A 115,343-nucleotide genomic window follows, 5' to 3' on the forward strand; every position below is an offset into this window, starting at 1 on the left:
TCCTGTTCAACGAAGAGTTGGGTGCGGTGATCCAGGTGCGCCAGGACGCAACCCCGGACGTACTCGCACAGTTCAGCGCCGCTGGCCTGGACGACTGCGTGGCGGTGATCGGCCAGCCGATCAACAACGGCGAGATCAACATCTCGTTCAATGGCGACACCGTGTTTGCCGGCCAGCGCCGCTTGCTGCAACGCCAGTGGGCCGAGACCAGCTACCAGATCCAACGCCTGCGCGATAACGCCGACTGCGCCGAGCAGGAATTCGACGTGATCCTGGAAGAAGACAACCCGGGCCTGAGCACCAAGCTCAGCTTCGACGTCAACCAGGACATCGCCGCGCCGTACATCAAGAAAGGCATCCGCCCACAAGTTGCCGTGCTGCGTGAGCAGGGCGTCAACGGCCAGGTGGAAATGGCGGCCGCGTTCGACCGTGCCGGCTTCAATGCGATCGACGTGCACATGAGCGATATCCTCGCCGGTCGCGTTGACCTCAACGAGTTCAAAGGCCTGGTGGCCTGCGGCGGTTTCTCCTACGGCGACGTGCTGGGTGCCGGTGAAGGCTGGGCCAAGTCGGCCCTGTTCAACAGCCGTGCCCGCGACGCCTTCCAGGGCTTCTTCGAACGCAACGACAGCTTCACCCTGGGTGTGTGCAACGGTTGCCAGATGATGTCCAACCTCCACGAGCTGATCCCGGGCAGCGAGTTCTGGCCGCACTTCGTGCGTAACCGTTCCGAGCAGTTCGAAGCCCGTGTTGCGATGGTGCAGGTGCAGGAATCCAACTCGATCTTCCTGCAGGGCATGGCCGGTTCGCGCATGCCAATCGCCATCGCCCACGGTGAAGGCCACGCCGAGTTCGAAAGCGAAGAAGCCTTGCTCGAAGCCGACCTGTCCGGTTGCGTGGCCATGCGTTTCGTCGACAACCACGGCAAGGTCACCGAGACCTACCCGGCCAACCCGAACGGCTCGCCGCGCGGGATCACCGGTCTCACCAGCCGTGACGGTCGCGTGACCATCATGATGCCGCACCCTGAGCGTGTGTTCCGTGCCGTGCAGAACTCGTGGCGCCCGGAAGAGTGGAACGAAGACGGCGCCTGGATGCGCATGTTCCGCAACGCGCGCGTGTGGGTGAACTAAGGCGGTGTACAAGCTTGCCTTCTTTGTGCCCGACAGCCATGTAGAGACGGTGAAAACCGCCGTCTGCGCAGCCGGTGGCGGGCGCATCGGCGACTACGACAGCTGCGCCTGGCAAGTGCTGGGCCAGGGCCAATTTCGCGCGTTGGACGGCAGCCAGCCGTTTATCGGGCAAGTCGGCCAGGTGGAAGTGGTTGAGGAATGGAAGGTTGAGCTGGTGGTGGCGGATGAGCTGATTGTGGCCGTTGTGGCCGCGCTGAAGCTCAGCCACCCCTATGAAACACCGGCTTATGAAGTGTGGCAGTTGGCGGATTTCTGATCGGCCGCCTGTCCTGACAAGAAACCCGCTGGGCCAGGTTGGCCAGCGGGTTTTTTGTGAGCGGTCAATCAGACGGGGTCAGCACTTTACGGTGCGGGAATTAACCCCACTTCAACCCGCAACGCATCGATCAATATGTTTTCGTAGCTGAAGCGCTTGCCTTGCATCGGCTCCCAGCGGTCGACATAAAACAGCCCATTGTGGTCGACCTTGATCGGCGTCGACACGATCTCTCCACTGCGGGAGCGATGCAGCAGGTTGTTCTGTGAAGGCGACGGGCGTTCAATCAGGAACAGGCCCGCTCGATTCAAGCGCGACCTGTCCACGGGCACGAACGGTGCGGGCGCTTGGATACCGGTGATGCCCGCGTCTAGGATGAAGTCGCTGCGCAGGGCTTTCCTGTTGGGGTTCATCCCCTCGACAAAAGACTCCCAGGTGCCCGGGCGAATGTTCTTGGCCAGTGCCGGGGCGGTGTCCCTGACATGCAGGCTGACCGCGCCTTGCAGTTCCGCCAGGCCGGGTACCCCCAGGTGCGTGTTGGTGTGGGCACTGCCAACGAAGGCGACCCATTTATGAGGTCCGTGCGCCGCCTGGTCGGCCGCGATGACCTTGGACGCAAAGTAGCTGAACATCTGATTGCGGGAGACGTCCGTGTCCCCCAGCCCCTTGAGGTTGTAACTGGCGACGCAGTCCAGGGCCCGAATGCGCATGCCGTGCCTGGCTGCCCTCTGGACAACTTCTGTATAGGTATTGCTGCCTCTGTAGCCGTGCATATGACCCTGATCGAGCACGGTGAGGTAGCGCTTGAGGTCGTCCGGAAGCCGTTGCGTACTCAAGAACAGATCCAGTTGTGCCTGGTGCATATCGGTCAGCAGGTGCTCCACGTACAACGTCTTGAATTCCAGCGCCTTGAGGTTGCCCATAAAGTCGCGCAGCCACCGCTTGCTGGATTGAGCGTTATGGCCTTCTCCGAGTACCAGCCCGGAGAACTCGCTCTGGTGGATGGTCTCCAGGAACGCCTCCGGGGTCTTCGGCGAAGCCAGGGTGGAGGGATCTGGCCGAGTTGGCGGCACGTGGGTGCCCAGGTAATTTTGTGCATCTGCACTCAGCCGGTCTCTGGCGTTCTGGAAAGCCTGGAACGCTTCGCGATGGCTCGGATTCTGCGGGAAGTAGCGGGTGTCGAGGCCATGCCGTCCCGCGGCCTGTTGGGCGATGCTCTCCGTCAAAGCGGGGGCAATGTCGTATTCGCTGTAATGCGTTGCGGCGGCCGGTACGGCGCTGGATGACGCGGCGACCTCAGTCGCGGTGTACGGGGTCTGCAGGGTCAGGCGGTAATCGCCCTTGGCCAGCGGGTCACCGGCGACGGCGCCCGGTGTGTCGATCCACAGCCCTGCTGGCTGATCCGGACCCACATCGACGACGCGCAGGGCGACGGCGTCCTGCAGGTCTGCCAGGCCAGGTGTGCCCTCGAATGTGCGCATGCGCGAGTGATCCACCAGGGCCACCCAACGTGCATCCTGCTCGTTCAGGGCATCGGCCTTGATGACCTTGTCGGAATAGAAATTTCTTACACGGTTGCTGCGTGGCAGGGTCGGCGGGGTGTCGCCCATCTGCAGGGCATCGTCCAGCAGGTAAGACGTGGAGGCGTCGAGGGCGTTGACCTTCATTCCCTTTTCCTGGGCCTTGCGCACCAGGGCGACGTAGGAATACTCGGCATCCTTGGCGAAACCCAAGGATTTATCCACAGCCTTGAGGTGCTTTTCGATGTGTTGCCAGGATTTGCCGCTGTTGAGCTTCTGCAGTTTCGAGCGGAAGACATCGGTGGGCAGGTACTCGATGTACAGGTGTTTGAAGCCTTTGCTGATCAGGGTATCCATCTGGTCGATCAGCAGTTGCTTGCTGGCAATGGAGCCGGGTATCGCGCCAATCACCAGGTTCTTGCTGGTGCTGAAAGCGTCGCTGGCGACCAGTTGCGAGAACGGCGTACTGGCCTCGATCGCCGAGGGTTCGACGCGCACGGGCAGCGCGTCGAGGTTCTTGAAAAAAGCCTCGGCATCGGTAGCCAGGCGTTTGGCTTGCTGCAGGTAGGTTGTGCGCAGGGGTTGGAGGTCTTTGGCGGCACTCTCCATAATCAGGTTCCGTGAGCCGAAATCCCATTCAGATCGCAGCAGCATCCCTTCGCGCACATCCGGGTTGAGGACCAACTCCAGTTTGCTGGTGTACTGCGCCGGAACCTCGTAGGGCAGGAGCTGTTCCGGTGCCTCGGGCAATTTTTCGTATTTGGGCGCGCCACCGATGACCCCGGTACGACGCCACACGCCTTGCGCGTCAGGGGCGGCCAAGCGAGTGGTGGAGACCAGCTTGCCGGTGGCCGTGTCGAGCCGATAGAGCAGATAGCGGCCGATCGGGTCCGGGGTGTTTTTCGCCCACAAGGCCTCACCGTCAAACAGCACGGCTTGCATGTTCTCCAGCACCAGCGGCCTGGGTTGCAGGGGTTCGACCAGGTTCAACAGCTCGCTCGGCAACGCCGGGCTTTTGGCCGCCTGGCGCAGGCTCGGACGTGCAAGCTGTTTGAGGGACGCGAGGGCGGGGCGCAGGTCGGTGAATGCTGCGCCGGCGCTGTTGAGCATGTAACCGATCAAGTGCTCTACGGCAGCTTGGTTGTCACCCTGCTGATAGGCGTTCAAGGCCAACATGCCGTCCTTGAATGCCAACAACATGCCCAGGCTCAGGCTGAGGGTCGGGAACGGTGCAGTGGCGACGGCGGTGACCCACTCCACGCAGCTCCACAGAATGCCGCTGATCATCCGAGTGCGGTTGGTCGTGGTGCCTTCAACATCGTCGATCTTGCGCTGCAGTGGCATGTCATACAGGGCTCGGCGCAGATCCTGCAGTGGCTTTTCCTCGCGGGTCGAGTCATAGCGTGGCGGGCTGATGTCGGTCCGGTTCAGATCCTCGGGCAGCTGTGCCTTGGCGGCATCCAGGAAGGCACGCACCCTGTCCTGGGATTGGGCACCCACCCGCAGGGTGAAATAACCGACCGTGCCGGGGACTTTTTTCAGCAGGTAGTTGAACTGTCCGGCCTCGCGAAAGCTGATCCCATCCGGTGCATTGGGGGTGTAGAGCACTGTCGGGAAACTGGCGTGGCTGAAGAGGAAATTGCCCTGCACCCACTCTCCGTCCAGCAGCAGGCGGTGGATGGCATAAGTGGTGCGCGTGGCGGGGACGGTTTCGCCCATGCTGGCGATACTGCGTTCCAGCCATGCCCAATCACTTCCGGCGATATCCCCCTGCAGGCGGCATTCAAGGCCGGCGTTCTGCATCTGGCGTTGAGTGATAGCCAAGGTCGCGTTGCGGCGCAGGTCATAGTCCGCACTGCCGACGTTAAGCAGTTGGGCCTTGACCTTGTCGATGTAGCGTTCGCCGACCCAGGTGCCCGTCACCGAGCGCGCCACCGCTTGCGCCGTGAGCAGGCTCAGGTCGATGCCTTTTGGGCCTTTGAATTGGGCCGAGCGCGAAAATTTCTCGTCGAGAAAACCCACGCCGTCGGCGTAACCGTCGCGGTACAGCTGGGTGTAGGTCATGGGCGCAGGGGTCGATGAGCCTATCAATGCAGGGGGCGAGAAGGCCCACACAGTGTCAGGGTCCACATCGTTGCCGCTACGTCTCAACAGTCGGTTCAGGCGCTGTTTGGCCTGCTCATGCAGATAGTCGTTGAAGCTTTGGAACTGCGTGTCAGACAGCGCAAACTCATTGTAGGTGAGCAGCGCGCCTTCGCTGTCTTCCACCAGCTTCAATAGCTTCTGGCGAGTGTCGATGCTGGTGGAGCGGAACCAGTTCGGTGTGCTGAATTCATAGTCATCGACCCGCGTGGCCAGCACATGCGCGGCCATGGCCTTGAGGCACGCGGCGTGGCTGCCGATATGGCCGAAGCTGATTTCTTTGTATTCCTGCGCGTGCGGCTTGAAGCTCAGGCCGGTCAATACGCGTTTCATTGCCGCGCGAAAACGCAGCGCGACCCGCTTGATCAGGTAGTCGGTGAGGGTGCCTGGCGGTTGACGCGTGCCGTTATCCAGGCTCCAGCCAAGGATATGATTCTGGCACTCGACCTCACTGTTGAACGCCAGGAATTGCTGCTCTCGAGGCGCCTGCGGCGTGCACAGCAGCAGGCGGGTCACGGCACCGCTGGCGTCGGTTTTGCGCAGCACCCACAGATCCTGCAACTGCGCTTCATGCAGCGACAGCGTGGCGGCGCTGAGGCGGGGGGCGTTGCCCTGGCGCAGGTCGCAGACCAGCGCGTAGTCCTCGTCACTGAGATGCCCCTGCAGCACGGCGGTGTAGGCCAGTGCGTTGATGCGCTGGTCGAGCATCCGTTCGATTGCCTGGCTGACGGCCGGTTTGGCATGCATCTGTCGTTGCAGGTCGGCGAACTCGATGCGCGGCTGCAACGTGCCCAGCGTCTGCACCAGCCAGGCAGGTGTCAGGTCCCGGTAGGCCTCGGGCAGTGGTGCGCCGTGATAGGTCAGGGTGGTTTTGCTGAGGAAGTCCGAGTCTGCCAGTGCGTCGCCGGTTTGCAGCCCGCGCAGGGCGAGGTCGATCAGGCTGCGCTCGTGTTCGTATTCGCCGATGGGATCGACATAGCGCCGGGTGCTGATCACCAGGTCCTGTGGCGCCAGGTCGTGGATGTCCAGTTCATCGCTCAAGCGTTCGAGCCATTGGTAGCGCGCCAGGTCTTCAGGTGTGGTGACCGGGCCCAGCAGATCGAGCAGTTGCTCGCGGGCCTCGTTGTAACTTGCCAGATGAGTGGCGAGCGTGGCGCGGCGGGTGTCGCTGGCGCTGCGATACCAGTCCGGCGCGCTCTGGCGCAGATGGCGCTCCAGGAGCTGTCGGGCGCGCCATGCCAGGCGTGCGCTGAAGTCCGGTAACGCTGCGGTGATGGCACGGTCCAGTGCAGCGATCAGTTGGACGGCGTCGTGGGTCGGATTGTCCTCCAGGCTCAAGGCGCGCTCGATGTCCTGGGTGCGCTTGTCGATCAGCGCGTCATAGGTATGTTCAAACAGCGGTTTGTCACTGATCGGCGTCAGCGCCAGCGGCCAGATCGCCCCCGGCGTGATATCGCCATAGCGCGCGGGCAGCAGGTGCATGAAGGCGCGCCGTTGTTCGGCATCGTCCATCGCCTGCAGCCATTGGCTGTTCAACTGCGCCAGTGAGCCGAAGCACTCGATGCCGCGCGCAGGGGTGTACAGCATCACTTCGCCCACCGGCGGCGCAGATGTCAGGTCGGCGACCTGCGGGCTGGATTTTTCCGTCAGCACAAAGGCGCCCGCCAGTTCGACGGTGCGTTGCTGGTAGCTGAAGCTCAACGCATACAAGCCTGGACGCAACGTGATACCCAGCGGCACACGCTCAAGCATGGCCTGTTGCTGCGGATGCAACAGGCGGTCCTCGGCACTCAGCGCCGTTTCGTTGACCAGCGCCGTGTACCCGGCTTCAAACGTCATGAAGGATTTGCGCGCCTTGCCATCGATTTGCTCATAGCGGTCGAGGTGCAGCAGGTGAGCGTTCAGCGTGGTCTTGAGCGCCGACACTTGAGTGGGCAGATCGCTCGACGCCAGTCCTTGATAGAGGGGCCGGCTCTTGGCCAGGAACTGCTGGCGGTAATCCGTCAGGATCCGATTGATGCGCTCCAGATAAGCCAGGGCTGCGGACGGCGTGTGTTCGGGGACTAACGGCGACTCGACCTGGAGCAGGTGATGCCCGATCTGGTTGAGGTGGCCCTTGATGCCTTCAAAGGTCTGGGGTGTGGTGCTCACAGGCACGCTCTCCATGCTGGGGGTAAGAATCCCCAGCATGCGCAGGCGGGCAGTTGATCAGGCGGTAGATAACTAGCGCAGGCAGGTGCCGACACATCCTGATGACTTGCCCGGTGTTCATGGATAGCGCGGCGGGTTGAACACAGCGAGGCTCGGAAATTTCCCACAAACCTTTCGGGTTGTCCCTCGGAACTCGGCTGAATAGCCTTTGTTGGTCACTGACCATTCAGTGATCGGGGTTTGAATTCAAGGCCCGTTCAGCAGTGTTGCACTGGCTTGAGATTCAAGAAATGCAAACTCCTTATGTTGTCGCTCCGCGCCTCAATACGAGTAGCTCACTCGGACAAGCACTGATTTCAATGTTCAAATCCATTGAAGTGGAATTGATCCTTGAGGGAGCAAAGCCAGGAGCAGTCAAGGTCATCGTGTTCGGTGGCTGTGCTGTCCATCTATATACCCACCACCGTGTATCCACGGACGTTGATGCGGAGATTTATTGCACGAATATTCACCACAAATTGCGCCTGCAGACGTTACTGGCAGAGTTTCCAGAGCAATTTTTCGACGAGCAGTCTGGCCGTGTCATGGAACTCAATTATGACCTTCAATACAACACTGGCTTTGGTCCGCTTCACGAGGATTATTGGGAGAGGAGTATTCCCCTGGAAGAGTTTACTGCTGAGTCTGCACTGCATCTGCATATTGCTGCGCCTATCGACATTGCGATCTCCAAGCTGGGTCGAGCCACTGATCAGGACGTAGGCGACATCATGGCCCTGCTCAGGGCTGGGTTCATTGTGACCACTGAGTTCCGTCGGCTGGCATTGCAGGCAATTGATATGTATGTTGGCAACAAGGAACCACCTGCCTCTGTACTGACCAATATCTTGCACGATTACCTGGAAACTGAAGTTGATGAAGCCTATTAACGGTCCTGTCCTCTCCGATGCCTTGGATATGTTGGTCAAAAGTCCACTGAATCAGGCTGATGACAGTGCCCTTGTCAGCGCGGCGAAAGCGGTTTGGTATTCAGACACTAGTCTTGTGGGAGAGGTAAAGGCGTTTCTGGAAGTACACTCCAGTGAGGTGGAGCTTCGTCGTGCAGGTTATTTGCTGGAGCGTTTCACGCGCTTTTCGTGTGCGACAGACAGTCGGGTAGTCGAAGTGCTGAAGGTGCTGGAGCTTTTTCAGGCTGCTGCGTCCAAGCAAGAGGTAAAACGGCAGGGTACTGTTGCGCTTGGCAGTCGCCGCGATGAGTTGGCGGTGTCGTGGGGTTTGAGTGAAGGGCTGGGATTGAAGGCTCAAGCGTTAATGCCTTTTCAGACCCGCCATTACGAAGCCGAGCAACGTTCGGTATCTGCTTAGGCTTGAATCGGTATCAAAGAACCCGACTTAAGTCGGGTTTTTGCCGTCTGTGATCTCCAGTTTTCGGAGATTTTCCACAAATTCGGGTAGTCCGTCGGAGCCCGCCTCACGCATCTTCTGCAGTCGCTGCACATTCAGCGACCGGGACTGCAAGCCCGCTCTGACCGCATTGCCCGGTCGGGCACCGATCAACTGTGGGAGCGGGCTTGCCCGCGAATGGCCCGCACTGCCATCGCTGCTTTATACCTTGGCGCCGACCTCGCGGGCATTGACCAACCGTTCAAGCGCTTCGCTCAACCCCGACGCCTTGTCGCCAATCAGCAGGTGCCACACACCGCTGTCCAGCTGGCTCACCCCCTGGCACCCGAGCGCCGCCAGCTGAGCTTCGGACAAACCCGAATCATCGCCCAGTTCCACCCGCAGCCGGGTCATCGCCACCGCTTCCAGCTGGCGCACATTCGCGCGACCGCCGAGTGCGCTCAGCCATTGCTCGGCTTCCTGCACATTCACGACGACAGACTTATCCACAGGCGCCACTGCCACCGGTGCGCTGGCCACAAACGATGGCATGGCCAGCCGAATTTCATCGGCAATGCTGTCAGCCAGTGGCCCGACCACCACTTGTAGGCTGCCCCCATTGCCAGGCCGCACGACGGCCATCGCCCCCAGGGCTTTCAACTCGGCATCCACGGCTTTGTTGCGGTCGACCATGTCCAATCGCAGGCGCGTGGTGCAGGCCCCCACGCTGAGCAAGTTCGCCGCGCCGCCCAAGGCCTGGATATAAGCCGTGGCGCGCTGGTTATCAGTCATCGCTTCAGCCTGTGCCACCTGGATATCCTCGCGGCCCGGCGTTTTCAGGTTGAAGCGGCGGATGCAGTAACTGAAGACGCTGTAGTAGATCGCGGCATATGCCAGGCCTACCGGGACCACCAGCCAGCCATTGGTGGATTTGCCCCAGCCCAGCACCATGTCGATAAACCCACCGGAGAACGTGAAGCCCAGGTGGATATTCAACATATTGGTCAGCGCCATCGACAGGCCGGTGAGCAGCGCGTGGATCAGGTACAGGAACGGCGCCAGGAACATGAAGGCGAATTCAATCGGCTCGGTCACGCCGGTGAGGAACGAGGTGAGCGCCATCGACAGGAAAATCCCGCCCATCACTTTGCGCCGCTCCGGCAGGGCGTTGCGATACATCGCCAGGCACGCAGCGGGCAGGCCGAACAGCATCACCGGGAACATGCCGGTCATGAACTGGCCGCCTTTGGGGTCGCCGGCAAAGTAGCGGGTCAGGTCGCCGGTGACCACCGCGCCGGTCACCGGGTCGGTAAAGCTGCCGAACACAAACCACGCCATGTTGTTGAGGATATGGTGCAGGCCGGTGACGATCAGCAGGCGGTTGAACACGCCAAACACAAACGCGCCGAAACTGCCGCTTTCCATCAGCAGCACGCCGAAGCTGTTGATGCCGTGCTGGATCGGCGGCCAGATCAGGCCAAAGATCACTCCCAGGGCCACCGCCGAAAACCCGGTGACAATCGGCACGAACCGTCGCCCACCGAAGAACGCCAGGTATTCCGGCAGCTTGATGTCCTTGAAGCGGTTATACAGCGCACCGGCCATCAGCCCGCTGGCGATACCGGCGAGCATGCCCATGTTGATGGTCGAGTCCATCACCTTGAGCGTGGAGACCATCACCAGGTAGCCAATGGCTCCGGCCAGCCCGGCGGTGCCGTTGTTGTCGCGGGCAAAACCGACGGCGATGCCGATGGCGAAGATCAGCGCGAGGTTGGCGAAGATTGCCTGCCCGGCATCGTGCATGACGGCGATGTTCAACAGGTCGGTGTCACCCAGGCGCAGCAGCAGGCCGGCAATCGGCAAGATCGCGATGGGCAGCATCAGCGCGCGGCCCAGGCGTTGCAGCCCTTCGATGAATAATTGGTACATGGCGGGTCTCCTTTTTCTTGTTGTTTTCAGCTCAGCGGCCAGTGGTGTTGACAGGCTTGGCGAACCGCCCTGGCGCTGCTCAGGTCGAGCAGCCCTTGGCTCAGTTGCCGGCATTGCGCCGCGTCCAGGTGACGGACACGGTCCTTGATTTCTCCGATTTGCGGCGCGCTCACCGACAGCTCGCTGACCCCCAGGCCGACCAGGACCGGCGTCGCCAGCGGGTCGGATGCCAGGGCGCCACACACCCCAACCCAACGCCCATGCTTGGCGGCGCCAACGCACGTCTGGTGGATCAACCGCAGCAAGGCCGGGTGCAAGGCATCGACCCGCGCGGCGAGGCCGGCGTGGTCGCGGTCCATGGCCAGGGTGTACTGGGACAGGTCATTGGTGCCGATGGACAGAAAGTCCGCATGCTTGGCCAACTGCTCGGCCATCAGCGCGGCGGCAGGTACTTCGATCATCACGCCCAGTTCCGGGCGCTGAGTCAGCCCCAGTTCGGCACACAACTCATCCAGGCGCTGGCGGATCTGCAGCAGTTCGTCGACCTCGCTGACCATCGGCAGCAGGATGCGGCAGCGCTCCAGCGGGCTGACTTGCAGCAACGCGCGCAGCTGCTGATCGAGGAGTTCCGGGCGCAGTTGGGCCATGCGAATCCCGCGCAAGCCCAACACCGGGTTGGCTTCCACGGGCAGCGGCAAGTAGTCGAGCTGCTTGTCACCGCCGACGTCGATGGTGCGGATGATTACCGACTTGTCGCCCATCGCATCCAGCACGGCTTGATAGGCCTGGCGCTGCTCCTGTTCATCCGGCGCAGTGCGGCGGTCGACGAAGAGGAATTCGGTGCGCAGCAGGCCGACGCCGTCGGCGCCGTTCGCAAAGGCCAGTTGGGCCTCGGCGCTGGAGGCGACATTGGCCGCTACCTCGATGCTCACGCCATCGAGGGTGTGCGCCGGTTGCCCGGCCTGGGCCTGTTGCTGCTGGCGACGGCGTTGCTGCACGTCGCGAATCTGGTGCACTTCGGCGTGACGCGCTTCACTGGGCGCCAGTTCCAGGCGACCGTTGCCGGCGTCGAGCACCACGCGCTGGCCTTGCGGCACGTCGAGTACTTCTGCGCCCAACGCGACCACACACGGCAGGCCTTTGCCCCGCGCAAGGATCGCCACGTGGGAGGTGGCGCCACCTTCGGCCATGCAGATACCGGCCGCGTTTTGCGCGCTCAGTTGCAGCAAGTCCGACGGCGTCAGTTCGTGCGCGCTGACAATCGCCCCGGCGGGCAATTCGACGTGCCAGGCTTCGCCGAGCAGCGCGCGCAGGACCCGGTGCTGCAGGTCGCGCAGGTCATTGGCGCGCTCGGCGAACAGCGGTTTGCCCAAGGCCAGCAACACTGCGCATTGCGCCTGGATTGCATCACGCCAGGCATGGGTGGCGGCGCTGCCCTGTTCGATGGCTGCGGTGGCGGCTTCCAGCAGGGTCGGGTCTTCCAGCAGGGCGAGGTGGGCGGCGAAGATCTCTTCTTCCTCGACGGCCTGGCGTTGCCGGGCGTGGTCCAGGGTCTTGCGGATTTCGCCGCGCACCTGCTCCAGGGCCGCGTCCAGGCGTTGCAGTTGTTCGTCGGCGCGATGCTGGCCGAGGTCTGCCGGCAACTCGATACCCGCCAGGCGGAACAGTGGGCCACAAACCAGCCCGGGTGCCGCGCACACGCCTTGCAATACACCGGCTTCGGTATTCGCCCGCCGTGGTGCCGCGACGAGCGGCGCTGGGGGTGCCTCCTTGACCGCGACTGACAGCGCTGCGACCAGCGCCTGCAACGCGGCCTCGGCGTCTTTGCCGCGGCACGTCACGCGCACCTCGTCGCCTTCGCCGATCCCCAGGCCCAGCACACCGATCAGGCTGTTGCAGGCGGCCGACTTGGCGCCGAAATGCAATTGCGCCTGGCTGCTGAAACCCTCGGCGGTCTTGCGGATCAGCGCCGCCGGCCGTGCGTGCAGGCCGCCGCGATGGGTGATGCGTACGTTCGCGCTGGCTTCAATCAATGAGTTATCCACAACGGTTTGGCCCGGCGCGGTTGAGCGCGGTATCACGTGCAGCAACGGTTCGCCTACTCTGACGCTTTGCACGGCCACCGGACGCAATTCGAAGCGCTCGCCATTGGTCAGAATAATCAAGCTGACCAGGCTCTTGCACTGGCGAGCAATGCGGTCCAGGTCGAACTGCACTAAAGCCTGGCCACTGCTGACCCGTGCCCCTTGCTTGACCAGCAAGGCAAAACCTTCGCCGTTGAGTTCCACGGTGTCGATGCCCACGTGCATCAGCAACTCGGCACCGTTTTGCGCGCGGATCGTCAGCGCGTGCCCGGTGCGGGCGACATGAATGATCTCGCCATCGCAGGGCGCGTGCAGGCAATCGTTGAGCGGATCGATGGCGATACCGTCGCCCATGGCGCCGCTGGCGAACACTTCGTCGGGAACGTTGCCCAGGGTCAGCAGCGGACCACTGAGTGGGGCGCTAAGGGTCAATTCATTATTGTTGTAGGACATGGGCACGGTACTCATCAGGAAAACGCGACTCAGTGAGTGCGGGTAACTTTGCTCAGGTGACGCGGCTGGTCCGGGTCCATGCCCCGCGCTTCAGCCAGGCCGGCGGCCATCACGTAAAAGCTCTGGATCGCCAGGATCGGGTCCAGGCTCGGGTGTTCGGCGCGGCTCAAGGTCAGGTCACGCTCGGCGATATCGTCCGGTGCGGCCAACAGCACGCGGGCGCCGCGCTGGCGCATGTCGGCGGCCAGGCTCAACAGGCCGGCCTGCTCGGCGCCGCGTGGGGCGAATACCAGCAAGGGGTAGTCTTCATCGATCAAGGCCATCGGCCCGTGGCGCACTTCGGCACTGCTGAAGGCTTCGGCCTGGATCGCCGAGGTTTCCTTGAGCTTGAGCGCGGCCTCCTGGGCGATGGCAAACCCGGCGCCACGGCCGATCACCATCAATTGCTGGCAGTCGCGCAGGGCGTCGATGGCGGGGCGCCAATCCTGCCCGGCGGCTTCGCTCAGGCCTTCGGGCAGGGCGCGGCAGGCCTGGAGCAAATCGGCTTCCTGGTTCCAGTGGCCAATCAACTGCGCGCTGGCGCTGAGGGTGGCGATAAAGCTTTTGGTCGCGGCGACACTCAGTTCCGGCCCGGCGCACAGCGGCACGTGGAATTCACAAGCAGCCTCCAGCGGCGAGTCTTCGGCGTTCACCAGCGAAATGCTCAAGGCTCCCCGCTTGCGCAGCAGGCGCAGGCTGTTGACCAGGTCCGGACTTTGCCCCGATTGCGAGAAGCCGAACGCCACCTGGCCGCTGACTTTCAAGGGCGCCTGCAACAGGGTCACCACCGACATCGGCAACGATGCCACCGGGATGCCCACGTGCTGCATGGCCAGGTAGGCGAAGTAACTGGCGGCGTGGTCTGAACTGCCGCGCGCGATGGTCATCGCCACTTGCGGCGGCTGGCGACGCAGGCGGCCGGCGATTTCTTCCAGCAGCGGGTCCAGGCGTTGCAGTTGCGCCGCAACGGCATCGCGGGAGGCCAGGGCCTCTTCAAGCATTTTTGAAGACAATGGTTTCTCCTTCGACCATGACGTCGGTGAGGTGCAGGGAGCGGTCCAGGCGTACGCAGTCGGCGAAGCTGCCGGGTTGCAGGCGGCCGCGTTCTTCCAGGCCCAGGTAGTCCGCAGGAAATTGCGACAGGCGTTGTGAGGCTTCGCTGATGGGCAGGCCGATCTTCACCAGGTTGCGCAGCGCCTGGTCCATGGTCAGGGTGCTCCCGGCCAGGGTGCCGTCGGCCAGGCGTACGCCGCCCAGGCACTTGGTCACGGTGTGGCTGCCCAGCTTGTATTCGCCATCGGGCATGCCGGCGGCGGCGGTGGAATCGGTGACGCAGTACAGGCATGGGATCGAACGCAGGGCGACGCGCATGGCACCGGGGTGCACGTGCAGCAAGTCCGGGATCAGTTCGGCGTATTGCGCGTGTGCCAGCGCGGCGCCGACGATGCCCGGCTCGCGGTGATGCAGCGGGCTCATGGCGTTATACAGATGCGTGAAACTGGTGGCGCCGGCGGCGAGGGCGGCGACGCCTTCTTCATAGCTGCCCAGCGTGTGGCCGATCTGCATGCGCACCCCGCGTTGGCTGAGGGCACGGATCAGGCCGTCATGCCCGGCGATTTCCGGGGCGATGGTGATCACCCGGATCGGCGCCAGGCGCAGGTAGGCTTCCACTTCGTCCATCAATGCGGTGTGGGCGAAGTTGGGTTGTGCGCCGAGTTTTCCGGGATTGATGTAGGGCCCTTCCAGGTGCACACCGAGGACACGGGCGCTGCCTGTAGGGCGCTGCTCGCAGAAGGTGCCGAGCTGGCCGAGCACGCTGGAGATTTCATCCACCGGTGCGGTCATGGTGGTGGCCAGCAGCGAGGTGGTGCCAAAGCGCACGTGGGTGCGGGTGATGGTCTCGAAGGCGTCGGCACCTTCCATGATGTCCTTGCCGCCACCGCCGTGCACATGCAGGTCGATAAAGCCCGGCAGCAGGTAGGGCAGCTCGTTGTCGGCAGGGTCGCAAGGCACGCCTTCAATGGCGGTGACCTTGCCGTGCTCGTGCACCAGGCGGCCGCGCATCCAGCCGTGTGGCGTGAGGATATTGTCTTCGGACATGGGCAGTTCTCTAAGGCCGCAGCTCGGCGGCAAAGTCATAGCGGCGCAGCTCTGCGACGAAGTCGTAGTAGTCATTGCGGCAGTAGGTGTCGGTGATTTCGATCGGCGTGTTGTCGGCGGTGTAGCCGACCCGGGTCATCAGCAGCATGGCGGTGCCGGGGGCGATGCCCACCAGCTTGGCGAACTCGTCCGAGGCGTTGATCGCCTGGATGTGTTGCAAGGCGCGGACGACGGGTTTGCCGATGCCTTCAAGGTATTCGTACAGCGAGTTGCCGATCGCCTGCGGCTGCGGCAGCACGGAGGCGGGCATTGCCGTCATTTCGATTGCCATGACCGTATCATCGGCCTTGCGCAGGCGTTTGAGCCGCGCGACCTTGTCGGTCGGCGACAGGCCCAGGCGGATCAGTTCTTCGTGGGTCGGCGGGGTGATGTCGCGCTCCAGCCACTGTGAGGTGGGCACAAACCCCTTGAGGCGCAACATCTCGCTGAAGCCCGACAGGCGCGACAGCGGCTGTTCCAGGCGTGGCGTGATAAACGTGCCGGAGCCCTGGCTGCGGCGAATCAGGCCTTGGGTAAACAGCACTTCCAGCGCCTTGCGGGCGGTCACCCGCGAAATGCTCAACTGCTCGCTGAGGGCGCGCTCCGAGGGCAACGCCTGCTCGGATTTCCACTGGCCGGCGTGAATCGCCGCTTCCAGGTTGCGCGCCAGTTGCAGGTACAGCGGCGTGGATTGTTTGTCGTCGGGACGCAGCGTCAGGATGGGGTTCATCGTTAAGGTTTCCGATGCGGTTATTGGAGTGTTGTCGCCCGGTATTCGCCGGAAGCTAATACCACTTAAATACCATGTCAATGCTGCCAAAACGGTGCAAGTGCCGGTTTCAGGGCGCCTTATGGGTGCGTGGTATCAAGTGGTATTAGAGAGGTCTTTAGAGCGCGCAGAAGTGCACAGCCCGCGCGGTGAACTGGTATTCACCGGCAGGGGCTGCGCAGGGCAGGAATTATTTTCGAATTATTTTACCGGAGGTCGAAGATTACGGCCGAATCTCGATCATGGTGCCGTCCTTGACCAGGTTCCAGACTTCGCGCATGTCGACGTTGCGCATGCCGATGCAGCCGTCGGTCCAGTCCAGGGTGTGGAACCACTGCTCGGGGTAGTCTTCGCTGTCGGGCGTGCCGTGGATCATGATCATGCTGCCGGGCTTCACGCCCTCGCGGCGGGCGCGGGCCGAGTCGCTGATATTGGGATAGGAAATGTGCATGGCCAGGTTGAAGCGGTCGCTGGTCTTGCGCCAGTCGATCCAGTAGAAGCCTTCGGGCGTGCGGCGGTCGCCTTCGAACAACTTGGTGCCCTTGGGGTTTTTGCCGAGCGAGATGCGGTAGGTCTTGAGGGGCTTGCCGTCGTTGATCAGTTGCAACTGATGGGCGGATTTGAGCACCAGGACTTTTTCGACAGGTTTGCCGCCCAGGGTTTCCAGGGTGGAGGCGCAGCACAGCGTAGCGAACGACAGGCAGATCAGAGCAAGCAACCAACGCATTGAAACGGTATCCCTTGGGCGACGATCTGCCGGATGGTTATTGGGCGGGCTTTGACAGCGGTGGCACAGACTCGCTGCGCACCGGGAACGCCTGTTGGCGGCGGTCAGCGAAAAAGCATTCTAAGGTACGCCCGACCGTGCGGAAAGCCAGCTCGGACCAAGGGATGTCGGCTTCGTCGAACAACTGCACTTCAAGGCTTTCGGGGCCGGCGGCGAAGTCCAGGTCAACCAGTTCGGCGCGGTAGAAGATATGCACCTGGCTGATGTGCGGCACGTCGATCAGCGTATAGATGCTCAGGTTGCGCACACGCGCGCAGGCTTCTTCGAGGGTTTCGCGCATGGCCGCCTGTTCCACGGTCTCGCCGTTTTCCATGAAGCCTGCCGGCAGGGTCCAGTACCCCAGGCGCGGTTCGATGGCGCGGCGGCACAGCAACACCTTATCGCCCCACACCGGTACGGTGCCGGCGACGATATTGGGGTTCTGGTAGTGAATGGTCGAGCAGTGATCACACACAAAACGCAGGCGTGCGTCGCCTTCGGGAATGCGTTGGGTAACCGGTTTACCGCACTGGCTGCAGAAGTTCATGCTGGGGTTCCTGGAAAGTGCGTCTATCTTGGCGTGGCCGGCAGGGCCCTGCAAGTTGTCGTTTAGCGACACCGCGCGGGTTTTGGGGTTGGGCACCCGCACGCTTTGGTGCATGATGCAAGGTAGCCAACAGACCGAGATGACTCATGCTGGACGAGCTACTTCGCCGGGTAAGCAATCACACACCCCATACGCTGGAGACTGACGGGCGTTTCCCCGAGGCCGCCGTGCTGGTGCCGATTACCCGCAGTGACGAACCTGAGCTGATCCTGACCCTGCGCGCCAGCGGCCTGTCGACCCACGGTGGCGAAGTGGCCTTTCCCGGCGGGCGTCGCGACCCCGAAGACCCGGACCTGATCTTCACCGCCCTGCGTGAAGCCGAAGAAGAAATCGGCCTGCCGCCCGGTCTGGTCGAGGTGATCGGCCCGCTGAGCCCGCTGATTTCCCTGCATGGCATTCGGGTCACGCCCTATGTAGGGGTTATCCCCGATTACGTTGAATACTTGGCCAACGATGCCGAGATTGCTGCCGTTTTCAGCGTGCCGTTGGACTTTTTCCGGCAGGACCCGCGCGAACATACCCACAGGATCGATTACCAGGGCCGCAGCTGGTATGTGCCCAGCTATCGGTTTGGCGAATACAAGATCTGGGGGCTGACGGCGATCATGATCGTGGAGCTGATCAATCTGCTCTATGACGACGCCAAGATCAGCCTGCACCAGCCACCCAAGAGCTTCATCAATATCTAAGCCATCGCTTGAATGGCCAGCCGTGAGGACACACCATGAAATACCGCCTGGGCGATGCCCGCGTCGAGACGCATCCACACAGCTGGGTGGCCCCGAATGCCACGCTGGTGGGCAAGGTCAAGCTGGAGGAGGGCGCCAACGTCTGGTTCAACGCGGTATTGCGTGGCGACAACGAACTGATCCTGATCGGCAAGAACAGCAACGTGCAGGACGGCAGCGTGATGCACACCGACATGGGCTACCCGTTGACCCTGGGCACCGGCGTGACCATCGGCCATAACGCCATGCTGCACGGCTGCACCGTCGACGACTACAGCCTGATCGGCATCAATGCGGTGATCCTCAACGGCGCCAAGATCGGCAAGCACTGCATCATCGGCGCCAATTCGCTGATCGGCGAAGGCAAGGAAATTCCCGATGGCTCGCTGGTGATGGGTTCGCCGGGCAAGGTGGTGCGTGAACTCACCGACGCCCAGAAGCGCATGCTCGAAGCCAGCGCCGCGCACTATGTGCATAACGCGCAGCGTTACGCGCGAGACCTGGCCGAGCAGGACGCATGAACCCGACAGAACGCCCCGTCGCCTCGCCGTGCGTGAGCATTTGCGCGCTGGATGACGACGACATCTGCACCGGCTGCCAGCGCACCGTGGATGAAATCACGCGCTGGAGCCGCATGGACAACGCCGAACGCCGGGTGGTGCTGGGGTTGTGCCATGAGCGGGCGAAGGCGAGTGGGTTGGTGTGGATGCTGCCGGGGAAGTCCGGCGGCTGACGTGTTTGCGGTGACCTCTGCGCTGTGGACTGTTGCGACGAACGAGCTTCTTGTGGTGAGCGGGCTTCTTGTGGCGAGCGGGCTTGCCCCGCGTTGGGCTGCGCAGCAGCCCCAATAGGCGCGCCGCGTTACATCAGACGAACCGCGGTGCAGGTTTCAGGGCTGCTGCGCACCCCAACGCGGGGCAAGCCCGCTCGCCACAAGAGGCCCTTTACCACCACGGCCCCGCTCGCCACAAAGGGTGTGGTGCATTACCCTGTGCGCATTATTTACAGGTCCCGCGCCCCATGTTCTTCCTGATCGCCTACATCAGCAGCGTCGTGCTGATCAACTTCGCCTTCTCCACCGCCCCACACCTGGACGTCATCTGGTCGGCCTGGGGTGGCCTGGTGTTTGTCCTGCGCGACATGGTGCAGACCCGCTTCGGCCATGGTGCGATCATCGCCATGCTGGCGGCGCTGGTACTGTCGTATATCACTTCCGATCCCTCCATCGCCCTGGCCAGCGCCACGGCGTTCGCGGTGTCGGAGTGCATCGACTGGCTGGTATTCAGCATCACCAAGCGCCCGCTGCATGACCGCCTGTGGATAAGTTCGGCGCTGAGCATTCCCCTCGATACGTTTATCTTCTTCGGCCTGATCGGCGCGCTCACCCCCGCCGTGGCAGGCACCGCGCTGGTGTCGAAGTTCGCCGGAGTCACGGCGGTGTGGTTGATCATGGCCTGGCGTGTGCGCAAGCGGGCCGTCGCCAACTGAGGCCAATTTTTACAGTTCATGTAAAATGCCGGCCTTTCTCCAAATGATCCGCTCCCCTGAGGACCTGAGATGACCCGAATCGGAACTCCATTGTCGCCAACCGCGACCCGCGTTTTGCTGTGTGGCTGCGGTGAGCTGGGCAAGGAAGTGGTAATCGAACTGCAACGCCTGGGCGTTGAAGTGATTGCCGTGGATCGCTACGCCAACGCGCCGGCCATGCAGGTGGCGCATCGCAGCCACGTGATCAACATGCTCGACGGCGCGGCCCTGCGTGCGGTGATCGAAGCGGAAAAACCGCACTTCATCGTGCCGGAAATCGAAGCCATCGCCACCGCCACCCTGGTGGAATTGGAGGCCGAAGGCTTCACCGTGATCCCGACCGCACGGGCTACCTCGCTGACCATGAACCGCGAAGGCATCCGTCGCCTGGCCGCCGAAGAGCTGGACCTGCCGACCTCGCCGTATCACTTCGCCGACACCTTCGAAGACTACAGCAAGGCCGTCCAGGACCTGGGCTTCCCGTGCGTGGTCAAGCCGGTGATGAGTTCGTCGGGCAAGGGCCAGAGCCTGCTGCGCAGCGTCGACGACGTGCAGAAAGCCTGGGACTACGCCCAGGAAGGCGGGCGTGCCGGTAAAGGCCGGGTGATCATCGAGGGCTTTATCGACTTCGACTACGAAATCACTCTGCTGACCGTGCGTCACGTCGGTGGCACCACCTTCTGCGCGCCGGTCGGTCACCGTCAGGAGAAGGGCGACTACCAGGAATCCTGGCAGCCGCAGGCCATGAGCCCGATTGCCCTGGCGGAATCCGAGCGGGTTGCCAAAGCCGTGACCGAGGCGCTGGGTGGCCGTGGTCTGTTTGGCGTGGAATTGTTCATCAAGGGCGACCAGGTGTGGTTCAGCGAAGTTTCGCCGCGCCCGCATGACACTGGCCTGGTGACCCTGATTTCCCAGGACCTGTCGCAGTTCGCCCTGCACGCGCGCGCCATTCTTGGCCTGCCGATTCCATTGATCCGTCAGTTCGGCCCTTCGGCGTCGGCAGTGATCCTGGTGGAAGGGCAATCGACCCAGACGGCATTCGCCAACCTGGGCGCAGCCTTGAGCGAGCCGGACACGGCGTTGCGTCTGTTTGGCAAGCCGGAAGTGAATGGCCAGCGCCGCATGGGCGTGGCGTTGGCGCGGGATGAGTCGATTGAGGCGGCCCGGGCTAAAGCTACCCGTGCTTCGAAGGCTGTTGTTGTAGAGCTGTAATCCCACGCTTAGCGTTCCCGCGCTCTGCGTGGGAACGCCGCGCTGGAAGCCCCGCGTCTGCTCTCAAGGGCGTGACGCAGGCCGTCACCGGATGCATTCCCACGCAGAGCGTGGGAATGATCGCCATCAGGCGACCTTGTTCAAATCATTGTGACGCGTCTCTTTCAGGCACAGCACAGCAATCAGGCTGAGCAACGCTGCCGCCGACACATACCCACCGACATAACTCAGCCCACCCATCGCCACCAGCTTGGTCGCGAAGAACGGTGCGGCCGACGCGCCGACAATCCCACCCAGGTTGTACGCCGCCGAAGCGCCGGTATAACGCACGCGGGTCGGGAACAATTCCGGCAGCATCGCGCCCATCGGGGCGAAGGTCACACCCATCAGGAACAGCTCCAATGCCAGGAACAGCGCAACCGCCCAGGTCGAGCCGTGGGTGAGCAGCGGCTCCATGGTAAAGCCCGACAGAATCGCCAGGATCGCGCCGACGATCAGCACCGGCTTGCGCCCGTAGCGGTCACTGGCCAAGGCTGCCAACGGTGTGGCCAGGCCCATGAACAGCACGGCAAAACACAGCAGGCCCAGGAACGTCTCGCGGCTGTAGCCCAGGGTGGATACGCCGTAGCTGAGGGAAAACGCCGTGGTGATGTAGAACAGCGCATAGCACACCACCATCGAAGCGGCGCCCAGCAGGACCGGCAGCCAATGCTGGCTGAACAGTTCCACCAACGGCACTTTCACCGGCGCTTGCTTGGCGACGGCATTGGCGAATACCGGGGTTTCATGCAGCTTCAGGCGCGCGTACAGGCCAACCATCACCAGCGCGGCGCTGAGGATGAACGGGATCCGCCAGCCCCAGTTGCGGAACTGCTCGTCGCTGAGGTTCATGGCCAGGATCAGGAACAAGCCGTTGGCCGCGAGAAAGCCAATCGACGGGCCCAGTTGCGGAAACATGCCGAACCAGGCGCGCTTGCCTTTCGGTGCGTTTTCCGTCGCCAGCAACGCGGCACCGCCCCATTCTCCGCCGAGCCCCAGGCCCTGGCCGAAACGCAGCACACACAACAGGATCGGTGCCCAGGCGCCGATGCTGTCATAGCCGGGCAGCAAGCCGATCAACGTGGTGCACACGCCCATGAGCAGGAGCGAGGCAACCAGCGTGGATTTGCGCCCGATACGGTCGCCAAAGTGACCGAACAGCGCCGAGCCCAGCGGGCGGGCGATGAAGGCAATGCCGAAGGTCAGGAACGACGCCAGCATCTGCGCGGTGCCGGAGCTCTGCGGAAAGAACACCGGGCCGATCACCAGCGCGGCGGCGGTGGCGTAAATATAGAAATCGTAGAACTCGATGGCCGTGCCGACGATGCTCGCGGTGGCGACGCGGGCGGTCGAGTTGGTCGGGGCGGCGGTCGCGGCCTCGTTATAGGCGGTGCTCATTGAAGTATCCCTGATGGTCATTGCGCGTTTGGACGCGGATTATTATTGGTCGAACACCCATGGATCAGGGGTGTAAGCGGGGCGGCTCGGGATGGGAGCAAACACCGGTCAGACACGGTAACGCAGTGCCTGGACGCGCTGAGTGCGGGTAGCACGCGGTCGGGCAGGGCTCTGGTAAGCCGCACCGATTATAGGAAGGGGTTTGCGGATCCAACAAGGGGGCTGACGAGGATCTCTTGACTGGAAATCGGATCAATGTGGGAGCTGGCTTGCCTGCGATACAGACGCCTCGGTGCATCAGGAGTACCGACCTGAAGCCATCGCCGGCAAGCCAGCTCCCACATTGGATGTGTGTTGCGCCGGGAGATCAGGCGGCGACGGGCACGCGGCTGGTGTGCCAGATCAGCACTTTGCTCACACGGTTGTCCTCGGTCTCGAGGATTTCCAGGCGGTAGCGCCCGATTTTCAGGCACACCGCGCAATCCGGGATGGTCTCCAGGGCTTCGGTCACCAGGCCGTTGAGGGTCTTGGGGCCGTCGCTGGGCAGGTGCCAGCCCAGGCTCTTGTTCAGCTCGCGGATCGAGGCGGCGCCGTCGATGATGTAGCGGCCATCGGGCTGCGCTTCGATGTGCGGGTTGTCTGCGGCCTGATCGCTTTCGAATTCGCCGACGATTTCTTCGAGGATATCTTCCAGGGTGACGATCCCCAGCACTTCGCCGTATTCATCCACGACCATGCCCAGGCGTCGCTGCTGTTTGTGGAAGTTCAGCAGTTGCAGCTGCAGCGGCGTGCTTTCAGGGACGAAGTAAGGCTCGTGGCAGGCGGCGAGCAGGGCTTCCTTGGTCAGGCTGGCGTCGGGCAGCAGGTGCTGGATCTGCCGGGTATTGAGCACCGCTTCGACCTGGTTGATATCACTGTGGAAAACCGGCAGGCGGGTGCGCTGCGAAGTGCGCAGTTGTTCGATGATGGCTTCGATCGAGTCATCCAGGTTGATGCCGTCCACTTCGCTGCGCGGCACCAGGATGTCATTGACGGTAATGTTGTCCAGGGCGTGGATGCCTGGCATGCCGGGGGTACGGCTTTCGTCGGCGTCCGGTTCCGGCTCGTCGTCGTGGTCGGGCAGCGGTTCGTCGCTTTTTTTCACCACCCCGGTCTTGCGTGCGAACGGGCGCAGCAGCAACAGGCTGATGCCATTGAGCAGCCAGGCCAGCGGATAGAGGATTTTCAACGGTATGCCCAGCAGCGTGTTGCCAAAGCCCAGCACCGCTTGCGGATGGCGGGTGGCGAGGGCGCGCGGCAGGTAGTCGGCGAGGATCAGCAACAGGGCGCAGGAGATCAGCCAGCCGAGCCACGGGCCGTTCTGTGCCCAGGCATAGATCGCCAGCAGGGTGCACAGAATCACCACGGCGGCGCGGCACAGGCTGTTGCACAGGATCAGGCTATGACGGGGGAAACTCAGGCGGGCGGCGGCCTTGTCACCCTGGCGTGTGCCGGGGCGCAGGGCCAGCAGGTGCTGTTGCGCGGCTTCGATGGCGGTAAACAGCGCCGCCCATAACACCAGCAGGGCGATTACCGCGAACATCGGCTCCAGGGGCAAGTTGTCCATGATTGCAGCCCGTCAGATATGCAGGATGTATTCGCGGACCAGCTTGCTGCCGAAATAGGCCAGCATCAGCAGGCAGAAACCGGCTAGGGTCCAGCGAATCGCCTTGTGCCCACGCCAGCCGAGGCGGTTGCGGCCCCACAGCAACACGCTGAACACCACCCAGGCCAGGCACGCCAGCAGGGTCTTGTGCACCAGGTGCTGGGCAAACAGGTTTTCGACGAACAGCCAGCCGGAAATCAGCGACAGCGACAGCAGCGTCCAGCCAGCCCAGAGAAAACCGAACAGCAGGCTTTCCATGGTCTGCAGCGGCGGGAAGTTCTTGATCAGCCCGGACGGGTGCTTGTGCTTGAGCTGGTGGTCCTGCAACAGCAGGAGCAGGGCCTGGAACACCGCAATGGTGAACATGCCGTAGGCGAGGATCGACAGCAGGATATGCGCGAGGATGCCCGGTTCTTCATCGATCACCTGCACGGTGCCGGTGGGGGCGAATTGCGCCAGCAGCACAGTCAGCACGCCCAGCGGGAATAACAGCACCAGCAGGTTTTCGACGGGAATCCGGTAGCAGGCCATCAAGGTCAGCGCGATCACCGCAGCAGCGATCAGGCTGGCGGCGCTGAAAAAATCCAGGCCCAGGCCGACCGGCGTCATCAGGTGGGTGAACAGGCTCGCGGCATGGGCCAGCAGGGCGAGGACGCCCAGGCCGACCAGCAGGCGTTTGTCGGCCTTGGTGCCTTGGGCGAGGCGAGTGCCCTGATAGAGGGTCGCAGCGGCATACAAGAGGGCGGCGGCGAGGCTGGGTAGCAAACTGGGTGACAAGGGGACCATAAATCCTGATAGACAAGCCCGAAAGGCGCTGAGTTTGGCATACACCTGCGTTCCACGAAAGACTCCCGGGCCAGACAGCGGGTGTGCATGGACGCAGTCTTCGCTATAATCCGCGACCTGCCCACGCCGCAGGCTCGCCGAGCGCTGTTTTTAATAGCGGTTTACCACAGCCTGGGCTGCCATTACCTCGGTCTACCAATGCATTTCGATGAATAGGGCCTGAAAGGATCGCGCATGTTTGAAAACCTGACTGACCGTCTCTCGCAGACGCTGCGCCACGTTACCGGCAAGGCCAAGCTGACCGAGGACAATATTAAAGACACCCTGCGTGAAGTGCGCATGGCGTTGCTGGAAGCCGACGTGGCCTTGCCGGTGGTGAAGGACTTCGTCAACTCGGTCAAGGAGCGTGCGGTCGGCACCGAAGTGTCCCGCAGCCTGACGCCGGGCCAGGCCTTCGTGAAGATTGTCCAGGCCGAACTCGAAAGCCTGATGGGCGCGGCCAACGAAGACCTGAACCTCAGCGCCGTGCCGCCGGCCGTCGTATTGATGGCCGGTCTGCAGGGTGCGGGTAAAACCACCACCGCCGGCAAGCTGGCGCGCTTCCTTAAAGAGCGCAAGAAGAAGTCGGTGATGGTGGTGTCGGCCGACGTGTACCGTCCGGCGGCCATCAAGCAGCTGGAAATGCTCGCAGGCGAAGTGGGCGTGACTTTCTTCCCGTCTGACCTGAGCCAGAAGCCGGTCGACATTGCCAACGCGGCAATTAAAGAAGCCAAGCTGAAGTTCATCGACGTGGTCATCGTCGATACCGCCGGTCGCCTGCACATCGATGAAGAGATGATGGGCGAGATCAAGGCGCTGCATGCCGCGATCAACCCGGTCGAGACGCTGTTCGTGGTCGACGCCATGACCGGCCAGGACGCGGCCAACACCGCCAAGGCCTTTGGCGATGCACTGCCGCTGACCGGCGTGATCCTGACCAAGGTCGACGGCGACGCGCGTGGCGGTGCCGCCCTGTCGGTACGCGCCATCACCGGCAAGCCGATCAAGTTCATCGGTATGGGCGAGAAGAGCGAAGCGCTCGAGCCGTTCCACCCTGAGCGTATCGCCTCGCGCATCCTCGGCATGGGTGACGTGCTCAGCCTGATCGAACAGGCCGAAGCCACGCTCGACAAGGACAAGGCCGACAAACTGGCCAAAAAGCTGAAGAAGGGCAAGGGCTTCGACCTCGAAGACTTCCGCGATCAGCTGCAACAAATGAAGAACATGGGCGGCCTCGGCGGCCTGATGGACAAACTGCCGAACATCGGCGGCGTGAACCTGGCGCAAATGGGCAATGCCCAGGGTGCGGCAGAAAAGCAGTTCAAGCAGATGGAAGCCATCATCAACTCCATGACCCCGGCCGAGCGCCGCGACCCTGAGCTGATCAGCGGTTCGCGCAAACGTCGGATCGCCCTGGGTTCCGGCACCCAGGTGCAGGACATCGGTCGCTTGATCAAGCAGCACAAGCAGATGCAAAAGATGATGAAGAAATTCTCCGCAAAAGGCGGAATGGCCAAAATGATGCGTGGCATGGGCGGAATGTTGCCCGGCGGCGGCATGCCGAAAATGTAAAGAATTCGAGCGGGGGCTTGCTCCTGCTCCGACCCACAGGGATGTGGGATCTCCAGCAAACCCGCCGTTGGCGGGAGCTGACTCGCCGTTTTAACCGACGGCTCTATAGCAGATCTGAGTGGCACGCCGATAGGCGCCAGAAAAAGACATTTGCAAAAGTCCGGATATTCCTTAGAATATGCGGCCTTTCGGGCACCTATGCCCGCTGTGCATTTAGATTTGCAGCACCGACTACAGGAACGATGTTCACATGCTAACAATCCGTCTTGCCCTTGGCGGCTCCAAAAAGCGCCCGTTTTACCACTTGACCGTAACCGACAGCCGCAACCCGCGTGACGGTTCGCACAAGGAACAGGTTGGTTTCTTCAACCCTGTTGCTCGTGGTCAAGAAGTTCGTCTGTCCGTGAACCAAGAGCGCGTAGCCTACTGGCTGAGCGTTGGTGCACAGCCATCCGAGCGTGTTGCCAAGTTGTTGAAGGACTCGGCTAAGGCCGCAGCCTGAGCAATATGAACGCGACGCCAGCTGTTGCTGATGATTTGATCGTTATCGGCAAGATTTATTCGGTTCATGGCGTTCGCGGCGAAGTGAAGGTGTATTCCTTTACTGATCCGACTGAAAACCTGTTGCAGTACAAAACCTGGACGCTCAAGCGCGAAGGGAGTGTGAAACAGGTCGAGCTGGTCAGTGGACGCGGGAGCGACAAGTTCCTGGTCGCAAAGCTCAAGGGTCTTGATGATCGTGAAGAAGCTCGTCTTCTGGCTGGTTATGAGATCTGCGTGCCGCGCAACCTGTTCCCTGAATTGACCGACGGCGAGTACTACTGGTACCAGCTGGAAGGTCTGAAGGTCATCGATCAACTGGGGCAATTGCTCGGGAAAATCGATCATCTTCTGGAAACCGGCGCCAATGATGTAATGGTGGTCAAGCCTTGCGCTGGCAGCCTGGATGATCGCGAACGCCTGTTGCCGTATACCGAGCAATGCGTGTTGGCCGTCGACCTGGCAGCGGGCGAGATGAAGGTGGAATGGGACGCGGACTTCTAAGCGTGGCTAATTTGCGCATTGAAGTGATCAGTTTGTTTCCCGAGATGTTTTCCGCCATCAGCGAGTACGGCATCACCAGTCGGGCGGTGAAACAGGGGCTGTTGCAGCTTACCTGTTGGAACCCGCGAGACTACACGACGGATCGACATCACACTGTGGACGATCGCCCATTTGGCGGTGGCCCGGGCATGGTGATGAAGATCAAGCCCCTGGAAGACGCGTTGGTTGAGGCCAAGGCAGCTGCCGGGGAGAAGGCGAAGGTAATTTACCTGTCCCCTCAAGGCCGCCAGCTGAAACAGGCTGCGGTACGCGAACTGGCGAATGAGGAAGCACTGATCCTGATTGCCGGTCGCTATGAAGGCATTGACGAGCGTTTTATTGAAGCTCATGTCGATGAAGAGTGGTCGATTGGGGACTATGTCCTGTCTGGCGGCGAGCTGCCGGCGATGGTCCTGATAGATGCGGTTACACGACTGCTGCCTGGAGCTTTAGGGCATGCGGACTCCGCGGAGGAAGATTCCTTCACGGATGGTTTGCTGGATTGCCCGCACTACACCCGACCGGAGGTGTATGCGGATCAGCGTGTTCCCGACGTATTGCTAAGTGGCAATCACGCACACATCCGGCGTTGGCGTTTACAGCAGTCCCTTGGTCGGACCTATGAACGACGCGCCGATCTTCTGGAAAGCCGCTCGCTTTCTGGAGAAGAGAAGAAGCTGCTCGAGGAATACATCCTCGCGCGGGACGATAGTTAACAACGTATCGATGGTAGGTCCATTGACTTACCTTAGGAGCACAGCATGACTAACAAAATCATCCTTGCACTCGAAGCAGAGCAGATGACCAAAGAGATCCCTACCTTTGCCCCGGGCGACACCATTGTCGTTCAGGTGAAAGTGAAGGAAGGCGACCGTTCGCGTCTGCAAGCGTTCGAAGGCGTGGTAATCGCCAAGCGTAACCGTGGTGTGAACAGTGCTTTCACTGTTCGTAAAATCTCCAACGGTGTTGGCGTAGAGCGTACTTTCCAGACCTACAGCCCGCAAATCGACAGCATGGCCGTCAAGCGTCGCGGTGACGTACGTAAAGCCAAGCTGTACTACCTGCGTGACCTGTCCGGTAAAGCAGCTCGCATCAAGGAAAAACTGGCTTAAGTCCAGCTTCCCGATGCAGAAAAAAGCAGCCTACGGGCTGCTTTTTTGTGCCTGAAATTTGTCCATCTGCCGGTACTTTTCCATGACCACTCGCCTTGAAGAAATCCAGCGCCGCACCGACCTGTCCGTCACCCACGTGACCAAGGCCGTGTTCCCGCCGACCACCAACCACCACAACACGCTGTTCGGCGGCACCGCCCTGGCCTGGATGGATGAAGTCTCGTTCATCACCGCAACGCGCTTCTGCCGCCTGCCGCTGGTCACGGTTTCCACCGACCGCATCGACTTCAATCACGCCATCCCGGCCGGCTCCATCGTTGAGCTGATCGGCCGCGTGATCAAAGTCGGCAACACCAGCCTCAAGGTTGAAGTCGAAGTGTTCGTCGAGAGCATGAGTGCCGATGGCCGTGAGAAGGCGATCCAGGGCGTGTTCAGCTTTGTGGCGATTGACGCCGATAAGCGCCCGGTGCCGGTACTTCCAGGTTTCGTGGACTGAAACACTCCCTGTAGGAGCCGGCTTGCCGGTACTGGCGGCCTCAAGGACTGGGCTGCCGTTGCGGGCCTCATCGCCGGCAAGCCGGCTCCTACAGAGCGCGCAGCTAGGGTAGCATCTACCTACTTTTTCAGCGTCCGAGCCCTCATGCCCGCCATTGACCACCCCCTGATCGACCGCTTCCTCGACGCCCTGTGGCTGGAAAAAGGCCTGTCCGACAACACGCGCCAGGCTTATCGCAGCGATCTCGCGCTGTTCAATGGCTGGCTGCAGGACAAAAACCTCGAACTGATCAACGCCGGCCGCGAGCTGATCCTCGATCACCTGGCCTGGCGCCTTGAGCAGAACTACAAGCCGCGCTCCACCGCGCGATTTCTTTCCGGCGTGCGTGGCTTTTATCGTTATTTGCTGCGGGAAAAACTGATTGCCGTCGACCCGACCCTGCAGATCGATATGCCACAGCTCGGCAGGCCACTGCCCAAATCCCTGTCGGAAGCGGACGTGGATGCCTTGCTCGCCGCCCCCGACTTGAGCGAAGCCATCGGCCAGCGCGACCGCGCCATGCTGGAGGTGCTGTACGCCTGCGGCCTGCGGGTGACCGAGTTGATCAGCCTGACCCTGGAGCAGGTCAACCTGCGCCAGGGCGTGCTGCGCGTGATGGGCAAGGGCAGCAAGGAGCGGCTGGTGCCGATGGGCGAAGAGGCGATCGTGTGGGTCGAGCGCTACATGCGCGATGGGCGCAGTGAATTGCTTGGCGGGCGCCCCAGCGATGTGCTGTTTCCCAGCCAGCGGGGCGAGCAGATGACCCGCCAGACCTTCTGGCACCGCATCAAGCACCAGGCCAAGGTGGCCGGGATCGGCAAGGCGCTATCGCCGCACACCCTGCGCCATGCGTTCGCCACGCATTTGCTCAATCACGGCGCGGATTTGCGCGTGGTGCAAATGTTGCTCGGGCACAGTGACCTGTCCACCACCCAGATCTACACCCACGTGGCGCGCGCACGCTTGCAGGATATGCACGCCAAGCACCATCCGCGCGGTTGAAAACCGCCAATTTATCCTGCCACGGGCTGCCCTGCGGCCCAACTGTGGTAGGCTTTGCCGGTTAGCAAAGGGGACGGCGACAGCCCGAGTTTCCATATCGGTGTTCTGCTCCCGTCCCTGCATCTGCCTTCAGGAGTTCCCATGCGCTTGACCCAGATTATTGCCGCCGCAGCCATTGCGTTGGTTTCCACTTTTGTTGTCGCCGATGACGCTGCCGAGCAAACGATTCGCAAGAGCCTGGCCAACCTGCAGCTCGACACCCCGATCGAAAGCATCAGCGCCAGCCCGATGGCCGGCCTGTACGAAGTCAAGCTCAAGGGCAGCCGTGTGCTGTACGCCAGCGCCGACGGCCAGTACATCGTCCAGGGCTATCTGTTCCAGCTGAAGGACGGCAAGCCGGTCAACCTGACCGAGAAGGCCGAGCGCCTGGGCGTGTCCAAGCTGATCAACGGCATTCCGGTGGCTGAAACCGTGGTTTACCCGGCCATCGGCGAGACCAAGACCCACATCACCGTGTTCACCGACACCACGTGCCCTTACTGCCACAAGCTGCACGCCGAGGTGCCGGCGCTGAACAAGCTCGGTGTGGAAGTGCGCTATGTAGCGTTCCCGCGCCAGGGCCTCGGCTCGCCGGGTGACGAGCAGTTGCAAGCCGTGTGGTGCTCGGCCGACAAGAAAGCGGCCATGGACAAAATGGTCGATGGCAAGGAAATCAAGGCGGCCAAATGCGCCAACCCGGTTTCCAAGCAGTTCGCTCTTGGCCAGTCCATTGGCGTGAACGGTACACCGGCCATCGTTTTGGCAGACGGCCAGGTAATTCCGGGCTACCAGCCAGCGCCACAAGTTGCCAAACTGGCGCTGAGTGCCAAATAAACCTGCATCGTCGAACCTTTGACGAGCAAGGCCCTTCGACCAGTCGACGGGTCGTTAATTGAAAGCCGCAGTTGTGCGGCTGTTTTCCACGGCCGACCTAGCGTCGGCCGTTTCATGGGGAGTTCTTCAGTGAAACCGGTCAAAGTAGGCATCTGTGGGTTAGGGACCGTCGGTGGCGGCACCTTTAACGTACTTCAGCGTAACGCTGAGGAAATTTCCCGCCGTGCAGGTCGCGGGATTGAAGTGGCGCAAATTGCCACGCGTTCGCCAAAGCCTCAGTTCCAAACGACCGGTATTGCGATTACCAACGATGTCTTCGCCGTGGCCACCAACCCTGAAATCGATATCGTCATCGAGCTGGTAGGCGGCTACACCGTGGCCCGCGAGCTGGTGCTCAAGGCCATCGAGAACGGCAAGCATGTGGTCACCGCCAACAAGGCGCTGATCGCCGTGCACGGCAACGAGATCTTCGCCAAGGCGCGCGAGAAGGGCGTGATCGTGGCGTTCGAAGCCGCCGTGGCCGGTGGTATCCCGGTGATCAAGGCGATCCGTGAAGGCCTGTCCGCCAACCGCATCAACTGGGTGGCCGGCATCATCAACGGCACTGGCAACTTCATCCTGACCGAGATGCGCGAGAAGGGCCGCACCTTCGAAGACGTGCTGGCCGAGGCCCAGGCCCTGGGTTATGCCGAAGCCGACCCGACCTTTGACGTGGAAGGCATCGACGCGGCGCACAAGCTGACCATCCTGGCGTCCATCGCCTTTGGTATCCCGCTGCAGTTCGACAAGGCCTACACCGAAGGTATCACCCAGCTGACGACTGCCGACGTGAACTACGCCGAAGCCCTGGGCTATCGCATCAAGCACCTGGGCGTGGCGCGCAGCACTCCGGCCGGTATCGAGCTGCGTGTGCACCCGACGCTGATCCCGGCTGACCGCCTGATCGCCAACGTCAATGGCGTGATGAACGCCGTGATGGTCAACGGTGACGCCGCCGGTTCGACGCTGTTCTACGGTGCCGGTGCCGGCATGGAGCCAACCGCTTCGTCGGTGATCGCCGACCTGGTGGACGTGGTTCGCGCCATGACCAGCGACCCGGAAAACCGCGTGCCGCACCTGGCCTTCCAGCCGGATTCGCTGTCGGCCCATCCGATCCTGCCGATCGAGGCGTGCGAAAGCGCCTACTACCTGCGGATCCAGGCCAAGGATCATCCGGGTGTGTTGGCCCAGGTGGCCAGCATCCTGTCGGAGCGCGGTATCAACATCGAGTCGATCATGCAGAAGGAAGTCGAGGAACAGGATGGCCTGGTGCCGATGATCCTGCTGACCCACCGCGTGCTCGAGCAGCACATCAACGATGCCATCCGGGCTCTCGAAGCTCTTCAGGGCGTGGTTGGGCCGGTCGTTCGTATTCGCGTCGAACATCTAAATTAATTCAGCTGCAAGCAGCCAAGCTGCAAGCTGCAAGTAAAAGCAGATCTGCTGTTACTTGCAGCTTGTCACTTGAAGCTTGCAGCCCAAACCGAAGGTTTGCCCCTATGCGTTACATCAGCACCCGCGGCCAGGCACCGGCCCTGAATTTCGAAGACGTCCTGCTGGCAGGCCTCGCCACCGACGGCGGCCTGTACGTGCCGGAAAACCTGCCACGCTTTACCCAGGAAGAAATCGCTTCGTGGGCCGGCCTGCCGTACCACGAGCTGGCGTTCCGGGTGATGCGCCCGTTCGTCACCGGCAGCATTCCGGATGCCGACTTCAAGAAGATCCTGGAAGAGACCTACGGCGTGTTTTCCCACAGCGCCATCGCGCCGTTGCGTCAACTGAACGGCAACGAGTGGGTGCTGGAGCTGTTCCACGGCCCGACCCTGGCGTTCAAGGACTTCGCCCTGCAACTGCTCGGTCGCCTGCTGGACTACGTGCTGGAGAAGCGTGGCGAGCGCGTGGTGATCATCGGCGCCACCTCTGGTGATACCGGCTCGGCCGCCATCGAAGGTTGCAAGCACTGCGAAAACGTCGACATCTTCATCCTGCACCCGCACAAGCGTGTGTCGGAAGTACAGCGCCGGCAGATGACCACCATCTTCGGCGAGAACATCCACAACATCGCCATCGAAGGCAACTTCGATGACTGCCAGGAAATGGTCAAGAACAGCTTCGCCGACCAGAGCTTCCTCAAGGGCACGCGCCTGGTGGCGGTGAACTCGATCAACTGGGCGCGGATCATGGCCCAGATCGTCTACTACTTCCACGCTGCCCTGCAGCTGGGCGGCCCGGCGCGCTCGGTGTCGTTCTCGGTGCCGACCGGCAACTTCGGCGATATCTTCGCCGGCTACCTGGCCCGCAACATGGGCCTGCCGATCAACCAGTTGATCGTCGCCACCAACCGCAACGACATCCTGCACCGCTTCATGAGCGGCAACCAGTACGTCAAGGAAACCCTGCACGCGACCCTGTCGCCGTCCATGGACATCATGGTTTCGTCGAACTTCGAACGCTTGCTGTTCGATATGCACGGTCGCAATGGCGCGGCCCTGGCCGAGTTGATGAACAGCTTCAAGCAAGGTGGCGGTTTCAGCGTCGAGCAAGAGCGCTGGACCGAAACCCGCAAGCTGTTCGACTCCCTGGCCGTGGATGATGAACAAACCTGCGAGACCATCGCCGAAGTCTACGCCCAGACCGGCGAGGTGCTTGACCCGCACACCGCCATCGGCGTGAAGGCCGCCCGCGAATGCCGTCGCAGCCTGGACATCCCGATGGTGATCCTCGGCACTGCGCACCCGGTCAAATTCCCCGAAGCGGTGGAGAAGGCGGGCGTAGGCAAGGCGCTGGAGCTGCCGGAGCACTTGGCTAACCTGTTCGAGCGTGAAGAGCGCTGCACCGTATTGGCCAATGACCTGAAGGCTGTGCAGGCGTTTGTCAGCCAGCATGGCAATCGCGGCAAGCCTTTGTAAGGCGAACTGCGCAGACAAAAACGCCGCTTTCCCATCCTTGGGTCAGCGGCGTTTTTTATGGCAGGCCCGACAGCGTGCTTGCTATATAAGTAATTTAATCGCCGCTCCGGTGATCGACGCGATCGTCGCAACGACTGCCATGGCGACACCCATTGGGTACCAGAAAGTCTCGCAGTTTATCTTCAGAGATTCTGATTTGAGCTTGTCTTGCTCAGCCTGCATGCGTGATATTTCGGCATAGATGCGCCGGACATCGGCATGCATTCTCTCCATTGCTGCCTGCTGTTCATTGTTTTCCATCATCGTCTTCATCCTTCGCAATAAGGGCCTTTACATGCGCTTTTACCCGCGTGGCAGAGTGACCAGCGCTCACCGAGTATAGGATTCACCCCCTACCTGCGCGCCCGGCGAACCCCAAAACGGCAGCCCATTGCGTAAGCACTTATGTGCCGCCGTTTTTTCGTTGTCATGTTGCTGGCGCATGCTGGTCCTCGTCACTCCCTGACGGCCCCATAAAGACGAAAAAGCGAACTTTCCTACGTCACAACCAGTCACTTAGGATAGATGCAGCTCCCGTTTAAACGATTGTTCCCGAACTATTGAGTGGTGATCGAGATGGAAAGTATCAGCCTATTGCTCGAAGAAGCACTGAGCCCTTATCTGGTTACGCTGACCACCTCTGGCGTGCAGGGCGAATGCCTGGTGACGGTGAAAAACCCTGCTGGCGCGATTGTGGTCGAGCGTGAAGTCGACCAGGCGCAATTGATGGATAAACGCGTGCTGGTGGATGTTGTGGATTGCCTGCTGCGCGACCTCAAGATCGCCGAAGGGCGTCTGGAGCCCTCGGTTATCGCGGCCTTGCGCAATGCTGCCCAGACCCGCAGCGCTGCTGTCGCATGAAGAATTGTTTATACGCGGAAACTTCCGACTGCAGGGCCTGTCAGATTTTGTAACAGCAAGAGCAAACATTGTGCTCCGGTGTTTGTGCCTTGTTGTACTGGTCTTTGTAAGGCCACGTTTAACCCCGAAGTGTCTCCCCACTCTTCGGGGTTTCTTTTTGCCCGCGATTTGTCACGGCACGGGTGAATCCTGGAAAAACCGTGGATTGTCGCGCAGGTACTGCTCGCGCATGAGCGGATCCAGCCACGCGGCGTAGGACTGCTGCACGCGTTCCTGAGGGATGTCGAGCAGCACCTGGTCGATCCGTTCGATGGCCTGGCGACCCTTGGGCGTATCCGAGCACGCGATATGCGTGCGTTGGTAGGGCGCTGTGCCTTTGATCGGATAGAAACTCAGGTCGTTGGACGCAATCCCCTGTTGCAGTGCGTGGTAGCGGATTTCCGGCCAATAACCCAATACCGCCTCCAACCGTCCGAGGCGCTGCATTTGCAACAAGCTGCCGAGGGCGTCGTTGCCGTAGTGGAGGGCGAGTTTGTGCGCGTCGACGTGTTTGAGTTGCTCATCGATGACTGGCCCGTAGCTGCGCTCCGCTGTGGCGCCCACCCGCGTCCTGTGAGCATCGAGAAATGCTTGCAGGTCGAACTGGCCGTCCACGATAAACGACGCCATGGCGTCCTGCTGGCTGCGCCGGATCGTCACGCCGTTGCTGGGCACTGCAAACGCCTGGCGAGAAAACACCACGTACTTGGCTCGCTCCGGCGTCCACAGCAACGAGGGGTCACAGGTGAACGAGGGTTCGCGCAACATTTGCGTGCCGCGCGCGCGGTTGACGTGCAGCACCTGGTGACGATACTCCGGCAGATGCACGGCCAGGATTGGCAGCAACTGGTCCAATGCACCCTGGCCTTTGCTCGGTCCTTCGAAAATGGTCAACGGCGGCAAATCGCGCAGCAGCCAGATCAGCGTGTCTTCGGCCCGTGCTGACGAGAGCCAGCCGCCGGCCATCAGGGTGGCGACGCCCAGTTTCAAGAGCCAGCGTTTGCACCGGGACGCCATTAGATTGCGCCTTCCTCACGCAAGCGGACGATGGCAGCGGCGTCGTATCCCAGCTCACCCAGCACCACGCCGTTGTGTTCGCCCAACTGTGGCCCTACCCATTCGCAACTGCCCGGCGTGTCCGACAGCTTGGGCACGATCCCGGGCATCTTGAAGTCCTTGCCGCCCGGGAGCTGGGCCTTGAGGAACATCTCCCGGGCCAGGAATTGCGGGTCGCCGAGCATGTCTTCGGCACTGTAGATACGGCTGGCGGGTACCTCGGCCTGATTCAACTGCTCCACCACCTGCTCCAGGGGCAGCGCGTTGACCCAGCGGTCGATCACGCCATACAGCTCGTCGCGGCGGCTGTCCCGCCCGTCGTTGCTGGCAAGTGCAGGATCGTTGGCCAGGTCTTCGCGACCGATGGCCGACATGAAGCGCTTGAAGATCGCATCGCCGTTGGCGCCAATCTGCACGTGCTTGCCATCCGCGCTGGTGTGGATCGACGATGGGGTGATGCCGGGCATGATGTTGCCGGTACGTTCGCGAATAAAGCCGAACACATCGAACTCGGGGATCATGCTTTCCATCATCGCGAAGATGGCTTCGTACAGCGCCACGTCGACCACTTGGCCCAGGCCGCCGTTGACTTCGCGATGACGCAGCGCCATCAGCGCTCCGATCACGGCCCACAGCGCAGCGATGGAGTCGCCGATGGAGATCCCGGTGCGCACCGGTGGGCGGTCCTCGAAACCGGTGATGTAGCGCAGCCCGCCCATGGATTCGCCCACCGCGCCGAACCCCGGCTGGTCCTTCATCGGACCGGTCTGGCCAAAGCCCGAGAGACGCACCATGACCAGTTTGGGGTTGAGCGCATGCAGGGTTTCCCAGCCCAGGCCGAGTTTTTCCAGCACGCCGGGGCGAAAATTCTCGATCAGGATGTCGGCATCGGCCAGCAGCTGCTTCAGGATCGCCAGGCCGTCCGGGTGCTTGAGGTTCAGCGTCAGCGACTTCTTGTTGCGCGCCTGCACAAACCACCACAGCGACGTGCCTTCATACAGCTTGCGCCACTTGCGCAGCGGGTCACCGCCATCCGGCGATTCCACCTTGATCACCTCGGCACCGAATTCGGCGCAGATGCGTGAGGCGAACGGGCCGGCGATCAGGGTGCCGAGTTCGATGACTTTCAGGCCGGCAAGCGGTTTGGCATTAAACGACATGAGGATCCTTTTCTGCGCGGGGCGGTGGTGTGAAGCCTTTTAACATAGGCGAGCGGCCCAGGGATAAGGATGATGCAGCGCAGGATTCGTTGAATGGCCTCGCCATCGGTTAGACTGGCCGCCTTTTCCTGTCTCTAGAAGTCCGTTCATGGCCCAGCCGTCCACGACCTACAAATTCGAACTCAACCTCACCGACCTCGACCGCTCGGTGTACGAGAGCGTCAAGCAGACCATCGCCCGCCACCCTTCGGAAACCGAAGAGCGCATGACCGTGCGTCTGCTGGCCTACGCCCTCTGGTACAACGAGCAGTTGTCGTTCGGGCGTGGCCTGTCAGATGTAGACGAGCCAGCCCTGTGGGAAAAAAGCCTGGATGACCGGGTCCTGCACTGGATCGAAGTCGGCCAGCCGGATGCCGACCGCCTGACCTGGTGCTCGCGTCGCACCGAGCGCACCAGCCTGCTGGCCTACGGCAGCTTGCGTGTGTGGGAAGGCAAAGTGGTGCCCGTGGCCAACAACCTCAAGAACGTGCACATCGCTGCGGTGCCGCAGGAAGTCCTCGAGACCCTGGCCAAGGACATGCCGCGCGTGATCAAGTGGGACGTGATGATCAGCGAAGGCACCATTTTTGTGACTGACGACCGTGGCCAACATGAAGTGCAATTGCAATGGCTGGTCGGCGAACGCGGCTGAAATTGTGGGCGCTGGGTGGTGTGGGAGCGGGCTTGCTCGCGAATGCATCACCTCGGTATAGCTGAAAGACCGAGGTGTCTGCATCGCAGGCAAGCCAGCTCCCACACATGCCCGCTCCCACAGAAGCCGGCTCCTACAGTTGATCCATGTTGCTTTCAGCATTGTTGTTTAACCGTTGTAATAGAAGAGAAGCTTCCGTCACCCCATGCGTATCGATCCTCGCCCGTTGCCCGCTGTCCTGCCGTTTCTCGGTGAATTGCCACCGCTGTTGACTCGTCTCTACGCTGCGCGCGGGGTGCAGTCCGAGGCTGAACTGGACAAAAGCCTGGCGCGGTTGATTCCCTATCAGCAACTCAAGGGCATCGACGCTGCAGTGGACCTGCTGGTGACCGCATTGGAGCAGCGCCAGCGCATCCTGATCGTGGGTGACTTCGACGCCGATGGCGCGACCGCCAGCACCGTGGGCACCCTTGGCTTGCGTCTGCTCGGGGCGGCGCATGTCGACTACCTGGTGCCCAACCGGTTTGAATATGGCTATGGCCTGACCCCGGAAATCGTCGCGGTGGCCCTGCAGCGGGAGCCGCAGTTGCTGATCACCGTGGACAACGGCATCTCCAGCGTCGAAGGCGTGGCGGCGGCGAAGGCGGCGGGGTTGCAGGTACTGGTCACCGACCACCACTTGCCGGGAGATGAATTGCCGGCGGCAGACGCCATCGTCAACCCGAACCAGCCGGGCTGCGAGTTCCCGAGCAAGGCATTGGCCGGCGTGGGCGTGATCTTCTATGTACTGATGGCCCTGCGCGCGCGTTTGCGCAGCCTGGGCTGGTACGACAACAAGCCCCAGCCGAACATCGGCGAACTGCTCGACCTGGTGGCCCTGGGCAGCGTGGCCGACGTGGTGCCCCTGGATGCCAACAACCGCATCCTCGTGCATCAGGGCTTGGAGCGTATTCGCGCCGGTCGCGCGCGGCCGGGGATCAAGGCGATCCTCGAAGTGGCCAAGCGCGATGCCGCGCGGATTACCTCCACCGACCTCGGCTTTATCCTCGGGCCACGCCTGAACGCCGCCGGACGCCTGGATGACATGAGCCTGGGCATCGAATGCCTGCTCACCACTGATTTCGCGGCGGCGCGGGAAATGGCCGCGCAATTGGACGGCATGAACCAGGACCGCAAATCTATCGAACAAGGCATGCAGCGCGAGGCCCTGGCCCAGCTCAAGGACCTGCCGGTGGAGTCGATGCCCTATGGGCTGTGCCTGTTCGACCCGGAGTGGCACCAGGGCGTGATCGGGATTCTGGCGTCGCGCATGAAGGAGCGTTACTTCCGCCCGACCATCGCCTTCGCCGACGCCGGTGATGGCCTGCTCAAGGGCTCTGGGCGCTCGGTGCCGGGTTTCCACATCCGTGATGCCCTGGCGGTGGTCGCAAGCCAGCATCCCAACCTGATCGCCAAATACGGCGGTCACGCCATGGCGGCGGGTCTGACATTGCCCGAGGCGAATTTCCCACTGTTTGCCGAAGCTTTTGATGCTGAAGTGCGTCGGCAACTGCGCGAAGAAGACCTTACCGGGCGACTGCTGTCCGACGGCACCCTGGCGGTTGAAGAGTTTCACCTCGAACTGGCGCGCGCCTTGCGACATGCCGGGCCGTGGGGGCAGCACTTTCCCGAGCCGTTGTTCCATGGGGTGTTTCAGCTGGTAGAACAGCGCGTGGTGGGGGAGCGGCACCTGAAGGTGGTGCTCAAGAGCGAATGCGGCTCGGTGAAGCTCGATGGCATTGCGTTTGGGGTGGACCGTGAGGTCTGGCCGAACCCGACAGTGCGTTGGGTGGAATTGGCCTACAAGCTGGACGTGAACGAGTTCCGTGGGCAGGAAACCGTGCAGTTGATGATCGCGCATATCGAACCGCGCTAGCGGTCGCCCACACTGCAAAGCAAATGTGGGAGCTGGTGTGCCTGCGATAGCATCACCCTGATGTGTCCGTCACATCGCGGCGTCCCTATCGCAGGCAAGCCAGCTCCCACATAACCCCGTCGACATTGGGGCTTGAGTACAGCCTGAACCTACTCGGTTTTGTCCTTGGCCTGGTGCTTCACAATGATGTCCACCAAGCGCTGAGCCAGCGCCGGGTAGTTCTCATCGAAGTGATGCCCACCGGGCAGTTTCACCGCCTCGCCCACCGCAGTCTTGTCGGTGCAGCCGCTCTCGTCGACTTCTTCGGCGCCGTAGATGCACACCACTTTATCCGCCGGCAGCTTGGCCATCTCCGGGCCCGTCGCGGCTTCTTTGCCGGCATTGCCCAGCCAGCCTTCCACTTCGATTTCAAAGCTGCCCGTACGGGCGAACGCCAGCAGGATGATTGCGTCCACACGCTGCTGCTCGTTTTCCGGCAGGCGGTTGTAGATCGCCGGCAGCACGTCGGCGCCGAACGAGTAACCGGTCAGCACGAAGCGCTTGGTGCCCCACTTCTGACGGTAGTGCTGCATCAGTTCGGTGAGGTCCTTGGCGCTTTGTTCCGGGGTCTTGTGCTGCCAGTAGTAGCGCAGGGTGTCGATGCCCACCACCGGGTAGCCGATCTTGGCCATTTCGCCGGCCACATCGCGGTCCAGGTCACGCCAGCCGCCGTCACCGGAGAGGAACAGCGTCACCGTGTCCTTGGCCTGGCCCGCGGGTACTTCCACCACGGGAATCGCCAGGCCGCCGTTGTCCGAACCTACCAACTGCTTGCGCAACTCGTTGTTCAGCACTTGCGGGTAATGGATGTCGTAGTCGCTGATGCTGGTAGTGGCGCGCGGTGTGTCGCGTACGAAACTGGCCGCATCGTCGTCAGGGTTGTCGTTCCAGGCCACCAGCCAACTGCCGTGTGCGGACGTTTTCGGCAGCGGGTCCTTGCAGCCTTCCTGGGTCATGGCGAAGCCGACGGAGATGGCGTTGGCCTTGTCGTCGTTCTGTGCCGCCAGCCAGCGCCAGGCCAGGCTGGCACCCGGGCCGATACCGCTGACCAGGGTCGCCGGGCCCTTGAGTTGGGCCAGGGCGCCTTGCAGCGCTTGTTCCTGCAGCGTGCAGTCATCCTTGGGCAGGATTACCTGGACGATCTGCGCCTTGCCGCCCTGGCTCAGGGCGATCAGTTGGCTGTCGGTCAGGGTTGAATCGGCCAGCACCGCCACGGCCACACGGGCCTTTGCCGTGCCGGCAGGGGTTACGCGGGTCATGACCGAACCGTCGGCCTGGGGCAATTGCTCCAGGGTCGGCTGTGGGGCAGGGCGGTTCCAGTACCAATAGCCACCACCCAGGATCAGGGCGAGCAGCACAACAAAGGCCAATACATACCGCCAGGAGCGTCGAATCATCAGCGTTTCACCAATCCAGTCAAGCCGCCCGCGATCAGGGCGGCGGTATCGGCCAGTGCCACCAGCGGATCGAGTCCTGCGGGCACGGCCATATAACGGGGTTCCCAGTCAGGCTGGAACTTGTCTTTGAAGCGGCGCAAGCCTTGGAAGTTATACAGTTGCTCGCCGCGGCGGAACACCATCGAGCCCAATCGTTGGGTCAGCGGGGCACCCCGGCGCGGTTGCAGGCCCGACAACGGCACCATGCCGAGGCTGAAGCGGGCGTAGCCGTGACTCTTATAATGTTGAATCAGGCCGACCATCATGAACTCCATGGTCAGCTTGGGCGCGTCCGGGTGGGCGCGCATCAGGTCGAGACTGGCCAGGTCGTGGTTGTAGGTCTCGAGCAGGTTGGCGAAGGCTACCGGGCGCCCTTCGAAGCGAATGATCGCGATGCGAAAGTGCTTGAGATAGTCGTCGCTGAAGCGTCCGAGGGAAAAGCCTTTTTCCCGCACGTTCTTGCCGGTCAGCCAGGCATCGGAGATGACCTTGAGTTCATCCATGGGGGCCGTGCCGGGTTCATGGATCTCCAGGGACAGGCCGTCACGGCTGCCACGGTTCCAGGTGTAGCGCAGATCCTTCATCTCTTTGCCCTTGGCTTCCAGGTCAAAGCGCTTGAGGTCGACACGCGCCTCTTCACCCAGCTTGATCGCGGTCAGGCCGATGTCCATGTAGTACGGCAGGTTCTCGGCGCGGACCTGGTAGAACACCGGGCGCGCGTGGTGGATGTCGCACAGGTCGCGGAACTGCCAGATCATTTCGGCGCGCGGCTGGGTCGGGCCGATCGGGTCGTACAGGGCCACCAGGCTGCGCCCGCGACGGGCATACATCAGGAAAGCCTCGTCGTTGGGGTGAAACAGCAGCGCCTTGTCACCGGTCAGCGCCAGGCCGCCGTCGGGCTGCGAGGAGGCCATCAGGATCTTGGTGGCGCGCTCCAGCTCGTCAGGTGTCGGCAGGTGGATCACCGGGCGCGCGGTGCGCAGCAGCCAGGTCAACGATACGATCACCAAGAGGACTGCGGCGCCGAGCAGCGAACGCAGGCCGCGCGGGGCGTTGGCATCCAGAGTGAACTGCCACCACAGTTGATGGCTGTAAGGCACATCCTGATAGGCAAACAGCAGCAGCCAGATCGAGGCCCCCAGCACGCAGACGCTGGCCACCAGGTACAGCGGCGAGAACGGCAGTTCGGTCAGGCGGCTGGCGCGGTAGAACGAGCGCCGGAAGATCGCCAGCAGTACCGCCGTCATGATCATCAAGCTGGCTTCTTCCCAGTCGAAGCCTTTGAGCAGCGAGAGCAGGGCGCCCGTCAGCAGCAGCACCATGGTCAGCATCCAGGCGGCTGACAAGCGACGACGCAAGCCTTGGGCGAGCAGCAGGCACAGCACGCCGATCAGGCTGGCACCAAAGTGCGAGGCATCAATCAGGCGATGAGGAATCAGGAAGCCGATGTTTTCCAGGCGTGAGTCGATTTCTGGCGTTGCGCCGGAAAACAGCAGCACCACGCCGGACAAAAAAACCAGTACGGCCAGTACTGGTGCCGCGAGGCCCGAGGCCACCCGCAGGCTTTGTTGCGTCTGGAACAGGCGCTGCGCTTCATTGACCAGCAGGAACACGCAGGCGATCAGCAGCGGCAGCACCACATAGATCATGCGATACAGCAGCAGTGCGGCAGCCAATGGCGCGGCGCCCAGCTTGTCGGCAAAGGCCGCGAGCAGGATCGCTTCGAACACCCCCACGCCACCCGGTACATGGCTGAGCACGCCGGCAGCCAGGGCCAGCAGGTACACCAGCAGGAAGGGCCCGAAGGGCGGTGCTTCAGGCAACAGCATATAAAGGACGGTGGCAGCAGCGGCCACATCCAGTGCGGTAATGATCAATTGCAGAAAGGTCAGGCGCCGGCCAGGCAGGCGCAGGGTGCGACGGCCGGCTTTCACCAGCAGGTTGTCCGGGTAGGGCTGTTCCGGCAGGCGGCGGCGATAAATGCCGATGCACAGCACGGCCGACAGCAGCAGCACGGCGCCGGCAATACCGCCGAGCAGGGTTTGCGGCAGGTGCAGATAGGTCGACGCGGCCGGCAGGTTACTCAAGGTGGCCAATGCCGCCAACGGTGGCAGGGCGCAGCCCAGCGCCAGGCTGGCGAACACGGTCATGTGAGCGACTTCCGACGCGCCGATGCCATGACGTGCATATAAACGGTAGCGCACCGAACCGCCCGAGAGCATCGACAGGCCGATGGCGTTGCCGATGGCAAACGCAGTGAAGCCGCCCAGGGCCAGGGTCTTGGCGGGCAATTTCACCCCGGCGTAGCGCGCGCCGGAAAACTCATAGCCCAACAGAATGATGAAACCCACCACGGCCGCTGCAAATGCACCGAGCAATGCGGGCCTGGGCACTTCCAGGATCGAATCGTGGAGGGCGTAGAGGTCCAGCTCCAGCAGCAAGTGTCGGCAGGCGATCAAGGCAATTGCGAACAGCAACAGGGTGACAGCCAACCCGATGGGTTGCCGGTATTTGCTCAACAGATCCAGCCAGCGCAAACGGGTGGGAGCGATCGGTTGTTCTGCTGTGACGGTGTCTTGTGGTTCAGACGAGTTGGCGCGCATCAATCACCTCGTGGATTGTGCGCGACAGGATGGAGGTATCCAGCCAAGTTACCAATCCCTATGGACAAAATAATTACAAATATTAACGCGTATCACCGGGTGGGGCGACTGCGGCCATTGGTCGTAGAGGGTAGTACCTGCGTCTTAGCATAGCTTGCAATGAGATGGACTCTACAAACCGTGTACGGTTTCATGAAAGATGCCATGCCATTGTTTCAGAAGAACTTTTTCACCGGATACAAAAAAGGCCACTCTTTCGAGTAGCCTTTTTTGATGTTTGGTTGCGGGAGCCGGATTTGAACCGACGACCTTCGGGTTATGAGCCCGACGAGCTACCAGACTGCTCCATCCCGCGTCTGTGGGCGGCATTCTACAGCCCAACGGCGAGGTGTCAACCGTTAATGGGCCGACGGGTCAAATAAGTGTGAATCAGCCGCTCAAGCCACCTAAGTTCGCGATAGAAAACGAATTTTGTGGCGAGCAGGCTTGCCCTGCGTCGGACTGCCAAGCCATCCGTGGTGAGGCGCATGCGATCGCAGGCCTGAAAAACTGACGCGCACAAAAAAGGCCACTCTTTCGAGTAGCCTTTCTTGATGTTTGGTTGCGGGAGCCGGATTTGAACCGACGACCTTCGGGTTATGAGCCCGACGAGCTACCAGACTGCTCCATCCCGCGTCTGTGTGTCGGCATTCTACAGAGGAACGCCGGTGTGTCAACCTGTGATTCGAAGAAAAGCGCTTGTGGTTCAATCGGTTAGCTCTCCATTCAGGCCGGCAGGGTCGCTCCGGGCCAGTCTGGCCGAGGGTTTCAGCTCTATCGGCAGGCGAAATTCGATTGAGAAAATAAATTCATCTGAGAAATTTCCTACCGCTCAAGCGGAAGATTCAAACTACTGGTGCTATATACAGGGGTGAGTGCGATACTGGCCATCCGTTGAATCAACCCTCTGTTTATATGACGCAACGCAAAATCATCCACGTCGACTGTGATTGCTTCTACGCCGCCATCGAGATGCGCGATGACCCGAGCCTGGCGCAAAAGCCCCTGGCCGTCGGCGGCTCGGCAGACCGGCGTGGGGTGATCGCTACCTGCAACTACGAGGCGCGGGCCTACGGCGTGCGTTCGGCCATGTCGTCCCGCCATGCCTTGAAGCTGTGCCCGGACCTGACCATCGTCAAGCCGCGCATGGAGGCCTATAAAGAAGCCTCGAAGGAAATCCAGACGATCTTTCGTGACTACACCGACCTGATCGAGCCGTTGTCGCTGGACGAGGCCTACCTGGATGTTTCCGAATGCCCTCACTTTGGCGGCAGCGCCACGCGTATCGCCCAGGATATTCGTCGGCGGGTGTCCAACCAATTGCACATCACCGTGTCTGCCGGCGTGGCACCGAACAAGTTCCTGGCGAAGATTGCCAGCGATTGGAAAAAGCCCAACGGCCTGTTTGTGATTACGCCGGACCAGGTCGAAGACTTTGTCTCGCAATTGCCGGTGAGCAAGCTGCATGGCGTGGGCAAGGTCACCGCCGACAAGCTGGCGCGCCTGGGTATCGAAGACTGCCTGCAGTTGCGTGACTGGAACAAGCTGGCATTGGTGCGCGAATTCGGCAGTTTTGGCGAGCGACTGTGGAGCCTGGCCCGTGGGATTGATGATCGCGCGGTGCAGAATGACAGCCGACGGCAATCGATCAGTGTCGAAAACACCTACGACGTGGATCTACCGGACCTCTCAAGCTGCCTGGCCAAATTGCCCGAGCTGATGGAAACCCTGACCGGGCGTATGGCGCGGATTGACAGCAGTTACCGGGCGGGCAAGCCATTTGTGAAGGTGAAGTTTCATGACTTTACCCAGACGACCCTGGAGCAGGCCGGGGCAGGGCGAGACCTGGAAAGTTATCAACAGCTGTTGACCCAGGCGTTCAATCGCGGTGCAAAGCCGGTGCGGTTGCTGGGGATTGGCGTGCGGTTGCTGGACCTGAGCGGCGGCAACGAACAGCTCGAACTGTTTACCCGTTAATCCTGCAGGAGACCGGCAAGCCGTTCTCCTGCAGGACGGTGTTCAGCGTGCGCCAGGATCTGCGACGAGTCGCCCCGCATCCTTGGTCAGCGCCTGCAGAAACTCCTGCTGCAACTCCGGATCATTGCGGGTCAGTTCGATCAGGCTTTGTTCCAGTTCGCTGGCTTCTTCTTCCAGGCCCAGCTCCGACAGGCGTTTGACGCGGTGCACCCACTGGCTCACTTCGTCATCTTCCAGGTCGTCGTAGATCAGGCCATGGGCTTCGAGCAACTTGCCGCGCAGGGTGTTGCTGATCGCCAGGGTCGAGTCGGAATGCACGTCGTCCTGGCCATCTTCCACGCTGATCTTCAAGGTCGTGACACGGTTCAGGTCCTGCTCGGCAAACGGGCTGTCCAACAGATTCAGGCGCAGCACGCCGTTACGGTCGGTGGTCAGCTCATGGATCTGCTTGCCGGCAGTCACCTGTACCGGGCGTTCGCTCCAGGGCAGGCTCGAATACTCCACGCGCTTGTCGCGCTGGACTTCATCGATGCCTGCAAGGTTCTGTTGCGCACGGCCATGGGATTGCACGTTCATGAACGGGTTGAGGCCGTCCACGCCGTAGGTCAGCCAGTCGTGGGTCATGCTGGTCGGCAGGTTGCCGAGGGCGAAGATATTCACCACGTTGGCGCCCGCGCCGGCGACCAGGGCAACCGCGCCCAGGGGCATCTCGTAGAGTTTGCGCCAGGGCTGGTAGGGGGTGTAGCGGTCGTAACGACGGGTGACTTCGAACTCGGTGACCTCGAAGGTCTTCTGCTCGTGAATGCGGACCCGGCGTTGCGGCAGCTCCAGCACTTTGGGTTCGCCGACATCGATCTGCAGGCTATGGTCGAGCAATTTACGCTCGACCCGCTCCTCGTGCTCACTGCGTTGCGACATCTGGTTGGCGCAGCCGCTGACCAGCAGGGCGCCGCACAAGGCGGCGCCCCCCAGGGCTCTGGTGTTTCGCTTGAACATGACTTCTCTTGATCTGGTTTTCAGCGACGAATACGCGCCTGGAGGAAAGACAGCACGTCAGCCACCGGCAACGGTTGGGCTTCGGCTTCGGTCCGGCTTTTGTATTCCAGATTGCCATCGGCCAGGCTGCGGTCACTGACCACGATCCGGTGTGGGATGCCAATCAGTTCCATGTCGGCAAACTTGATGCCCGGGCTGGTTTTCTTGTCGCGGTCATCCAGCAGTACTTCAAAACCGGCGGCGGTCAGTTCGGCATACAGTTTGTCGGTAGCCTCGCGTACCTGCTCGGTTTCGTAGCGCAGCGGTACCAGGGCGATCTGGAAAGGCGCCAGGGCGTCGCTCCAGATGATGCCTTTCTCGTCGTTGTTCTGCTCGATGGCAGCGGCAACCACGCGCGATACGCCAATGCCGTAGCAGCCCATGTCCAGGGTGATCGGCTTGCCGTTCTCGCCCAGCACTTCGCACTTCATCGCCTTGCTGTACTTGTTGCCCAGCTGGAAGATGTGCCCGACTTCGATGCCGCGCTTGATTTCCAGGGTGCCCTTGCCGTCCGGACTTGGGTCACCGGCGACCACGTTACGCAGGTCGGCCACGGTCGGAACCGGCAGGTCACGCTCCCAGTTCACGCCGAAGTAGTGCTTGTCGTCGATGTTCGCGCCGATACCGAAGTCGCTCATCAGCTCGACCGAGCGGTCGATGATGATCGGCAATGGCAGGTTCAGCGGGCCCAGGGAGCCGGCGCCGGCGCCAATTGCGTCGCGCAGTTCGGCATCGGTGGCCATGACCAGCGGGCTGGCTACGCCAGGTTGCTGGGCTGCCTTGATTTCGTTGAGTTCGTGATCGCCACGGATCACCAGGGCGATCAGCTTGCCTTCTTCCTCGGCACGCACGATCAGGGTCTTGATGGTCTTTTCAATCGGCAGATTGAATTTTTCCACCAGCGCCGCGATGGTCTTGGTGTCCGGCGTGTCGACCAGGCGCAGCTCTTGCGCCGGTGCAGGGCGCGAAGTTTCGCGTGGCACGGCTTCGGCTTTCTCGATGTTCGCCGCGTAGTCGGAGCCATTGCTGAAGACGATATCGTCTTCGCCCGACTCGGCCAGCACGTGGAATTCGTGGGAGCCGGCGCCGCCGATGGAGCCGTTGTCCGCTTCAACCGGGCGGAACTTCAGGCCCAGGCGCGTGAACACGTTGCAGTAGGCCTGGTGCATGCGGTCGTAGGTGACCTGCAGGGACGCCTGGTCTGCATGGAACGAATAGGCGTCCTTCATGATGAATTCGCGGCCGCGCATCAAACCGAAGCGTGGGCGGATTTCGTCACGGAATTTGGTCTGGATCTGATACAGGTTCAGCGGCAGCTGCTTGTAGCTGCTCAGCTCGTTGCGCATCAGGTCGGTGATCACTTCTTCGTGGGTCGGGCCGGCGCAGAAGTCGCGGCCATGACGGTCCTTGAAGCGCAGCAACTCAGGGCCGTACTCTTCCCAGCGCCCGGATTCCTGCCACAACTCAGCCGGTTGGGTGCTCGGCATCAACACTTCCAGAGAGCCGGCGGCGTTCATTTCTTCACGAACGATGGCTTCGACCTTGCGCATCACCTTCAAGCCCATGGGCAGCCAGGTGTACAGGCCAGAGGCCAGTTTGCGGATCATGCCGGCGCGCAGCATCAGCTGATGGCTGATCACGACCGCGTCGGAAGGCGTTTCTTTCTGTGTGGCGAGCAAATATTGACTGGTACGCATGGTAGGCCGTTGTCGGTTGCTTGGACTTGAAATGACTTGGGATTGTACGGGCGCTTGCTGCTGGAGTACAGGCATCAGGTCGTGGTGAGGCTTCAGTTAAAGCCTTTGTGCAGGCGCTGGCTTGCCTGCGCTGGCATCACCTCGTTGTCACTGTAGACCAAGGTGTGCGCATCGCAGGCAAGCCAGCCCCTGCAGTAACCGGTCGTGTCAGTCCTCGGCCGGAGGATTCAACCGAATCCGCCGATTCTCCTGAAACCAGTGCAGCGCAATCAGGAACAGCGTCGGCACACCCAGCAGGCAGGTGATCAAGAAGAAATTGTGATACCCGAACTTCTCCACCATCACCCCCGAGTACCCACCGATCAGGCGCGGCAGCAACAGCATGATCGAGCTGAGCAGCGCGTACTGTGTGGCGGAGAACTTCAGGTTGGTCAGGCTCGACAGGTACGCGACGAAGGCCGAGGTCGCCAGCCCTGAGCTGAAGTTGTCCAGGGAGATGGTGAAAATCAACATCTGCAGGTCCGGGCCCATGTCCGCGAGTGCCACGAACAACAGGTTGGTGCCGGCCGACGCCACGCCGCCGATGAACAGGATCGGCAGGATGCCGAAGCGCACAATCAGCAGGCCGCCCATGCCGGCGCCGAGCAGGGTCATGATCAGGCCGAAGATCTTGCTGACCCCGGCGATCTGGTCCTTGGTGAAGCCCTGGTCGATGTAAAACACGTTGGCCATCACGCCCATCACCGTGTCTGACATCCGGTAGGTGGCAATCAGCCCCAGCAGCAGCAATGCCTGCCAGCGGTAACGCAAGATAAAGTCATTGACCGGCGTCAGCACCGGCGCCAGGCCACGCCGACCCATGGCCGAGAGGCACAGGGCGGTAAGGGTGATATAGAGGATGGCGCGCAGGAAGGCGCGGTCTTCCATCAGCAGTTCCCACAGGCTCATGCCGTGGAACAGCACGCTGGCAAAGTCGGTGTTGTACAGCTGGGTAAACATCGCGGGCACCGACACCAGCAGCACGATCAGTACGAACACCGACACCAGTTGATGCACGAAGCTGTAGCGCCCTGCCTGCAGCTGGGTGCGCAATGGCACATTGGGTTCGCGCATGAACAGGGTGGTCAGCAGCGCCGGGATCATCAGCACGCCGAACAGCACATAGGTGCCGGTCCATGCCGAGTGCTTATAGTTGAAACCGGTGGAACCGAAGCCTTCGGCAAAAAACAGCGCGCCGGCCGTGGCCAGCAGGGCGGCGATCCGGTAGCCGGACATATAGCTGGCAGCGAGGGCGGCCTGGCGGCTGTCGTCGGCGATTTCCAGGCGGTAGGCGTCGACTGCGATGTCTTGCGTCGCCGAGGCAAAGGCGACGATTACCGCAATGGCGATCAGCCAGGACAGGTGTTTCTGAGGGTCGCAGAACCCCATGCCGATCAATCCGAGGATCACCAGCGACTGGGCCAGCACCAGCCAGGAACGACGACGTCCGAGTTTACCGAGCAGCGGCAGGCGCCATTGGTCGAGCAGCGGCGACCACACCCATTTGAAGGCGTATGCCAGGCCGATCAGGCTCGCATAGCCGATGGTCTCGCGGGCCACACCGGCCTCACGCAACCACACCGAAAGCGTCGAGAACACCAACATGTAAGGCAAGCCGGCGGCAAAGCCGAGCAACAACAGGACTAACGTCGAGGGGCTGGCATAGGCGGCGAGCGCGGCGCGCCAGGTTTTACGGGGCATGGGCTGGAGTCTGCCTCAGATTCACGGAAACAAAGCGCGCACTCTAACCGCTGTGCTCTACCGGGCGCCAGCCATGGCGCTGAATATCCACGCGATTGTTGCGGACTGTGATGCCTTCATCGCGCAAACGCGCGCGTTGTTCGTCGCCCGAGGCACTGCCCACGGGCAGACTTATCCGACCACCGGCACCCAGCACACGATGCCAGGGCAGTTTGGTGTCCTCGGGAAGCTGGCTCAGGGTGCGCCCCACCCAGCGCGCCGCGCGCCCCAGGCCGGCCAAGTGCGCCAACTCGCCGTAACTCACCACGCAACCTGGCGGGACCTGCGCCAATGTCAGGTACAGCGCGGTGCGGCGCATTTCGGCGGGGCTTTGCGGCGTTTCGGCGGTTGGATTCACTGGGGTCTATCCGTAGGGAGTGGCGGTCTATCTGTAAGAAACGTCTGAGAACATGGCGATGAGCATGGAACTCAACCTGAATCCTTGAGTCAGTCCTAGCTATCTAACACGATAAGTGCCCCTTTTCGCCAACCTTGAGCCTCTTACTTGCTTATGTTGTCCAGAACCCTGCTGTGCCTCGCTGTTTTCAGCGCCTCCTCGCCCTTGCTGGCCGATACCGTCTGGTTGAAGAACGGTGACCGCCTGACCGGCAAGATCAAGGTCTTCGACGGTGGCAAATTGCTGATCCAGACCGATTACGCAGGCGCCATTCCGGTCGACTGGAAACAGGTGAAAACCCTGGAGAGCGATCAGGAACTGCTGGTCAAGCAGGATGCCTACACCGGCGAGAAGGCCAAGTCGCTGAAAGCGGCGGACGATGGCAAGGTGGTCCTGGCCAATGGCGAAGCGCCCAAGACCGTCGAATTGGCGAGCATCCAGCAGATCATCAAGCCCAAGCCTGTGATCGAAGACCTGGTGTGGAAAGGCAATGTCGACCTGGCACTGGACTACAAGCGTGCCGACAAGGACACCAACGACTACGATGTCGACTTCAAGACCACCGCACGGCATGGCCAGTGGCGCCATACCGGGCAGGGCGAATACAACCGCGAGTTCCAGGACGACGTGACCACCACCGACAACTGGGCGCTGGAATACGACCTCGACCGGTTCATCACCGAGCACTGGTTCTGGCAGGGCCGCCTGACCTACAAGCGCGACAAGGTTGAAGACCTGTCCCGTCAACGCACTGTCGGTACCGGCCCGGGCTATCAGTTCTGGGACGACGAGTTGGGCGCGTTCTCCCTCGGTTCGCTGGTCAACCGCACCGACTACGAATACGCCGATGGCGGCAAGGACAACTTCTATTCCCTGGCCATGAAGTGGAACTACAACCGCTACCTGGTAGGCAAGACGGTCGAGTTCTTCACCAGCGGCGAGGTGGGCAAGCCGCTGTCCGGGCCGGCCGCCTATTCCCTGGATTCGGAAATAGGCCTGCGCTACAAGGTCACCGAGTGGGCCTCGCTCAACCTCAAGGCCGAGCGCGACATTATCAGCGGCGACTCGGAAAGCAGCCTGAGCAAGACCCGCTACACCGCAGGCTTCGGCGTGGCCTGGTAATCCGGCCGCGTAAAACCCGCTTGGCAACCTTTGCTGATATTGATTACCTTGTGTTGAGATCCATTCCCATATGCTATGGGCGGCCGCATACCCGAGGAGTCATACGTTGAGCACGCACGTTGCCAAGAACGCCCGAGAGCTGTTGCTCAAGGAATACCGTGGGGCTCTCTCCACATTGTCCAAGGCCATGCCTGGCTTTCCCTTCGGTTCGGTCGTGCCCTATTGCCTGGACGAGCAGGGCCGCCCGCTGATCCTGATCAGCCGTATCGCCCAGCACACCCATAACCTGCAAAAAGACCCCAAGTGCTCGCTGCTGGTCGGCGAGCGCGAAGCGGACGATGTGCAGGCAGTGGGGCGCCTGACTTACCTGGCCGAAGCCGAGAAACTCGAAGACGGCGCTGCCATCGAGGCGGCCGCCGAACGTTATTACCGCTACTTCCCCGATTCGGCCAACTATCACAAGGCCCACGATTTCGACTTCTGGGTGCTCAAGCCGGTGCGCCATCGTTATATAGGTGGCTTTGGCGCGATTCATTGGGTCGACCAGCTGACCCTGGCCAATCCGTTCGCGGGCAAGGCCGAGCGCAGCATGATCGAGCACATGAACAGCGATCACACCAAGGCCATCGCCCACTACGTCGCCCTGACCGGCTTGCCCACCTTCGAGCCTGCGCAATTGGCCGGTATCGACAGCGAAGGCATGCACCTGCGTATTGGCCAATCGCTGCACTGGTTGCCTTTCGCAACGTCTTGCAACACGCCGACACAAGTACGCGAAGCCCTGGTTTCATTGGCCCATGCCGAGGTCTGGCCGAAAAAAGCCAGCGCTGACGCTTGAATTCACGAAATGGCGACGTCATCTAAGGTGGACTAGCAAGGCATTCTTGCGTTGAGGAACCATTTGATGCGCCCTTTTTTGTTGCTCTTTCTGCTGTTCCCGGTGTTGGAGCTGTTCGTATTCGTACAAGTCAGCAGTGCAATCGGCTTTTTCCCGGCGCTGCTGCTGATTATTCTCGGCTCGATGCTCGGCGTTCTGGTGCTGCGTGTCGCCGGCCTGGCCACGGCACTGCGTGCGCGTGAAAGCCTGAACCGCGGCGAGTTGCCGGCCCAGACCATGCTCGAAGGCCTGATGATGGCTCTGGCGGGCGGCCTGTTGATCCTGCCGGGCTTTATCAGCGACGTGGTCGGCCTGGTCATGTTGCTGCCGGTCACCCGCAAGCTGCTGGCCGGCAAGATGCGCCAGCGTGCCGAAGAAGCTGCGATTCGCCAGCGTGCATTCGCCGATGACCTGCAACCTCGTGGTGGCCCGGCTCCGCGCCAACCCCTGGGGCGCGAAGGTGATGTGATCGAAGGCGAGTTCGAGCACCGCGACAGTAAATAACCGCTTCATTGCCACGGCACCTTCGGGTGCCGTGTTGCATTTATAGGCGGGCAGATGCAAAAAATTTCCTGCCCGGGCCCTTGTAATAACCTTATGCGCCCTTATGTAACGGTCACCGCAAGGTTTCTGGTGGCGACACCAGACAGACTTCCGCGTCTTGCTTGGCGAGGCGCGACCGGCACAGCCGGAATACAACCCGCCGGTACCGATACCGGCCGATGAAAAACACAATTAGGAGAGATCGACAATGAGCAAGCTTCGTCCTCTGCACGACCGCGTCGTTATCCGTCGCAGCGAAGAAGAAAAGAAAACCGCTGGCGGTATCGTTCTGCCAGGTTCGGCTGCTGAAAAAGCCAACCACGGTGTGATCGTCGCTGCAGGCCCAGGCAAGACTCTGGAAAACGGTGAAGTGCGTGCGCTGGCCGTTAAAGTCGGTGACAAGGTTGTATTCGGCCCTTACTCCGGCAGCAACACTGTGAAAATTGACGGCGAAGACCTGCTGGTAATGGCTGAGAACGAGATTCTCGCTGTACTGGAAGGCTGATTTTCCCGCTCATTTTTCCGTTACTCCAAAGAATTTAAGGAATATCGATCATGGCTGCTAAAGAAGTTAAATTCGGCGATTCCGCCCGTAAGAAAATGCTCACCGGTGTCAACATCCTGGCTGACGCAGTAAAAGCGACCCTGGGCCCGAAAGGCCGTAACGTGATCATCGAGAAGAGCTTCGGCGCTCCGACCATCACCAAGGACGGCGTTTCCGTCGCCAAAGAAATCGAACTCGAAGACCGTTTCGAAAACATGGGCGCGCAGCTGGTCAAAGACGTTGCCTCCCGTGCCAACGATGACGCAGGCGACGGCACCACCACCGCTACCGTCCTGGCTCAGTCGATCGTCAACGAAGGCCTGAAAGCCGTCGCTGCCGGCATGAACCCGATGGACCTCAAGCGCGGTATCGACAAGGCCACCATCGCCGTTGTTGCCGAGCTGAAAAACCTGTCCAAGCCATGCGCTGACACCAAGGCTATCGCTCAGGTAGGCACCATCTCCGCCAACTCCGACAGCTCCATCGGCGACATCATTGCCGAAGCCATGGAAAAAGTCGGTAAAGAAGGCGTGATCACCGTTGAAGAAGGCACTGGCCTGGAAAACGAACTGTCGGTTGTAGAAGGCATGCAGTTCGACCGTGGCTACCTGTCCCCGTACTTCGTCAACAAGCCAGAAACCATGGTTGCCGAGCTGGAAAGCCCGCTGATCCTGCTGGTCGACAAAAAGATCTCCAACATCCGCGAAATGCTGCCAGTACTGGAAGCCGTTGCCAAAGCCGGCCGCCCACTGCTGATCGTTTCCGAAGACGTTGAAGGCGAAGCCCTGGCAACGCTGGTTGTGAACAACATGCGTGGCATCGTTAAAGTCGCAGCCGTCAAGGCTCCAGGCTTCGGCGACCGTCGCAAGGCCATGCTGCAGGACATCGCCGTATTGACCGGCGGTACCGTTATCTCCGAAGAGATCGGCCTGAGCCTGGAAAGCGCCACCCTGGAAAACCTGGGTAGCGCCAAGCGCGTGACCATCTCCAAGGAAAACACCATCATCGTTGACGGTGCTGGCGTTGACGGCGACATCCAGTCGCGTATCACCCAGATCCGCGCCCAGGTTGCCGAAACTTCCTCGGACTACGACCGCGAAAAACTGCAAGAGCGTCTGGCCAAGCTGTCCGGCGGCGTTGCAGTGATCAAGGTTGGCGCTGGTTCCGAAGTTGAAATGAAAGAGAAGAAAGCCCGCGTTGAAGACGCCCTGCACGCAACCCGCGCAGCCGTCGAAGAAGGCGTGGTACCTGGCGGTGGCGTTGCGCTGATCCGTGCTCTGGAAGCGCTGGTTGACCTCAAAGGCGACAATGCTGATCAGAACGTCGGTATCGCTGTTCTGCGTCGCGCCGTTGAATCCCCACTGCGTCAGATCGCTTCCAACAGCGGCGACGAGCCAAGTGTTGTGGTCAACGAAGTGAAGAACGGCAAAGGTAACTACGGTTACAACGCTGCAACCAGCGAATACGGCGACATGGTGGAAATGGGCATCCTGGACCCAACCAAAGTGACCCGTTCCGCGTTGCAGGCAGCCGCTTCGATCGCTGGTCTGCTGCTGACCACCGAAGTTGCGATTGCTGACAAGCCGAAGGCTGAAGGCTCGGCTGGCGGCGGTATGCCAGACATGGGCGGCATGGGTGGCATGGGCGGCATGATGTAAGCCAGCTTTACCCCCGTACTGAAAAAGCCCCGCCTGCAGTGATGCAGGCGGGGCTTTTTTATGGGAGCAGGATTGTCCGGATCCATGCTTGCTGGTGAGAGAGGGCTTGGCCGCGACGAGAGGTGTGCCAGTCACACTGCTATCGCGGGCCAGCCCGCTTCTGCGGGGTCAGCGTTCGCTCAACTGTGGCGCCGCTGGCTTCGGCGGCTTCCAGCTCAGCAATTGCTGCTTGAACCCATAACTGGCGGCCTGATAATAGGTGATCGCCCGTTGGATCAATGGATCATCACTGCCCACCCGGACTTCCTGGCTCGCCGCCAAGGCTTGATAGTGACGACGCAAACCCAGGCGCGGGCTGAGAATCGCCAGGTCCTGGCCATCAAACAGCCCCAGGTGCTGGTAGTTGCCGACCACCACGCGCGGTGGCAGTGGATTGTCCTGCAACAGGTTGCGGCCAAAGAAGGTTGATTCATAGCTCAAGTTGATCAGCCCCAGCAGCGTCGGCGCCAAGTCGATCTGGCTGGCCAGTTGTGCGGTTTCGCGGGCGTCGATCAGCTTCGGTGCATAGATAAACAGCGGAATCTGGTAGTTGCTGATCGGCAGGTCTTCCTTGCCGGCGCTGCCGGCCGTGTGGTCGGCGACGAACACAAAGATCGTGTTATCGAACCAGGGCTTCTGCCGGGCCGCCTCGAGGAATTCGCCAATGGCATGGTCGGTGTACTTCACCGCGCCGTCGCGACCATTGCCGGATTTGATATCGATGCGCCCATCCGGGTAGGTGTAGGGGCGATGGTTGGAGGTGGTCATCAGTTGCAGCAAAAACGGTTGCTGCTTGGCGTAATCGGCATCGGCCAGTTTCAGGGTTTGGCGATAAAGGTCTTCGTCGGCCATGCCCCAGGCATTTTTAAACGAAATTTCCGCTTCGGGCATGCTGCTCTGGTCGACCACCCGATAACCGTTGCCGCTGAAAAACGCGTTCATGTTGTCGAAGTAACCCCGCCCGCCGTAGACAAACACACTGTCGTAGCCAATCGCACTGAGTTGTTGCCCGAGGCTGGCAAAGCCGCTTTCCCGGCCGATGCGCTTGACGATCGAGCGGCCCGGCGTGGGGGGAATCGCCAGGGTGATCGCCTCCAGGCCACGGTCGGTACGGGTGCCGGTGGCATAGAAGTTACTGAAGTACAGGCTCTGTTTACGCAACGCATCGAGGTTGGGCGTGAGGTTGCGCCCATCGCCATTGCTGCCCATGTATTTGGCGCTGAAACTTTCGATGGTCACCAGCACGATGTTGGGTTTGCGCGGTGTTCCAGGATTGGTGATCGCGCGCCGGATATCCAGCGGGTCCTGATCGATGAAGCGCGCGTTGGGCTCACTCAGTTCCGCGCGCAACTGTTTGGCGACCACCTCGGTGGGCAGGCTTTGGTAGAACTGTGAATAGTCCAGCTCGTTATTGCGGAAGGCGGCGAAAAACTGGTACGGGCCATTGCTCGCCAGCTCGTTCTTGTACGCGTTGCCGCCCTGGGTGCGTGGGCTGTCCTGGCTGATCAGTTGCAGGCTGAGGCCGGCGACAACCAGCAGCGCCAAGGCATTCACCACACGGCTACGCAGCGCAGGCAGCGGCGCGTTCATTGCGGCATTGAACGGCTTGCGCAACACCACGCTGAAGACAATCGCGAGCATCGCCAGCAGGCTCAGCAGTTTGCCGATCGGATAGGACTCCAACAGGTTGTTCAACACCTCATCGGAATACACCAGGTAATCGACGGCAATGAAGTTGAAGCGCACGCCGAACTCATCCCAGAACAGCCACTCGGCCGCCGACGTGAACAGCATGGCAAACAGGCTGACGGTGAGCACCGCCTGCAGGAACCAGCGGTGGCCGCGGCGGCGCCACAGGGCCGGTGGGCACAGCAGCAGATACAGCCCCAACGGCAGTGCCGCATAGGCCAAAAACCCCAGGTCGTAGAGCAGGCCCACGCCAAACACCGGCAGCAGATTGCCGCCGACTTCATCCAGGTGAGCGATGAGCAGCACGCTGCGCGTGAGCAGGAATACCACTAGCCAGGCACCGGTTATCAACAGCAAATAGCGCATTGGCGCTGTTTTGACAAAACCCATGTCTATGTTCCTTATATCAATGGGGGGCGATCTTCGCCCTGACACCGTAGTCAATTTGTGAAGCTATAGTGAAAAACTCGTTCGGCCTATCAATCAGTTGAAAACCTTTATCGACGGGCCTTTCAGCTCTATCCCTGAGCCACACTTGGCCTTAAGCTGCGCGAGCCAACACGGCCGTTACCGCGTACGGAGACACTGCCCATGCGAATTTTATTGGTTGAAGACAACCGCGATATTCTGGCCAACCTGGCGGATTACCTGGGGCTAAAAGGCTATACAGTCGACTGCGCGCAGGACGGTCTGTCGGGCCTGCACCTGGCCGCCACCGAACATTACGACTTGATCGTGCTCGACATCATGCTGCCCGGCATTGATGGCTACACCTTGTGCAAACGCCTGCGTGAAGACGCGCGTCGCGACACGCCGGTGATCATGCTCACCGCCCGCGACCAGTTGGATGACCGGCTGCAGGGCTTCAAGTCCGGCGCCGATGACTACCTGCTCAAGCCGTTTGCCCTGTCGGAATTGGCCGCGCGCATCGAAGCCGTGCTGCGCCGTGCCCAGGGTGGCGGTCGCCGTGCCCTGCAAGTGGGTGACCTGAGCTACGACCTCGACACCCTTGAGGTGACCCGCGAAGGGCGCCTGCTCAAGCTCAACCCGGTGGGCCTGAAACTGCTCGCGGTACTGATGCAGAAGAGCCCGCATGTACTGCGCCGGGAAATCCTCGAAGAGGCGCTGTGGGGCGATGATTGCCCGGACAGCGACAGCCTGCGCAGCCACGTGCACCAGTTGCGCCAAGTGATCGATAAGCCGTTCGCCAAGCCGTTGCTGCAGACGGTGCATGGTGTGGGCTATCGCCTGGCCGAGGGCCGAGATGGAGTTTAAGCAAAGCCTTGCGCAGCGGATCATCATCGCCTTTGCCTTGATGAGCGCGTTGGTGGCGGGAGCCTTCGCCATGGGCATCGTCGCGACGGTGCACCTGGTAGAAGAGAAGTTGATTTCGGCAGGCCTCGGCGGTGACTTGCAACGCCTGTTGCTGATGGACACTGTCGAAGATTGGCGGCACCGACCCGAACCGGACCAGCTGTTTTACTTCAGCGGCGGGCCGGGCGATTTCGAATTGCCCAAGGACCTGCGGCATCTGGAACCGGGCTTTCACGAGGTGTTTCGTGAGGCGCTGTCGTACCACGCCATGGTCGAAGTGGTCGATGGCCGGCGCTATGTGTTGCTGCAGGATCAGAGCGATTTCGAAGAGCGTGAGCGCGTATTGTTTGCGGTGGTGCTGGTGGGCTTCGTGCTCAGCCTGGCGCTGGCGGTATTCCTCGGCTGGGTGCTGGCCCGCAAGGTGATGGCGCCGGTGGTGCGCCTGGCCCGCCAGGTGCGACATCGCGATCAGTTACTCGGTCTGGCGCCGCCGCTGGCGCCGGACTACGCAGCCGATGAAGTCGGTGAGTTGGCCGTGGCCTTCGATGCCACCCTGGGGCGTCTGCGCCAGGCGTTGTCCCGCGAACAGTTGTTTACCAGCGATGTCAGTCACGAATTGCGCACGCCCTTGATGGTGCTGGCCAGTTCTTGCGAATTGTTGCTGGAAAACCCGGCCATCGATCAGCGCGGGCGCAACCAGGTTGAGCGCATCGCCCGAGCCTGTGAGGAAATGCGCGAACTGGTGCAGACCTTCCTGATGCTGGCCCGTGCCGAACATGACGATGGCACCATGTCGCCGCAGGTCAGCCTGGAGCAGGTCGCCGACGACTTGCTCGGTATCTGGCGCGAACCCATCGAGCGCAAGGGCCTGGAATTGATCTACCAGCGCGGCAACCCGCTGGACACGCGCTACAACGCCACCTTCCTGCATGCGGTGATGGGCAACCTGCTGCGCAATGCCTTGCACTACACCGAGCAGGGGTTCATCCGCCTGACCCTGGAGCCGAGTGGCTTCGTGGTCGAGGACACCGGCGTGGGCATCCCTGAAGACAAGCGCGAAGCCATGTTCGAGCCTTTTGTGCGCGGCAACGAAAAGCGCGGCGATGGCCTGGGCCTGGGTCTGTCGCTGGTGCAGCGCATCTGCGAGAACCAGGGCTGGAGCGTCAGCCTGAGTACCATGGAGCCGAATGGCTGCCGCTTTCATGTCGAATTGAGTCAGGTCAAACCCTGATCCCATCCCCTGCCGCTATCCTGCCGAAGTACCCCGTACTTCGGCGAAGGTGGCCCCATGCTATTGCTTGTGTCTGTAAAGTCTTGAAATGTATGAGATTGGACAGGACAAGTTTTTCACAACGGGTTGACCTGGTGATCACAGCTCGCTGAATAAGGTTGTAGGCATCAGCAACTGGAGATCCGTTGATGTCTACCCCGATCAAGCTCGAATTTTCCGAAAAGTACGACGATCAGCACGCCCACGAATATTTGCTCAAGCATCAGGACAATTTGGCTCGCCGGTTGTCCCACAAACGCGACGAGCAATTGGCCCGTGGCGCACTGGCGATGGCCGGTGAGCCTGGCCTGGTGCTGGACCTGCCGTGCGGTGCCGGACGTTTCTGGCCGCTGCTGGCTGAAAAACCCAATCGCGTGATCATCGGTGCCGACAATTCGGCCTCGATGTTGAAGGTGGCGACGGTCGCCCAGCCGGCGGATGTGGTGAAACGGGTACGGCCCTTGCAGACGTCTGCTTTTGATATTGATTTGCCGGACAACTCGGTCGACAGCATTTTCTGTATGCGCCTGCTGCACCACATTGGTGATCCGGCGCATCGGCTGGCGATACTGCGGGAGTTTCAACGCGTTACCCGCGACAGCGTGATTATTTCGCTGTGGGTCGATGGCAATTTCAAAGCGTGGAAACGCAAGCGTCTCGAAGGACAGCGTCGCGAAAAAGGTGAGCAGGAAGGTTACCAAAACAGATTTGTGTTACCGGCTGCTACTGTTGAAGCAGAGTTTGAGCAGGCCGGTTTTCGTGTTCAGGAATCCCTGGACTTCATACCGCTCTACGCCATGTGGCGAGTGTATGTATTGCGCAAGAGGTAACAGGATGGCAGTTGAGTGCGTAGCAGGCAGTGATGTAGCGCCCGAAGAACGCTTCGATTATTTCTGGCGCCAGCAGGGCGAGTGGGTCGAGGAACCCAATCGTCGGCGTGGTGGTGAAAGTGGTGTGCAGCGAGTAACGAGTGCGAATGGCCGTTTGCTCTACAGCAAGCGCCAGACCGGACACATCTACCGCAGCTGGCTGCACCCCTTCGGACGCCCCACCGTGCTTCGCGAGCGGGATGCACTCAAGGGCCTGCGCCTGTTGGATGTACGCGTGCCGGAAATGGTCTTTTGCGAAGCACGTCGCGACCCCGAGCACCGTTGGAAGGCATTGCTGGTCACGGCCGCCCTGGAAGGCTTCGACGAGATTGAAAACTGGTACGCCGCCGGTGGTCGCGAACAGTATGGCGAGTTGGTCCACGAGCGCCTGCTCAAGGAATTGGCTGGCACCCTGGCGCGTATGCACAAAGGGCGCTGGCAGCATGGTTGCCTGTACATCAAGCACATTTTCGTGCGCGTGACCGGTGAAGGCGACTCGGCCAATGTGGAAGTGGCACTGCTGGATTTCGAGAAATGCCGCCAGCGCCTGACCGCTTATCGCGCGGCTTCCCATGACATGCTGCAACTGCGCCGCCATTCGTCGTGGAACAGTACAGACTGGGAAAAACTCAGCTACTTTTATGAGACGGCGTTTGGCAGCGCTATCAAGGGTTTAACCAGATGAAGCTAGAAATAGCACGAGGTCTGTTCCTGGTTGGGGCGATGGGCGTTGCAGCCCTGGCCCTGGCAGCGTGGGAACAGCCTCGCACACAAGTACTCAGCGCGGTGCAAGGTGGCGGGCAATGCCTGTTGCCGCGCGTCGCCAAGGCGAGTGTGGCGGTCAAGCCTGATCATGAGTTGCTGTTGTTCATGTTTGGGATGTCTCAAGGGATGAGGCCGCAGAGTTGAAACGATTCAAACCCCCGAAACAGGGCCTTGCGATGCGAGGCCCTTTTTTTTGCTTCAAATCAGGTGCAGATGGTTATCCCAAAGCCCCGCCGGCAATTCCAGCGGTTTGGCAACCAGCTGTTTCTGCCGGCAATCGTAGAACCGGCAACGGCCCTGGCCTGAGGTAACGATAAACCCATCCGCCACCGCGCCGACCCCGGCGCAGTCGGGCAACGGCCCATCCAGGCGCAGCTCGGCGCTGTCCATGTCCCAGATGAAGAAGCGGTTGCCCCGTGGTGCGGTCAACGCCACCAGGCGCAATTCGCTGTGCACCGCGACACTGGCGGTGTAATGCCCCATCGCCTGTAACTGCTCATCGGCCACCGGGAACGCCACGAACGGCTGCCCCGGACGCTTGATCGCCAGCAGCTCGGAACGCTCCTGGGACGCGCCCATGAACTGCTGGCCGGTGAGGATCGTGCCATCGCTGGCGATCCCCATATGGCGCACGCTGTTCATCTGTTGGCCGAGGGTTTCCTTGCTGATCAGGCTGCCATCGCGGTGCATCAGCACCAGGCTTGGCTCCATCGCATTGAGGTTCATCTCCACGCGGCTTTCGGCTTCGGTACGAATGCCGCCGTTGGCCACCACCAGGGTCTCGCCGTCGGGCATCCACGACACCTGATGCGGGCCGATACCGTGCGTCGAGATTTCGCCACTGTGCACCAGCCGCTCACCTTCGAACGCGTACACACCGAGCAGGCCACGGCCCGGGTCGGAGGTGTCGTTCTCGGTGGCATACAGCCAGTCGCCGCTCTTGTGAATCACCGCGTGGCCATAGAAGTGGCGATTGGCATGCGAGGTGATGGTCTGCAGCAGCGTGCCATCACGCAGGTCGATCAGGTAGCTCTCGGTGCCCGGGCGACGGGCGACAAACAGTGCAATCGGCAGTGTCGGGTGGTTGATGATGTCGTGGCACCGCTGGCCGACCTGGGTGGCAAATACCGGCTTGCCATCCAGCCGATAACCCACGGCATAGTGGTTGCCGTCCGCATCATCGCGCGCCGACAGCAGCAGCGGGCCCTTGTCTTTCTGCTTGAACAGCGTCCAGCCACCCAGCGTGAGAGCACTGAGCAGCACGCTGCCAACCGCCAAAGCCTGTCGCCTGAGCATCATCAGTCACCGTCGTTGGCGTTAAAGCCCAGTTGGATGCCCAGCGCCTTGGCCAGTTCACCTTCGTGCAGGCGGTGGACGACGTTGAGGCTGTCGTAGATATCGTTGAGCTGCTGACGCCCGGCGTCATCGTTCAACAGTTCGTTGAGGCTGCGCTGGTTGCTGGCGAACAGTTTCAGCGAGGCCGCATAGGCGGCGTCGATCTTGTCGGCCAACGGCTTCTGTTCGGACGGCAGCAGGCCACGCAGGCCCTTGTTGTCGACGCCAACCCACACGGTCTGGGCGGCGGCGAGGCTGGCTTCGAGGCTTTGCAGGGACGACTGGCTGCGCCATGCATCGGCCTGGAACGGCTGCGGGATGCCCTTGGTCTGGCGGCCCATCGGCGTGCCGAGCTTTTTCTTCAGGGTGTCCAGGGCGGTCACCTGGACGCGCAGCAGATCGGCAATCGCTTCGTGGGAATCGGCGTAGCGCTGGTTGGGAAACTTGGTCATCTGCGCGAGCATGCCGTCGGTGCTGTTCCAGCTGGCCAGGATCTCTTCGGCGAGGGCTTTCTGGCGTTCGCCAATGGCCACCAGCAGCGGGCAGTAGCGGGCTTTCTGGGCTTCGTCGGCGACGTCGGTCTTGGCGTCATAGAGGATGTATTCGTAAGCCGACAGGCCTTGCACCACGACACTGGACTTGGCCAGGGCGGCGGCGTCGATCTGCGGTTGGGCGATGACCAGTTGCTCGACCTGGCGACCCACCAGGTTCTTCTTGTCCGGCCAGAACTGGATCTGCCAGGCGCGGTTGCCTTCGGCCAGTGGGCCGATCAGCAGCGGTTGCAACTCGGCCCAGGCTTTTTGCGCATGGAGGAAGTCGGCGCGGGCGGTCTCCAGGCTTTCCTTGCCCTGGCAGTAGGCCAGGGCGCTGACGGCCAGTTGGCGGTCGGCTTCAACCCAGCGGCTGTAGGTCGGCAGGATCACTTGCTTGGCGATCGCCGCCGAGGTCACGGCTTGTGGATCCTGGGGCGAGCAGGCGCCGAGGGCGAGGGCGGCCAGGCTGGTGAACAACAACTTGGGACGAAACATGTCGAGCTCCCTTCTGTAATTGGGGCGAAGCTTATAAAGAATTCAGGAACGCCAGCAACGCAGCGCGCTGCTCGGCATTGAAGGACAACACATGCTGCTGCGCCGCTTGCGCTTCACCGCCGTGCCACAGCACGGCTTCGAGCAGGTTGCGGGCGCGGCCGTCATGCAGGAACTGGGTGTGGCCACTGACGGTCTGCGTCAGGCCGATGCCCCACAACGGCGCTGTGCGCCAGTCGCGGCCACCGGCCTTGAATTCGCTGCGGTTGTCGGCCAGGCCTTCGCCCATGTCGTGCAACAGCAGGTCGCTGTAGGGACGGATCACCTGGTTGGCCAACTCAGGTTCGGCCGCCGTGGCTGGCGTGGTGAATGATGGCTTGTGACAGCCCTGGCAGCCGGCCTGGTAGAACAGGTTTTTCCCGGCCAGCACCTGCGGCGCGTTGACGTCGCGGCGTGCCGGCACGGCAAGGTTGCGCGTGTAGAACAGCACCAGGCGCAGGATGTTGTCGCTGACTTCCTGCTCGCCATCGGCGCCATTGCCGTTGGGCGCCTGTTTGCAGGCGACTTGCGCATCGGTGCAGTCATCAAAGGGTCTCAAAGACGTGGTGAGGCCCATATCACCAGAAAACGCGTGAACATTTTGTTGATTGAGGTTGGGTTGCCCGGCTTTCCAGCCAAAGCGCCCGAGCACGGTTTTTTGTTCGGCGTCGTCCCAGACCCAATTGGCGCGGCCGACGATGGCTTCTTTGTCGGCGGTCTTCGGGTCGGTGTTGCGCAGGATATCGGCGTCGGTGATGGCTTCGAGCAGGCCCAGGCCAATCATCGGCGGGGCGATGCGCGCGGAGAAAAGTGTGTCCGGATGCATCGGGCCATAGCCGAGCTGGGTGATCTGCAGGTCCGGTTTGCGCAACTCGACCACGCTGCCGTCCTTGAAGGTCACCTTGACCGGCGTGTAGTCGACGCGCACCTTGCCTTCCGGTGCGACGCCCGGCACGGCCATGTCCTGCAGCTGCCCGCCATACACCGGCTCGGGCACCACGCCGACCTGCTCGATGAGCTTGGCGTAGGACGGCTGCTCCTGGATAGACAGGGGGATCGACAGGCGCACCAGCATCGACACCGCATTGGCCGCGTCGGGCAGCGGCGGGTGGCCACGGCCGTCCTTGATATGGCAGTTCTGGCAGGCGTTGGTATTGAACAGCGGACCCAGGCCATCGCGTGCGGTGGTGGTGGACGGCGCGATGACCCACGGGCTGCGAAAGAAGCTGTTGCCGACGCTGAAGTCCAGGCGGCGCGTGGGCGACAGGTTGGCCGATGGCAGGGAGAACGCGTTCTGGTCGCGCTTGTTCACCGTCGTCGCGCCGCCGGCACGCGCTTCACCAGGCTCTGCCTGGGTGAAACGTGGGGCGTCATCGCAGGCAGTCAGGCTTAAAGCCATCACTGCTGCGGACAGGCGAAAAAGCGAACCGAACATCAGGTTTCCTGAACGAAGGCTGAAAATATGGGCGCAAAGTCTAACAGGGCAGGGCGCAATGAATAAGAGCAATTATCGTTTGCTCGAATCCGATTCATTCCCGCTAGAATGACCGCACATTTTTTTCTGGAGGTGGCCAATGCAGGCTCTCGACGCTTTGCTCAACCGTGTTTCCGTGCCGCGTCTACTGGAACCGGCACCGACCCAGGAGCAGCGTGATGTGCTGTTCGCCGCGGCCATGCGCGCGCCCGACCATGGTCAACTGCGCCCTTGGCGGTTCCTCACCGTAGAGGGTGCCGCCCGTGAGCAGATGGGCACCCTGCTGGCCGAAGCCGCGCGCCTGCAAGACCCCGACGCTGCGCAAGCGGTCATCGACAAGGCCCAGAACGGCCCGTTGCGCGCGCCGCTGGTGGTGGTGGTGATTGCCCGCCTGCAGGAACACTTCAAGGTGCCCAAGTCCGAACAGCTGTTGGCAGCCGCCTGCGCGGCCCACGGTATTCTGCTGGCGGCCTATGCCCAGGGGATTGGTGCGGTGTGGCGCACGGGTGAACTGTCCTACTCGGCTCATGTCGCCAAAGGCCTGGGGCTGACGGCGGATGAGGAAGTGATTGGCTTCCTTTATTTGGGGACACCGCAGAACCCACCGCGTACGGCGCCGAAGGAAGATGTGGCGGCGTTTGTGCAGGCCTGGACGGGTCTCTAAGCAGTAGGCGGTCAAAATGTGGGAGGGGACTTGCCCCCGATGACTGAGTGTCAGTCTACTTATCTGTAGCTGACACACCGCTATCGGGGGCAAGCCCCCTCCCACATTTGACCGTTGGTGTGTCTTACACCTTGAACTGATCCATGAGTTTCATCTGCTGGCTGGCCAATGCATTGAGTTGGCTGCTGATGGCCGCCGACTCGGTGGCCTGGCCGGTGAGGGTTTCGGTCACGCCGCGAATCGCCGAGACGTTGCGATTGACCTCTTCGGCCACGGCGCTCTGTTGCTCGGCGGCGCTGGCGATCTGCAGGTTCATGTCGCTGATTACCGTCACGGCATCGCTGATCTTGCCCAAGGCTTGCACTGCCTGATGAATCTGCCCGGCATTGCTCTGGGCTTGGTGCTGGCTGGAGTGCATGGTCGCCACCACGCCGCGGGTGCCGCTCTGGATCCGTTCGATCACCAGGCGGATTTCCTCCACGGAGTCCTGGGTACGCTTGGCCAGGTTGCGCACTTCGTCGGTGACGACCGCAAAGCCGCGCCCGCTTTCGCCGGCCCGGGCCGCTTCGATTGCCGCATTGAGGGCCAGCAGGTTGGTCTGTTCGGCGATGCTGCGGATCACTTCCAGCACTGAACCGATCTGCTCGCTGTTGACGGCCAGGGCTTCGACTTCACCCACGGCCTTGCTGACTTCCTCGGCGAGGGTGGTGATGTCGCGGGTGCTCTGCTCGATGATCGACATGCCTTCACGCGCCGACTGATCGGCGCCGCGTGCCGCGCTGGCGGCATTCGATGCACTGTTGGCAACGTCATGGGCGGTGGCGCTCATCTCGTTGGAGGCGGTGGCGACCTGGTCGATTTCGCGGAATTGCACCTGCATGCCTTCGCTGGTCTGGCGCGCGATGGCCGAGGATTGGTCAGCGGTACCACGCGCCTCGGTGATGCTTTGCTTGATCTGCGCAATGGTCGGTTGCAACTTGTCGAGGAAGCGGTTGAACCAGTTCACCAACTCGCCCAGTTCATCGTGCTTGGCGTAGGCCAGGCGCTGGGTGAGGTCGCCGTCACCACTGGCGATGTCCTTGAGCATCGCGGCCACGCCGTTGATCGGCCGGGTCACACCGGTGGCCGTCAGCCAGATCAGCAGCAGGCCCAGCAAGCCGGCGGCGGCGCCTACCAGCAGCGCCTTCAAGGTGCCCGAGGCCTGAGCCTTGTCGAGCAGCGCCTGCAGCTTCACGGTGTCGGCCAGCATCACGTCCTTGGGCAGCTTGATCACGACGCCCCAGGACTTGGCATCGGCAATCGGCTTGACCGGGTACACCGCGCGAATCGTGTCGTCCTGCGCGCGGATCATGCGGGTGTCACTGGCCAGCAGTTGCACGATTTCCTTGCCTTCGGCACCGAGGGTATCGATCAGGTTTTTCCCGACTTTGGCCGGTTCACCGCTGTAGGCCGCGATCAAGCCGCTGCTGGCGAGAATCTCCAGGTGCGCGGCACTGTTGAACAAGTCTTTCTGTGCCGCATCGGTGGCCGCTTGCAGGGCGGTGAGGGCGATGTCGATGCCGACCACGCCGATGACTTTGCCGTCCACCAGCAGTGGCAGGGAAAGGGTGGTCATCAGCACCGGTTTGCCGGCCACCGTATCTTCGTACGGGTCGAGCAGGCAAATACGGCGGGTATCCCGTGGGCAGGTGTACCAGATGTTGTAGGGCGTGCCGCTGAGGTTGAGGGTGGTCTTGGTCAGGTCGTCCTCGACCATGATGGTGTTCAAGCCTTCGCCACCGGCGCGGCTCCAGTAACTGGAGAAGCGGCCTTTTTCGTTGGAGGCGCGTGCCTTGTCGTCGACGAATTCGCTGTCCTTGCCATCCAGCCCATTGGGTTCGAACGACAGCCAGATACCCAGCACCTTGTCATTGCGTTCGAAGGCGGTTTTCAGGCTCTGGTTGAGTTCTTCGCGCAAGGCGCCGGGCGCGAGGTCGCGCTTGGCTGCCAAAGTGCGCAGGTCTTTGATCTGGTCGCCGAGGGCGACCACGGCGACCAGGCTGTCGCCGAAGGTTTTCTGCAATTGCACGGCTTGCTCGGCGGCCTTGGCCTGCAACAGTTGTTCGACACTGGCGGTGAGCATGTGCGAGCTGGAATCGCTGACCAACTGATCATTCTGAGCGGTGTTGTAGAGGTTGATGCTGACGACCAGCGCAATCACCCCCAACAGGCAAAGGCCGGACAACAGCACGATTTTCAGGCGGATGGAGAGGGTGTTGAACATAGCTCACTCGCGAATGGACTTGTTGGATGGCACGCAGTGCAGGCCAAGTCCATTCAGCGCTATGTCTGGAACATCGGCGTAACAAATCATTTCATGAGAAGCAGGCGATGAGCGGTAGGAAAACGGCTACAGCCAGTGTTACGCGGGCTCCGCAAGCCGTTCAGGGCGTGACCAGATCCACAGGTTGCCCAGGCTCATGCCGGCAATGGCCAGGTAGATCGGCCAGCCATGATCGAGCATCACCAGCATCAGGATGGCGCACAGCAGCATGCTCACCGTGGCGCTGACCTTGGCTCGACGCGCGATGATCTTGCCGTTGCGCCAGTTGAACAGGATCGGGCCGAACAGGCGGTGGTTTTCCAGCCAGGCGCTCAGGCGCGGCGAGCTTTTGGTCGCGGCCCACGCGGCCAGCAGGATGAACTCGGTGGTCGGCAAGCCCGGTATGACAATCGCCACCAATCCGATGCCCAGGCTGACGTAGGCCAGCAGGCCGAAAAGGATCTGTGCGATTTTCGAGGTGGATTGGGTTTTGCCGGTCATGGGAAGCAATTTGCAGAAGGAAAGGGTTGCTTACTCTGTAGGAACTGGCTTGCTGGCGATGGCGTCCGTGAAGTTGCTATCGCCGGCAAGCCTGTTCCTACCGAGGGGGTTCGAGTCAGGCCAGTTCAGGGGCGCTAGCGTACGCCTGTTCCAGCAACACGGTGAAGCGCACAAACGCGTCGATCGCACCTTTTTCCACTGCGGCTTCCTCTTCGGCGCTGAATTCCAGGCCGTCCAGGGTACGAGTAAAGCTTTTCCAACCTTCGGCACGACCGCCGGCCGGCTCACCCAGGTGGCGTGCACCGAAGGTTTCGCTCAGGCCCAGGCCCACGGCGCGCTTGATCAGGAACGCAGCACCCAGCTTGGAGCCTTCGGACACGAACAGCCAGCCCAGGGCTTCGGCCTTGCTCGGGTTCTTCACCGCACCGGCGACCGGCGCCGGCACGTCTGTGTCCAGGTCGCCCAGGTCCAGCTTGGCGGCTTCGGCGCGGCAGCGCTCGGCCAGGTCCGGCACGATCTTGATCAGTTCGGCATCGTTGTAGAGGCTCACCAGTTCCGACTGGAACAGGTACTGCGCGACCACGAAGCGGGCGAAGTTGGCTTGGGTTTCAAACGGGGCGTGTGCCTTGACCAGTGCGTCCAGCTTGGTGTGTGGCTCGTTGGTGATCTGGTTCAGGCGCTGGGAGCGCAGGCTCGGGCGTTCTGCGGTAGAGGAAGCGGTCATGAAAAAGTCCTTGAGAAGAGGAGCGCCTTGGTGCTCTGAAAGAGAGCTGTTATCAACTAGACGAACAAGAAGACGCGGCACAGTAAAAAATCCTCACCCCGGCGCTGAAAATCGACGAGGTGAGGGTGGGCGTTATCAGATATCCCAGATCACGTTGATCGCAAAGTTGCGACCGGGCTGGGTCAGGCGGTCAAGGTTGGCGGGCGCGGTCACACCGGCTTCGCCGACGCCGTCGTAGCTGCGCACGTCATCCCAGTTCCAGTATTTCTTGTCGGTCAGGTTGTACAGGCCGCCGTTGATGGTCACGTCGTTGGTGACCTTGTAGAAGCCGGTCAGGTCGACGATGCCAAAGCCGGGCGTCTTGAAGGGCGCGCCAGTGCTGCCGTCGGGCGCATGGAAGGTGGTGCTGTCGACGCGATCCTGCTTCTTCACCAGGGTCCAGCTGACCAGCGCCCCGTATTGCGCTTGCTCATAGCCCAGGCCGAAGACGCCCTTGAGCGGGTTGACGCTGTTGAGCGGTTCGCCATTGTCGTCGTTGCGGCCATAGGTGTAGCCAACCGAGCCCTGGGTGTACAGGCCTTGCGGTGCGCCGAAGGCGTCCAGGTCCAGGCGCCCTTTGGCTTCGACCCCCTTGATGGTCGCGTGCTTGATATTGTTGGCTTCGAATTGCTGTGCGGTGCCGCCGGCGACGGAGGCGTCCTCGTCGATGAAGTCGCGGTATTTGTTGTAGAACACTGCGATATCAAACGAACCGGAATCGAAGTTGCCGCGAATCCCGGTTTCCACGCCCTTGCTGCTTTCTGGCTTGAGATTCGGGTTGGGCTCGACGGTGTAGCCCTGCTGCAGGTTTTCAAAGCGGCCGTACAAGGCTTTGGCCGACGGGGTGCGGAAGCCTTCAGCGTATTGGCCGAACCAGGTGTACTGGTCGGTCAGCGCATAGGTCAGGCCGAATTTCGGCGTGACGCGGTGCCAGGTTTTCTCCTTGTCACTGTGGGCGTAGATCCGCGTCGGGTCGACGGTGTTGAGGAACTCATCCGTCAACTTGGGCTTGAGTTGGGTGTAGTCGTAGCGCACGGCGGGCAGGAAGGTCCACTTGTCCCAGGTGATCTGGTCCTGTGCGAACAGCGAATACGTGTTGATGGTCGGGTCCGGGAAATCACTGGCCTTCTTCACGCTGTCGCTGGCGATCGGGCTGGGTGCGCCGATGGCCGTGCAACCGCCGCCGACAGCCAGGCAGGTCGCGGCGCCTTCGCGGGAGCCGGTGACCTTCTGCTGCTTGAGGGTGGTGCCGTAGGTCACTTGGTGATCGGTTTCGCCGATGCTGAAAGCCTTGTCCAGCTGGGCATCGAAGACCCACTGCTTTTCTTCGTACAGGGTCTCGCGGGTGCGCAGGACTCGGCGGGACGGCTGGTAGATCTCGGCGGTGGACTGGTCCGTCTTGGCGATCTGGTAGTTGAGGCTGGTCTTGATCTGATCGGCTATCGGTGAGTCCAGGGCGAAGCGGTTTTCGATGCCAAAACGCTCGCGGGTGATGGTGTCGTTGCCCGAACGAGCCCGGTAGAAATTGAAGCCGCGTCCGCCGGTGAACGGACCGCCCACGGCATTCATGAGGTTGACGTCGCGATCGTCCTTGTACTTCTCGTACGTCAGGCCGAGGCGATTGTCATCACCATAGTTCCAGCCCAGCTTGGCCAGCACGTTGGTCGTGCGCGCGTCTTCCGGGTTGGCGCCGGTGCGGGCCAGGCCGGTGGCATTGTTGCCGTCGTAGGACTCCATCTCGTGGCCATTGCGCTGGCTCAGGTGCAGCAAACCGTCGACGTCCTGCACACGGCCGGCGACGGTGCCGGAAGTCAGCCAGCTGTCGTCGGCGGAGCTGTAGCCGGTCTTCAGGCGGGCGCCGACGTCCTGGCCGGGCTTGATGATGTCATCGGGATCGAGGGTGAAGTAGCTCACCGCGCCACCAATCGCGCTGCTGCCGTACAGGGCCGAGGCCGGGCCGCGCAGGATCTCCACGCGCTTGACGATTTCGGGGTCGACGTAGTTGCGGCGGGTCTTGGCGTAGGGGCCGTTGAAGAAGTTGTCCGGCACTTCCACGCCGTCGACCTGAGTGAGGATGCGGTCGCCGTCGATGCCGCGAATGTTGTAGCCCGAATTGCTCGAGCGGCCACCGGCACCGCCCACCGAGACGTTGGGTTCGTAACGCACCAGTTCACGAATGGTATTCACGTTCTGGCGGTCCAGCTCTTCGCGTTCCTGCACGGTCACGGTGCTCGGTACGCTGCTGATGTTCTGCTCATTCCGGGTGGCGCTGATGGTGACCTGTTGCAGGTTGAGGGCGCCGCCCGCCGCGCGCTTTTCCAGCACGATGTTGTTGCTGCTTAGTTTGCGGTAGCTCAGGTTGGTCCCCACCAACAGCCGGTCCAGGGCTTTCTCGGCTGACAACGGGCCGCGCACGCCCGGGGACGACACACCCTGGCCGAGTTCCGCCGGCAGGCCGACTTGCCAGCCGGTCACCGCGGTGAAGGCGTTGAGCGCCGAGACCAGCGGCTGTTGCTCGATGGTGAAGGTGTAATTGCCGTGGCTGCGCTGCACCGGTTCAGCGGCGGTGGCCGCCATGACCGGCGTGCCGGCCAGCAGGATGGCCGCAGTCAGCAGGGACAGGACGGGCGAAGAGGGCCGGCGGTTGAAACGAGAGGACATCGAGAGCGCTCCGGAAGGTACGAATCTTATAGTTGCGAACCGAATCAAATAGGAATCAGTTGCATTGGCTAAGACGAGACGTACCGCCGAAGGCTATCGAGTAAAAATAATTCTCATTTAGTTGAGGATCACCAGCGCCGGGTATTCCGACAGTTTGGCCGAGGTGATGTTGGCCAGGGAGCGCACCACGTCCAGGGGCTGGTCGAGGCGGTAGTTGCCGGTGACGGCAACGCTGGCGAGCTTGTCGTTGGTGTTGACGATCCAGCCGGGGTAATAGCGACGCAGCTCGGCGAGCACTTCGCTCATCGGGCAGTTTTCGAAAATCAGCCGGCCCTGCACCCAGGCCAGGTCCTTGTTGGCATCCAGCTTGGCCGGTGGACCGAAGCCCTTGGGCCCGATGCGGATGCTTTCGCCGGCGCTCAAGCGCACGCGGGCATCGTCGAAGGTGTTGCTCAGGTCCACGTCGCCGCGCTGCACCTGCACCTGGGCTTCGCCGTTGAGGTAGCGCACGGCGAAAGCGGTATCACGCACGCTGGCGCGCACGGGGCCGGCGTCGATTTCCAGCGGCAGGCCATGGTTGGGCACGATTTCGAAGAACGCTTCGCCCTGGTAGAGACGGGCGATGCGCTGATGATCCTTGATGCTGCTGGAAAACGCCGAATTGGTGTTGAGCAACACTTTCGAGCCGTCGTCCAATTGCAGGCGCTGGCGTTCTCCTACCACGGTGAGGTGGTCGGCCTGCAGGCGCACCGGCAGGTTGCTGAAGCTGAACAGGCCGATCAGCAGCACGGCGGCCGTGGCCAGTGGTTTCCAGTGCGGCCGGATACGACGCCAGGCACTGGGCTTGCGCGGCGCGGCCAGGGCGACGGCGGCGCTGTGCACGGGCGCGGAGCCCCAGGCAGCCTGGGCTTTGCCAAACGCGTGAACATGCGCGGGGTCCTGTGCCAGCCACGCTTCAAATTCGGCTTGTTGCCCGGGCTGCGGGCACTGCAGGGCGATCAGCCAGTCGAGGGCTTGGTCCATAGCCATGTCTTGCAACACCTCATGAGCCAGCTCATGGGGGCGCAGTTTATTCGGGTCCGTCACGGTGTTCCTCGGGTCTTCGCCACGTTCTATTCAAATGTCCTACAGCCTTGGGTGACATTTCTGTCGGGTGAAGCTTAAGGCCGATCCAGCCTTTGGGCCACACCTACGCAGATGGCCATGATCAATTTCAGTTCCTTTTGTACGGTGCTCAAGGACACTTCCAATTGGTCGGCAATCTCCTGGTAGCTGCAGCCGTGCAGGCGGCTGAGGATGAAAATCTGCTGTTGGCGGGCGCTCAATTGACCGAGGCTGACACTCAGGTGCTCCAGCAGTTGCTCGGCCTGGGTCGCGTCTTCGGGCGTGCTGATGGGCGCGGCGACGCTTTGCAGGACGTCCAGCGGGACATCTTCCTGCAGCGTGCGCGCCTGGATCCGACGCGCGCGCAAGTGGTCGAGTGCGAGGTTGCGCGCGGTCTGGTAGACGAAGGGTTCAAGATGATCGATCGGCCGCTCGCTGAGGGCCCGGGTCACACGCAGGTAGGTTTCCTGCAAGAGGTCCTCGGCGGTGCTGTGGTTATTCACCATCCGCTGCAACGTGCGAAGCAGAATCACCCGTTGGGTGAGGAAGACGTGATTGAAGCGAGATTGGCTCACAGTGCTACCAGATCGATTTGCAGTTAATGATAATGCTTATCATCAACGCAAATGGCAAGCGGCACTTAGGTGTGTCGCCTGGATACCGGTGTGTGGGCTTGTGTGGGAGCCGGGCTTGCCCGCGATGCAGGCACCTCGGTTTTCCAGTTGGACCGAGGTGATGCTATCGCAGGCAAGCCAGCTCCCACATAAGCCGGCTCCCGAACAGGCGAGCTTCCATACTGGCGAGCTGCCAAACGGGTTATTCGGCGTTGCAGAGTGCCAGGCAGTTATCCAGCATACGGTTGGAGAAGCCCCACTCGTTGTCATACCAGGCCAACACTTTCAACAACTTGCCACTGACCTTGGTGTGGTTGGCGTCGAAAATCGACGACAGCGGGTTATGGTTGAAGTCACTCGAAACCAGCGGCAGGGTGTTGTAGCCGAGGATTTTCGAGTGCTGGCTGGCTTCCTTGAGCAGTGCGTTGACCTCGTCGGCGGTGGCGTCTTTTTTCAGCGTCACGGTGAGGTCGACCAGCGACACGTTGATCACCGGCACCCGCACGGCCATGCCGGTCAGCTTGCCCGCCAGTTCCGGCAGTACCAGGCCGACCGCTTCGGCGGCGCCGGTCTTGCTCGGGATCATGTTCTGGGTGGCCGAACGCGCGCGGTACGGGTCGGTGTGGTAGACGTCGGTCAGGTTCTGATCGTTGGTGTAGGCGTGGATAGTGGTCATCAGGCCGCTCTCGATGCCCAGCTCGCGGTGCAGCACCTGGGCGACCGGCGCCAGGCAGTTGGTGGTGCAGGAGGCATTGGAGATGATCTGGTGGGATTGACGCAAAATGTCATGGTTTACCCCGTAGACCACGGTGGCGTCTGCGCCCTTGGCGGGGGCCGAGATGATCACCTTGCGCGCGCCGGCGGTAATATGGGCGGCAGCCTTGTCACGGTCGGTGAACAGGCCGGTGCATTCGAACACTACGTCGATCTTGTGTGCAGCCCACGGCAGGTCGGCGGGGTTGCGAATGGCACTGACGGCAATCCGGTCGCCATTGACGGTCAGGCTTTCCTGATCGTGGGCGACCTCTGCGTCGAAAGTGCCATGTACGGTGTCGTATTTGAGCAGGTGGGCATTGATCGAACTGTCGCCGAGATCGTTGATGGCGACGATCTGCAAATCCTGGCGGTAGCCTTGGGTATACAGTGCGCGCAGGACATTACGGCCGATACGGCCAAAACCATTGATTGCGATACGAAGAGTCATTGGAAAGTGCCTGTCGTCGATTTGTTGTAAGAATTACAAGATTATTCGCATAAAAATAGAAAACAAGCCTTTTTAGTGGCAATATTTTGTTCAATCTACAACGAGTGACCTGAATCAACTGGTCCGAGTGGTCAAGTAACACCCTGCCAACCTTTTTGCGGCGGGCGTTTGACCAGCATAGGAACGAGGGTCGCCACATCCGTTAGCCTGGAGTTCTATACATGCATCCCCGCGTTATTGAGGTCACCGAACGGCTTATCGCCCGCAGTCGTGCAACCCGCGAGGCTTACCTTGCACTCATTCGCGGCGCTGCCAGCGACGGCCCGATGCGCGGTAAGCTGCAATGCGCCAACTTTGCCCACGGCGTGGCCGGATGCGGCACTGAAGATAAAAATAGTCTGCGAATGATGAATGCCGCCAACGTGGCAATTGTTTCGTCATATAACGACATGCTCTCGGCGCACCAGCCGTACGAACATTTTCCCGAGCAAATCAAGAAAGCCCTGCGCGAAGTCGGCTCGGTCGGCCAGTTCGCCGGCGGCACCCCGGCCATGTGCGACGGCGTGACCCAGGGCGAACCCGGCATGGAGCTGAGCCTGCTCAGCCGCGAAGTCATCGCCATGTCCACGGCGGTAGCGCTGTCCCACAACATGTTCGATGCCGCGCTGATGCTGGGCATCTGCGACAAGATCGTCCCGGGCCTGATGATGGGCGCGCTGCGCTACGGCCACCTGCCGATGGTCTTCGTGCCGGGCGGCCCGATGCCGTCGGGCATCTCCAACAAGCAGAAGGCCGATGTGCGCCAGCGCTACGCCGAAGGCAAGGCCACCCGCGAGGAGCTGCTGGAATCGGAGATGAAGTCCTACCACAGCCCCGGTACCTGCACCTTCTACGGCACCGCCAACACCAACCAGTTGCTGATGGAAGTCATGGGCCTGCATCTGCCGGGCGCCTCGTTCGTCAACCCGTACACGCCGCTGCGTGACGCGCTGACCCGCGAAGCCGCGCACCAGGTCACGCGCCTGACCAAGGCCAACGGCAACTTCACGCCAATCGGCGAGATCGTCGACGAAAAATCCATCGTCAACTCCATCGTCGCACTGAACGCCACCGGCGGTTCGACCAACCACACCCTGCACATGCCGGCCATCGCCATGTCGGCGGGCATCATCCTCACCTGGCAGGACATGGCCGACCTCTCCGAGGTGGTGCCGACCCTGTCCCACGTGTATCCGAACGGCAAGGCCGACATCAACCACTTCCAGGCGGCGGGCGGGATGTCGTTCCTGATCCGCGAACTGCTCGAAGCCGGCTTGCTCCACGAAGACGTCAACACCGTGGCCGGCAAGGGCCTGAGCCGCTACACCCAGGAACCGTTCCTGGTCGACGGCGAGCTGATCTGGCGCGAAGGCCCCATCGAAAGCCTCGACGAAACCATCCTGCGCCCCGTGGCCCGTGCGTTCTCCCCGGAAGGCGGCTTGCGCGTGATGGAAGGCAACCTCGGCCGTGGTGTGATGAAAGTCTCGGCCGTGGCCCTTGAGCACCAGATCGTCGAAGCACCGGCGGTGGTGTTCCAGGACCAGCAGGACCTGGCCGATGCATTCAAGGCTGGCCAGCTGGAAAAAGACTTTGTCGCGGTGATGCGCTTCCAGGGCCCACGCTCCAACGGCATGCCGGAATTGCACAAGATGACCCCGTTCCTCGGCGTCTTGCAGGACCGAGGCTTCAAGGTCGCATTGGTGACAGACGGGCGCATGTCCGGCGCGTCGGGTAAGATCCCCGCCGCGATCCACGTGAACCCCGAAGCCCAGAGCGGCGGGCCACTGGCACGCGTGCGCGATGGCGATATCATTCGCGTGGATGGCGTGAAGGGCACCTTGGAGCTTAAGGTGGACGCCGAAGAATTTGCAGCGCGCGCGCCTGCCACGGGCCTGTTGGGCAACAACGTGGGGGCCGGTCGCGAGCTGTTTGCATTTATGCGCTTGGCCGCAAGCTCCGCAGAGCAGGGCGCCAGCGCCTTTACCTCTGCCTTGGAGACGCTTAAGTGAAGCTTGCGCTGGTCGGTGACATCGGGGGTACCAACGCCCGTTTTGCGTTGTGGCGGGATCAGGCTCTGCATTCGATCCGCGTGCATGCCACGGCGGATCACCAGAGTCCCGAGGACGCGATCAAGGCCTACCTCAAGGAAGAAGGCCTGGAAATCGGTGACATCGGTGCTGTCTGCCTGTCGGTTGCCGGGCCGGTGAGTGGCGATGAATTCAAATTCACCAACAACCACTGGCGCCTGAGCAAGACTGCGTTTTGCCAGGCGTTGCAGGTGGATGAGCTGCTGCTGGTGAATGACTTCACCGCCATGGCCCTGGGCATGACGCGCCTCAAGCCCGACGAATTCCGCGTGGTCTGCGAAGGCACGCCGGAACCGTTGCGCCCGGCGGTGGTGATCGGGCCGGGCACCGGCCTGGGCGTCGGCACGTTGCTGGACCTCGGTGCCGGTCGTTACGCGGCATTGCCGGGGGAGGGTGGACACGTTGACCTGCCCCTGAGCAGCCCGCGTGAAACCCAGCTGTGGCAGCACATCTACACTGAGATCGGCCACGTCAGCGCCGAGACGGCGTTGAGCGGGGGCGGTTTGCCGCGTGTCTACCGCGCCATCTGTGCGGTCGATGGACATACCCCGGTGCTGGACACCCCCGAAGCCATTACGGCGGCGGGCCTGGCTGGCGATCCAGTGGCGATGGAAGTGTTGAACCAGTTCAGTATCTGGCTGGGCCGCGTCGCCGGTAACAACGTGCTGACCACCGGTGGACGCGGTGGTGTGTATATCGTGGGTGGGGTGATTCCACGGTTTGCCGACTTCTTCATCAACAGTGGTTTTGCCAAGAGTTTCAGCGACAAGGGCTGCATGAGCGACTATTTCAAAGGCATCCCTGTGTGGCTGGTGACCGCGCCGTATTCCGGGTTGACTGGGGCTGGAGTCGCATTGGAACAGGCTTTTGCGTAGGTGCTGATGGCCCCTTCGCGAGCGAGCCCGCTCCCACATTTGCCTGCATTCCAATGTTGGAACTTGGTCAAATGTGGAAGCGGGCTTGCTCGCGAAGGGGGCCTCAAGGGCAACAAATGACATAAGCTTGGCCATAACAACAAGGAGGACCCCGTGAGCGTAATCAGTAAATCGATTCTCCTCGTCGATGACGACCAGGAAATCCGCGAATTGCTGCAAACCTACCTCAGTCGCGCCGGTTTCCAGGTGCGTGGCGTGCCGGATGGCGCCGGGTTCCGCCAGGCGATGAACGAGGCGCCCTGCGACCTGGTCATCCTTGATGTGATGTTGCCGGACGAAGACGGTTTCAGCCTTTGCCGCTGGATCCGCCAGCACCCGCGCCAGGCGCAGGTGCCGATCATCATGCTCACCGCCAGTTCCGACGAAGCCGACCGTGTGATCGGCCTGGAGCTGGGCGCTGACGACTACATCGGCAAACCCTTCAGCCCCCGCGAGCTGCAGGCGCGGATCAAGGCGCTGTTGCGGCGCTGCCAATTCGGCCAGGAGCGCAGTGGCAATGGCGACGTGCTGGTGTTCGATGAATGGCGCCTGGACATGATCAGCCACCGGCTGTTCCACGTTGACGGTGAAGAGGTGATCCTGTCCGGTGCCGACTTCGCCCTGCTCAAGTTGTTTCTCGACCATCCCCAACAGATCCTCGACCGCGACACCATCGGCAATGCCACCCGTGGCCGTGACCTGATGCCGCTGGACCGGATTGTCGACATGGCCGTCAGCCGCCTGCGCCAACGCCTGCGCGACACCGAAAAACCTCCGAGGCTGATCCGCACCGTGCGCGGCAGCGGTTATCAACTGGCAGCCAGCGTGGTTGCCGGCAATGCCCACTGAACACCTGATCGAGCGCCGCCGCCGCTTCCCGGTGCCGCGCTCGCTGCTGGGGCGCATGCTGCTGCTGACGTTGCTGGCGGTGCTGTTCGCCCAGGCGCTGTCCAGCGTGATCTGGGTCTCGCAATTGCGTGCCACCCAGCTCGAAGGCCTGGTCACCAGCGCCCGCAGCCTGGCGCATTCGATGACCGCCAGCGTGAGTTATTTCCGTTCATTGCCGGTGGCCTACCGGCCGTTGGTCCTCGACCAATTGCGCAGCATGGGCGGCACGCGTTTCGTGGTGACCCTCAATGACCGTCCGCTGGACATGGCGATACTGCCGCAGACCCCGCGCAAGCAGGCGGTACTGCAAGCGGTGGATGAGGTGCTGCGCCAGACTTTGGGCGCCGACGTGCATATCTCGGTGGAGTTTGTCAGCGCCGAAGACCTGCGCATTTTCAATGCCGGCCTGAAACTCGATGAACTGCCGCGCTCCTGGGCGCATTACGCGCTGACCCTGGAGCCGGTGAACCCGCCGGTGCTGGTCACACAGATTCAACTGGCCCCCGGCGAGTGGTTGTACATCGCCTCCTTGTTGCCCGAACCCTACACCAGCCTCGAAGAGCAAGGCCTACCCTCGCAGCAGGTGTGGTTTATCGTGCTGACCAGCGGTTTTCTGCTGCTGTTCATCGGCCTGCTGGTGCACTGGCAGAGCCGGCCGCTCAAGCGCCTGGCGCGGGCCGCGCGGGACATGTCGCTGGGCGCGGACGTGGAGCCGGTGGCCGAAGGCGGCGGCAGTGAAGTCGTGGAAGTGGGGCGCGCGTTCAATGCGATGCGTGAGCGCATCAGCCGATACCTGACCGAACGCAGCCAGCTGTTCAGTGCGATTTCCCACGACTTGCGCACCCCCATTACCCGCTTGCGCCTGCGTGTGGAACTGCTGGAAGACGAGAACCTGCAAACCAAATTCGGCCGCGACCTGGATGAGCTGGAGTTGCTGGTGAAGGGCGCGCTGCAATGTGTGAAAGACACGGATATCCACGAAAACATCGAGCCGGTGGACCTGAACCATGTGCTCGACTGCCTGGTGGAACCGTACCTGGCGCCCAACGGCAACGGCCGGGTGACCCAGCATGGGCGCGCGCTGACGACTTATCCGGGCAAGCCGCTGGCGCTCAAGCGCTGCATCGGCAACCTGATCGACAACGCCTTGAAGTATGGGCAGAACGCCCATTTGCATATCGAGGACGACGGCGCGGAGTTCATCCTGCACGTCGACGATGAAGGCCCCGGCGTGCCGGAGCAGCGCCTGGAGCAAGTCTTCGAACCGCACTTCAGGCTCGCTGGGCAGCAGCAGGGTTACGGCCTGGGGTTGGGCATTGCGCGCAACATTGCGCATAGCCATGGCGGTGAAGTGAGTTTGCAGAATTTGCGCGAAGGCGGGTTGCGGGTGACCTTGCAGCTGCCGCGAACCCTGGATTGAACACGATTCCTTTGTAGGAATCCGGCTTGTCGAATCCTGGCGGCCGTGAGATCGCCATCGCCGGTGAGCCGGGCTCCTACAGAGGGGTCAGATGCTTTGGCGCAACCGGGCCAGGTCTCTCAACGGCGGAGCACCGAATAACCGGCTGTATTCACGGCTGAACTGCGACGGGCTTTCATACCCCACGCGATACCCCGCCGCCGAGGCTTCCAGGCCTTCGGCGATCATCAATCTGCGTGCTTCCTGCAGGCGCAGTTGCTTCTGGTACTGCAACGGGCTCATCGCGGTGATCGCCTTGAAACGGTGGTGCAGCGTCGAGACGCTGAGGTTCACTTCCTTGGCCAGGTCATCGATGCGCAGCGGTTGCTCGTAGTTGCCGTTCAGCCATGTGATCGCCTGGCTGACGCGATGGCTCTGACTGTTGGCCACGGCAATTTCGTACAGTCGATAACCCTGCGGCCCACGCAGCAATCGGTACAGAATTTCGCGATTGATCAACGGCGCGAGCATCGCGATGTCCTTCGGCGTGTCCAGTAGACGCGCCAGGCGCAACACGGCATCCAGCAGTTGCGTGTCGATACGGTCGACGTACATCCCGCGGGAAGTCGGCCGCGAAGGCACGCCCATCGGGCCCGCCTCGGCAATCAGCGCGGTGAGCTGCGCCGGGTCGATATTGATGCGCACCGACAGGTTGGGGTCTTCCGGGGTGGCTTCGATGATCCGGCCGGCCACCGGCATCGCGACCGAGAAAACCAGGTAGTTGAGCGGGTCGTAGGCGAAGATTTCATCGGCCAGGCGTACTTCCTTGCTGCCACTGGCAAGGATGCACAGCGCCGGTTCCACCAGCACCGGCGTGAAGTCGCGCGGTGTGTTGTGGCGGTTCAGGTACAGCGAGGTGATCGCCGTGCCGTAGGAGCCGTCCTCCCAGGTATGGCGGTGGACGATGCTGGCCAACTCCGCGCGTTGTTTTTCCATCTCGGCATCGAGGGGCATGGGCTGATGTTCGGGCGACGACATGAGGCGTCCTCTGCATGCTTTTTTGATGGGCTCAGCTTAGCGGTGGCCTTTGAATAAGTGTTACGTCGATTCTGCACAATCCTTGCCTGATCCTGCGACACATCGTGAATCAGGCAAGCAGCGGGGCTGTCATCTCAATGAAACAAGGCGCTCGCCCGTGGAATAAACCGGCCAGCCAAACGTCCTGTCTACGCTTCTCGCAGGATTGTGCAATAAGCCTGCAGGAATTGACTAACCGCGCCCACACCCGCGCCGTTATCTTTGATCCTGTGGCAACACGCCCTCACAGTGCTTGCCGAGCATCACTTCTCAACGGGAGAGTCGAACATGTCCACCCCCATTCCCGCGAGCCATATGGCCTTTATCCGTGCCCGTACCGGGTACAGCACCGAACTCGGTGCACGCTTGAGCAGTTTGATCGAACCGGGCCGTCAGGCTCAGGGTTGCCTGCAATTCTCGTTGCAGCATTCCCAGGTCGATCCCGATGTGTGGTTGATCTCCGGTTTCTGGAGCAGCGAGCAGGCGATGAGCGCCTACTTCAACTCTGCGGCGCTGGTGATCTTTACCGAGCTGTTGAACGACATGGTGATCCGCAGCATGGACTTCCAGACCTTCACCGACGCTTCTGCCGCCAACGCCTACGGCGAGTACCTGCAACTCGCCGGTTAAAAGCCCTTTGCCTGACGGCAACAGCACTCCTCAAGAAGTATCGTATTGGCGAGGCACTGCACTGGTTTAGAATGGCCAACTTTCCATTGGCCAGGACCTGCAACATGGCACGTAGACAATTTGCCCATCACGAAGCCGTTTCCGCCGTAGTACCGGGCGAAGGGGGCTACAGCGCCGCCGTCGCCGTCAAGGCACTGGATGGCATGGGCGCACCGCAGTTTCACAAGATCCTGGATGGACAGAAGTTCAAGACCGCCTCTGACGCCGACGATGCAGCGACGCTGCAACTGGAATGCCTGGTCGATGTGGACGAAGACGGTCAACTGAGCTGGGCCTCTGCTGCCAACTGACTCAAGCACGCTGCTGATCCACATGTGGGCGCGGGCTTGTGTGGGAGCTGGGCTTGTCCGCGATAGCAGCACCTCGGTTTTCCAGTGGCATCGAGGTGTTGCTATCGCAGGCAAGCCAGCTCCCACACAAGCCCGCTCGCACAGTTTTTATTGCTTGGCAGTTAGCGTGGCGCCTGGGCGATACATCTTGAACAGTGCTTCCGGCCCCAGCTGGAAGTAATCCGCCGGGCCACCGCCACGCAAGATCGGCTCGGCAGCGGCGGTGTCGTAGATGCCGTCCTTGAGCAGCCACTTGGCGATGTGCACCGCCACGACTTCGCCGAGCACCAGCCAGCTGGGTACCAACTGCTGATCAGCGCGCTGCAGTTGGATGATCTGCGTCACCTTGCACTCGAACGACACCGGACTTTCGCCCACACGGGGGACGCCGACGATTTTCGACGCCACCGGCGTCAGGCCGGACAATTCGAATTCATTCACCTCGGGCGATACGGCGGCGCAACTCTGGTTCATCTGCTCGGCCAGCGGCCGAGTAGCCAGGTTCCAGACAAACTCGCCGGTCTGCTCGATATTGTTCAGGCTGTCTTTGCGCCCGACACTGGAAAACCCAATGATCGGCGGAATGTAGTTGAAGGCATTGAAGAAACTGTAGGGCGCCAGGTTTAGGCGGCCCTCGCTGTCGTGTGACGAAATCCAGCCGATCGGCCGTGGGCCGACGATGGCATTGAAGGGGTCATGGGGCAGGCCGTGGCCGTTGGCGGGTTCGTAGAAGTGGATATCGTCAGACATGGCCGGGATTCCTGCGGTGGGTTGTGGGAGGCAGCCATAGTGCAATCCATGGCGGTGAATTTCCATCGGCCTATGGATTTTTCATTCGCCGTCCACCTATTTTTCACAGCTCCCCATTCAGTCTCCGCCCAAGGTCGACACCCCCTATAAGACTGAGCCTTGGAGCCTTCTACCGCATGAACAAACTTCCTCAGATCACCCTTGCGTTCTGGGTCATGAAAATCTGTGCAACTACCCTGGGCGAAACTGCCGGGGACTTGCTATCCATGACCCTGAATGTCGGTTACGCCATCAGTTCGATGATCCTGATCAGCGTGTTCCTCGTCACTCTGGTGACGCAACTCTGGTCCAAGACCTACAACCCGGTGCTGTACTGGATTGTGATCCTGTCCACCAGTACCGCTGGTACCACTATGTCGGACTTCATGGACCGCTCTCTGGGCCTGGGCTATGCCACGGGCTCGATGATCCTGATCGTGATCCTGATGATCATCTTTGCGCTATGGCACCTCAGTGGTGATTCACTCAACGTGAATAAAGTGCAGACCTTTCGGGGGGAGTTGTTTTACTGGATGGCGATCCTGTTCTCCAACACGTTGGGCACCGCATTAGGCGATTTCCTGGCAGATGATTCAGGGCTCGGCTTCGCAGGCGGTGCCTTGTTGATCGGCTCGACCATTGCAGCGGTGGTGGCACTGAAGTATTTCACGCAGATTTCGTCGGTGCTGTTGTTCTGGGTGGCATTTGTATTGACCCGACCGTTTGGTGCGACCCTCGGCGATTTCCTGACGAAACCTTATGAAAAGGGTGGGATGGATTTCGGCACTATTGGTTCATCGGCGGTGTTGGCGGCGGTACTGGTTGTGATGATTGCCGGTGCAGCGTATGCGCAGCGGCGGTATGGCCGGCGCGATGTCGCGCAACTATCCTGATTAACCCTGAGACGTGAAATGCAATGTGCCCGCGGGCATGTTGAGGCGAGGTGTTTGCTCCCCTCCGATGGCGAAGTGGGAGGCAGCTTAAGGGGGCGATTTTGCACCCGGCACAAGCAAGCCTGCTAGCCGCAGCAAGCTTGCTTGTACCTATTTTTAGTCCGTGGTGATGCGCGAGTGCTTGCGGGTGTCCTTCATGGTCACGTAGACCAGCAGCGACACTGCGATACACGCGGTCACGTACCAGTAGTAGCCGGTTTCCATGCCGATGCTCTTGAACCACAGCGCGATGTATTCGGCGGTACCGCCGAAGATCGACACGGTCAGGGCATACGGCAGGCCTACGCCCAGTGCACGGATTTCAGTCGGGAACAGCTCGGCTTTCACCACTGCGTTGATCGAGGTGTAGCCGCTGACGATGATCAATGCCGCCATGATCAGGAAGAACGCGCCCCACCAGGTCTGGATGGTGTGCAGGGTGGTGAGGATCGGCACAGTGAACAGGGTGCCGAGGATGCCGAAGGCAATCAGGATTGGTCGGCGGCCGACTTTATCCGACAGCCCGCCGATGATCGGCTGCAGGCACATGAACAGGAACAGGGTGGCTGCGGAGATCGTGGTGGAGTCGGAAATGCTCATGCCGACGGTGTTCACCAGGTACTTCTGCATGTAGGTGGTGTAGGTGTAGAAGGCCAGGGTGCCGCCCATGGTCAGGCCGACCACGGTCATCAGTTCCTTGGGGTGACGCATCAAGGTGCGCATTGCGCTTTCCTTGGCTTTTTCCTTCTTGGTGAACGACTCGGTTTCTTCCATGCCGCGACGCAGGTACAGCGCGACCACCGCACACAGGGCGCCGATGGCGAACGGGATACGCCAGCCCCAGTCGTACAGCTGCTCGGTAGTGAGCAATTGTTGCAGCACGATCAGCACGGCCAGGGCGATGAGCTGGCCAGAGATCAGGGTCACGTATTGGAAGCTGGAGTAGAAGCCGCGACGTTCCTTGGTCGCCATTTCGCTGAGGTAAGTGGCGGAGGTACCGTATTCGCCACCGACCGACAGGCCCTGCAGCAGACGGGCAAAGACCAGCAGGATCGGCGCACCGATGCCGATGATTTCATAGCCCGGGCTCAGGGCAATCAGCAACGAGCCGAAGCACATCAGGTAGACCGATGCCATCAGCGCCTTTTTACGCCCGACTTTGTCGGCATACAGGCCCATCAGCCAGCCACCGATCGGGCGCATCAGGAAGCCCACGGCGAAAATTGCGGCGGTGTTGAGCAGTTGGGCGGTCGTGTCGCCTTTCGGGAAGAAGGTTTTTGCGAAGTACAGCGAGAAAGCGGCGTAGACGTACCAGTCGTACCACTCGACCATGTTGCCGACGGAGCCACTGAAAATCGATTTGATCCGGCTGGAGGTGGTGCGTTCTTTCGCCGGCGCGGCCGCCGACCCCAGAGGCAAGGTGTTGGAGTTATCCATTTAAGGATCCTTCATCTAGTTGTTTTTATGGAGCGTGCGCGAGCACAGCCTGTCCGGGGCTATAGCAGGAGCTGTGCCAAGCCGGGTGAGGCCCGGTCTAGAAGGGGTGGGGGATTTTTTTGAGCGGAAAGCCGCTGATGATTTTTGAGTGGTGAGCGGAAATCCGCTTATGGTGGTTGTCCAGCTCCCACACTTGAATGTATTCACACATCAAAATGGAGGCGCTGGCTTGCCTGCGATGAGGCCCTCAAAGGGCCCCTCAATCCATCGACAGAAACATTTCCCGGGTCAGCCCATGGCGCTGCATCTTTTCATTGAAGGTGCGCCGTGGCAGTTGCAGCTCGGCCAGCACCGCCTTGATATCGCCCTTGTGCCGGGTCAACGCGGCTTTCAGGCAGTGAGCCTCAAACGCTTCCTGCTGCGCCGCCAGCGATTGCCCGGCCTCGATACCTTCCGGCTCAGGCTCGCCCAACCCCAGCACCTGGCGTTCAGCGAAGTTGGCCAGCTCGCGCACATTGCCCGGCCAGTCGTGGCTGAGCAGCCGTCCCAGTTGCGCGCCGCTCAAGGGTTCGACGCTACGGCCCAGGCGTTCGGCAGCGCTTTGGGCGAAGTGATCGAACAGCAGCGGGATATCTTCACGACGTTCGCGCAGCGCAGGCAGGCGCAGTTGCGCGACGTTCAGTCGATAGGCCAGGTCTTCGCGAAAACGTCCGGCGCGGGCTTCTTCGAGCAAATCCGGCTTGGTGGCGGCGATGATGCGCAAGTCCACATGAATGCTCTGGTTGGAGCCCAGCCGTTCGAGCTTCTGCTCCTGCAGCACCCGCAGCAGTTTCACCTGCTGGGCGAGGGGCATGCTTTCGATTTCATCGAGAAACAGCGTGCCGCCGTGGGCGTACTCAAGTTTGCCGATGCGCTTGCCCTGGGCGCCGGTGAAGGCGCCGCTTTCGTGGCCGAACAGCTCGGCCTCGAACAACTGCTCGGGGATCGCCGCGCAGTTGAGGGCCACGAACGGCTTCTTGGCGCGCGGGCCGAAATCATGCAGGCAACGGGCGACCAACTCCTTGCCGCTGCCGGTCTCGCCTCGGATCAATACGTTGACCGGCAGCGTCGCCAGGTCCAGCACTTGCCGACGCAGATTCTGCAGGCCACGCGACACACCGAGCAGGCTGGACTCCAACTGCGCCCGATGATCGGCCTGTTGATGCAGGCGGCGGTTTTCGAGGATCAGCCCGCGCTTGTCCAGTGCGCGGCGCAGGCTGTTGAGCAGGGCGTCGGGGCTGAAGGGTTTCTCGAGGAAGTCGTAGGCCCCGTCGCGCATGGCCTCGACAGCCATGGGTACGTCGCCATGACCGGTCAGCAGGATGACCGGCAGGTCGGCGTCGCGGCGTTGCACTTCGGCCAGCAGTTCCAGGCCACTGAGGCCGGGCATGCGCACATCGCTGAGGATCACCCCGGGGAAATCCTTGGGCAGCCGCGCCAGGCATTCCTCGGCACGGCTGAACAGTTGCACGTCAAACCCCGACAGGCTCAGCCATTGTTCGACGGCCGTGCGAATACTGGCTTCGTCATCGACCACAATCACTGCATTCAACATAGGTCTGGTGTCTCCAGCGCGATGGGCAAGGTCAAGGTAAACACCGCGCCGTCGCCACGGTTGCCGGCACTCAGGCGCCCGCCCAATTCGTGCACGATCGCGTAGGACACCGCCAGCCCGAGGCCGAGCCCGTCCCCCACCGGCTTGGTGGTGAAGAACGGGTCGAACACATTGTTCAGGTGCTCCTCGGCAATGCCACCGCCGCTGTCGCTGACGGTCAGTTGCCACAATTGCTGATCGGCGTGCAGGCGGATTTCCAGGCGTTTGCGCGGCTTGTCGGCCATCGCGTCAAGGGCATTGCGCAGCAGGTTGATCAGTACTTGTTCAAGGCGGATCGCATCGCCACGCACCCAGGCCGGGCGGGTGAGGTCCAGCACCACGCCGATGGCTTCATCGCGCAGGCGCGCATCGAGCAGGTGTAAGGATTGGTCGACCACCGTGGCCAGGTCCAAGCGCTCGCGCAAGCCGCTGGGGCTCTTGCGCGCGAAGGTCTTGAGATGGCCGGTGAGCGCGGCCATGCGCGTGAGCATTTCGTCGAGGGGGGTCAGGGCCTTGTAGGCATCGTCCACCCGCCCGTGGTCGAGCAGCAGGCGCAGGGTCGCCAACTGCATGCGCTGGGCGGTCAGCGGCTGGTTGATTTCATGCGCGAGGGCGGCCGACATCTGCCCCAGCGCCGCCAATTTGGCCGATTGCACCAAACCGTCCTGGGCGGTGCGCAGGGCCTGGGTGCGCTCTTCCACCAGTTGTTCGAGTTCTTCGCGGCTGCGCTGGCGCAAGCGGGCCAGGCGCCAGCGCTGCGTGAGAAACAGCACCAGGAACACCAATGCCAGCCAGGAGCCGGCAGCGGCCAGGCCGGCGTTGCGCTGGTCTTCAAAGGCGAACTGGGGTTTGCGCAACAAGTGCAGGGTCCAGCCCTCGGCCTTGAGCGGCAGCGACTCCCAGATGTAATTGGCATTGCCGTCGGGGCCGTTGACGCGCATCAAGTGACTGTTTTCGTCAAAGCGTTGCAGCACCTGGGTTTCCAGCGGCTGCAGGTGTTTCTTGTCGTATTGGCGAGTGGCCTTGAGTTCGACAAGATCGTTCGCCGACAGCGGCCGCAGGTTGCGATATCGCCAGCCCGGCTGGTTGGCAATAAACACGATGCCGCGTGCATCGCTGACCAGCAGCAGGTCATTGCCCTGCGCCCACTCGCGTTCCAGCTCGGGGAATTCCAGCTTGACCACCATCGCGCCGAGGAACTGCTCGTGTTCATCCAGCACCGCGCTGGAGAGAAAATACCCCGGCACGCCGGTGGTCACGCCCACCGCATAAAACCGCCCGGTGCCCTGGCTCAGGGTTTGGCTGAAATACGGTCGAAACGCGTAGTTGTGCCCGACATAACTGCTCGGCAGGTTCCAGTTGCTGGCGGCCACGGCCAGGCCGGTGCGGTCCATCAACTCCAGGGTGGAGGACTGCGCGGCGCCGTTGATGCGCTCCAGTTTGCGGTTGAGCAGGTCTTGGGTCGTGGCTTGCAGCGGGCCCTTCAAGGCGTTGATCATTTCCGAGTCCAGCGCCAGCACGGCGGGCAGGGCGCGGTAGCGTTCGATCAGGGTGTGCAGCGAATTGGCGTACAGCGCCAGTTGCTGATTGGCACGGGCGGCATCATCCACCAGGGCCTGGCGCTCGGCATGGCGGGTGGCCAAGGCCGCGGCCAGTACGGCACCGGCAATGATCAGCAAAGAGTAGAAGGTCAGTCGCAGGGGGCGAGGGATCACGATCATACGATGATGAGCAGGCACAGTAAGGGGAGAGCACCATAGCATGCGCGGCTTGGATCTTGTCGTGAGGGGCTGTAGTGGCTGATGGGGAGAGTGGGCTGGTGCGGCGAGCGGGCTTTTTGTGGTGAGCAGGCTTCTTGTGGTGAGCCGGCCTCTTGTGGTGAGCGGGCTTGCCCCGCGTTGGGCTGCGAAGCGGCCCCATAAAGATCAGCGCATTCCTTCAGGTCAAACCGCATTGCCGGGTTTTGGGGCCGCTTCGCAGCCCAACGCGGGGCAAGCCCGCTCACCACAAGAAGCGCTTACCACAATAGACCCGCTTGCCACCGGTGAAACAGCAGGCAATAAAAAAGCGACCGGGCCATGGGCCGCGGTCGCCTCAGTCTTGCGGGAGGGTGCTTACTGCACTTCTACCGCCAGGCTTTCACTGATCTTTTTCTGCCAGATGGCAGGACCGGTGATATGGACGGATTCGCCCTTGCTGTCCACCGCAACGGTGACCGGCATGTCTTTCACGTCGAACTCGTAGATCGCTTCCATGCCCAGCTCGGCGAAGGCGACAACGCGCGACTTCTTGATGGCTTGCGCCACCAGGTAAGCAGCGCCGCCCACAGCCATCAGGTACACGGCCTTGTGGTCCTTGATCGCTTCGATTGCGGTCGGGCCGCGCTCGGATTTGCCGATCATGCCCAACAGGCCGGTTTGCTCGAGGATCTGACGGGTGAACTTGTCCATCCGCGTGGCGGTGGTCGGACCGGCCGGGCCAACCACTTCTTCGCGCACCGGATCAACCGGGCCGACGTAGTAGATGAAGCGACCCTTGAGGTCCACCGGCAGGGTTTCACCCTTGTTCAGCATTTCGACCATGCGCTTGTGCGCGGCGTCACGACCGGTGAGCATCTTGCCGTTGAGCAACACGGTTTCGCCCGGCTTCCAGCTCTGCACTTCTTCCGGGGTCAGGGTGTCGAGGTTGACGCGACGGGCCGACGGGCCAGCTTCCCAGACGATCTCCGGGTAGGCGTCCAACGGTGGCGCTTCCAGCGACGCCGGGCCCGAACCGTCGAGCACGAAGTGCGCGTGACGGGTGGCGGCGCAGTTGGGGATCATGCACACCGGCAGCGAGGCGGCGTGGGTCGGGTAGTCCATGATCTTCACGTCGAGCACGGTGGTCAGGCCACCCAGGCCCTGGGCGCCGATGCCCAGTTGGTTGACCTTCTCGAACAGCTCCAGGCGCATCTCTTCGATACGGTTCTGCGGGCCGCGCTTTTTCAGCTCGTGGATGTCGATGGATTCCATCAACACTTCCTTGGCCATCACGGCGGCTTTCTCGGCGGTGCCGCCGATGCCGATGCCGAGCATGCCCGGTGGGCACCAGCCGGCGCCCATGGTCGGAACGGTCTTGAGCACCCAGTCGACGATCGAGTCGGACGGGTTGAGCATGGCCATTTTCGACTTGTTCTCGGAACCGCCGCCCTTGGCCGCCACGTCCACTTCCACGGTGTTACCCGGGACGATGGAGTAGTGGATCACGGCCGGGGTGTTGTCCTTGGTGTTTTTACGCGCACCGGCCGGGTCGGCGAGGATCGATGCACGCAGGACGTTTTCCGGCAGGTTGTAGGCGCGACGTACGCCTTCGTTGATCATGTCGTCCAGGCCCATGGTGGCGCCATCCCAACGCACGTCCATGCCCACGCGCACGAACACGGTAACGATTCCGGTGTCCTGGCAGATCGGGCGATGGCCGGTGGCGCACATGCGCGAGTTGATCAGGATCTGCGCGATGGAGTCACGGGCTGCCGGCGATTCTTCGCGCAGGTAGGCCTCGTGCATCGCCTGGATGAAGTCAACGGGGTGGTAGTAGGAAATGAATTGCAGGGCGTCGGCAACGCTCTGAATCAGGTCGTCTTGCTTGATCACGGTCATGAGTCGCGCTCCTCTATAAGGGAACATTCAATAAAGGTGGGCTCAGTGTTGCATCGGTCGGCTGAGCTCACCTTTCCAAGGCACGCCAAAGTGGTGCAGGCGCGACGCTAAAAAGGCGCGGCAGTATAACCCGACGCGGTGGCCGATACACCCGACTATGGTCAAACTGTCGCAGGCGTGATTCCCTGTGCGCGCCCCTTGTGATTGAGTCCTTATATGCCTGAACTGTACGTCGGCGAACGCCATTGGTCGGTATCTGCCGGCAGCAACCTGTTGGACGCCTTGAACCAGGCAGGTGTCGCCGTGCCCTACAGTTGCCGCGCCGGCAGTTGCCATGCCTGCCTGGTGCGTTGCCAGGGCGAGGTCGAGGACCAGCAACCCGAGGCCTTGAGCCTCGCGCAACGCCAGGACGGCTGGCGATTGGCTTGCCAGTGCCAGGTCAGCGGGGATCTGCGCGTCGAAGCGTTTGATCCGACGCGGGATGGATTGCCGGCCCAGGTGGTGGGTGTCGATTGGCTGAACCCGACGGTGCTGCGCCTGCGCCTGCAACCGGAGCGCGGCCTGCGTTACCGGGCCGGGCAGCACCTGGTGCTATGGGCGGGGCACGTCGCACGCCCGTATTCCCTGGCGAGCTTGCCGCAGGAGGAGCCGTTCCTGGAGTTTCACCTGGATTGCCGCCAGCCCGGTGAGTTCAGCGATCTTGCCCGGCAGTTGCGGGTGGGCGATGGTCTGCGACTGGGCGAATTGCGGGGCGGGGCGCTGCAGTATGATCCCGACTGGCAGGCCCGGCCGTTATGGCTGCTGGCCTCCGGCACCGGCCTGGGACCTTTGTGGGGCGTGTTGCGCGAGGCGCTGCGCCAGGATCACCAGGGCGCTATCCGCGTGATTCACCTGGCTCATGACGCCGGCAGCCATTATCTGGCCGAGCCCCTGGCGGAGCTGGCTGCGCAGCATCCCAACCTGACTGTCGAGCTGTGGACGGCGGCTGAGTCGGCCCAGGCATTGGCGCAACTGCGGCTTGTTTCGCGGCAAACTCTGGCCTTACTCTGCGGACACTCAGCCAGTGTCGAGGCGTTTTCCAAGCGTCTGTTCCTGGCTGGCTTGCCGCGTAATCAACTGCTGGCCGACGTGTTCCTGCCGCGTGGTTGAGCGCTGAATTCTACCGCCGCGAGATTCGCCATGACCGATGCCATCCTGCAGCACCGCGAACGTGGGCTGCTGACCTTGCAGCTCAATCGCCCGGACAAGAAAAACGCCCTGACCCGCGCCATGTACACGCTGCTGGCCGAGGCGCTGGAGCAGGCAGATGCGGATGCGGATGTGCGATCCGTGCTCATCCAGGGCAGCAGTGAATGTTTCACTGCTGGCAACGACATCGCCGACTTCCTCGAGCAGCCGCCCAGCGACCTCGACAGCCCACCGTTTCACTTCATGAAAAGCCTGCTCAACTGTCGCAAGCCGGTAATCGCTGCCGTGGCAGGGGCGGCGGTGGGCATTGGTACGACGCTGCTGCTGCACTGCGACCTGGTGTATATCAGCCGGGACGCGCGGTTGCGCATGCCGTTCGTCAACCTGGGTTTGTGCCCGGAATTTGGCTCGAGCCTGATTTTGCCGCGCCTGATGGGGCACGCGAAAGCCGCTGAACTGTTGCTGTTGGGCGAGGGCTTTAGCGGCGAACAAGCGGCGGCGTGGGGGATTGCCACCGAAGCGTTGGGCAGTGGCGAAGCGGCGCTGGCCAAGGCTCGAGAAATGGCCGAGCGCTTTGAAAACCTGGCGCCGGGAGCCGTGCAGGTGACCAAGCAATTGATGAAGAGTGTTGATCGTGAGCAGTTGCGACAGGTGATCGAGGAGGAGGGGGCGTTGTTTGTGCAGCGTCTGAAATCACCGGAGGCGATTGCGGCGTTGTCGGCTTTTATCACTCGGCGCTGAAGGTAGGTTGATTGGTCTGGCCTGATCGCGGGCAAGCCCGGCTTGCACATCGGAGTGCAGTCAACTGTGGGAGCTGGACTTGCCCACGATGAGGTCGTGACAGCCAGCCGGTCACTCTGGCCTGAAATGCAAAAAGCCCCGCCATTCACATGGCGGGGCTTTTGTTTTTCAGCGTGTCACTCAGTACTGTGGGTCGCCCACGTGCAGGATCTTCATGCCATTGGTGCCACCGGTGGTGTGGTAGCTGTCGCCCTTGGTGAGGATGACCCAGTCGCCTTGCTCTACGACGCCGCGCTTGACCAGTTCGTCGATCGCCTTCTGGCTGACTTCGTTCGGTGCCAGCGAGGCCGGGTCGAACGGAATGGTGTACACGCCACGGAACAGCGCCGCGCGGGCCTGGGCTTCGCGGTGCGGGGTGAACGCGTAGATCGGCACCGACGAACGGATGCGCGACATGATCAACGGCGTGTAGCCACTTTCGGTCAAGGCGATGATCGCCTTCACGCCCGGGAAGTGGTTGGCGGTGTACATGGCCGCCAGGGCGATGCTCTGGTCGCAGCTTTCGAACACTTTGCCGATGCGGTGGCTGGAGGTCTTGCTCGTCGGGTGCTTCTCGGCGCCGACACAGATACGTGCCATGGCCTGGACGGCTTCCAGCGGGTACGGACCCGCGGCACTTTCAGCCGAGAGCATCACGGCGTCGGTGTAGTCGAGCACGGCGTTGGCCACGTCGGACACTTCGGCACGGGTCGGCATCGGGTTCTGGATCATCGACTCCATCATCTGGGTCGCCACGATCACTGCCTTGTTGTGGCGGCGTGCGTGCAGGATGATCTTCTTCTGGATACCGATCAGCTCGGCATCGCCGATTTCCACGCCCAGGTCACCACGGGCCACCATCACGGCGTCGGATGCCTTGATCAGGCCGTCGAGGGTTTCGTCATCGGCTACGGCTTCGGCGCGTTCGATCTTCGCTACCAGCCAGGCGGTGCCGCCGGCTTCGTCGCGCAGCTTGCGGGCGTATTCCATGTCGGCGGCGTCGCGCGGGAAGGACACAGCGAGGTAGTCCACTTCCATTTCGGCGGCGAGCTTGATGTCAGCCTTGTCTTTTTCAGTCAGTGCCGGCGCCGTCAGGCCACCACCACGACGGTTGATGCCTTTGTGGTCGGACAGCGGGCCGCCGATGGTCACGGTGCAGATCAGTTCGGTGCCGGTGGCAGTGTCGACGCGCATGACCACGCGGCCGTCGTCCAGCAGCAGTTCGTCACCGACGCCGCAATCCTTGACCAGGTCCGGGTAGTCGATACCCACGACTTGCTGGTTGCCTTCGGTCAGCGGATGGCTGGTGGAGAAGGTGAAGGTGTCACCGATCTTCAGCTCGATACGCTTGTTGGCGAATTTGGCGATGCGGATTTTCGGGCCTTGCAGGTCACCCAGCAGTGCCACGAAGCGGCCGTGCTTGGCAGCCAGGTCACGCACCAGCTTGGCGCGAGCCTTGTGCTCGTCCGGGGTGCCGTGGGAGAAGTTCAGACGGGCAACGTCCAAACCAGCCAGAATCAGCTGTTCGAGGACTTCCGGCGAGTTGCTGGCCGGGCCAAGGGTGGCGACGATTTTGGTACGACGGACGGACATGCACAGACTCCTGAGTTCAAGCGCTGAGGAAGGCTACTATGCTCTTTCGTTGTAGTCATTGTTCGTTTGCACTACTTATCGACGATCGGCTTGTTTTTGCTGCGGTTGAATAGACGAAGACCCTTGAAGATTTTCCACGAGGGGTCGATACACTGCACAAGACAGGAGAACCCTCATGCGAATTTTGCTCGTTGCTGCCCTGGCCGTCAGTGTTGTCGGCTGCACACGTTGGTCGATGGACCACCATTTGAACAACGCCTACCGCGCCTATGGGGTCGGCGATTGCCAGCGCGTCACACTGGAATTATCCCAGGTCGACCGCGAAAGCCGCACCCGGCGTTATGTGCAACCGGAGGTCTCGATGCTGCGCGGGCAATGCCTGGAACGCCAGAAATTGTTCGTCGATGCGGTGCAGACCTATCAATTCATCATCAATCAGTACCCTTCCAGTGAGTATGCGTACCGGGCACGCGCAAGGCTGGATACCCTGCAACAACTGGGGCACTACCCCGGCGCAAGCGCCGCCCAGCCACGTCCTGCGTCGTTATGATGATATTCATCATGTCATGACTGGCCTGCCGCCAGTCTTGGGCTATTCTTCGAATGTTCATTTGTACAAGTTTCTATTCGAATGAATGCAAGGCCCGGACTCGACAGTTGTTTAGTGACCAAAAAGGTGTTTGTTGTCACACCGAGTTTCAGGGAGAGCGAGCGATTTCTACTCGTTCCGAATCACTGGCGCGGCCAGATCATGGCCACTGGATGGCGATCTCACCATGTTTACCGACCGACGGATCGAGCGGCATCATCTGCCTTACTTCCTGCAAGTGTTTAACCGTCTTACCGACAAACCCATTGGCTTTTTAGGGAACGTCTCTGAAGACGGGCTGATGTTGATCAGTCAGTTGCCCCTGATGGTGGGCGTAGACTTCGAGCTACGCCTGAAAATTCCAGGGGCGGACGATACCTTCCATGCAATCGATCTCACGGCGACCTGCTTGTGGAGCCATGAAGATATCAATCCTCAGCATTATGATTCGGGGTTCAGTGTGCAGCAGGCCCCCGAGGAATATCGGCAATTGATCAATGTCTTGTTGCATTACTTCAGCTTTGATCCTTTGCAGGCCTCAGCCTAGCTATAGCGCGTTGTCGGTCCGGTTTGAGGGATCGTCCCCGCCGCGGCCGTGCGCCTTTTTCAGCTGGACCTAGAACACCCCGGCTTTTTTCCAGCTCAGGTAGCGTGTCACCAGACACGCTCCCAGCTGTGAGGGTGAGGTATCGATGACCGACAGCCCGTGGGCACTCAAGCGTTCGTGCAGTTCTTCGCGGGTATTGAGGTAATCGACGGTGCCACTATAGGCCAACGCTTCCGGCAGGGTCTGTACCGGGGACTGGCGCAGTTGATCGAGTACTTCCTCACGCAAACTGGCCACCAGCACCCGATGCTGGCGGCCGATACGCTTGACGGCGGACAGCAGCGCTTCATCGTCCTCATCCCGCAGGTTGGTAACCACAATCACCAATGCGCGGCGTTTTTGCCGGGCCAGCAGTTGGCTGGCTGCCGCCTGGTAATCGGCCGTGCGTCGGGTGGTATCCAGGTCGTACACCGTGTTGAGCAACACATTCAACTGGCTGCTGCCTTTGACCGGCGCCAGGTAGCGCGGCGGGTCGCCGGCGAAGGTACACAGCCCCACCGCATCGCCCTGGCGCAAAGCGACATAGCTGAGCAGCAGGCAGGCGTTGAGGGCATGGTCAAAGTGGGACAGCTCGTCATCCTGGCTGCGCATGCGCCGGCCGCAATCGAGCATGAATACAATCTGCTGGTCGCGCTCATCCTGATACTCGCGGGCGATGGGCGTGCGTTGTCGTGCCGTGGCCTTCCAGTCGATCTGGCGCAGGCTGTCGCCCTCGCGAAACTCGCGCAGTTGATGAAACTCCAGCCCCAACCCTCTCCGCTGGCGTTGCCGCACACCCAGTTGGCTCAGCCAGTTATCCACCCCCAGCAACTGTGCGCCGTAGAGACGGGCGAAATCCGGATAGACGCGGGTGACATCGCGGACCTCGATAAAACGCCGTGTCGACCATAACCCGAAGGGGCTCGGCAGGTGGACTTCGCAACGGTTGAAGATGAAGTGCCCACGCCGCAGAGGGCGAAGGCGATACCCCAGCTCACTGCGTTCACCCGGCCGCAGTGCTATGGACTGGGGCATGTTCTCCACCATCAATCCGTCCGGCGCATGATCGAACACCTGTACCGTCAACGGCTGCGGGTAAGCATGCTCCAGTGTCAGGCGGACCTCGCCCCAGCGGCCCAGCGCCAGGCTGCCGGGCATCTGCCGCTGTACACGGGGGGACGGGCGTCGATGCTGGCGCACGGCGTCCAGCCCGGCCAGCAGCAACAACGCGAGGAGCAAGCCCCATGCAATGGAGTGCAGGGTGTCAGGCACTTTGAGCGCCAGCGCCACTGCGGTGCCCAGCAGAATATTCAGGCCCAGCAGCACGCCAAGCCAGGCCAGTAACAGACGAGTCGGTTTCATGGGCGGGTCATTGGCGTGGGGCCGGGATCTGGTCCAGCAGTTGCTTGAGCACCTGGTCGACCTCCAGACCGTCAATGTCCAACTCGGGCGCGATACGCACCCGATGGCGCAGCACTGCGAGGGCGCATCCCTTGATGTCATCCGGGGTGACGAACTCCGCACCGCGCAGCAGTGCCCGCGCGCGGGCGCCGCGGACCAGTGCAATCGAAGCCCGAGGGCCGGCACCGATGGCGAGACCCGGCCAACTGCGGGTGGCACGCGCCAGGCGCACGGCATAGTCGAGAACTTGTTCATCCAGGGCCAATTCACTGGCGATCTGCTGTAACAGCAGTACATCATCGGCCACCAGGACCCTGCGCAATGGCTGCACATCCAGCATGTCGGCGCGGGACGAGCGCGTTACTTCGCGCACCATGTCCAGCTCCTGCTGCGCATCCGGATAATCCATGCGGACCTTCAGCATGAAACGGTCCAGCTCAGCTTCCGGCAACGGATAGGTGCCTTCCTGTTCGATGGGGTTCTGGGTCGCCAGCACCATGAACGGCTGGCTGATGGGCAGCGCTTCGCCTTCGAGGGTAACTTGGCGCTCCTGCATGGCTTCGAGCAGGGCCGCCTGGGTCTTGGCCGGGGCGCGGTTGATTTCGTCGGCGAGCAGCAGGTGGGTGAACACCGGTCCCTTGCGCAGCTTGAATTGTTCGGTGCGCTGGTCGTACACGGCGTGCCCGGTCACATCGCTGGGCATCAGGTCGGGGGTGAACTGGATGCGTGCGAACTCGCCGTCAAAACAACGCGCCAGGGCACGTACCAGCAGGGTTTTACCCAGTCCCGGCACACCTTCGAGCAACACATGGCCGCCGGCAATCAGCGCGGTCAGCACATCATCGATCACCTGGTCCTGGCCAATCACTGCCTTGCGCAGCTCGACGCGCAAGGCCTGGGCTAGCTGGCTGGCACGGTGCAAGGCTTCGCGGTTCACGGCAGTGGCGCTTGGAAAATCGCTCATAGGGCATTCCTGAGAGTTTGCAGGCACGCCACCTGTCGGCTGAAATCGGCACTGGAAAGCCGTTTCGCCGCAGGTGGGCCAAGGGCCTGGCTGATGACGTGAGAGGATTGGCGCGTCAGGTGCTCAAGCACCCGCCACTGTTCTGCGTTGTCGAGGTGTTCAAAGCCAGGGTGGCGGCGCCGGGCGGCGCGCAGGATATCGCGCTGCAAAGCCTGCAACAGGGTGCCCTGGCCGCTGCGGCGCAACAGGAAATCGGCACTGGCCTTCAAGTGCTCCTGCAACTGTCGGCGCGCCTTGGGAGCGGGTGCCTGGATCGGGCCTTGGCGCATGCCGGCGTGCCAGAGTCCTAGTGCGATCAGGGCAATGAGGGCTACCAACGCTTGGGGGAAATACCGTATCAGCAGGGTGAACAAGTTGTCGAAGTCGCTGTTGAACAGCAGGGTGACGGCCGTGCCCTGATTCAGGTACCACAGCAGCCAGGCATTGTCGTGCTTGCCGATTGCTGGAGTTTTCCACAGGTCGCTGTCGGTGATCACCGTGACGCGGCCTTGCCCGAGGTCAAGTTGCATCAGGTGGCTTGAGCCGGCGCTATTGGCTGAAAATTGTGCCAGGTGCCTGGGGTCGATGAGGTTGAAGTGGGTGTCGAAACTGAAATAGGCCGGGGCGGTTTCATTGTCGACGTAGAGCTTGGTCAGGTCCGGCGCTTTCTTTTTGCGGGTCGGGGCCGGTTCTTCAGGGTCGTCACTCAAGGCCTGGTGGATGGACAGGCGATCAAGCAGCAGGTCGCCGCTTTTACCGGCCTCTTCATCCCAGAGTGCCTGTGCCACCAGCAACAGATGACCGCCGGACTTCGCCCACGCCAGCAGTTGCTCGACCTGGCGTGGCGACATCGTGCTCCGGTCGCCCAGTAACAACAGGCTGTTGCCCTTGGCGGGGAGGGTAGCCAGCCGCTCCAGGCTATTGGCACGTTCCACGGCCAGGCCCTGCTGGCGCAGAAAGTGTTCGGCTGCCAGATAGGGGTTGGCCGTGGCCTCGGGTGAAGGGCCGCGATCCACCACGACCTCGTAGGGCGTCGCTTTGCTCCACGCGTAAAAACCGCCAGCCCCGAGCAGGCAGGCCAGCAGTAACGCCACCCACACTAAGGGCCGGTTCATGGGCGGCCCTCCGGACTGAATAGCGTGCGCCAATCACTGCAGAGTTTTTGCTGGGCCGAGGGGGGCGGAAGCAGATGACCGTAGGCGAGGTTTTGCCAGTGCCGGGTCAATTCATCGCTGAAGGCCAGTAGCTGCGGTTGCTGCAACTGATGAACACGCTCCAGCACCTGGCCCTCGGTGTCTGCGCTTTTCAGCGGCAGGTTGAAGTCATGCAGTAACCGGCTGAGCAGGCCGCGATACAGAAGGCCCAGAGCGTCCCTCGGTCGCGTCGCCCACAGTTGCTCGGCGGTCCTGGCAATATCCTCGGGCAAGGTCTCAGCGCCCAGTTCCAGGCCGAACAACTGTGTCGGTACGGGCTTGGCCTCGTTGGTTTTGCCTGGCCCGCGCCGGCTGGCAAACGTGCGTAGCCAGTCACGATATCGCCATGCCAGCAGGGCCAGTCCACCGATCAAAAGTCCCCATAAAAGCACTTCCAGGCCTTGGGCGATGTGCTTGAAGGTGTCGCTGTTGAGGTTATCCAGGAAGGCCTGCAGCCAGCCCGGAAGCTTGCCATCGCCGTGTGCCTTGTTTTTAACCACGGGTTTGTCTTCGCCAAAGTGGTAGCGGGTGACGGTTTCCGGGTTTTTGAACGGCGGCTTGTCGAGCAGCGACTGAATGGAATGACTCGCGCCTTGGGTGCTCAATGGTTTTGGCGCAGGGGATGTCTCGGCCATGACGGGCGGGCTGACAGGCAGCAGTATCAGCCCGGCGACCAGCACGAGCAGCATGGCCGCACTGCTCAGGCGCTGGCGAAGACGGCGGAACACCAGCTCCAGGTCCCAGGCTTCCAGCACTGTGCGGCGGTTGAGGTAGAGGCTGAATCCGCAGGCCACGTAGATGGGCTCCCAAAACACCAGGATCAAGGCGTAGAAGGCATTGCCCAGATGTGTCAGCCACAGCCCTTCCGAACTAGAGTCCAGTGCCAGGCGTTGCCAGTCCCACTGCATTTCGACGTCCTGGGGGATAAACAGGTAGAACAACGCCATGCAGCCGAACCACAGGCCGATTTCCAGATGCACCCCGACGATGGTCAGCCAGCGTGCGGCACCGGCGTTACGTTGCTGCAGTACACCCAGGCGTTTCTGGCGCGCCTGGCCATCCAGGCCTTCGAGTTGACTGACCGGCATGACGAAGCTGCGACTGAGGCTGAGCCGCCGCCAGGTCAGGCTGGCCAGCAGTTGGCCCTTGAGCAGCCGCGGCCATTGGCGAACGGCCTGCTTGAGGCTGGGCGTTTCACCAAACAGGGCCTTGGACAGGATATACAGCGGCAGGCGATCGAATGCGGGCTTGAACCACCAGAACAGGAATATGGCGGTAGACGGGTAGTTCCACAGCAACGCGGTGAGCAGGGCGAACACTGGCAGGGTTATCAGCGCCCAACTGCTCATCAGCAGCTGGCGATGTTCGCGGGCCATCAATGCACCCAGGTCCATGGCTTCCCAGGCGGTGCGTGGGCGGATCACCACGCTGGCATCACTCAGGCGCATGATGGCTCCTTCCTGCAAGGCTCAGGTAAGCGATCACCAGCAGCCACAGGGCTGCGCCCACCAGGTACTTGACCCAAGGGGCTATCCCGGTGGTGGACGACCAGTAGGCCTCGATAAAGGCTGCGATCAGCAGGAACACCATGACCCCGCACATCATCTGCACGCTTTTATGGGCGGCGAGCCGCAAGGATTCGCCCCGGGTCAGGTACCCGGGGGCGATCAGTGCCCAGCCCAGTTGCAGCCCGGCAGCGCCGGCTAGGGCGATGGCGGTCAGCTCGAACGCACCATGACCGATGACGAAGGACCAGAAGGTCTGCCCGTAGCCGATTTCGGTCAGGTGCCCGGAGACTGCGCCGATGACCAGGCCGTTGAAAATCAGAAAGAACACGCTGCCCAGGCCGAACAGCAAGCCGGCCGCGAACGTCTGGAATGCGATGCCGATGTTATGCATCACGTAGTAGCCGAACATCATCCAGTCTTCACTGGACGCACGTTCGGCGGCGCGACCCAGTCGGCTGGCGTCGGGGTCGTACATGCTTTGCATCTCGGCCACCTGCTGGGGGCTGACGATGTTGTAGATCAGGTCGGGAAACAGCAAGACCAGCAGGGCAATGCCCGTCAGGCTGCCGAAGAACAGCAGGCTGGCAGCCAGTACGAAACGCCATTGCTCCCGCACCAGCCGCGGAAAGTCGGCGAGTACGAAGCTCAGGATATTGGCCGCCAACTGGCTGCGATGCCGGTACAGCTGTTGATGTCCGCGCAGTGCCAGTTGTTGCAGTGGGTCCACCAGATAGCTGCTATAGCCACGCTCCTGGGCCAATGCCAGGTGCTGGCACAGACGCCGGTATTGATGGGGGAAGTCAGCCACGTCACTGGATTTTGCCTGGCCTTGTTCCAACTGTTTCAGTTGTTCGGCAAAGGCTTGCCACTGGGGCTGGTGACGGCTTTCGAACAGGCTCTGCTTCATGCGGGCCCCAACAGGCCACGGGCCACGCCATTGAGTTGTTCGACGGCGCGGGCCGGGGATACCTGCAAAGGCGTGGCGAGGATCGCGGCCAATTCCTGAACGCGCTCGGCGGAGAGTTCTCCCTGGCGTTCCGCAAAGGCAAGGATGGCCCGTTGCTCGCTCAGGTCCAGGGCGAAGGGCAAACGCAATGCCGGCGCTTGAGGCACCCGGGGGCGGGCAAGTGGCTGTTCGCGGTAGATCACCAGCGTGCCGGCGGCCAGGTCGCCGAGGCGCTTGAAGTGAGGGTGCTGCAGGCAACTGATTGCGCCGAGAAAATAGCCAAACGGCAGCATGTCGACAAACCGCAGCAGGTTGCGGATCAATGATGAGGACCAGCCGATCGGGGTGCCGTCGTCCTGGACGACGCGCAGGCCCATCACCTGTTTGCCCGGTGAGCAACCCTGGTTGAGCACTTCGAAGAGCACCATGTACCACCAACTGATCAGGAACAGCAGCAGTGACCCCAGGCCAATGCCGATGTTGCCCAGCAAGGCCAATGGCACCAGCAGGACGCCCATGACCACCCCTCGCAAGCCCAGGTCGAAGGCGAAGGCCAGCGCACGCGGCACCAGGCCGGCAGGGCGCAGGGGCAGGTCGATGCCCTCCGGGGTCTCGATCTGGTAGCGGGTGTCCAGTGGGGTTGATGGCATCGCGATCCTTGGCAGTGCAGAGTGGCTCAGAGACAGGGATGCTAGCAGCGTCGACGATGGAAGCAACTACTCAAGGTTTTGCTGGATGTTTGTACAGTTCAATGCGTGCTGGCCTCGAAGGCGGTTCAGCGCCTAGACTTTGCCGATCTTCAGTACAGGAATAGCCCGTGACCTCCATTTTCTGGTACGACTATGAAACCACCGGCATCAACCCGCGCAATGACCGCCCCCTTCAGGTAGCCGGTATCCGTACGGACCTGGACCTCAACGAAATCGGCGCGCCGGTCAATCTTTATTGCCACCCCAGCGACGATATCCTGCCACACCCCGCCGCGTGCGCGATTACTGGCATTACCCCGGCAATTCTGGCGGAAAAAGGCCTGGCCGAGGCTGACTTCATGACTCGTGTACACGCCGAACTGGCCGCCCCAGGGACCTGCGGCGCCGGTTACAACACCTTGCGGTTTGACGATGAAATGACGCGCTACAGCCTGTATCGCAATTTTTTCGACCCTTATGCGCGCGAGTGGCAGGGCGGTAACAGCCGCTGGGATTTGATCGACGTAGTTCGCACCGCTTACGCCCTGCGCCCGGAAGGTATCGAGTGGCCGCAGCAGGAGGGGCGCGTCACGCTCAAGTTGGAGCGCCTGACGGCTGCCAACGGCATCGATCATGGCCAGGCGCACGACGCGTTGTCCGACGTGCGCGCCACGATTGCGCTGGCGCGGCTGGTGCGCGAAAAACAGCCGAAGCTCTACGAATGGCTGTTCCAGTTGCGCAGTAAACAGCGGGTGATGGACCAGGTGCGCCTGTTACAACCCATGGTCCATATCTCCGGGCGCTTTTCCGCCGAGCGTCATTACCTGGGCGTTGTCCTGCCGCTGGCCTGGCACCCGCGCAATCGCAATGCGTTGATCGTCTGCGACCTCGGGCTCGACCCCCAAGGGCTGCTGGACCTTGATGCCAAGACCTTGCGCCAGCGCCTCTACACCCGGCGTGACGAGCTTGCCGAGGGCGAATTGCCGGTGCCGCTCAAGTTGGTGCATATCAATCGTTGCCCGGTGGTCGCCCCCCTGAATGTGCTGCGGGCTGAAGATCGAGAACGCCTGCACTTGGATATGACTGTTTATCAGGAGCGGGCGCTGCGGCTAACTGACGCACAGGAACTTTGGCGCGATAAGTTGGCGCTCATTTATGCCGAGGAAGATTTTGCCCCGAGTGCCGACCCTGAACAGCAGCTTTATGACGGTTTTATCGGCGATCGTGATCGACGTTTATGTGAACAAGTCCGGGCAGCCGAACCTGCGCAATTAGCACGCCAGCAGTGGCCTTTTGATGATCAGCGTTTGCCTGAATTATTATTTCGCTACCGTGCACGTAACTTCCCCGAGACCTTGAATAGCGAGGAGCAACAACGTTGGAAACTTTTTTGTCAGCAGCGTTTGTCCGACCCTGAATGCGGGGCTCCGAATACCCTCGAAGCATTTAAGCAGGCCCGGCAGGAGTTGGCTGTAAGTGCTACACCGTTTCAGTGTGAGGTGCTGGAGCAGTGGCAGCAATATGCCGATGATTTGGCCGCCCGGGTAAATGTGTAGTGCGTTTCGTGGAGAATCTGCAGACAATAAAAAACGCCAGCAAGCTGGCGTTTTTAATGTGTCGCGGATCAGGCGCAAGCCTGGCGAAGCTTAGCCCAGCAGGGTAGCCCAGCCTTCAACCACGTCACCGCCCCACTTGGCTTTCCACTCTTTCAGGGTTTTGTGGTTGCCACCTTTGGTTTCAATCACTTCGCCGTTGTGCGGGTTTTTGTATTGTTTGACTTTGCGAGCACGCTTGGTACCGGTAGTTTTCACGGCGCCACGCGGTGCTTTAACTTTCGACTCTGGATCCAGCAGTGCGATGATGTCACGCAGGGATTTGGAGTATTCGCCCATCAGGGTGCGCAATTTGCCTTCGAATTCCAGCTCGGTTTGCAGTTTGTCGTCTTGGGACAGGTTCTTCAAACGGGCTTGCAGCTCTTTGATAGCTTCTTCGGTGGCACGGTATTCGTTGATCAGAGACATGTGGACTACCTTATGTAGAGCGCTGATTGACATGGACAGTGACCTAATAATAGTCAGGCGGTTTGCCCAAGTAAACATTTAAGCGTGCATTTATGTGAATTGCGTTGAATGTTTTTAACAAACCTACGCAATCGAGTTAATTACTAGGTCGTAGACCTTAAGGTAATCGCCTGACAAACCGTGGAAGAACCCAAGGTGACGCAGTAGATTCATATTAAGGTGGTAAAACCTTAGGCGATTAAGGGGCAAGGGCCAGGCCGGCGATCAGAATAAGCGTTAACGAATACTGCAGTTTTCCTGCGCAATCGCTAGAATGGCGGCCTTTGCGAAGTTCTGGAGTTTTCCCCTAATGCGCACTTTTCGGCTGGTGATTGCTTGCCCGGACCGGGTCGGCATCGTTGCCAAAGTCAGTAACTTTCTGGCTTCCCACAATGGCTGGATTACCGAGGCGAGCCATCACTCGGATAATCTCAGCGGTTGGTTCTTCATGCGTCACGAAATCCGTGCCGACACGCTGCCGTTTGGTCTCGAGGCTTTTCGCGAGGCCTTTGCGCCGATCGCCGAAGAGTTTTCGATGACCTGGCGCATCACCGACACCGAGCAGAAAAAACGCGTGGTGCTGATGGCCAGTCGTGAGTCCCATTGCCTGGCGGACTTGCTGCACCGCTGGCACAGCGACGAGTTGGACTGTGATATTGCCTGCGTTATTTCCAACCATGACGACCTGCGCAGCATGGTCGAATGGCACGGCATCCCGTACTACCACGTGCCGGTCAACCCGCAGGACAAGGAGCCGGCGTTCGCCGAGGTGTCTCGCCTGGTCAAACAGCACGAGGCCGATGTCGTGGTCCTGGCGCGCTACATGCAAATCCTGCCGCCGGAACTGTGCAGCGAATACGCTGGCAAGGTGATCAACATTCACCACAGTTTCCTGCCATCGTTCGTCGGTGCCAAACCGTACCATCAGGCTTCCCTGCGTGGGGTCAAGCTGATCGGCGCAACCTGCCACTACGTCACCGAAGAGCTGGACGCCGGCCCGATCATCGAGCAGGACGTGGTGCGTGTCAGCCACAGCGACAGCATTGAAGACATGGTGCGCTTCGGCCGCGATGTCGAGAAGATGGTGCTGGCCCGAGGGCTGCGCTACCACCTGGAAGACCGCGTGCTGGTGCACGGCAATAAGACCGTCGTGTTCTGATTGACGCGTTGTGATTGAAGAATGAAGGGCCTGGGCGTTAAATCGTCCCAGGCCCTTTTTCTTTGCCTGCCGTTGAGGATTTTGACCATGAGCGATCCACTCGATAAAGCTACCTCCAAGGCGCCCGCTACCTTGGGCGAAGGCTGTCTGAGTCGCTATGACCCGGACGCGCTGGATGCGGAGGACGGTACTGACTTTCCTGGGGCCGCCCAGTTGTGGGAGCAGTTGCAGACCTCGGACGCGCCGCCTGGGCCCGCTGAAAAAGACGCTTGAGCAAAGGCTTGCCAACCATCAGTAGAAACACCGGCCCGCCGGCCAGCAGATAAAAGTAATACGTTACGGCCCGCCAGATCAGGATTGCCGCCGCTGCGGTGGATTTGCCGACCATGGGCGCCAGTAACGCTGCCGAGGTCAATTCCGCAGCTCCCGCCCCGCCAGGCAGCAGGCTGAATTGCCCGGCCGTCAGTGAAAGCATCTGGATCAGAAAGCTCCAGGCCCATTGCACATCCCCGCCCAATCCGCGTAACGCCAGATAGAGCACGCTGTAGCGCAGGGTCCAATGCGCGCTCGTGAGAAAAAATACGCTTATCAACGTGGCCCACGGCAATTTCAGCGTGTCGGTGAATGCCGCGAGGAAGCGCAACAGCCTGCGTGCCCAGCGTCGACGGACCTTTGGGTGCACCCGTAGTTGCTTGAGGAGCGCGCCCGTCAGGCGGATGGCCTGGCGGTGAAAGCGCACCAGCAATACGCCACAGAACAGCCCACCGACCATCGATACAGCGCTGAGCTCCAGCAGCCATCCCAGTCGCGGGTTCAGGGTGTGGAAAAGGGCATACAGCGCAATGCCCGTCAGTGCGCATAAAAAGAACAACAGATCGCTCAACTGGTCCATGGCAAACACCGCGCTGCCATGGGCCGGTCGTATGCCGTTGCGCGCGAGCAACGCCATCAAGGTCAGTGGGCCGCCACTGCCACCGGGGGTGGCGCACATGGCGAACTCGGTCGACATCACGACACCGAGGCTTTTCATGCGGCTGAGTTGGCCGATGTGCTCACCCAGCAGCAGGCGCAGGCGCACACTATTGATCACCCAGCACAGTACGATCATGGCGAACATGGCCAGTAACAGTTGCCAGGGGAATTGCACCAGGCGCGCCAGGGTGTCACCGCCGCCCAGCCACGCCGGAATAATCAGCGCGACGATCAGCGCCAGCAACAGCCAGAGCAAGCGGCTCATGGTTGGGAAGCCAGCCAGGCCACTTTGGTCATAGGCGTGCGACCGGCGTCCAGCAGGCGTTGCAGCGTTTCGAGCCAATAGCGGCGGGAAAAGTCGTGGCGCATGTCCACCGGATGCAGGCCCAGGCGAATCACCGGGGCGTCTTGCCAGCGTTGCTCGCGGCGGTCGCTGAGGATTTTGGACACGCCCCGGCGCCAGCTGCTGCGCGCACTCCACACCAGGCCGGGAGCCGCCACCGGGGTGAAATCCGGCAGCCGATACAGGTGTTGCGGATCACTGGTGTAGCTCAGGGGTAATTGGCGCAAGGCTTCACGGGTGCCTGGGCTCATCAACCAGGCCGGTCCGACGAAGCCGTGGAGGGGCCATTGGTTTTCGCGAAATACCTCGATACCTTTATGCAGACGTTCCAGGGCTTGGGCTTCTGACAGCTGGTAAAACTCACCTTCGTGGGTATAGATGCGTCGCATGAACCAGTCTTTTGGCGTGCGCGGCGACGGTTGGTCGTCGCTATGAGAGTAGCCATGCAGCGCCAGTTCATCGCCCCTGGCGACGCGGCTGTCGAGCAGTCGTCGAAACTCGCCTTCGGCGGGCAAGGCATCCTGATGATGAAAGTCCGGCACCACCAGCCAAGTGATGGGCACCGCGCCCAGCGCGTCCACCGCTTCGACGAAGGGGCGGTAGTCGACCCAGTTGTGCGGCGCCACATCGTGCAATACCAGCAAGACCGAACGCTCAGCCATGGCAGAGCATCGGCTTGGGGGTACCGAGTACCGCACAGTAATGGCCGAGCAGGCTGTCGACTACCGTATCCCACGCGTAATGGTGTTCCACATGCCGCCGGGCCTGCGCACCCAGGCGTTGGCTGTCGACGCTGAACAGTTCGCGCACCGCGTCGGCCATCGCCTTGGGATTGTTCGGCGTGCACAGCAGGCCACAGCGCTCGTCGACAATTTCATTGAAGGCCCCGGCGGCCACGGCGACTATCGGGATACCGCAGGCCATCGCTTCGAGAATGACCAGGCCAAAGGTTTCCTGATCGCCGCCATGCAGCAACGCATCGGCGCTGGCCATCAAGCGCGCGACATGCGCGGCCGGGCGGAAGCCGTCGATCACCGTAACGTTGTCCGGCACGCTCGCGGGCATGCCAGACCCGACCAACAGCAGGTGGTAGCCATCGCCGAGGCGCTTCATGCAGTTGAGCAGCACCGGCAGGTTTTTCTCCTTGGAACCGCGCCCGGCGAAGATCAGCAGGCGCGTGTCTTCACTGATCCCCAGTTCGGCGCGCAAGCCGGGATCACGGACCTCGGGTGTGAAGGTTTGCAGGTCCACGCCCAACGGCTGTACGAAGACGTTCTTCACGCCAAGCCCGGTGAGTTTGTCGGCCATCACCTGGCTGGGAGCCAGTACCCGGTCAAAATTCCCATAGAGTTTGCTGACATAGGCTTCAACATTCGGGGTAAACCACGGCCCCATGCGGTTGCTGACCAGCAACGGCAGATCGGAGTGATAAAAGCCGATGACCGGTACATCCAGCTGGCGCCGAGCGTCCAGTGCGGCCCACGCGGTGAGATAGGGATCGCCGACTTCGATCAGATCGGGCTGTAAATCGTGCAGGACGTTTCGCCATGGCGTCAGGCGCAGCGGGAATCGATAGCCTTTGCCGAAGGGCAGGGCGGGGGCCGGTACCTTGTACACCCCATCCTGTTCACTCAAGTGGGCGCCGGGGATCAACAGGCTGTGGCGAATGCCGGGCTTGAGCGTCAAGCGTCGGTGCTTGGCGTCCAGATAAGTCCGCACGCCGCCGCTGGCTGGGGCGTAGAACATGGTTATGTCAGCGATATGCACGATGAACATCCCTCCGATCCATTGCTCTCCTTAACGTGGACCTGAGGTAAGGATAGATGTTCGATCGGGATGAGTGTGTCGTCGCGGACAACGACCACGCAGGAGCGGTAAAGCCCGCTCCTGCAGGAGGTGGAGGATTTCTGTCAGATCCGGAAGCTGCCAACCAGTTGCTTCAGCCTGGCCGCCTGCTGTTCGAGGTCGGCACAGGCGCGCAGGGTCGAGTGCAGGTTTCCCACACCCTCCTGGTTAAGCGTGTTGATCTCGGTAATGTCCATGTTGATCGACTCCACCACCGAGGTCTGTTCCTCGGTCGCAGTGGCCACTGACTGGTTCATGCCATCAATCTCGCCGATGCGCTGCGTCACGCTGTTCAAGCGCTCACCGGCCAGGTTGGCGATTTCCACGCTGTCATTACTGTGGCGCTGGCTTTGGCTCATGGTGCTGACCGAGTCGCGGGCCCCGACTTGAAGCTCCTCGATCATTTTTGCACTTGCTGTGCCGATTCCTGGGTGCGATGCGCCAGGTTGCGTACTTCATCGGCCACCACCGCAAAACCACGGCCAGCCTCGCCTGCGCGGGCGGCTTCGATGGCCGCGTTGAGGGCCAGCAGGTTGGTTTGCTGGGAAATGCTGGTGATGACCTCGAGAATCTGGCCGATATTCACGGTCTTGCTGTTGAGCGCTTCGATGTTGCCGCTGGAGGCGCTGATCATCGCCGACAGCTCTGTCATCGCCTTGATATTGCGCTCCACCACCTGTTGGCCGTCCTCGGCCAGGTGCCTGGCGTCGCTGGCCTGGCTGGAGGCCTGTGCGGCGTTGCGCGCGATTTCCTGGGCGGCGGCCCCGAGTTCATTGATGGCGGCGGCCACACTGTTGGTGCGGTTGGCCTGTTCATCGGAGTTGACCATCGAGGAGTTGGACGCGCTGACCACCCGCAATGCCACTTCATTGACCTGTTCGGTGGCCGAGGACACTTCGCGGATCGATGTGTGAATCCGCTCCACGAAGCGGTTGAACGCGTTACCCAGGGTGCCGAACTCGTCGTTGTTCTGGATCGCCAGGCGGCGGGTCAAGTCACCTTCGCCGTCGGCAATGTCCTGCATGGCGCGGGTCATCACGTGCAGCGGTTGCAGGAGTACGCGGATCAGCATGCCCAGCAGGGCGATGATGATCACCACCGCAATGATCGTCGCGATCACCGCCGAAGTGCGGAATTCGCTGAGCATGGCGAAGGATTTGTCTTTATCCACCGAAATACCCAGGTACCAGTTCACCGAGGGCAGGCCCTTGATCGGGATGAAGGTCACGATGTTGTCTTTGCCGTTGGCCTCGACTTCGCTGAAATCGCTGCTGATTTTCGGCGTGTTTTTTGGATACACATCGGCCAGGGTTTTCATCACCAGGTCTTTGTTCGGATGCACCAGCACCTTGCCGTCGGCACTCACCAGGAACGCATAGCCTGTGCCGCCGAAGTTCAGAGCGCCAATGTTATCCACCAGGGTCTGCAGGCTCAGGTCGCCGCCGACCACGCCGATGCTCTGGCTGCCCCGGTTGCTTGGGGTGGCCACGGAAATGATCAACTTGCCGGTGGCGGCATCGATGTAGGGCTCGGTCAAGGTCGAGCCGTTGCTGCTCTGCGCACCTTTGTACCAAGGGCGCACGCGCGGATCGAAGCCGTCCGGCATCTTGGTGTCGGGGCGGATGGTGAACGCGCCCTTGCTGTCGCCGACGTAGGTTGCCATGAAGGCGCTCGTCAGTGCTTTCTGCTCCAGCAGGCTGGCGACCACAGATGGTTCAGGGTTGGTGGCGATGTTCTGTGCGGCGTTTTCCACCAGGGCGATGCGCCCGTTCAGCCAGGTCTGGATGTTGCTGGCCGTGACATTCCCCATCTCATGCAGGTAATTGTTGAGATTGTCGCGAATGGCGTTGCGTTGCAGGTAGTCGTTGTAGAGGGTAAACACCGCGAACGCGGCGATGACGATAAGGGAGGCTGCAAGCAGGATTTTGTGGCTGAAACGCAGATTTTTATTCATGGCTTGTAGGGTCCGCTAAGGTCTTAATATCCGAAGCGCGTCCTTATGGGAGGCGCAAAATGGCAGCGTCAAAAAAGGTGTGATACTTCTTGCGGTAGCGCTAAGGGTCCCTGTAGGAACTATCTGACCTATTTTTGGACTTTGTGGGTCTCACACTTGCCTGTATCGACCTGGCGACACTAAAGATTAACCATGGGTGACGAAATGCCTGACTCCTCGCAACTCCTCATTGGCGCAGACCTGTCTGGCCAGCCGATTGCCCAGGCCATGCGCCTGGCCAACCGCCACGGGCTGATCGCCGGCGCTACCGGCACGGGCAAGACCGTCACATTGCAACGCCTGGCTGAGGCTTTCAGTGACGCGGGCGTGGCGGTGTTTGCCGCGGATATCAAAGGCGACCTGTGTGGCCTGGGTGCGGCGGCGAACCCCCAGGGTAAGGTGGCTGAGCGGATCGCCGGGATGCCGTTCCTCCATTACACGGCCAAGGCCTATCCGGTGACGTTGTGGGATATCCACGGGCAGTCCGGTCATCCGTTGCGTACGACCATCAGCGAAATGGGCCCGTTGCTGCTCGGCAGTTTGCTGGAGCTCACCGACAGCCAGCAGTCGGCGCTTTACGCGGCCTTTAAAGTGGCAGACCGCGAAGGCTTGTTGTTGCTGGACCTCAAGGACCTCAAGGCACTGCTCAACCACCTGCGTTATCACCCGGAACTGCTTGGCGAAGACGCGGCATTGATGACCACCGGTTCCAGCCAGGCCCTGTTGCGGCGCCTGGCGGTGCTCGAGCAGCAGGGCGCGGAGGCGTTGTTCGGCGAACCGGCGCTGCAGCTTGAAGATATTCTGCAGCCCACGGGCGACGGGCGCGGGCGCATTCATCTGCTGGATGCCAGCCGCCTGGTGCATGAGGCGCCGAAGGTGTACGCGACGTTCCTGTTGTGGCTGCTGGCGGAACTGTTCGAGCAACTGCCCGAACGCGGTGATGCGGACAAACCGCTGCTGGCGCTGTTTTTCGATGAAGCGCATTTACTCTTCGCCGATACGCCCAAGGCCTTGCAGGACCGCCTGGAGCAGGTCGTGCGACTGATTCGTTCCAAAGGCGTTGGCGTGTATTTTGTCACCCAGTCGCCGGGCGACCTGCCGGACAGCGTGCTGGCCCAGCTCGGCCTGCGCATCCAGCATGGCTTGCGGGCGTTCACCACCAAAGAGCAGAAATCCCTGCGCGCCGTCGCGGAGGGTTTCCGGCCAAACCCGGCATTCGATGCCTTGGCGGTGTTGACGGAGTTGGGCACGGGTGAGGCCTTGGTGGGCACCTTGCAGGAAAAGGGCACGCCGGAAGTCGTCCAACGTGTGCTGGTTGCGCCGCCGCAATCGCGGATCGGACCACTGAGCGAGGCCGAGCGCGCCGCGCTGGTCGCCAGTTCACCGCTGCTGGGGCGCTACGACAAGCCGATCGACCGTGAGTCTGCCTACGAAGTGTTGATGGCGCGCAAGGAGCTGGGGCCGACCGAAGAGGCCAAGCCCGCCGCCGAGGAGCCGAGCTTTACCGACAAGGCCGGCGCGTTCCTGGGGACCACGGCAGGCAAGGCGCTGAAATCGGCCATGCAGCAAGCCGCCAATCAGATGGGGCGGCAGCTGGTACGTGGGTTGTTGGGCTCGCTGCTGGGCGGCAGCAAGCGCAAGTAACGGCTCAGGCCTTGGGCTTGGCGTGGGCGGCCAGGCGCTCAAGCGCTGCGCGCAGGCCCGGGTCGCTGATGCCGTCGGCCGTTGCTTGAATGGTTTCGGCGGCATTGGCCGACAAATCCATGGTATGCCCCACCGCGCCTTGCTGGACGGTGGGCGGTTGCACCTTGAACTGGATGCGCATCAGGCTGGCGAACTCATCAAACGCCATCAATTGACGCTGCAGGCGTTTTTGCTGATAGCGCAAACGGGTCGCCCAATGGCCGTCAGTGACGATTAAAAGCAAATTGCCTTCACGCCAGGACGCCACATGACAATGTTCACGTGCGGCCGGTTGCAGTTGGCTTTCGAGCAGGCGTTGCAAATGGCCCAAGCGTTGCGCGTGGCCAAAGATGGCTTTCAACGGCTTGGCTTCGCGAAGCAACACGCCGGGAGCGCGGGCTGTAAGAGGGCGAAATGCCATGATTAGACACCTTAAGTAACAGAGCCGCCATCTTAGCAGAAAGCGTCTGCACGCCCCCAGGCAATGCATCGCCGGGGCCGTGCCCGGCAAATCAATAGGTAACTTCTGCATCCGATGGGTTGAAGTTCCGCCAAAAGCCCTTATTTTAAACAAGCCCTCTCACAGCCCCATGCCAGCATCGGGGAACAACGCCACTTTCCTCACCCACGAATCCGGGTAGAATGCGCGTTCGCATGCGGCCGTGAGGGCTGCTCGGGCCACTGACGGTGCGCCCTCCATCCCTATGTGTGGAAGAACCTGCCGATATGTTTGCGCCTTTGTTAAAGAAACTTTTTGGAAGCAAGAATGAGCGCGAAGTCAAACGCATGCTCAAGACGGTGCAGCTGGTCAATGCCTTCGAAGAGCAGATGGTTGCCCTTTCGGACGAGCAATTGCGCGCCAAGACCGAAGAGTTCAAGGCCCGCATAGCCAAAGGTGAAACCCTCGACAAGCTGCTTCCCGAAGCCTTTGCGGTTGCCCGTGAAGCCGGTAAGCGTGTCATGGGCATGCGCCACTTCGACGTCCAGTTGATCGGCGGCATGACCTTGCATGAAGGCATGATTGCCGAAATGCGTACCGGTGAAGGCAAGACCCTGGTGGCAACCCTGGGCGTTTACCTCAACGCACTGTCCGGCAAGGGCGTGCACGTTGTGACGGTGAACGACTACCTTGCTCGCCGGGACGCCAACTGGATGCGCCCGCTGTATGAATTCCTCGGCCTGACCGTCGGCGTGGTAACGCCGTTCCAGCCGCCGGAAGAGAAGCGCGCCGCCTACGCTGCCGACATCACCTACGGTACCAACAACGAATTCGGTTTCGACTACCTGCGCGACAACATGGCGTTCAGCATGGAAGAAAAATTCCAGCGCGAACTCAACTTTGCCGTGATCGACGAAGTCGACTCCATCCTCATCGACGAAGCCCGTACCCCACTGATCATCTCCGGCCAGGCCGAAGACAGCTCGCGCCTGTACACCGAGATCAACAAGTTGATCCCGCGCCTGGAGCAGCACATCGAGGAAGTGGAAGGCGTGGTGACCAAAGAAGGTCACTTCAGCATCGACGAGAAGACCCGCCAGGTCGAGCTCAACGAAGCCGGTCACCAGTTCGTCGAAGAGATGCTGACCCAGATCGGTGAGCTGGCCGAGGGTGAAAGCCTGTACTCGGCACACAACCTGGGCCTGTTGACCCACGTGTATGCCGGCCTGCGCGCCCACAAGCTGTTCCATCGCAACGTCGAGTACATCGTCCAGGACGGCCAGGTTGTGCTGGTCGACGAACACACCGGTCGTACCATGCCGGGTCGTCGCCTGTCCGAGGGCCTGCACCAGGCCATCGAAGCGAAGGAAAACCTCAACATCCAGGCCGAAAGCCAGACGTTGGCGTCCACCACCTTCCAGAACTACTTCCGTCTGTACAACAAACTGTCCGGCATGACCGGTACGGCTGACACCGAAGCGTTCGAGTTCCACCAGATCTACAACCTGGCCGTCATGGTCATTCCGCCGAACAAGCCTCTGGCGCGTAAAGACTTCAACGACCTGGTGTTCCTGACTGCCGAAGAGAAGTACGCGGCAATCATCAACGACATCAAGGACGGCATGGCCCAGGGTCGTCCGATCCTGGTGGGTACCGCCACCATCGAGACTTCCGAGCACGTGTCCAACCTGCTTAACAAGGAAGGCATCGAGCACAAGGTCCTCAACGCCAAGTTCCACGAAAAAGAAGCCGAGATCATCGCCCAGGCCGGTCGCCCAGGCGCACTGACCATCGCCACCAACATGGCCGGTCGTGGTACCGACATTCTGTTGGGCGGCAACTGGGAAGTGGAAGTGGCCTCGCTGGACAACCCGACCCCTGAGCAAATCGCCCAGATCAAGGCTGACTGGCAGAAACGTCATCAGGCCGTACTGGAATCCGGTGGCTTGCAGGTGATCGCGTCCGAACGTCACGAATCGCGTCGTATCGACAACCAGCTGCGTGGTCGTGCCGGCCGTCAGGGTGACGCCGGTTCCAGCCGCTTCTACCTGTCCCTGGAAGACAGCCTGATGCGTATCTTCGCCTCGGACCGGGTAAAGAACTTCATGAAGGCCCTGGGCATGCAGTCCGGTGAAGCGATCGAGCACCGCATGGTGACCAACGCCATCGAGAAAGCCCAGCGCAAGGTTGAAGGTCGCAACTTCGACATTCGCAAGCAGCTGCTCGAGTTCGATGACGTCAACAACGAACAGCGTAAAGTGATTTATCACATGCGTAACACGTTGCTGGCCGCCGACAACATTGGCGAGACCATTGCCGATTTCCGCCAGGACGTGCTCAACGCCACCGTCAGCGCACACATCCCGCCACAATCGCTGCCTGAGCAGTGGGATGTCGCCGGCCTGGAAGCGGCGTTGAAGAGCGACTTCGGTGTCGACTTGCCGGTCCAGCA

Annotated in this window: 98 protein-coding genes, 2 tRNA genes and 1 pseudogene (2 of these 101 cut by a window edge); 49 read left to right on the forward strand and 52 right to left on the reverse strand. The window is 61.4% G+C overall.

Annotated elements, in window-relative coordinates; all coding sequences use genetic code 11:
- Positions 1–1,133, forward strand: partial view of a phosphoribosylformylglycinamidine synthase gene (gene purL / locus NTD80_RS26505; RefSeq protein WP_262135557.1) — the final stretch only. The gene continues 2,764 nt to the left of window position 1, outside the view; the window shows 1,133 of its 3,897 coding nt (coding positions 2,765–3,897); its start codon lies beyond the left edge, outside the window; its stop codon occupies positions 1,131–1,133.
- A gap of 4 nt (positions 1,134–1,137) precedes the next feature.
- Positions 1,138–1,449 (forward strand): NGG1p interacting factor NIF3, encoded by a 312-nt coding sequence (locus tag NTD80_RS26510; protein ID WP_262135496.1) that lies wholly within the window; start codon positions 1,138–1,140, stop codon positions 1,447–1,449.
- Between the two features lie 86 nt (positions 1,450–1,535).
- Here the strand turns inward: NTD80_RS26510 and NTD80_RS26515 are convergent, their stop codons facing one another.
- A complete protein-coding gene (locus NTD80_RS26515) occupies positions 1,536–7,262 on the reverse strand; it encodes a membrane-targeted effector domain-containing toxin (protein ID WP_262135497.1) in 5,727 nt (1,908 codons plus the stop codon).
- 290 nt (positions 7,263–7,552) lie between these two features.
- Between NTD80_RS26515 and NTD80_RS26520 the strand changes: the two genes are divergently transcribed.
- Both NTD80_RS26520 and NTD80_RS26525 read left to right on the forward strand, forming a co-directional pair.
- Positions 7,553–8,191: a DUF6036 family nucleotidyltransferase gene (locus tag NTD80_RS26520; RefSeq protein ID WP_262135498.1), complete on the forward strand. Its 639-nt coding sequence runs from the start codon at positions 7,553–7,555 to the stop codon at positions 8,189–8,191.
- Complete coding sequence (locus NTD80_RS26525) at positions 8,175–8,627, forward strand: hypothetical protein (protein WP_262135499.1); 453 nt, start codon at positions 8,175–8,177, stop codon at positions 8,625–8,627. Before NTD80_RS26520 ends, NTD80_RS26525 begins: the two co-directional genes overlap by 17 nt.
- Positions 8,628–8,867: 240 nt before the next feature.
- On the opposite strand, the gene nagE is transcribed toward NTD80_RS26525, so the two are convergent.
- The 7 genes from nagE to NTD80_RS26560 form a co-directional block, all read right to left on the reverse strand.
- Positions 8,868–10,574 (reverse strand): N-acetylglucosamine-specific PTS transporter subunit IIBC, encoded by a 1,707-nt coding sequence (nagE, locus tag NTD80_RS26530; RefSeq protein ID WP_262135500.1) that lies wholly within the window; start codon positions 10,572–10,574, stop codon positions 8,868–8,870.
- Between the two features lie 26 nt (positions 10,575–10,600).
- Positions 10,601–13,111, reverse strand: a complete 2,511-nt coding sequence (gene ptsP / locus NTD80_RS26535) for a phosphoenolpyruvate--protein phosphotransferase (RefSeq protein WP_262135501.1) — start codon at positions 13,109–13,111, stop codon at positions 10,601–10,603.
- A 29-nt stretch (positions 13,112–13,140) separates the two neighbouring features.
- A complete protein-coding gene (locus NTD80_RS26540; RefSeq protein ID WP_262135502.1) occupies positions 13,141–14,163 on the reverse strand; it encodes an SIS domain-containing protein in 1,023 nt (340 codons plus the stop codon).
- Positions 14,144–15,250 carry an N-acetylglucosamine-6-phosphate deacetylase gene (gene nagA, locus NTD80_RS26545; protein WP_262135503.1) on the reverse strand — a complete coding sequence of 369 codons (1,107 nt, stop codon included), beginning with the start codon at positions 15,248–15,250 and terminating at the stop codon, positions 14,144–14,146. Before nagA ends, NTD80_RS26540 begins: the two co-directional genes overlap by 20 nt.
- A gap of 10 nt (positions 15,251–15,260) precedes the next feature.
- The gene (locus NTD80_RS26550; protein WP_065908681.1) at positions 15,261–16,019 is read right to left on the reverse strand and encodes a GntR family transcriptional regulator; all 759 of its coding nucleotides are present in this window, start codon (positions 16,017–16,019) and stop codon (positions 15,261–15,263) included.
- Between the two features lie 262 nt (positions 16,020–16,281).
- Positions 16,282–16,785, reverse strand: a complete 504-nt coding sequence (locus tag NTD80_RS26555) for a murein L,D-transpeptidase family protein (protein WP_201145824.1) — start codon at positions 16,783–16,785, stop codon at positions 16,282–16,284.
- 37 nt (positions 16,786–16,822) lie between these two features.
- Positions 16,823–17,371: an NUDIX hydrolase gene (locus tag NTD80_RS26560; protein ID WP_065908685.1), complete on the reverse strand. Its 549-nt coding sequence runs from the start codon at positions 17,369–17,371 to the stop codon at positions 16,823–16,825.
- 146 nt (positions 17,372–17,517) lie between these two features.
- Here NTD80_RS26560 and NTD80_RS26565 point away from each other — a divergent pair, with 146 nt between their 5' ends.
- From NTD80_RS26565 to purT, 5 genes are all read left to right on the forward strand, one after another.
- Positions 17,518–18,120, forward strand: coding sequence for a CoA pyrophosphatase (locus NTD80_RS26565; protein WP_016971944.1), 603 nt, complete (start codon positions 17,518–17,520; stop codon positions 18,118–18,120).
- A 35-nt stretch (positions 18,121–18,155) separates the two neighbouring features.
- Positions 18,156–18,680, forward strand: a complete 525-nt coding sequence (locus NTD80_RS26570; protein WP_065908687.1) for a gamma carbonic anhydrase family protein — start codon at positions 18,156–18,158, stop codon at positions 18,678–18,680.
- Positions 18,677–18,892, forward strand: a complete 216-nt coding sequence (locus NTD80_RS26575) for a DUF1289 domain-containing protein (protein WP_262135504.1) — start codon at positions 18,677–18,679, stop codon at positions 18,890–18,892. The genes NTD80_RS26570 and NTD80_RS26575 overlap by 4 nt, the downstream gene beginning before the upstream one ends.
- 287 nt (positions 18,893–19,179) lie before the next feature.
- Positions 19,180–19,647 (forward strand): preQ0 transporter, encoded by a 468-nt coding sequence (locus tag NTD80_RS26580; RefSeq protein WP_065908691.1) that lies wholly within the window; start codon positions 19,180–19,182, stop codon positions 19,645–19,647.
- Between the two features lie 69 nt (positions 19,648–19,716).
- A complete protein-coding gene (purT, locus tag NTD80_RS26585; RefSeq protein ID WP_078050076.1) occupies positions 19,717–20,898 on the forward strand; it encodes a formate-dependent phosphoribosylglycinamide formyltransferase in 1,182 nt (393 codons plus the stop codon).
- Between the two features lie 126 nt (positions 20,899–21,024).
- Here the strand turns inward: purT and NTD80_RS26590 are convergent, their stop codons facing one another.
- From NTD80_RS26590 to NTD80_RS26600, 3 genes are all read right to left on the reverse strand, one after another.
- On the reverse strand, positions 21,025–22,335 hold the full coding sequence (locus tag NTD80_RS26590; RefSeq protein ID WP_262135505.1) for an MFS transporter: 1,311 nt from the start codon (positions 22,333–22,335) through the stop codon (positions 21,025–21,027).
- 367 nt (positions 22,336–22,702) lie between these two features.
- Complete coding sequence (locus NTD80_RS26595) at positions 22,703–23,941, reverse strand: transporter associated domain-containing protein (protein WP_106802704.1); 1,239 nt, start codon at positions 23,939–23,941, stop codon at positions 22,703–22,705.
- 12 nt (positions 23,942–23,953) lie between these two features.
- The gene (locus NTD80_RS26600) at positions 23,954–24,766 is read right to left on the reverse strand and encodes an inner membrane protein YpjD (RefSeq protein ID WP_065908699.1); all 813 of its coding nucleotides are present in this window, start codon (positions 24,764–24,766) and stop codon (positions 23,954–23,956) included.
- Between the two features lie 234 nt (positions 24,767–25,000).
- Here NTD80_RS26600 and ffh point away from each other — a divergent pair, with 234 nt between their 5' ends.
- From ffh to thrC, 10 genes are all read left to right on the forward strand, one after another.
- Positions 25,001–26,377: a signal recognition particle protein gene (ffh, locus tag NTD80_RS26605; RefSeq protein WP_262135506.1), complete on the forward strand. Its 1,377-nt coding sequence runs from the start codon at positions 25,001–25,003 to the stop codon at positions 26,375–26,377.
- Between the two features lie 250 nt (positions 26,378–26,627).
- Positions 26,628–26,879, forward strand: a complete 252-nt coding sequence (gene rpsP, locus NTD80_RS26610; RefSeq protein ID WP_003175899.1) for a 30S ribosomal protein S16 — start codon at positions 26,628–26,630, stop codon at positions 26,877–26,879.
- Between the two features lie 5 nt (positions 26,880–26,884).
- On the forward strand, positions 26,885–27,421 hold the full coding sequence (rimM, locus tag NTD80_RS26615; protein ID WP_003175898.1) for a ribosome maturation factor RimM: 537 nt from the start codon (positions 26,885–26,887) through the stop codon (positions 27,419–27,421).
- Positions 27,403–28,176, forward strand: coding sequence for a tRNA (guanosine(37)-N1)-methyltransferase TrmD (trmD, locus tag NTD80_RS26620; protein WP_177343966.1), 774 nt, complete (start codon positions 27,403–27,405; stop codon positions 28,174–28,176). The genes rimM and trmD overlap by 19 nt, the downstream gene beginning before the upstream one ends.
- 45 nt (positions 28,177–28,221) lie before the next feature.
- Positions 28,222–28,572 carry a 50S ribosomal protein L19 gene (gene rplS / locus NTD80_RS26625; protein ID WP_003175895.1) on the forward strand — a complete coding sequence of 117 codons (351 nt, stop codon included), beginning with the start codon at positions 28,222–28,224 and terminating at the stop codon, positions 28,570–28,572.
- Between the two features lie 82 nt (positions 28,573–28,654).
- A complete protein-coding gene (locus NTD80_RS26630; RefSeq protein ID WP_003193963.1) occupies positions 28,655–29,068 on the forward strand; it encodes an acyl-CoA thioesterase in 414 nt (137 codons plus the stop codon).
- Positions 29,069–29,212: 144 nt separating this feature from the next.
- A complete protein-coding gene (gene xerD / locus NTD80_RS26635) occupies positions 29,213–30,109 on the forward strand; it encodes a site-specific tyrosine recombinase XerD (RefSeq protein WP_065908700.1) in 897 nt (298 codons plus the stop codon).
- Positions 30,110–30,250: 141 nt separating this feature from the next.
- Entirely contained in the window at positions 30,251–30,982 is a 732-nt protein-coding gene (locus tag NTD80_RS26640; protein ID WP_064053737.1) for a thioredoxin fold domain-containing protein, read from the forward strand.
- A gap of 129 nt (positions 30,983–31,111) precedes the next feature.
- Complete coding sequence (locus NTD80_RS26645) at positions 31,112–32,416, forward strand: homoserine dehydrogenase (RefSeq protein WP_106802705.1); 1,305 nt, start codon at positions 31,112–31,114, stop codon at positions 32,414–32,416.
- 104 nt (positions 32,417–32,520) lie between these two features.
- The gene (gene thrC / locus NTD80_RS26650) at positions 32,521–33,930 is read left to right on the forward strand and encodes a threonine synthase (protein WP_213553350.1); all 1,410 of its coding nucleotides are present in this window, start codon (positions 32,521–32,523) and stop codon (positions 33,928–33,930) included.
- 81 nt (positions 33,931–34,011) lie between these two features.
- On the opposite strand, the gene NTD80_RS26655 is transcribed toward thrC, so the two are convergent.
- Positions 34,012–34,233: a hypothetical protein gene (locus tag NTD80_RS26655; protein WP_106802707.1), complete on the reverse strand. Its 222-nt coding sequence runs from the start codon at positions 34,231–34,233 to the stop codon at positions 34,012–34,014.
- Between the two features lie 312 nt (positions 34,234–34,545).
- Between NTD80_RS26655 and NTD80_RS26660 the strand changes: the two genes are divergently transcribed.
- Entirely contained in the window at positions 34,546–34,830 is a 285-nt protein-coding gene (locus NTD80_RS26660) for a DUF3509 domain-containing protein (RefSeq protein ID WP_065908708.1), read from the forward strand.
- A gap of 171 nt (positions 34,831–35,001) precedes the next feature.
- On the opposite strand, the gene NTD80_RS26665 is transcribed toward NTD80_RS26660, so the two are convergent.
- Together NTD80_RS26665 and NTD80_RS26670 are read right to left on the reverse strand one after the other, a co-directional pair.
- Positions 35,002–35,886: a TIGR02285 family protein gene (locus NTD80_RS26665; RefSeq protein ID WP_262135507.1), complete on the reverse strand. Its 885-nt coding sequence runs from the start codon at positions 35,884–35,886 to the stop codon at positions 35,002–35,004.
- Complete coding sequence (locus NTD80_RS26670) at positions 35,886–37,085, reverse strand: CaiB/BaiF CoA transferase family protein (protein ID WP_065908710.1); 1,200 nt, start codon at positions 37,083–37,085, stop codon at positions 35,886–35,888. Before NTD80_RS26670 ends, NTD80_RS26665 begins: the two co-directional genes overlap by 1 nt.
- 148 nt (positions 37,086–37,233) lie before the next feature.
- Between NTD80_RS26670 and NTD80_RS26675 the strand changes: the two genes are divergently transcribed.
- Positions 37,234–37,776, forward strand: a complete 543-nt coding sequence (locus NTD80_RS26675; protein WP_032858231.1) for a YaeQ family protein — start codon at positions 37,234–37,236, stop codon at positions 37,774–37,776.
- A gap of 205 nt (positions 37,777–37,981) precedes the next feature.
- Positions 37,982–39,691, forward strand: coding sequence for a single-stranded-DNA-specific exonuclease RecJ (gene recJ / locus NTD80_RS26680; protein ID WP_065908717.1), 1,710 nt, complete (start codon positions 37,982–37,984; stop codon positions 39,689–39,691).
- Between the two features lie 149 nt (positions 39,692–39,840).
- On the opposite strand, the gene NTD80_RS26685 is transcribed toward recJ, so the two are convergent.
- From NTD80_RS26685 to NTD80_RS26700, 4 genes are all read right to left on the reverse strand, one after another.
- Positions 39,841–41,127: a virulence factor family protein gene (locus NTD80_RS26685; protein ID WP_065908719.1), complete on the reverse strand. Its 1,287-nt coding sequence runs from the start codon at positions 41,125–41,127 to the stop codon at positions 39,841–39,843.
- Positions 41,127–43,769, reverse strand: coding sequence for a bifunctional lysylphosphatidylglycerol flippase/synthetase MprF (gene mprF, locus NTD80_RS26690; RefSeq protein WP_065908721.1), 2,643 nt, complete (start codon positions 43,767–43,769; stop codon positions 41,127–41,129). The genes NTD80_RS26685 and mprF overlap by 1 nt, the downstream gene beginning before the upstream one ends.
- Before the next feature lie 278 nt (positions 43,770–44,047).
- Positions 44,048–44,124 (reverse strand) — tRNA-Met (locus NTD80_RS26695).
- A 243-nt stretch (positions 44,125–44,367) separates the two neighbouring features.
- Positions 44,368–44,444: transfer RNA gene (locus tag NTD80_RS26700), tRNA-Met, on the reverse strand.
- Between the two features lie 279 nt (positions 44,445–44,723).
- On the opposite strand from NTD80_RS26700, the gene dinB reads away from it, so the two are divergent.
- Complete coding sequence (gene dinB / locus NTD80_RS26705) at positions 44,724–45,785, forward strand: DNA polymerase IV (protein ID WP_065908723.1); 1,062 nt, start codon at positions 44,724–44,726, stop codon at positions 45,783–45,785.
- 42 nt (positions 45,786–45,827) lie between these two features.
- On the opposite strand, the gene NTD80_RS26710 is transcribed toward dinB, so the two are convergent.
- The 4 genes from NTD80_RS26710 to NTD80_RS26725 form a co-directional block, all read right to left on the reverse strand.
- Complete coding sequence (locus tag NTD80_RS26710) at positions 45,828–46,781, reverse strand: hypothetical protein (RefSeq protein WP_065908724.1); 954 nt, start codon at positions 46,779–46,781, stop codon at positions 45,828–45,830.
- A 20-nt stretch (positions 46,782–46,801) separates the two neighbouring features.
- The gene (locus NTD80_RS26715; protein ID WP_262135509.1) at positions 46,802–48,517 is read right to left on the reverse strand and encodes a proline--tRNA ligase; all 1,716 of its coding nucleotides are present in this window, start codon (positions 48,515–48,517) and stop codon (positions 46,802–46,804) included.
- Between the two features lie 207 nt (positions 48,518–48,724).
- Entirely contained in the window at positions 48,725–50,257 is a 1,533-nt protein-coding gene (locus NTD80_RS26720; protein ID WP_065908726.1) for an AmpG family muropeptide MFS transporter, read from the reverse strand.
- A 43-nt stretch (positions 50,258–50,300) separates the two neighbouring features.
- Positions 50,301–50,615, reverse strand: a complete 315-nt coding sequence (locus tag NTD80_RS26725; RefSeq protein ID WP_207200899.1) for an MGMT family protein — start codon at positions 50,613–50,615, stop codon at positions 50,301–50,303.
- 192 nt (positions 50,616–50,807) lie between these two features.
- On the opposite strand from NTD80_RS26725, the gene NTD80_RS26730 reads away from it, so the two are divergent.
- The 5 genes from NTD80_RS26730 (at position 50,808) to groL (ending at position 55,437) form a co-directional block, all read left to right on the forward strand.
- Entirely contained in the window at positions 50,808–51,815 is a 1,008-nt protein-coding gene (locus tag NTD80_RS26730; protein ID WP_065908728.1) for a DUF481 domain-containing protein, read from the forward strand.
- Positions 51,816–51,921: 106 nt separating this feature from the next.
- Complete coding sequence (locus NTD80_RS26735) at positions 51,922–52,653, forward strand: HugZ family protein (protein ID WP_065908730.1); 732 nt, start codon at positions 51,922–51,924, stop codon at positions 52,651–52,653.
- 66 nt (positions 52,654–52,719) lie between these two features.
- Positions 52,720–53,196: an FxsA family protein gene (locus tag NTD80_RS26740; RefSeq protein ID WP_016971150.1), complete on the forward strand. Its 477-nt coding sequence runs from the start codon at positions 52,720–52,722 to the stop codon at positions 53,194–53,196.
- Between the two features lie 247 nt (positions 53,197–53,443).
- Entirely contained in the window at positions 53,444–53,740 is a 297-nt protein-coding gene (gene groES, locus NTD80_RS26745) for a co-chaperone GroES (protein WP_058414787.1), read from the forward strand.
- A gap of 50 nt (positions 53,741–53,790) precedes the next feature.
- Positions 53,791–55,437 carry a chaperonin GroEL gene (groL, locus tag NTD80_RS26750; protein WP_262135522.1) on the forward strand — a complete coding sequence of 549 codons (1,647 nt, stop codon included), beginning with the start codon at positions 53,791–53,793 and terminating at the stop codon, positions 55,435–55,437.
- Positions 55,438–55,605: 168 nt separating this feature from the next.
- Here the strand turns inward: groL and NTD80_RS26755 are convergent, their stop codons facing one another.
- A complete protein-coding gene (locus NTD80_RS26755) occupies positions 55,606–57,555 on the reverse strand; it encodes an LTA synthase family protein (RefSeq protein WP_262135523.1) in 1,950 nt (649 codons plus the stop codon).
- Between the two features lie 201 nt (positions 57,556–57,756).
- Between NTD80_RS26755 and colR the strand changes: the two genes are divergently transcribed.
- The 5 genes from colR to NTD80_RS26780 all read left to right on the forward strand — a co-directional run bounded on the left by colR (position 57,757) and on the right by NTD80_RS26780 (position 61,527).
- Positions 57,757–58,440, forward strand: coding sequence for a two-component system response regulator ColR (gene colR / locus NTD80_RS26760; RefSeq protein WP_003175870.1), 684 nt, complete (start codon positions 57,757–57,759; stop codon positions 58,438–58,440).
- Positions 58,430–59,710 (forward strand): sensor histidine kinase, encoded by a 1,281-nt coding sequence (locus NTD80_RS26765; protein WP_065908733.1) that lies wholly within the window; start codon positions 58,430–58,432, stop codon positions 59,708–59,710. Before colR ends, NTD80_RS26765 begins: the two co-directional genes overlap by 11 nt.
- A gap of 188 nt (positions 59,711–59,898) precedes the next feature.
- Complete coding sequence (locus NTD80_RS26770) at positions 59,899–60,579, forward strand: class I SAM-dependent methyltransferase (RefSeq protein WP_065908735.1); 681 nt, start codon at positions 59,899–59,901, stop codon at positions 60,577–60,579.
- Positions 60,580–60,583: 4 nt separating this feature from the next.
- A complete protein-coding gene (locus NTD80_RS26775; RefSeq protein ID WP_262135524.1) occupies positions 60,584–61,303 on the forward strand; it encodes a lipopolysaccharide kinase InaA family protein in 720 nt (239 codons plus the stop codon).
- Entirely contained in the window at positions 61,300–61,527 is a 228-nt protein-coding gene (locus tag NTD80_RS26780; RefSeq protein WP_065908738.1) for a hypothetical protein, read from the forward strand. Before NTD80_RS26775 ends, NTD80_RS26780 begins: the two co-directional genes overlap by 4 nt.
- Positions 61,528–61,581: 54 nt before the next feature.
- On the opposite strand, the gene NTD80_RS26785 is transcribed toward NTD80_RS26780, so the two are convergent.
- The 3 genes from NTD80_RS26785 to NTD80_RS26795 are packed head-to-tail and all read right to left on the reverse strand — an operon-like array spanning position 61,582 to position 65,217.
- The gene (locus NTD80_RS26785; RefSeq protein WP_262135558.1) at positions 61,582–62,679 is read right to left on the reverse strand and encodes a DUF1513 domain-containing protein; all 1,098 of its coding nucleotides are present in this window, start codon (positions 62,677–62,679) and stop codon (positions 61,582–61,584) included.
- Between the two features lie 2 nt (positions 62,680–62,681).
- Positions 62,682–63,746 (reverse strand): imelysin family protein, encoded by a 1,065-nt coding sequence (locus NTD80_RS26790; protein ID WP_065908742.1) that lies wholly within the window; start codon positions 63,744–63,746, stop codon positions 62,682–62,684.
- Positions 63,747–63,777: 31 nt separating this feature from the next.
- The gene (locus NTD80_RS26795) at positions 63,778–65,217 is read right to left on the reverse strand and encodes a di-heme oxidoredictase family protein (RefSeq protein WP_262135525.1); all 1,440 of its coding nucleotides are present in this window, start codon (positions 65,215–65,217) and stop codon (positions 63,778–63,780) included.
- A 139-nt stretch (positions 65,218–65,356) separates the two neighbouring features.
- Here NTD80_RS26795 and NTD80_RS26800 point away from each other — a divergent pair, with 139 nt between their 5' ends.
- A complete protein-coding gene (locus NTD80_RS26800; RefSeq protein WP_262135526.1) occupies positions 65,357–65,920 on the forward strand; it encodes an NAD(P)H nitroreductase in 564 nt (187 codons plus the stop codon).
- Positions 65,921–66,044: 124 nt separating this feature from the next.
- Here the strand turns inward: NTD80_RS26800 and NTD80_RS26805 are convergent, their stop codons facing one another.
- From NTD80_RS26805 to gap, 7 genes are all read right to left on the reverse strand, one after another.
- Entirely contained in the window at positions 66,045–68,183 is a 2,139-nt protein-coding gene (locus tag NTD80_RS26805) for a methyl-accepting chemotaxis protein (protein WP_262135527.1), read from the reverse strand.
- 138 nt (positions 68,184–68,321) lie between these two features.
- Complete coding sequence (locus NTD80_RS26810) at positions 68,322–68,723, reverse strand: YbaN family protein (RefSeq protein ID WP_065908749.1); 402 nt, start codon at positions 68,721–68,723, stop codon at positions 68,322–68,324.
- A gap of 115 nt (positions 68,724–68,838) precedes the next feature.
- Positions 68,839–69,447: a biliverdin-producing heme oxygenase gene (locus NTD80_RS26815; protein ID WP_065908750.1), complete on the reverse strand. Its 609-nt coding sequence runs from the start codon at positions 69,445–69,447 to the stop codon at positions 68,839–68,841.
- 135 nt (positions 69,448–69,582) lie between these two features.
- Positions 69,583–72,147 (reverse strand): TonB-dependent receptor, encoded by a 2,565-nt coding sequence (locus NTD80_RS26820; protein ID WP_262135528.1) that lies wholly within the window; start codon positions 72,145–72,147, stop codon positions 69,583–69,585.
- A gap of 117 nt (positions 72,148–72,264) precedes the next feature.
- On the reverse strand, positions 72,265–73,233 hold the full coding sequence (locus NTD80_RS26825) for a FecR family protein (protein ID WP_262135529.1): 969 nt from the start codon (positions 73,231–73,233) through the stop codon (positions 72,265–72,267).
- Positions 73,234–73,307: 74 nt separating this feature from the next.
- Positions 73,308–73,826 (reverse strand): RNA polymerase sigma factor, encoded by a 519-nt coding sequence (locus NTD80_RS26830; RefSeq protein WP_065908756.1) that lies wholly within the window; start codon positions 73,824–73,826, stop codon positions 73,308–73,310.
- 241 nt (positions 73,827–74,067) lie between these two features.
- A complete protein-coding gene (gap, locus tag NTD80_RS26835) occupies positions 74,068–75,069 on the reverse strand; it encodes a type I glyceraldehyde-3-phosphate dehydrogenase (protein WP_106802722.1) in 1,002 nt (333 codons plus the stop codon).
- Between the two features lie 221 nt (positions 75,070–75,290).
- Here gap and edd point away from each other — a divergent pair, with 221 nt between their 5' ends.
- The 4 genes from edd to NTD80_RS26855 all read left to right on the forward strand — a co-directional run bounded on the left by edd (position 75,291) and on the right by NTD80_RS26855 (position 80,417).
- Positions 75,291–77,117 carry a phosphogluconate dehydratase gene (edd, locus tag NTD80_RS26840; protein ID WP_065908759.1) on the forward strand — a complete coding sequence of 609 codons (1,827 nt, stop codon included), beginning with the start codon at positions 75,291–75,293 and terminating at the stop codon, positions 77,115–77,117.
- Complete coding sequence (locus tag NTD80_RS26845) at positions 77,114–78,070, forward strand: glucokinase (RefSeq protein WP_065908761.1); 957 nt, start codon at positions 77,114–77,116, stop codon at positions 78,068–78,070. Before edd ends, NTD80_RS26845 begins: the two co-directional genes overlap by 4 nt.
- Positions 78,071–78,223: 153 nt before the next feature.
- Positions 78,224–78,958 carry a response regulator gene (locus NTD80_RS26850; protein ID WP_024077192.1) on the forward strand — a complete coding sequence of 245 codons (735 nt, stop codon included), beginning with the start codon at positions 78,224–78,226 and terminating at the stop codon, positions 78,956–78,958.
- A 31-nt stretch (positions 78,959–78,989) separates the two neighbouring features.
- Positions 78,990–80,417, forward strand: coding sequence for an ATP-binding protein (locus NTD80_RS26855; protein ID WP_205571682.1), 1,428 nt, complete (start codon positions 78,990–78,992; stop codon positions 80,415–80,417).
- Between the two features lie 87 nt (positions 80,418–80,504).
- Here NTD80_RS26855 and NTD80_RS26860 read toward each other — a convergent pair whose 3' ends face one another.
- Positions 80,505–81,434, reverse strand: a complete 930-nt coding sequence (locus NTD80_RS26860; RefSeq protein ID WP_065908765.1) for an AraC family transcriptional regulator — start codon at positions 81,432–81,434, stop codon at positions 80,505–80,507.
- 327 nt (positions 81,435–81,761) lie between these two features.
- Here NTD80_RS26860 and NTD80_RS26865 point away from each other — a divergent pair, with 327 nt between their 5' ends.
- Together NTD80_RS26865 and NTD80_RS26870 are read left to right on the forward strand one after the other, a co-directional pair.
- Positions 81,762–82,103 carry an antibiotic biosynthesis monooxygenase family protein gene (locus NTD80_RS26865; protein WP_262135530.1) on the forward strand — a complete coding sequence of 114 codons (342 nt, stop codon included), beginning with the start codon at positions 81,762–81,764 and terminating at the stop codon, positions 82,101–82,103.
- Between the two features lie 71 nt (positions 82,104–82,174).
- Complete coding sequence (locus tag NTD80_RS26870; protein WP_083221491.1) at positions 82,175–82,453, forward strand: hypothetical protein; 279 nt, start codon at positions 82,175–82,177, stop codon at positions 82,451–82,453.
- Between the two features lie 147 nt (positions 82,454–82,600).
- Here the strand turns inward: NTD80_RS26870 and NTD80_RS26875 are convergent, their stop codons facing one another.
- Complete coding sequence (locus NTD80_RS26875) at positions 82,601–83,242, reverse strand: flavin reductase family protein (RefSeq protein ID WP_262135531.1); 642 nt, start codon at positions 83,240–83,242, stop codon at positions 82,601–82,603.
- A 176-nt stretch (positions 83,243–83,418) separates the two neighbouring features.
- Here NTD80_RS26875 and NTD80_RS26880 point away from each other — a divergent pair, with 176 nt between their 5' ends.
- Entirely contained in the window at positions 83,419–84,174 is a 756-nt protein-coding gene (locus tag NTD80_RS26880) for a hypothetical protein (protein ID WP_262135532.1), read from the forward strand.
- 156 nt (positions 84,175–84,330) lie between these two features.
- Here the strand turns inward: NTD80_RS26880 and NTD80_RS26885 are convergent, their stop codons facing one another.
- From NTD80_RS26885 to NTD80_RS26900, 4 genes are all read right to left on the reverse strand, one after another.
- Positions 84,331–85,650, reverse strand: coding sequence for an MFS transporter (locus tag NTD80_RS26885; RefSeq protein WP_262135533.1), 1,320 nt, complete (start codon positions 85,648–85,650; stop codon positions 84,331–84,333).
- A gap of 259 nt (positions 85,651–85,909) precedes the next feature.
- Entirely contained in the window at positions 85,910–87,244 is a 1,335-nt protein-coding gene (locus NTD80_RS26890; protein ID WP_262135534.1) for a sigma-54-dependent transcriptional regulator, read from the reverse strand.
- Complete coding sequence (locus tag NTD80_RS26895) at positions 87,238–89,004, reverse strand: ATP-binding protein (protein WP_065908775.1); 1,767 nt, start codon at positions 89,002–89,004, stop codon at positions 87,238–87,240. Before NTD80_RS26895 ends, NTD80_RS26890 begins: the two co-directional genes overlap by 7 nt.
- Before the next feature lie 393 nt (positions 89,005–89,397).
- Positions 89,398–90,921 carry a fumarate hydratase gene (locus NTD80_RS26900; RefSeq protein ID WP_010208051.1) on the reverse strand — a complete coding sequence of 508 codons (1,524 nt, stop codon included), beginning with the start codon at positions 90,919–90,921 and terminating at the stop codon, positions 89,398–89,400.
- Positions 90,922–91,137: 216 nt separating this feature from the next.
- Between NTD80_RS26900 and NTD80_RS26905 the strand changes: the two genes are divergently transcribed.
- Both NTD80_RS26905 and NTD80_RS26910 read left to right on the forward strand, forming a co-directional pair.
- Positions 91,138–92,070, forward strand: coding sequence for an iron-sulfur-binding ferredoxin reductase (locus NTD80_RS26905; protein WP_262135535.1), 933 nt, complete (start codon positions 91,138–91,140; stop codon positions 92,068–92,070).
- A 30-nt stretch (positions 92,071–92,100) separates the two neighbouring features.
- Positions 92,101–92,850, forward strand: coding sequence for an enoyl-CoA hydratase-related protein (locus NTD80_RS26910; protein ID WP_262135536.1), 750 nt, complete (start codon positions 92,101–92,103; stop codon positions 92,848–92,850).
- A gap of 180 nt (positions 92,851–93,030) precedes the next feature.
- Here the strand turns inward: NTD80_RS26910 and pyk are convergent, their stop codons facing one another.
- Complete coding sequence (gene pyk / locus NTD80_RS26915; protein WP_025854788.1) at positions 93,031–94,482, reverse strand: pyruvate kinase; 1,452 nt, start codon at positions 94,480–94,482, stop codon at positions 93,031–93,033.
- Positions 94,483–94,657: 175 nt separating this feature from the next.
- Here pyk and NTD80_RS26920 point away from each other — a divergent pair, with 175 nt between their 5' ends.
- Both NTD80_RS26920 and NTD80_RS26925 read left to right on the forward strand, forming a co-directional pair.
- On the forward strand, positions 94,658–95,032 hold the full coding sequence (locus NTD80_RS26920; protein ID WP_065908783.1) for a tetratricopeptide repeat protein: 375 nt from the start codon (positions 94,658–94,660) through the stop codon (positions 95,030–95,032).
- A 226-nt stretch (positions 95,033–95,258) separates the two neighbouring features.
- On the forward strand, positions 95,259–95,618 hold the full coding sequence (locus NTD80_RS26925) for a PilZ domain-containing protein (RefSeq protein ID WP_120449743.1): 360 nt from the start codon (positions 95,259–95,261) through the stop codon (positions 95,616–95,618).
- A 69-nt stretch (positions 95,619–95,687) separates the two neighbouring features.
- Here NTD80_RS26925 and NTD80_RS26930 read toward each other — a convergent pair whose 3' ends face one another.
- The 6 genes from NTD80_RS26930 to NTD80_RS26955 are packed head-to-tail and all read right to left on the reverse strand — an operon-like array spanning position 95,688 to position 102,358.
- Positions 95,688–97,019 carry a DUF58 domain-containing protein gene (locus NTD80_RS26930; RefSeq protein WP_262135537.1) on the reverse strand — a complete coding sequence of 444 codons (1,332 nt, stop codon included), beginning with the start codon at positions 97,017–97,019 and terminating at the stop codon, positions 95,688–95,690.
- A 7-nt stretch (positions 97,020–97,026) separates the two neighbouring features.
- Positions 97,027–98,022, reverse strand: a complete 996-nt coding sequence (locus NTD80_RS26935) for an AAA family ATPase (protein WP_065908789.1) — start codon at positions 98,020–98,022, stop codon at positions 97,027–97,029.
- The gene (locus tag NTD80_RS26940; protein ID WP_262135538.1) at positions 98,019–99,176 is read right to left on the reverse strand and encodes a DUF4350 domain-containing protein; all 1,158 of its coding nucleotides are present in this window, start codon (positions 99,174–99,176) and stop codon (positions 98,019–98,021) included. The genes NTD80_RS26935 and NTD80_RS26940 overlap by 4 nt, the downstream gene beginning before the upstream one ends.
- Positions 99,173–100,702, reverse strand: coding sequence for a DUF4129 domain-containing protein (locus NTD80_RS26945; RefSeq protein ID WP_262135539.1), 1,530 nt, complete (start codon positions 100,700–100,702; stop codon positions 99,173–99,175). Before NTD80_RS26945 ends, NTD80_RS26940 begins: the two co-directional genes overlap by 4 nt.
- Positions 100,689–101,669, reverse strand: a complete 981-nt coding sequence (locus NTD80_RS26950; RefSeq protein ID WP_262135540.1) for a stage II sporulation protein M — start codon at positions 101,667–101,669, stop codon at positions 100,689–100,691. Before NTD80_RS26950 ends, NTD80_RS26945 begins: the two co-directional genes overlap by 14 nt.
- On the reverse strand, positions 101,666–102,358 hold the full coding sequence (locus NTD80_RS26955; protein ID WP_262135541.1) for an RDD family protein: 693 nt from the start codon (positions 102,356–102,358) through the stop codon (positions 101,666–101,668). The genes NTD80_RS26950 and NTD80_RS26955 overlap by 4 nt, the downstream gene beginning before the upstream one ends.
- Before the next feature lie 167 nt (positions 102,359–102,525).
- On the opposite strand from NTD80_RS26955, the gene sbcB reads away from it, so the two are divergent.
- A complete protein-coding gene (sbcB, locus tag NTD80_RS26960) occupies positions 102,526–103,953 on the forward strand; it encodes an exodeoxyribonuclease I (RefSeq protein WP_262135542.1) in 1,428 nt (475 codons plus the stop codon).
- Positions 103,954–104,043: 90 nt separating this feature from the next.
- Here sbcB and mvaT read toward each other — a convergent pair whose 3' ends face one another.
- Complete coding sequence (gene mvaT, locus NTD80_RS26965; protein WP_005790963.1) at positions 104,044–104,418, reverse strand: histone-like nucleoid-structuring protein MvaT; 375 nt, start codon at positions 104,416–104,418, stop codon at positions 104,044–104,046.
- Positions 104,419–104,767: 349 nt separating this feature from the next.
- Between mvaT and purU the strand changes: the two genes are divergently transcribed.
- Positions 104,768–105,616 carry a formyltetrahydrofolate deformylase gene (gene purU, locus NTD80_RS26970; protein WP_106802733.1) on the forward strand — a complete coding sequence of 283 codons (849 nt, stop codon included), beginning with the start codon at positions 104,768–104,770 and terminating at the stop codon, positions 105,614–105,616.
- A 127-nt stretch (positions 105,617–105,743) separates the two neighbouring features.
- Here the strand turns inward: purU and NTD80_RS26975 are convergent, their stop codons facing one another.
- The 4 genes and pseudogenes from NTD80_RS26975 to NTD80_RS26990 form a co-directional block, all read right to left on the reverse strand.
- Entirely contained in the window at positions 105,744–106,853 is a 1,110-nt protein-coding gene (locus tag NTD80_RS26975; RefSeq protein ID WP_262135543.1) for a YbhN family protein, read from the reverse strand.
- A complete protein-coding gene (locus NTD80_RS26980) occupies positions 106,850–107,593 on the reverse strand; it encodes a polysaccharide deacetylase family protein (RefSeq protein ID WP_262135544.1) in 744 nt (247 codons plus the stop codon). The genes NTD80_RS26975 and NTD80_RS26980 overlap by 4 nt, the downstream gene beginning before the upstream one ends.
- Positions 107,586–108,707: a glycosyltransferase family 4 protein gene (locus NTD80_RS26985; protein WP_262135545.1), complete on the reverse strand. Its 1,122-nt coding sequence runs from the start codon at positions 108,705–108,707 to the stop codon at positions 107,586–107,588. The genes NTD80_RS26980 and NTD80_RS26985 overlap by 8 nt, the downstream gene beginning before the upstream one ends.
- Positions 108,708–108,841: 134 nt before the next feature.
- Positions 108,842–110,730 (reverse strand): annotated as a pseudogene (locus NTD80_RS26990) (methyl-accepting chemotaxis protein).
- A gap of 204 nt (positions 110,731–110,934) precedes the next feature.
- Between NTD80_RS26990 and NTD80_RS26995 the strand changes: the two are divergent.
- Positions 110,935–112,413 (forward strand): helicase HerA-like domain-containing protein, encoded by a 1,479-nt coding sequence (locus NTD80_RS26995; protein ID WP_065909853.1) that lies wholly within the window; start codon positions 110,935–110,937, stop codon positions 112,411–112,413.
- A 4-nt stretch (positions 112,414–112,417) separates the two neighbouring features.
- On the opposite strand, the gene NTD80_RS27000 is transcribed toward NTD80_RS26995, so the two are convergent.
- Positions 112,418–112,873: a DUF721 domain-containing protein gene (locus NTD80_RS27000; RefSeq protein WP_065908804.1), complete on the reverse strand. Its 456-nt coding sequence runs from the start codon at positions 112,871–112,873 to the stop codon at positions 112,418–112,420.
- 305 nt (positions 112,874–113,178) lie between these two features.
- Between NTD80_RS27000 and secA the strand changes: the two genes are divergently transcribed.
- Positions 113,179–115,343: the 5' portion of a preprotein translocase subunit SecA gene (gene secA, locus NTD80_RS27005; RefSeq protein ID WP_065908805.1), read on the forward strand. It continues 571 nt past the right edge of the window; the window shows 2,165 of its 2,736 coding nt (coding positions 1–2,165); the start codon lies at positions 113,179–113,181; the stop codon falls past the right edge of the window.

This window comes from Pseudomonas sp. 13B_2.1_Bac1, assembly GCF_025466155.1.
In the GTDB taxonomy this organism is placed as follows: domain Bacteria; phylum Pseudomonadota; class Gammaproteobacteria; order Pseudomonadales; family Pseudomonadaceae; genus Aquipseudomonas; species Aquipseudomonas aylmerensis.

Bases quoted from the DNA above. Each gene is read 5' to 3' on its own strand.
- NTD80_RS26590 (WP_262135505.1), bottom strand. From the start codon at position 22,335: ATGAGCACCGCCTATAACGAGGCCGCGACCGCCGCCCCGACCAACTCG.
- NTD80_RS26885 (WP_262135533.1), bottom strand. From the start codon at position 85,650: ATGGATAACTCCAACACCTTGCCTCTGGGGTCGGCGGCCGCGCCGGCG.
- NTD80_RS26640 (WP_064053737.1), top strand. From the start codon at position 30,251: ATGCGCTTGACCCAGATTATTGCCGCCGCAGCCATTGCGTTGGTTTCC.
- NTD80_RS26985 (WP_262135545.1), bottom strand. From the start codon at position 108,707: ATGTTCATCGTGCATATCGCTGACATAACCATGTTCTACGCCCCAGCC.
- NTD80_RS26555 (WP_201145824.1), bottom strand. From the start codon at position 16,785: ATGCGTTGGTTGCTTGCTCTGATCTGCCTGTCGTTCGCTACGCTGTGC.
- rpsP (WP_003175899.1), top strand. From the start codon at position 26,628: ATGCTAACAATCCGTCTTGCCCTTGGCGGCTCCAAAAAGCGCCCGTTT.
- NTD80_RS26795 (WP_262135525.1), bottom strand. From the start codon at position 65,217: ATGTTCGGTTCGCTTTTTCGCCTGTCCGCAGCAGTGATGGCTTTAAGC.
- NTD80_RS26870 (WP_083221491.1), top strand. From the start codon at position 82,175: ATGGCCAACTTTCCATTGGCCAGGACCTGCAACATGGCACGTAGACAA.
- NTD80_RS26575 (WP_262135504.1), top strand. From the start codon at position 18,677: ATGAACCCGACAGAACGCCCCGTCGCCTCGCCGTGCGTGAGCATTTGC.
- NTD80_RS26890 (WP_262135534.1), bottom strand. From the start codon at position 87,244: ATGTTGAATGCAGTGATTGTGGTCGATGACGAAGCCAGTATTCGCACG.
- mprF (WP_065908721.1), bottom strand. From the start codon at position 43,769: ATGCGCGCCAACTCGTCTGAACCACAAGACACCGTCACAGCAGAACAA.
- NTD80_RS26560 (WP_065908685.1), bottom strand. From the start codon at position 17,371: ATGAACTTCTGCAGCCAGTGCGGTAAACCGGTTACCCAACGCATTCCC.
- rplS (WP_003175895.1), top strand. From the start codon at position 28,222: ATGACTAACAAAATCATCCTTGCACTCGAAGCAGAGCAGATGACCAAA.
- NTD80_RS26775 (WP_262135524.1), top strand. From the start codon at position 60,584: ATGGCAGTTGAGTGCGTAGCAGGCAGTGATGTAGCGCCCGAAGAACGC.
- NTD80_RS26875 (WP_262135531.1), bottom strand. From the start codon at position 83,242: ATGTCTGACGATATCCACTTCTACGAACCCGCCAACGGCCACGGCCTG.
- NTD80_RS26740 (WP_016971150.1), top strand. From the start codon at position 52,720: ATGCGCCCTTTTTTGTTGCTCTTTCTGCTGTTCCCGGTGTTGGAGCTG.
- NTD80_RS26580 (WP_065908691.1), top strand. From the start codon at position 19,180: ATGTTCTTCCTGATCGCCTACATCAGCAGCGTCGTGCTGATCAACTTC.
- NTD80_RS26790 (WP_065908742.1), bottom strand. From the start codon at position 63,746: ATGTTTCGTCCCAAGTTGTTGTTCACCAGCCTGGCCGCCCTCGCCCTC.
- NTD80_RS26895 (WP_065908775.1), bottom strand. From the start codon at position 89,004: ATGATCGTGATCCCTCGCCCCCTGCGACTGACCTTCTACTCTTTGCTG.
- NTD80_RS26785 (WP_262135558.1), bottom strand. From the start codon at position 62,679: ATGCTCAGGCGACAGGCTTTGGCGGTTGGCAGCGTGCTGCTCAGTGCT.
- NTD80_RS26815 (WP_065908750.1), bottom strand. From the start codon at position 69,447: ATGACCGCTTCCTCTACCGCAGAACGCCCGAGCCTGCGCTCCCAGCGC.
- NTD80_RS26920 (WP_065908783.1), top strand. From the start codon at position 94,658: ATGCGAATTTTGCTCGTTGCTGCCCTGGCCGTCAGTGTTGTCGGCTGC.
- NTD80_RS26720 (WP_065908726.1), bottom strand. From the start codon at position 50,257: ATGCCCCGTAAAACCTGGCGCGCCGCGCTCGCCGCCTATGCCAGCCCC.
- NTD80_RS26570 (WP_065908687.1), top strand. From the start codon at position 18,156: ATGAAATACCGCCTGGGCGATGCCCGCGTCGAGACGCATCCACACAGC.
- NTD80_RS26925 (WP_120449743.1), top strand. From the start codon at position 95,259: ATGTTTACCGACCGACGGATCGAGCGGCATCATCTGCCTTACTTCCTG.
- NTD80_RS26980 (WP_262135544.1), bottom strand. From the start codon at position 107,593: ATGGCTGAGCGTTCGGTCTTGCTGGTATTGCACGATGTGGCGCCGCAC.
- ptsP (WP_262135501.1), bottom strand. From the start codon at position 13,111: ATGTCCTACAACAATAATGAATTGACCCTTAGCGCCCCACTCAGTGGT.
- NTD80_RS26665 (WP_262135507.1), bottom strand. From the start codon at position 35,886: ATGGCGTCCCGGTGCAAACGCTGGCTCTTGAAACTGGGCGTCGCCACC.
- NTD80_RS26725 (WP_207200899.1), bottom strand. From the start codon at position 50,615: ATGCGCCGCACCGCGCTGTACCTGACATTGGCGCAGGTCCCGCCAGGT.
- NTD80_RS26520 (WP_262135498.1), top strand. From the start codon at position 7,553: ATGCAAACTCCTTATGTTGTCGCTCCGCGCCTCAATACGAGTAGCTCA.
- thrC (WP_213553350.1), top strand. From the start codon at position 32,521: ATGCGTTACATCAGCACCCGCGGCCAGGCACCGGCCCTGAATTTCGAA.
- NTD80_RS26710 (WP_065908724.1), bottom strand. From the start codon at position 46,781: ATGTTCAAGCGAAACACCAGAGCCCTGGGGGGCGCCGCCTTGTGCGGC.
- NTD80_RS26910 (WP_262135536.1), top strand. From the start codon at position 92,101: ATGACCGATGCCATCCTGCAGCACCGCGAACGTGGGCTGCTGACCTTG.
- NTD80_RS26755 (WP_262135523.1), bottom strand. From the start codon at position 57,555: ATGGGTTTTGTCAAAACAGCGCCAATGCGCTATTTGCTGTTGATAACC.
- NTD80_RS26550 (WP_065908681.1), bottom strand. From the start codon at position 16,019: ATGAACCCCATCCTGACGCTGCGTCCCGACGACAAACAATCCACGCCG.
- NTD80_RS26820 (WP_262135528.1), bottom strand. From the start codon at position 72,147: ATGTCCTCTCGTTTCAACCGCCGGCCCTCTTCGCCCGTCCTGTCCCTG.
- NTD80_RS26950 (WP_262135540.1), bottom strand. From the start codon at position 101,669: ATGAAGCAGAGCCTGTTCGAAAGCCGTCACCAGCCCCAGTGGCAAGCC.
- NTD80_RS26770 (WP_065908735.1), top strand. From the start codon at position 59,899: ATGTCTACCCCGATCAAGCTCGAATTTTCCGAAAAGTACGACGATCAG.
- xerD (WP_065908700.1), top strand. From the start codon at position 29,213: ATGCCCGCCATTGACCACCCCCTGATCGACCGCTTCCTCGACGCCCTG.
- NTD80_RS26935 (WP_065908789.1), bottom strand. From the start codon at position 98,022: ATGAGCGATTTTCCAAGCGCCACTGCCGTGAACCGCGAAGCCTTGCAC.
- nagE (WP_262135500.1), bottom strand. From the start codon at position 10,574: ATGTACCAATTATTCATCGAAGGGCTGCAACGCCTGGGCCGCGCGCTG.
- NTD80_RS26865 (WP_262135530.1), top strand. From the start codon at position 81,762: ATGTCCACCCCCATTCCCGCGAGCCATATGGCCTTTATCCGTGCCCGT.
- edd (WP_065908759.1), top strand. From the start codon at position 75,291: ATGCATCCCCGCGTTATTGAGGTCACCGAACGGCTTATCGCCCGCAGT.
- NTD80_RS26675 (WP_032858231.1), top strand. From the start codon at position 37,234: ATGGCCCAGCCGTCCACGACCTACAAATTCGAACTCAACCTCACCGAC.
- NTD80_RS26685 (WP_065908719.1), bottom strand. From the start codon at position 41,127: ATGATTCGACGCTCCTGGCGGTATGTATTGGCCTTTGTTGTGCTGCTC.
- NTD80_RS26780 (WP_065908738.1), top strand. From the start codon at position 61,300: ATGAAGCTAGAAATAGCACGAGGTCTGTTCCTGGTTGGGGCGATGGGC.
- purU (WP_106802733.1), top strand. From the start codon at position 104,768: ATGCGCACTTTTCGGCTGGTGATTGCTTGCCCGGACCGGGTCGGCATC.
- NTD80_RS26930 (WP_262135537.1), bottom strand. From the start codon at position 97,019: ATGAAACCGACTCGTCTGTTACTGGCCTGGCTTGGCGTGCTGCTGGGC.
- NTD80_RS26995 (WP_065909853.1), top strand. From the start codon at position 110,935: ATGCCTGACTCCTCGCAACTCCTCATTGGCGCAGACCTGTCTGGCCAG.
- NTD80_RS26655 (WP_106802707.1), bottom strand. From the start codon at position 34,233: ATGATGGAAAACAATGAACAGCAGGCAGCAATGGAGAGAATGCATGCC.
- dinB (WP_065908723.1), top strand. From the start codon at position 44,724: ATGACGCAACGCAAAATCATCCACGTCGACTGTGATTGCTTCTACGCC.
- NTD80_RS26715 (WP_262135509.1), bottom strand. From the start codon at position 48,517: ATGCGTACCAGTCAATATTTGCTCGCCACACAGAAAGAAACGCCTTCC.
- NTD80_RS26860 (WP_065908765.1), bottom strand. From the start codon at position 81,434: ATGTCGTCGCCCGAACATCAGCCCATGCCCCTCGATGCCGAGATGGAA.
- NTD80_RS26600 (WP_065908699.1), bottom strand. From the start codon at position 24,766: ATGGTCCCCTTGTCACCCAGTTTGCTACCCAGCCTCGCCGCCGCCCTC.
- NTD80_RS26660 (WP_065908708.1), top strand. From the start codon at position 34,546: ATGGAAAGTATCAGCCTATTGCTCGAAGAAGCACTGAGCCCTTATCTG.
- NTD80_RS26730 (WP_065908728.1), top strand. From the start codon at position 50,808: ATGTTGTCCAGAACCCTGCTGTGCCTCGCTGTTTTCAGCGCCTCCTCG.
- recJ (WP_065908717.1), top strand. From the start codon at position 37,982: ATGCGTATCGATCCTCGCCCGTTGCCCGCTGTCCTGCCGTTTCTCGGT.
- colR (WP_003175870.1), top strand. From the start codon at position 57,757: ATGCGAATTTTATTGGTTGAAGACAACCGCGATATTCTGGCCAACCTG.
- purT (WP_078050076.1), top strand. From the start codon at position 19,717: ATGACCCGAATCGGAACTCCATTGTCGCCAACCGCGACCCGCGTTTTG.
- NTD80_RS26900 (WP_010208051.1), bottom strand. From the start codon at position 90,921: ATGACCGTGATCAAGCAAGACGACCTGATTCAGAGCGTTGCCGACGCC.
- NTD80_RS27000 (WP_065908804.1), bottom strand. From the start codon at position 112,873: ATGGCATTTCGCCCTCTTACAGCCCGCGCTCCCGGCGTGTTGCTTCGC.
- groES (WP_058414787.1), top strand. From the start codon at position 53,444: ATGAGCAAGCTTCGTCCTCTGCACGACCGCGTCGTTATCCGTCGCAGC.
- NTD80_RS26805 (WP_262135527.1), bottom strand. From the start codon at position 68,183: ATGTTCAACACCCTCTCCATCCGCCTGAAAATCGTGCTGTTGTCCGGC.
- mvaT (WP_005790963.1), bottom strand. From the start codon at position 104,418: ATGTCTCTGATCAACGAATACCGTGCCACCGAAGAAGCTATCAAAGAG.
- nagA (WP_262135503.1), bottom strand. From the start codon at position 15,250: ATGTCCGAAGACAATATCCTCACGCCACACGGCTGGATGCGCGGCCGC.
- pyk (WP_025854788.1), bottom strand. From the start codon at position 94,482: ATGTCCGTCCGTCGTACCAAAATCGTCGCCACCCTTGGCCCGGCCAGC.
- NTD80_RS26945 (WP_262135539.1), bottom strand. From the start codon at position 100,702: ATGCGCCTGAGTGATGCCAGCGTGGTGATCCGCCCACGCACCGCCTGG.
- NTD80_RS26670 (WP_065908710.1), bottom strand. From the start codon at position 37,085: ATGTCGTTTAATGCCAAACCGCTTGCCGGCCTGAAAGTCATCGAACTC.
- NTD80_RS26595 (WP_106802704.1), bottom strand. From the start codon at position 23,941: ATGGACAACTTGCCCCTGGAGCCGATGTTCGCGGTAATCGCCCTGCTG.
- rimM (WP_003175898.1), top strand. From the start codon at position 26,885: ATGAACGCGACGCCAGCTGTTGCTGATGATTTGATCGTTATCGGCAAG.
- NTD80_RS26905 (WP_262135535.1), top strand. From the start codon at position 91,138: ATGCCTGAACTGTACGTCGGCGAACGCCATTGGTCGGTATCTGCCGGC.
- NTD80_RS26810 (WP_065908749.1), bottom strand. From the start codon at position 68,723: ATGACCGGCAAAACCCAATCCACCTCGAAAATCGCACAGATCCTTTTC.
- NTD80_RS26765 (WP_065908733.1), top strand. From the start codon at position 58,430: ATGGAGTTTAAGCAAAGCCTTGCGCAGCGGATCATCATCGCCTTTGCC.
- NTD80_RS26630 (WP_003193963.1), top strand. From the start codon at position 28,655: ATGACCACTCGCCTTGAAGAAATCCAGCGCCGCACCGACCTGTCCGTC.
- NTD80_RS26565 (WP_016971944.1), top strand. From the start codon at position 17,518: ATGCTGGACGAGCTACTTCGCCGGGTAAGCAATCACACACCCCATACG.
- NTD80_RS26955 (WP_262135541.1), bottom strand. From the start codon at position 102,358: ATGCCATCAACCCCACTGGACACCCGCTACCAGATCGAGACCCCGGAG.
- gap (WP_106802722.1), bottom strand. From the start codon at position 75,069: ATGACTCTTCGTATCGCAATCAATGGTTTTGGCCGTATCGGCCGTAAT.
- NTD80_RS26940 (WP_262135538.1), bottom strand. From the start codon at position 99,176: ATGAACCGGCCCTTAGTGTGGGTGGCGTTACTGCTGGCCTGCCTGCTC.
- ffh (WP_262135506.1), top strand. From the start codon at position 25,001: ATGTTTGAAAACCTGACTGACCGTCTCTCGCAGACGCTGCGCCACGTT.
- groL (WP_262135522.1), top strand. From the start codon at position 53,791: ATGGCTGCTAAAGAAGTTAAATTCGGCGATTCCGCCCGTAAGAAAATG.
- trmD (WP_177343966.1), top strand. From the start codon at position 27,403: ATGGGACGCGGACTTCTAAGCGTGGCTAATTTGCGCATTGAAGTGATC.
- NTD80_RS26880 (WP_262135532.1), top strand. From the start codon at position 83,419: ATGAACAAACTTCCTCAGATCACCCTTGCGTTCTGGGTCATGAAAATC.
- NTD80_RS26975 (WP_262135543.1), bottom strand. From the start codon at position 106,853: ATGAGCCGCTTGCTCTGGCTGTTGCTGGCGCTGATCGTCGCGCTGATT.
- NTD80_RS26800 (WP_262135526.1), top strand. From the start codon at position 65,357: ATGCAGGCTCTCGACGCTTTGCTCAACCGTGTTTCCGTGCCGCGTCTA.